Raw genomic sequence first — 115,343 nt, forward strand, 5'->3', positions numbered from 1 at the left:
TCTATATTGCCCTTAAGCGCACCTTTACCCCCACCTAGTACAAACGCGCCGTCTAGGGCAGCGTTCTGGCCATCAAGTACCACTTTTTGATTCCAATCAGCCAATGTCACGGGAGTATCTTGAATATCAATAGCACCATTTGAAATGCTTAATTCACCGTTTAAAGCCGGGTCGTCAACATAACCACTTAATGTTATATCGCCATTGAGCTTTCCTGTCAGGGTTCTAATAGCCGGGGAAAGCGGTTTGAAAGGCGCTACGTTAAGCCCTTCCATCACTAACTTGCCCTCAAGCGGTATGCGCTCATCAAAAGGGCGAGTATTTAAAGAAAGCGTTGCGTCACCAATGTCTTGGCTAGATATGAGTGATGTCGACGTTAACTGCCCCTGCTTTATTTTTCCGTTAGTTTCTATGGAGTTAATAGTAAGTGTCAGCGGTCGAGTTTCTCCTAGCTGCCATGGTGCCGCGCTCATTGAAGCGGTAAATGTTGCATCTATCGGGTCCTTTGGTGAATAACTGCCCTTTGTTTTTACCGTAAGCGTTGCTTGTGAAGGACTTGAAACAACAGTAGGCACTAGCTCATTGGCCCACAACCCAATTGGCAGTGATGAAGCGCTTATATCCCAGCTAGCTTTATCACCCTGATAATTCACGTTTGAAATGCACAACTCGCCTTCCTTTCGAGAGGTCCAGCAGTGCTGACCTATTTTGGCTGTTACCGGTGTGGTGCCAATGTCTACACTAAATGGGCTTGATAGTGTCCATTGCATATTGGCAAGTTTTAATGCGGTATCGCTGATTTCACCAGTCCAGTGGTTATTCGACCACGCGCCTTTAAGTGAAAGCGCGACCTTGTTATTGGGTACTGCCAGATCAAGTTTTGCAGAGTGATTGCGATAGGTTCCATTAATTTCAATCTCGCCATTTAACGGCCCCTGCTGCGCTGCAGAAGCGTTTAAATTAGGGGAAATCGTGATGTCTGTAAGGTCTAAGGTTCCGTTTGCGCTCGGGTTCTGCCATGGGCCGGTAGCATTTATATTACCGCTTATCGCGCCGTTAACTTCTGGGTATAGGCTTGAGATAGCGTTAACATTAATCGCAACATCAGCATTTAAGTGACGTTTATTGAGCACTTGAGCAATGGCGCGGATAGTGTTTCTTTCTTGCGTGATATTGATATTAGTTACAAATAAATCGCTTGGGCCAGCATAAACCGCATTCCCTTTTACTTGCAGCGGTTTGTTTTGAAGCACGCCTGATACCGTCATATCTTTTAGACTTATATGTAAGCCACCGCGTTCAGAATATTGCAAGATACTGTCGATTTCCCCGTTAATTTTCTCAGGGGCATAATTACTAAATTGCTTGCCTGACACGTTCTTGAGCGTTGTTTTACCTTCCCACGCAATACTGTCATTGAGATATAGCGTACCCGTATTGGTTAAACTTCCCTCCAACGCGTTAATGTTTGCTTGATTAACAAAGATGTTGTTCTTTTTCAGCACCACGTCAAGCGACACTGGTACATTGCCAATATCAGGCAAGGTCGCAGCGCCTGACCCTTTAAGTACGTAGTCCCCCATAGTACCGGACAGGGTGACTTGCCCGTCTTTAAGCATGGCATTTTCCATGGTGGGAATGGCCTGTTCCTGCCAGTTTGCGTTGAATGTTATAGGTAGGTCGTTGTTTAAAATATTGGCGATGAGATTCGCATTTGCGGTTATCGCTCCTTTGGCAATCACGCCTAGCGTCAAATCGTTCAACGCACCTGCAGCAGTTACTTTAACTTCTTGTTGAGCATCGCCGAGTTTCGTTCTGGCGGTAATCGCCACATCCAACGGGTAGTTGCCATTAAGGGTGGCGCTTGCTTTACCCTTCACTTCACCTTGTTCATGTACAACGGCCATTTCTTCAACAGCCACATCGCTGTCTTTGAAGTGTGCCCCCAACAACGAAATGAGAGGAATGCGCTGTTCATTGCTGTTTTGGGTTATTTGAAGATCTTCTACCAGCAAAGTGCCAAGAGACAAAGGAATGGGAGTCGTTATCTTAGGTAGTTCAGGTGCGTCGTAGCTAAGTGAGTAGGAGGTAGGCAAAGAATTATCACCCTCTTCCGTATTTGACCCTTCTTTATTCGTAGCCGTGTCGGTGGCAGCAATCTGCTGTGGCTTTCCAGGCGTTGGTTGTGTACCAGTCTTTTGTACTTGCGATGCATTCGAGGCGGAACCTTCACTTAGCAAAGCGATGCGAACTCCTTTTGTCGCTAAGCTTTCAAGTAAAAGGGCACTGTTTCCTTCAAAATTAGTTAACTCTAGTTCGTCAATTTCCACGTTGACGGACAGTAGGGCGAGCTTAATATTTGACAGCGCTAAGTAGCCAACATCAATTGGCAAGGGTAATTGGATCTGCTCGTCTGTGGGGGTGTCATCTGGAGTCTCAGGGAGGCTTGCAATTTGCTTGAGCGTTGCGTTTTCAAGCGTTAGCTCATTTACGCATACTCTGGGCTCAAACAAACAACGCCATGTTACATCAATGTAGGCGTATTGCGCAGATACCTTCCATTGGTCATTTTCCCACTCTACATTGTGCACTTGTAAAGTGTCGGCAAACCCGCCCTCAATGGCATCAATAGAAAGGTTTTCAACAAACGTGTTGGCCAGTAACTTTACGGTGGGGCCACCTAACGGACTGATTAATAATGCGTATATCCCAACCAGTATAAAAACCGGTGAAAGTAAAACAGCCGAGAGCGTACGCTTTCTCATAGCTCGGGCCCCAGCATTATATGAATATCCCAAGTGTTCTCGTCAGGCGAAAAACCTCTCGCGATGTAAAACCTTACCGGTCCAATGGGTGAAAGCCAGTGAACACCCGGACCAACACCGTATGACAATGTTGTGCTGGTGTCGTTTGTGGCTGTCCCCGCGTCAATAAATGCAGCTACTCGCCAGTTATCCGCCACCTGGTAAGCGTATTCCACGCTTGATGTGAACAAATACTTCCCACCTATTGAGTCTGTCTCAAGTTCACCGGTTTCTGGGTCGATAACTTCAGCTTGAGGCGAAATTTCACGGTACTCAAAGCCTCTTATACTTTGATCGCCCCCAGCATAGAAACGCAATGATGTCGGTACGTCATCAAAACTATTTGTTTTAATAGCGCCAACTTCGCCCCTAATGGTAATTCTATGCACGTCGTCAAAGGTGCGGATTAACATAGCTTCAGCAACGGCTTTAGCAAAATTGATATCTGACCCATAGCCCTCTCTACCTACTTGAGTGAGCATTTGTAAGTAAGCACCATTGCTGACATTAAGCTCGCTATCCTTATCACGATAGGTTAAAGAATACCCAGGCAATACCAGTGAGGTGGTATTCGTGCTTATTTCCCCTTGATCATAGGTTTCACGTAAATAGGTAATAGAGCCATCATGCTGCCAGGGCGAATCATCACTCTGCCAATAGCGATGTGCAGAAAGAGACAGCGTTTCACTTTCGAATGACGTGTTGCTGTATTCAATAAACTGGTAACCCGCCTCGATGCTGGCGTAATCGCGAGTGATATTTCTCATGGGAATGCGGTAGTCGGCAGTGACCGACTGCTCTGGCTCAGAAATAAAAATATCAGATGAAATCGAGTGTCCTTTATCGTTTACCCACGGACGCTCCCAGCCTAAGCGAACCCGCGGTCCTGTATCAGTGGCTGCGCCAACTGAGACGTTAAAAGCATCTGTGGGCCGATGAAGTAATGACACTTCGACCGGGACAAGTAAGCCTTCAGCGTCGCTCACCACTGGACGGGCAATAACACGAGTAAAATACCCAGATTGATTTAAGCTGCGGTTGAAATCGCCAAGTATTGCAGACGAATATGCATCACCTGTTTTGAAAGGCTTTAACCGCTCGATAATCTCTCTAGCTTTATCATCCCCTACAAACTTTAACTCGCCAAATTGATATTGCGGCCCGCTTTGCGCAATCAAAAGTACATTCGCTTGCTTTTCGTCGCGAACCAAATCCAAGCGAGTTGCCTGCCAAAAGTAATCAAAATAGCCATTGGATAACGCGTAGTTAAACATGGAGGATTTAAACGATTCGTAAATGGTTTGATTGAGCACATCGCCTTCTTTGAGTTTTAACGAATTAAATCGTTCTCTAAACGCTTTGTCTTCACGTCCTGCCCCAATGATTTCGCGGGTCACCTTATTAATCGTTAACGGCGTATTTAACGCAACCATTACGGCTACCTTATCACCCTCTTGTATGCGTACTGTTGTTTCACTGTTGTAATAGCCATAAGGCTGTACTGCTGTTGCAACCGCTTCTGCAACTTCGTCTTGCCAGTAGGGGTCAGTTAACAGTGCCTTTTCAACATCAAGCCCGTTTAAATGCAGACGAATATTATTACGAAGTTTCGAATCCTCTACGCCCTGAATATCGTAAGTGATTGACTCTTGAGCAAAAGATGCCGTACATATCATGCACAACAGCGTGCAGCATAAACCCCTAGCTAATAAAGAAAAAGCGTGGGGTCTTCTAAGCACAAATTGTCGGAAAAATAGGTCTTGCAAAGTAGCAAGCCTGCTCCAAGTTGAAGGCATGAAAAGGCTAAATCCTTAAGGTAACGCTGGGCTTGGAAGCTTACCGCTTGAGGGTAAAATCCATATTATATCTGTGGTTGATAGTACCACATTTGCATTTTGTATTCGCAAAGTGCGACGAGAGATCAAATTATTGCGCCAATATTATTTATATCAAACTATGTAGGTTTGTTTTTTGTACATTCTTTCACAAATTTGTATACTCGAATTAACATAGCTTTGAGGTTTGCTCATTAGCTAAGTTCCGCCCACAATAAAAAATACAAGGGAATGTTATGTCTTATAAAAAGGCTTTCTCACCTATTACGCTTATTGCCCTAGTACTGCTAGCTATTTCCACCACGTTGAGCGCTGAATCGGCTGGCCCGAAAAATGGCTACGATGCTTTCAGCACGCTGCCAACCTATTGGACACCATCTTTATCACCAGATGGGACGAAAATCGCCTTTGTTCAAAATGTCGAACAAGAAGAGGCGTTTGCCATGCTCGCTACCTTCGACTTGGAAAAGGGCGAAAAGCACTATCTGCTGCGCTCTGACAATGAGCGAGTAAAGATTAACTGGTACCACTGGGTAAACAACGAACGTATTGTGGTAAGTGCACGCTATGAAACTCGCCGTGGTACCACAAAAGTGCATGATACCCGCCTATTAAGTATTAAATTTGATGGTGAGGGCGGTGCGTTTAACATGGTTGAGTGGGAGCGATTAAAGCGTCGTGCTGGTAACCCGAGTCACATTCCACAATTTCAAGATGAGGTTATCGACTGGCTACCCGATGATCCAGATCATGTTCTTATAGCAATAGATGCCGAAGTGTTAGGCTTACCTTCAGTGTATAAAGTCAATGTTAATACAGGCGGTGTAAGTCGCGTTATGCGCGGTAAAAAGCGCATTAGAGACTGGCTTACCGACCAACAGAGTAACATACGTATTGGTATTTCACTCAATTATGACGACGGTGAGCGCGAGGTCTTCCTAAAAGAGGGAGATAGTTGGCGAACCTTGTTTGCCTATAACGCCATGACAGAGAAAGGGGAATACCCAGTAGGGTTTGCGAAAGACCCAAATATTCTCTATTTCAAAGGCTACAAAGGCGATTACCGCGCTCTTTATACTCTAAATCTCAAAACCAATGAGCGAACTGAGGTATATGCCGATGAAGGCTATGACGTTAACGGAAGCCTCATTTACTCGCCGGTTACTCGAGATGCAATAGGTGTACGTCATGACGGTCGTTTCTATTGGGATGAACGCTATGTTGCACTTCAAAATGGTATCGACCAAGGACTCCCTGAGTACAACAATACGTTAATCAGCTTTAGTGACGATGAGCAAACCTATATTGTTTATTCGGAGTCTGATGTACTGCCTGGCGTATACTTATTGGGTAATCGTAAAGAAGGTACGCTGAATGTGCTATTTCAGCAATATAGCCAAATAGACTCGACGCAATTATCCGAACATAAATTGATTGAGTACGAAGCCCGAGATGGTATCAAAATTGAAGCATATCTAACCCTACCAAAAGGTGACGGGCCTTTCCCAACTATTATTCACCCTCACGGCGGCCCAGGTGCCCGGGATTTCAGTGGTTTTGACTACTGGACAGCATACTTCACTTCGAAAGGCTATGCGGTTTTACGCCCTAACTTTAGAGGTTCTAGAGGTTACGGGTATAGCTTTGCTCAAAGCCAAATGAAGGGCTGGGGGTTAGCTATGCAAGACGATATCACTGACGCAGCAGGTTGGATGGTAGAAAAGGGGTACGCAGAGCAAGATAACATGTGCATAGTTGGCGCAAGTTATGGCGGCTATGCAGCATTAATGGCAACAGTTAAAACGCCTGAACTATTTCAATGCGCTGTAAGTTTTGCTGGTGTGAGTTCGCTTAAGCACGTCATCATTCATTCTCGCCGTTTCCTCAATAACGAATTTGTTAAAAATCAAATTGGTGACGACTACGATGATTTAGAAGCGCGCTCGCCTTATTACAACGCGAAAGGAATTAAAACGCCTATTTTACTTGTGCATGGCGAAGAAGATCGTATTGTTCCACCCCTTCATAGTCGCTACATGGCCGATGAATTAGAAGATCTCGACAAAGTCTTTAAGTATGTTGAGTTAGAAAATGGCGACCACCATTTATCAATTCAGCGTAACCGACACCTGTTCTTTAAGGAAATGGATGCGTTTTTAGCTGCGTATTTGAAACCCGCCAAAGGCGGGGAAACGGCGGCGACAGACAGTACAACCGAATAGTTACCGTTAAAGGTGTGAGTATTTACGACAAGTGTGCCGGAATTGACGGCTTTTTGACCACGTTTCAGTTATAATATTTAGGGCGCGATAATATCGCGCCTTTTTATTTCCCCATTCTATTTCAAATTCGAGACTTTATGCCCCAGACATCTAATGGCGTATCTGATGATACTGCAGTTGTGCGAAAACCCGCTCTTGGCCTTGTTGAATTTGTTGCTTTGATGGCAACCATGACATCGCTGGTGGCACTCAGTATAGACGCTATGTTGCCCGCACTTATTCAAATTGGCGAGTCATTGAATGTGGAAGAGGACCATCAAACCCACTTAATTGTGACCGTATTCTTTTTGGGAATGGCATTTGGGCAAATGTTCTTTGGTCCTTTTTCAGATAGTCGGGGCCGCCGTCTTACTATTTTGGTGGGGCTGTGTATTTTTGCCATTGGTACTTTTGTGTGTATGTTGGCGACCAACTTGGAAACTATGCTGGTGGGGCGTGTTATTCAGGCATTTGGCGTATCAGGCCCTCGCATAGCCTCTATGGCCATTATTCGTGACCTATACGTGGGCGATGCAATGGCAAAGGTCATGTCATTTATCATGATGGTGTTTATATTGGTGCCCATGTTGGCCCCCATTATCGGACAAACGGTGATGGAATTGACGTCATGGTTCCATATATTCACGCTATTTCTGCTAGTTGCTACTATGGCGGGGATTTGGTTCTTTTCTCGTCAAGGCGAAACCTTGCCTCGTGCAAAGCGCAGGAAATTCTCGCGGGCACACTTTTTTAAATCATCAAAGTTTATTCTGACCCATCCAGAAGTTATGGGTTATACCTTTGCCATGGGTTGTATCTTCGGGGCGTTTTTGGCGTATTTAAGCGCGTCACAAACCATTTTTACTGTGTTTTACAATGTAGGTGAATGGTTCCCCTATATCTTCGCTACTCTTGCCTTTTCTATCGGTCTTGCCTCTTACTTTAACGGAAAAATGGTTATGCGCTTCGGCATGCGTAAGCTCTGTCGATTTGCGCTTAAAGGAGTAAATTGTTTTGCGGTGGTGTATTTGGCACTGTTATTTGCTTACGATGGTCTGCCGCCGTTAATTCCGACTGTGGCCGTTATGTTTGTTGGCTTTTTCTTTGTGGGCATACTGTTTGGTAACTTAAACGCTATGGCAATGCAGCCTCTTGGCGATATGGCAGGCTTAGGTGCTGCAATTATTGGCTGCTTTTCAAGCTTATTCTCAGTGCCCGTTGCTCTGATCGTTGATAGTTTTTTGAATGGAAACTTGATGCCCATCGGTTGGGGCTTTCTTATCTTTTTTGCATTAGCTTACGCATCAGTTCGCTTCGCTGAGCGTGTTCGGGAAGTTGTTGTTTCTTAACTAGGTAAGCAATTGTCAGTAACCGCTTTGGTTTAGAAGCAGTTCGCTGTAAAGAGAGATGTGACTCACTGAATTACAGGCATAAAAAAGCCCGACCAAAATGGTCGGGCAAGAGGGCTTAGTTAAGCACCTAACGACAGAAACTGTCCTAACCTATAATGGCCTTCATATCAGTCATGTAGCCACGTAAGGTCTTACCTACTGATTCCACACCGTGTGAGCGGATGGCTTCGTTAATTTCAACAAGGCGTTTGTTCTCTACCTGATTAGAAGTAGCGGCTAAACCCTTACCGATAACGCTGGTATCAATGGTAGGCATAAATTTCTCACGCAAAATTGGAATTGCTGCGTTAGCAAACAAATAGTTTCCGTATTCTGCTGTGTCTGAAATAACAACGTTCATTTCATACAAACGCTTACGTGCGATGGTGTTAGAAATAAGCGGTGTTTCATGCAGTGATTCATAGTACGCAGACTCAGGTAGAATACCGGCTTCAACCATTACGTCGAACGCAACTTCAACACCACACTTGATCATGGCAACCAGTAAGATGCCGTGGTCAAAGAATTCTTGTTCACTGATTTCACCTTCATAAGCCGGTGCGTTTTCAAACGCGGTTTCACCGGTTTCTTCACGCCACTTAAGTAGGTTCGCATCACCATTGGCCCAATCTTCCATCATGGTGCGAGAGAACTCACCGCTGATGATGTCGTCTTGGTGCTTTTCAAATAGCGGACGAAGTAAATCAGTTAGCTGCTCAGAAAGCTCAAACGCTTTCACTTTTGCAGGGTTTGATAGACGGTCCATCATGTTAGTTACACCGCCAATCTTAAGTGCTTCAGTAATGGCTTCTAGGCCGTACTGAATAAGCGCACCTGCGTATCCTGGGTCAATACCGTCATCAACCATTTTCTCGAACGCAAGTACTGCTGCAACTTGCTGCATACCACATAAAATGGTTTGCTCACCCATAAGGTCAGATTTAACTTCAGCCACAAATGATGACTCAAGTACACCTGCGCGGTCACCGCCCGTTGCACTAGCAAGTGCTTTGGCCTGATCCCAGCCCTTACCTTCAGGGTCGTTTTCTGGGTGCACGGCAATAAGTGTTGGTACACCAAAACCACGCTTGTACTCTTCACGTACTTCAGAGCCTGGGCTTTTCGGCGCACACATAATGACTGTGATATCACTACGAATCTGCTGGCCTTCTTCAACAATGTTGAAACCGTGAGAGTAACCTAATGTCGCACCTTCTTTCATAAGCGGCATAACAGCTTCTACAACGCTAGCGTGCTGCTTATCAGGTGTTAGGTTGTAAACCACATCAGCTTCTGGAATAAGTTGTTGGTATGTACCAACAGTAAATCCGTTGCTGGTAGCGCGTTTGTAAGAGTCGCGTTGCTCATCAATGGCTGCTTGACGCAGCGCATAAGAAACATCTAACCCTGAGTCACGCATATTCAGGCCTTGGTTAAGGCCCTGCGCGCCGCAGCCTACAATGACAATTTTCTTGCCTTTTAAGAACTGACAACCGTCAGCGAATTCATCGCGTGCCATGAAGCGGCAGCGGCCAAGCTGATCTAACTGCTGGCGAAGTGACAGGGTGTTGAAATAATTAGCCATAAAAATTTCCGAACAACATTCATTTTTGTCAATATCAAACACCGACCTTGGTGTTGACAGACCTCGTCTATGACGACTTGGTAGTGAGACTAAAAGATTTCTTTTGTTTTGGAAAATGATATATTTGCAAGATAATATTGCAAAAAGTGAAATGCATATGGATTTTCGTAGCCTTCAACTCTTCAACCACCTTGCGACCAGCCTACACTTCGGTATAACAGCTGAGGCTATGTACGTATCGCCATCTACGTTAAGCCGCGTGATTCAACGCCTTGAGGACGAATTAGGCTGTACACTGTTTAAACGTGATAATCGCAAAGTGGCGTTAACCCACAGCGGGCACAAGTTGCTGTCGTTTTCTAAGCAAGCGCTGAAAGACTGGCAGCAATTAAAAGTAGATTTAAAAGAAGATAACGACGCATTGCAGGGCGAGCTCAGCGTATTTTGTTCGGTTACCGCCAGTCAAAGTCATTTGCCCGCTATGCTCAGGCAATTCAGGCAGCAGCATCCTGGCGTAGATATACGCCTTATTACCGGCGACCCTGCCCTTGCGATAGAAAAAGTAAAAGGTAAGCAGTGCGACTTATCTATTGCTATCTACACCCCAGATATGCCGACAGATTTGCATTTCACCGCCCTTGATAACGTACCTTTGGTACTTATTGCGCCAAGGGAGTGGCGGCTTACTCAGCTAAGTCAGCTTGATTGGACCAAACACCAGGTGATCATGCCTGAAACTGGCCCAACCCGACGTACTGCCTATCACTGGTTTGCTGAGCATGGCATTCGCCCTAACGTTTATGCCTACGTGGGCGGAAATGAAGCTATTGTAAGCATGGTGGCACTTGAATGTGGCGTGGGTTTTGTGCCAAAAGTGGTACTAGATCACTCTAGTATGGCCAATGCAGTAACCCAAATACCTGTTGAAGATATCGAGCCTTATTCCCTTGGTTTGTGCTGCCTGCAAGACAAACAAAACGAGCCGCTTATTAACGCCTTTATGCAGCTTAATGTACAAGCTCGTGGGTAAATTTAAGGTACAAGCTGTATTTAAGTTGTAATCAGCTGGTGCTCAACTGCTTAATAAGATTATCGAGGGCGCGATAGCCTAACGCTTCTGCAATATGCGCTCTCGACACGGCGTTTTCCTCTTCAAGGTCTGCAATGGTTCGCGCTACTTTTAGCGTGCGATGAAACACCCGCATAGACAAATTAAGCTGTTTCGCAGCGGCTTGTAGAAACTGCAAATCAGCGTCATCAAGTAAGCATATATCGGCAAGCTCGCCCGCATGTAGAGCACCATTTGGTTTGCCTTGCCTAAGCCCTTGTTTGTGGCGTGCCGCAATAACTCTTTCTCGCGTTGCATGTAACGAGTCGTCAGGTTTATTGGCTCGCTCTGGCAGGTCGTAGTCTGGTAGCCGTGGCACTTCGACCTGTATATCTATTCTATCAAGTAGCGGGCCTGACAAGCGGTTTAAGTAGCTAAGCTGTTGCTGGGGTGTCAACCGGTTATCATCAATATCTCCTGTCGGACTTGGGTTCATCGCCGCAACTAACTGAAAGTTAGCGGGGTATGTCGCACTTCCCGAGGCGCGAGACAAATGCACGTCTCCGGTTTCAAGTGGTTCGCGCAATACATCTAGTGCCTTTCGCCCAAATTCAGGCAGTTCGTCTAAAAACAAGATGCCATTGTGGGCCAGCGATATTTCACCTGGCACAGGGTTAGAACCACCGCCAGTAAGCGCGACGGCAGAACTTGTGTGATGGGGTGAGCGCAGGTGGCGGGTTAGAAATCGTTCTGCATGCAGCTTTTCGCCTTTCACCGAATGGATAGCAGCAACTTCCAGCGCTTCTTCCTCGCTCATATCGGGTAATAGCGACAGCATTCGGCTGGCAAGTAAGCTTTTACCCGTGCCTGGAGGCCCTACCATAAGCAAATTATGCGAACCGCTGGCGGCAATAATTAGCGCGCGTTTGGCTTGCTCTTGGCCGATAATATCGTCCCAACCAGTTGAAGAGTTGCGTGATGAATGAGAAGTGAAAGGTTGGCCTTTAGCAAGTTTTTTGTTGCCGGTAAGGTGTTCATAAACAGACAGTAAATCGAAAGCGGGATAGCGCGTTGCATGAGAAACTAGGGCCGCCTCTACGTCATTATCCCCCGGGTATACGAGCGCAATATCTTCGTTTGCAGCTGCCATTACCACAGGAATCAGCCCGTTTACTGGCTTTATTTCGCCGTTTAATGCAAGCTCGCCCACAAAGGCAATATTAAGTAGGCTAATGTCTGATATGTAGCCTGACGCAGCTAAAATGCCCACGGCAATGGGAAGGTCGAACCGCCCGCCAAACTTGGGAATATCTGCCGGCGCTAAGTTAACGGTTATTCGTTTTGCGGGAAACTCAAAACCACTGTTAATGAGGGCGCTGCGTACCCGCTCTCGCGCTTCTTTAACGCTGGTTTCTGCCATGCCGACCAGTTGAAAAGCAGGTAAACCATTAGCTAAGTGAATTTCTACACTTACCTCTGGCGCTGACACGCCCTGCCCTGCAAAGGTTTTAACGACAGCCATTCCCATAATCTAAACAACCCCTCTCCTTTCATACTTATTGTTTGAGCTTTAAAAATGCAAAAGCCTCGGCGTGCCCAATAGAATTAGTTAACGCATTAGGCGTAAACTTTAGATAGAGTAGAGAGAAGATGTAACTGTACTAACGATGGGATTTACCGAGCGTTCTGTCAAAGCCTAGCCAGTGGTGGGCCTTGTCAGCAAATATAGAGTAGCGCTAGTGATGGTCGTTGTAGAAAACGGGTAGCTGCCAATGCCATCGCATGGCGCCGAGTCTAAATAATACGGTTGTGACAAGGGCTGCAATACCGCACCACTGTGTGGCGAGTTCCAATTGCATGCCTATTCCATAAACCAGGCCACCAGCAATACAAGTCATTGCGTAAAGCTCGCCGTTTAGTACCAGAGGTACTTCTCGACAAATAACGTCTCGTAACAAGCCGCCAAACACGCCAGTAATGGTGCCCATAGCAACCGCCACTGCCATGCCAGTGTCGTTGGCTAAGGCTTTCTCTATACCTACTACGTTAAATAGTGCCAGCCCAAAAGCATCGGCGATCAATAAATAGTGAAAAGGAAAGCGAGGACTTATTCTCAGCCAAATGATGGGGATAAAGGCGGCTATCAGTGTGGTGTATAAGTAATCGGTATCGGCAATCCAGAATACAGGAACGTCTAACATGACATCACGTAGCGTACCACCGCCAATAGCGGTAGCACTGGCGAGCACCACTACGCCAAATCCATCCATACGCTTTTGATAGGCCATTAAGGTGCCGGATATTGCACATACCGCAACCCCCGCTAAGTTTAACCAATGAAACCAATCAAACATGTTCTCTTACCCTTTTACTGCTCTATTAAGTCGCCATTTCTGCCGCAAAATACTTGATCAGGCCTTATGTTTCATGCTATTTCTTTGCGCAATATCTACGCGGCAGTTAATTGCACGGTTCTAGATATTAGTTAATGAGGTAAAGCCATAACCTCTAACGAACAACATTTCATTATTACAATACCAATGGACATAGGTATTGTATGTCAAATATATCATATAGAACAAAGCGCTACTGATTTGTTAGTGGTTGGGCTTTGTTGCCCCTTGTTTTGAACTACCTTTGGTGATGTGTTACATCATCACTATGACATGCATTTTTGAGTAAAACAGCGCGTATTGGAAGTTGAGCCAAAGCATTACTGGTTTACCCACTGTTTTTAAGTTTCACACAAGGTCTAGCAATTAAAACTAGCACCTAAAATTAACGGGAAGGATTTATGCCCAAGTTACGTTCTGCAACTACCACGCAAGGTAGAAATATGGCGGGAGCTCGTGCGTTATGGCGTGCGACTGGAATGAAAGACTCTGATTTCGGAAAGCCTATTATTGCTATTGCGAACTCATTTACGCAGTTCGTACCTGGGCACGTTCACCTTAAAGACCTCGGTCAGTTGGTGGCGAGAAGTGTTGAGGAAGCGGGTGGTGTTGCAAAAGAGTTCAACACTATTGCGGTGGATGACGGTATCGCCATGGGACACAGCGGCATGCTGTATAGCCTACCTTCTCGAGAAATCATCGCTGATGCGGTGGAATATATGGTGAACGCACACTGCGCCGATGCCATCGTATGTATCTCTAACTGCGACAAGATCACGCCGGGAATGTTAATGGCGTCTATGCGCTTAAACGTACCGGTTATTTTTGTTTCTGGCGGCCCAATGGAAGCAGGTAAAACCAAGCTTTCAGACCAGCTTATTAAATTAGACTTGGTTGATGCCATGGTAGCGGCAGCAGACGACAAGGTTAGCGATGCTGATACTGACGAAATTGAGCGCTCTGCCTGTCCTACCTGTGGTTCTTGCTCGGGAATGTTCACGGCGAACTCCATGAACTGTTTAACCGAAGCGTTAGGTTTATCCTTGCCGGGTAACGGCTCTATGCTAGCCACGCACGCCGACCGTGAAGGTTTGTTTAAACAAGCGGGTAAACAAATTGTTGAGCTTTGTAAGCGCTACTACGGCGATGATGATGAAAGCGTATTGCCACGTAATATTGCCAATTTTAAGGCTTTCGAAAATGCCATGAGCTTAGATATTGCCATGGGTGGTTCAACCAATACCATTCTGCACTTGCTAGCGGCAGCAATGGAAGGTGAAGTGCCTTTCACTATGGATGATATCGACCGCTTGTCTCGCAAAGTGCCTCACTTATGTAAAGTGGCGCCGTCTACGCCTAAATATCACATGGAAGACGTTCACCGTGCCGGTGGCGTATTGGGTATTTTGAACGAGCTAAATAAAGCAGGTTTACTAAATACCGATGTTAACCACGTTTTAGGTAAACCGCTTACTGACGTTATCAGCGAGTGGGATATCACCAACCCAGAGAATAAAGACGCAATTACTTTCTATCGTGCGGGCCCTGCGGGTATTCGAACTACTAAAGCCTTTAGCCAAGATTGTCGCTGGGATGAAGCCGATGACGACCGCGAAAATGGTTGTATTCGCTCTATCGAGAATGCGTTCAGTCAAGAAGGCGGCCTTGCTGTGCTTTATGGCAACTTGGCAGAAGATGGCTGCATTGTTAAAACCGCTGGTGTGGATGAGTCTATTTTAAAATTCAACGGTACAGCCCGTATTTACGAAAGCCAAGATGATGCGGTAGCAGGTATCCTGGGCGATGAAGTAAAAGCCGGTGATGTAGTCTTTATTCGCTACGAAGGCCCACGTGGCGGCCCTGGTATGCAAGAAATGCTATACCCAACGTCTTACTTGAAATCTAAAGGGTTAGGTAAGCACTGCGCCTTGGTAACAGACGGGCGTTTTAGTGGCGGTACTAGTGGCTTGTCTATTGGACACTGCTCACCAGAAGCTGCTAGTGGCGGTGGCATTGGCCTAGTGGAAGATGGGGATAAAATTGAAATAGATATCCCTAACCGAAGCATCAATATTGCTATTAGCGATGAAGAACTAGCAGAGCGTCGCGCGAAAATGGAAGCTAGTGATAAGCCTTGGAAACCGAAAGATCGCGTACGTGAAGTTTCCACGTCACTTAAAACCTTCGCGGCGTTAGCAACCAGTGCCGACAAAGGCGCAGTACGTGATGTGACTAAGCTGGAAAATTTGTAATGACAGCGGCACACGTAAGCGATCACGAGTACTTAAAGAAGATCTTGCTTGCCCCGGTTTACGATGTTGCGGTGGCGAGTGAGTTGTCTTATATGTCGTTGCTTTCGGCAGAACTTGGCAATGAAATTTTTCTTAAACGCGAAGATCAGCAGCCGGTTAAAAGCTTCAAGCTGCGAGGAGCCTATAATCGCATTAGTTCGTTAAGCGATGAACAGCTGCAAGCCGGTGTAATTGGCGCATCGGCAGGTAACCATGCGCAAGGCTTAGCGTACAGCGCAAAGATGAAGGGCATTCAAGCAACTATTGTCATGCCTGAAACCACACCTGATATCAAGGTAGATGCAGTACGCCGCTTCGGCGGTGATAACGTGAATGTGGTATTGCATGGCACCAGTTTTGACCAAGCCAGTAACCACGCTATAACATTGTGCGAAACCCATGGCTATACCTTTGTTCCGCCTTTTGACGATCCCGATGTCATCGCGGGGCAAGGTACGGTTGCGCGAGAATTACTAGAGCAAAATCCTAATCTTGATATTTTATTTATTGCCGTTGGCGGCGGGGGTTTAGCCGCGGGCATTGCGGTGTATCTAAAGCAGTTGAAGCCAAGCATTAAAATTGTTGCGGTAGAGTCAGAAGAGTCGGCCTGTTTCATTAAAGCTAAAGCGCAGGGCAAGCCTACTGAGCTTGAAAGCGTGGGTATTTTTGCCGACGGCGTTGCCGTTAAAGTGATGGGGCAAGAAACCTTTCGCCTCTGCAATCGTTTGGTAGATGAAACTATTACCGTTACCAATGATGAAATATGCGGAGCAATTAAAGATATCTTTGATGATACACGTGTTATTGCTGAGCCTGCGGGCGCATTGTCGGTGGCGGCAATTCGCAAGTACGCTAAGCAACACGACCTTAAAGGTAAAAAGTTAGGCGGCATTCTGTGTGGCGCAAACATCAACTTTCACACTCTGCGTTATGTATCTGAACGTTGTGAACTAGGCGAACAGAAAGAAGCGGTATTTGCGGTTAAAATTCCTGAAACGAAAGGTGCGTTTAAACAGTTTTGCGAGTGCGTTGGGGCAAAAGCGATCACCGAGTTTAACTATCGCTATGCTAGCGAGAGCGAAGCCCATATTTTCGTGGGCGTGAAACTTAAAGGCGGGCAGCAAGAGTTCGCGGCACTGCAAAGCGACCTTGAAAGCAAAGGGTATGACTGCGTTAACTTAACCGATAACGAGTTAGCGAAGCTTCATGTTCGTCACATGGTTGGTGGCCGTCCGCCAACTATTCTCAACGAGCAAGTTTTCAGCTTTGAGTTTCCTGAGCGCCCGGGTGCGCTACTGAACTTCTTAAATACGTTAGGTGAACAGTGGAATATTACCCTATTTCACTATCGCAACCATGGCGCAGCAGAAGGTTTGGTATTGGCAGGCTTTGATATCGCACCAGAAAGTCGAGACGACTTTAACCAGCATGTCGCCGAGTTAGGCTATAAGGTTGAAGAAGTAACGGATAACCCAGCGTATCGCTTTTTCCTGTCGCAACCAGCGTAGGACGTTATCGTAAGAGCTAAGTAAGCTTTACACGCTAACGCTTGCAGCGGCTCTTTTATTGACCCGTTTTCGCTTTGTATTGCTTCACGTTAAGCGAAGGTTTACCGAGGAGCGATACAAAGCGGCATTATTAGGCCTTTTATGGCAGAGCGTTCATCGAACATTGTTGTAAGTGCAACAAAACAAGCTAAGCGAATAGATTGACGCGCAATAAAAAACCCATGCAAAAGCATGGGATTTTACTAAGAATAATGTAAAGCCACGGTATTAGATAACAATCCTAGCTGGCAGTATTTAGGGCAACATTCTCCAAATGCTGAATCATTTCAGGCCATATCAAGTCCATGACGTCAGCACGCAAGGCTTCGCACTCTTCTGAGTATTTTAAGCTGCCGTCTTTCTCAGAGTCTAACCAGTGATTATCTTTTAGTGCGCCAATAAAGCTAGATAGCACATTCTTATCGTAAAACTCAGGCGAGCTTAAACCGTAAAGGGTTGATAAGCGCTCGGCAACTTGCTTGCTTTCTCGTTCTAGTGCGCTGCGGCTAATCACTTTTTCTTTATCTAAAATGGTTAACACCACGGCATAACGCTGTAACGTTTCCTGCATACAGCGGCTTAACAGCCATGCGGAATGGAACTGTTTACAATGTGCATCTGGTGGTAAAAGCTCACCGTCTTTTTGACGTAATAACCCATTGTCGAGCATCGCAGTAATTAATGCATCAGTATGGGCTAGCGCTTCGTCTTGGGTTAAGTGCAAAAACAGCTCTTTTTGTAGCAAAGGATAAAGTGCTGCAATCAGTTGGAAAATACTGTTTTTAGTTGCGCCTTTTTTAGCGAAGATAGAGGCCATAACAAGGCCGGGTATAGCAAACAAATGCAAGATGTTGTTGCGATAATAGGTTAGGTATACCGCAGACTTTGGCTGAGGACTGATCAAGCGCCCGTAATCATCTTCGTTTATTTCGAAGCGACCTAGTTTCAATGTGTCGCGCAGCAAAGCTTCTGCTGACAAATTAGGAATGGTTGCATCGTCACTAAATGGCACGGCTTTGAATAAATCCATGAAATCGCCCATAGCTTGTTTTAGCTCGGCTTCGCTCATGGTTTGCCTTTTAGAAGACAACAGACATAACGACGCTAACGCCATACCGTTTAGTGCAGCCGCACGGTTAATGCGAGTCATAACGTTGTTAGCCAATTCATTAACCGCAGGCGTTAGCCAAGCTGGCTTTTTCTCAGGCTCGGCATCGCGGCAATCTCGCCAGTTTGGTACATGGCTTTCAAGAAATTGGTTAAGCGCAATGGGCTCACCAAAGTTTACGTAACCGTGTCCGTAATTCTTAAGTTTGCGAATGGCTGAGAATACCTGAAGGTTAGATTCTTTCTTCTTCTTAGAGCCTTTAAGCTCGTTCAAATAGCTCTTCACTTCCATCACATTTTCATAACCAATATAGACAGGCACTATGCTTACAGGGCGGTTAACGCCTTTAAGCATGGCTTGAATAGTCATGGCAAGCATACCGGTTTTAGGCGGTATTAAGCGACCCGTTCGGCTACGACCACCTTCAGGATAGTATTTTACCGAATAGCCTTTGTTAAACAGCAGCTCTAAATACTCTCTAAATACCGCGGTGTAGAGCTTGTTACCCGCAAAACTACGACGTAGGAAGAATGCTCCGCCACGGCGGAATACTTTGCCCACAGGCCAGAAATTTAGATTAATACCTGCTGCAATATGCGGTGTTACCATACCTTCGTGATAAATCACGTAGGTTAATAGCAGGTAGTCCATGTGACTGCGGTGACACGGTACATAAATGATCTCATGACCATTGGCGGCGAGTTCACGAATGCGATCAGCGTGACCGACACTAATCCCGTTATAAATTTTGTTCCAGATTCTAGTTAGCAATCTGTCGCCAAAGCGGATAAGTCCTTCACGATAATCTGCAGCAATCTCGGTAATATAGCTTTGTGCAGTTTCTTTCGCTTTTTCATGAGACACTTTTTTACTACGCGACTCTTCAGCAATGGCACGACGTACTGCATCTGAACCTAACACACTGTTATTCAGTTCCTGGCGCTCTAGCAGCGTAGGGCCAGTCATGCTTTGACGTTTACGCTGAAAGTGAGTACTTGCTACTCGGACAAGTTTGTGGGCAATGCTTTGATCGCTGCCGTGCTGATTAGACATTGCACGCGCTGATACCGCTTTGGAATAATTAATGAAATTATCTCGGCCTAAAAATAGCACGATAAAGAGCTTACGCAACCAGCTTGGCGCGGCTTTATCGGCAATTAAGTCACTTAGCCCCGGGTTCCCCCGTCCTGGCGCACGGCCCCATGTTACGTAAACAGGAACGACTTGTAGATCGAGGTTTTCATGATCTCTATGCAAGTGAAAAAGGTCGGTAAAGACTTCTTCAATTCCGGTGTCTTTGGCTGACGAGCGAAAAATGGGCTGGGTTTTACGTAAAAACAGCGTCGAAGAGTATTCTCGCCCTGCCAATGTCAGCGTATCTGTTGGGCTTGGTAAACCCAGCGCTTTAGTCGACATTCTCAATGCAAGCTGATCTGTGACTGAGTTAGTGGGAAGTAGATAAACAATGGGTTTGCTTTTATCTATTCCTAATTCGGTTTCAACGTTAACTGGAATACTGTGGGCTTTAACCAGTAACTTAACAGGATAATGAAATACCGACAGAAGGGCTTTTCGCATCCACGACATGAATTATGTAATCCTATGAAATAAAAACGGGTGAAGTGTAACACAATCGCATCACAATCTCGCGACAACCCAATATCATCGCTTTTCATGCTGTAATGACTCCTTGCTGGACAGGAAGTTCAACAGCGTCTGGTTTTCTTGGACTTGGCTAGTGTTGTTTAGCTTAGGGCTAGTCAAAGGTATTGGCAATGCAACATTAGCACTATATATACCAGTGCGGATTGGTATTTTATTGCTATAAGCCGAGTCAGTAACTACTTTTATAAAGGTTAATGAATATGAGCAAGTAGTAGTGGATGATCAGAACCGCCTGAAAACAATTGATGATTTTATGCTCAACAATGAGGTGCCCTTAGATCTCGACGATCTTATGGTGGTGTTAGCGGCAGCTTACAAAGTGCCGATTGCGCTAATTGGTATTGTTGGTGAATTTGAAGAAACATTTAAAGCGCGATATGGAACATCGCTATCTAAAGTAAGCAGAGAGCATGCATTCTGCAGCCATGTTGTAGAAGAGCGCAAACAAGTTGTTGTTAACAATGCACATGAAGACCCCAGGTTTAAAGATAATCCACTAGTAACCGGTGAACCACATATCTGCTTTTATGCAGGAACACCCATTGAAATCAATGAGCAGATTATTGGCGCAGTATGTTTAATTGATACTGTTCCTCGAGAAATTGACGCTAAATATTTAGAAGTCCTGGATAGAATTGGCGCGCTCGTTAGTCAGCATATTTCTCTTTCCAAAGAGCATGAAGCCCTTAAGCGTGAGCACGGGTTAATAGAAAAGTCACCCATAGTACTGGCAACGTGGCGAAATACGACATCACTCAAACTGGTTCACATATCAAAAAACAGTGAAAATGTTCTTGGCATATCGGCCCAAGATTTACTCAGCGGTGCTGTGGAACTTCGGGATGTTTTAACGCAGGACGCTGAGAGTGACTTTACATTCGCCATGCAGGCGCACGTGGAGGGAGTGGAAACACATTCCTGTCGTCTCCAAATAGCCACCCCTACGCGAACCATTTGGGTAAGTATGATTTCTACAGCCAGTTTTCGTGAAGACGGTATGCTGTATTCAGTACAAGCATTCCTTTTTGACACCAGCGACCAGAAATATGTGGAGGACAAGCTCAACAAAACAAACCAGCGTATGCGGCTATTATTGGAGGCCTCTGAGTTAGGTACGTGGGATTGGAATTTGGCTGCCGATGTAAACCAAGTCAACAAACGTTGGTGCGATATCGTGGGCCTTGAATATGAGTACTATGACACCAGCTCTCGTTTTTTCAGGCAGCTTATTCATCCTGCGGATTATGTAAAAGTAGAAAAGCAGTTACACGAACATATTGCTGGAAAGAGCAAGGTTTTTAATACCTCGTTTCGCATGAAACATACGAATGGTTCTTGGGTTTGGGTTGAAAGCTACGGAAAAACCGTAGAATCTGATGTTATGGGCAAACCTACCCGTATTGCTGGCATTCATCGCGATATTACGCAGAGAATGGAAAGCGAACTCCATGAGAGAAAGAAAACCCAGCTTTTGCAGTTTATTAATAAGACCCGCGCTTCTTATCTTCAGAACAACGATTTGACTATGGCCTGCCAAACGGTATTGCCTGAGCTCATTGATATTTCGGACAGCCAGTTTGCTTTCGTAGGACAAATGAAAAATGAAGGCGATGCCTCGAGACTGTTTATCCATGCTATTTCCGAAATAGTATGGGATAACAGTAGCTTCTCCCAATATAACGAATACAAGAAGCGAAATTTGTATTTCAGCAGCTTTGATAACCTCTTCGGTACCACAATACTAACCGGTGAAGTTACCATAAGTAATACCTCTGGTAGTCATCCAAATTCAAAAGGTGTACCTCAGGGCCATCCCCGCATAAGTCGCTTTCTAGGATTGCCTATTAAAGTCAAAGAAAGAGTTGTAGGTATGATTGGACTTGCCAATAAGTTCGAGCCATATACAGTAGACGACGCCACTTTTTTGCAGCCCTTATTAGATGCGTTGGCAGGTCTTTTCTACGCGGTAGAATTAGAAGATGCACGTGCCGTTGCAGAAGAAAAGCTACGCAAACTAGCCATGACAGACTCGTTGACCGGCTTATATAACCGAAGAGCTTTTATTAATGAGTGCATCGTGTTTTCAAAGCAGCATCATAGTGCGTGTGTGGCGATTATAGATATCGACTATTTTAAACAGGTAAACGATACGTACGGTCATGATGCAGGTGACCAAGCGCTTATTACTGTGGCTCGAAAAATAGCTAAACAAAACAGCTCACCCAATGTGGTTGCGCGACTTGGTGGTGAAGAGTTTGCTGTTGTGATGCTGGGCAAAAATAAAAAAGAAATCAATACGCAGTTAGAGGCTCTTCGCATTGCCGTTGAGGAGAGTGTTGTTAACTATAAAACCGATAAAATTAATCTGACTATTAGTATAGGGGCAACGTTTGTCGACAGTACTTACGGCGCAGACTTTAGTTCGTTGTTATCAACAGCTGACAAATCCCTATACAAGGCAAAAGAGCAAGGCCGAAATCGAGTGGTTTGGGGAGAGGGGTGAGAGCAACTAGAGGCAAACCAGCATAGTCCTTATAAAAGACGCGGCAAGTGCTTGTTATTTGGTTTTAGGTGTATATACTTACAGGAACTGTATGAACAGACAGGTCTTTTATGCGCCCACTCACAGCTCGACAAACTGAAGTTTTAGAACTTATCAAAACAACCATGCAAGAAACGGGTATGCCGCCTACGCGTGCAGAAATTGCTCGTCAACTTGGTTTTCGCTCCGCCAATGCTGCAGAAGAACATTTGAAAGCATTGGCACGTAAAGGCGTGATTGAAATTTTGCCGGGTACCTCACGGGGTATTAAACTCAATATTCCTCTGGAAAACGATGTACCGGAAGAAGAAGGCTTACCTTTAATCGGGCGTGTGGCGGCTGGTGAGCCAATTCTGGCGCAGGAGCACGTAGAATCACACTATAAAGTTGACCCTGCTCTGTTCCAACCTCAAGCTGACTTCCTGCTGCGTGTTAACGGCATGAGTATGAAAGACATTGGTATTTTAGATGGTGATCTTCTTGCTGTGCATCGGACCACAGATGTGCACAATGGTCAAGTCGTTGTGGCGCGCGTGGACGAAGACGTTACGGTGAAGCGTTTAGAGAAACGCGGTCGCGAAGTATTACTTCATGCCGAAAACGAAGAATTTGCACCTATAAAGGTTGACCTTGCCAACGAGCCTTTTGCTATTGAAGGTATAGCTGTAGGTGTTATAAGAAACGCAGACTGGATGTAAGGTTTTAGCTTCTTCAACGAAAAGCGGCACACTAGCCGCTTTTTTTATGCCTTTTGTTCCTATATTTCTGCCAGTTTTATTAAGTTAGGGTTATTTAGTAAGTTTTCTAACCTTGAAGCACAGAATAAACATCAGGTGATATATCAAGGCTATTCTGCCAGTGAATGAACGACTGTATACGCATTTATTATTTTAAGGTTTGTTTGAAAATAATTATTGTTAGCGTGTTAGTCGTTGATTTTTCATTCAAATGAATGCATGTAATTCCTAGCGTGTTGTTCAAAATGTGCGTTTGATTTTACCTATTCCCAACACGTGTCTCACCCCACCTCCATTCAAAACGTAACGTATGGCTGCCATAGCAAATGATTAAAAATTGAACACTTCGTTAAATTTTTAACAGAAAAGACTAGACGGCACGGCATTATTGCGCAATTCTTATACAGAGATTACAAAATAATAACAATGACTCTAAATTTGTTTTACAAGTTGAAGTGATGGGTCAATCGTTCGCAAACCATTTGGTAGGGCATCGCGCAAACTTATCAGCGTTTTGGCCTAGCCATTACGGAGGTGCTGAGTGAAACAACTAACGACCGTCTTCGCAAAATGGTGTTCAAGTATACCATTTTTGCTAATGTCTCCTTTGCTTTTCGCGCAAGAAGCCAGTGAAGAAGCCTCTTCACTTAATTTAAGACGCGGTGCTACTGACATCAGTGGGCAGGTTTACGATCTTCATATGCTGATGTTCTTTATATGCGTTGGCATAGCCTTTGTAGTATTTGGGGTTATGTTCGCCTCAATGTATTTGCATAGAAAGTCCCGAGGCGCGAAGCCAGCCAATTTTCACGAGAACGTGAAAGTAGAAATTGCTTGGACCGTTATTCCTTTTCTTATCCTTATCTTTATGGCTGTGCCAGCAGCGAACACCCTTATCGCGATGGAAGACACATCTGAGCCTGACATGACAGTGTTAGTCACGGGCTCTCAGTGGAAGTGGCACTATAAGTATATGGATAGCGACGTTGAGTTTTATTCCTTGCTCGCTACTCAGCGCGAACAAATAGAGAACAAGTTTCAGAAAACAGATAACTACCTGTTGGAAGTTGACCGCCCATTAGTTATCCCTACTGGAAAAAAAGTACGTTTCCTTATTACCTCAGACGACGTTATCCATTCATGGTGGGTCCCCGATTTTGCCGTGAAAAAAGACGCGAATCCGGGCTTTATTAACGAGTCTTGGGCCAAGGTAAATGAGCCTGGTATTTATCGCGGACAGTGCGCAGAACTTTGTGGAAAAGACCATGGCTATATGCCAGTTGTGGTAATTGCTAAAGAGCCTGCTGAATTTGATAAATGGATGGGCGAACAAGAAGAGATTGTTCGTAAGGCGAAAGAAGAAGAACAACGTCTGCTTTCTATGAATATGTCTATGGATGAATTGATGAAAGTTGGCGAGCGTGTCTACAACACAACATGCGCTGCCTGCCATATGCCTAATGGTGAAGGTCTACCTGGTGTATTCCCTGCCCTAAAAGGTAGCAAAATGGCACTAGAAGATCAGCAAGGCCACATTGATATTGTCCTTCACGGTAAGTCAGGTACGGCTATGCAGGCATTTAGCAAAATGCTTAGCCTTAAAGAAATTGCAGCGGTTGTCACTTACGAGCGCAATGCCTGGGGTAATAACACGGGCGATATGGTTCAGGCCAAAGACGTCAATGCAGTGGCAAACGGAAACTAGGAGCAGACAATGAGCAAAGCAACTGAAGTTATTTCGCCAGATACCTCTGCGCCTCATGTTGGTCAAGTAAATGGTGGCCACGTACATGGCGATCACCTACATGATGACCATGAACATCACGACCATATTCCTAAAGGAATAACGCGCTGGCTGTTTACCACTAACCATAAAGACATAGGCACACTGTATCTGTGGTTTGCCTTCATAATGTTTTTGGTTGGCGGCGCAATGGCCATGGTTATTCGCGCTGAACTATTCCAACCTGGCCTTCAAATTGTTGAGCCTAACTTTTTTAACCAAATGACCACTGTTCATGGGCTTATCATGGTATTTGGTGCTGTAATGCCAGCCTTTACAGGGCTTGCAAACTGGCTCATTCCCATGATGATCGGCGCCCCTGACATGGCGCTGCCGCGCATGAATAACTGGAGCTTCTGGATTTTACCTGGTGCGTTTTTAATTCTGCTTAGCTCCCTATTTATGGAAGGTGGTGGCCCTGCTTTTGGTTGGACTTTCTACGCACCCCTTTCAACGACTTACAGTGGCGATTCGACAGCATTGTTTGTGTTCTCTGTTCACATCATGGGTATTTCATCCATTATGGGGGCGATTAACGTGATTGTGACTATCTTCAATATGCGTGCGCCAGGTATGACTTGGATGAAAATGCCGCTGTTTGTATGGACGTGGCTTATCACAGCGTTCTTGTTGATTGCGGTAATGCCAGTGCTTGCTGGCGCGGTCACAATGGTGCTAACTGATAAGTTCTTTGGCACCAGCTTTTTTGATGCTGCTGGTGGCGGCGACCCGGTTATGTTCCAGCATATCTTCTGGTTCTTCGGGCACCCTGAAGTGTACATTATGATCTTGCCCGCTTTCGGCATTATTTCGCAAATTGTTCCTACCTTTTCTAGAAAGCAACTGTTTGGTTACGCATCTATGGTGTACGCCACGGCGTCTATCGCCCTGCTCTCTTTTGTCGTGTGGGCCCACCATATGTTTACTACGGGCATGCCGGTGTACATGGAAATGTTTTTCATGTTTGCCACCATGCTTATCTCGGTGCCAACTGGGGTAAAAGTGTTTAACTGGGTGGCGACCATGTGGCGTGGTTCACTAAGCTTTGAAATGCCAATGATGTTCGCCATTGCCTTTATTGTACTGTTTACCATTGGCGGGTTGTCAGGATTAATGCTGGCGATCACCCCTGTAGACTTCCAATATCACGACACGTATTTCGTTGTGGCTCATTTCCACTATGTTCTGGTGACAGGCGCGGTCTTTTCCATCATGGCAGCCGTGTATTACTGGTTGCCTAAATGGACAGGCAAAATGTACGACACGACATTAGCTAAATGGCATTTCTGGTGCTCACTGGTATCGGTCAATGTACTGTTCTTCCCTATGCACTTTGTTGGTTTGGCTGGTATGCCCCGTCGTATTCCTGACTACGCATTACAGTTCGCTGATTTTAACAAATGGATAAGCTTGGGTGGTTTCGCATTTGGCTTATCTCAGCTCATCTTTCTTGCCTTGCTTATTAAGGCGTGCAAAAAGCAAGGTGAGCCGGTATCAGCGCAAGTTTGGGACGGCGCAGAAGGATTGGAATGGGAAATTCCATCACCCGCCCCTTATCACACGTTTGAAACTCCACCTGTCGTTAAGTAACGGTAAGTGGAGTTGTGAATAGGCATTCCTGTCAACTGCCAGAAACCGATGGGAATGACATTCACACGTTGCAGATGATGAGGGAGATAAGCGGCTAAACAAGCGTTTACCAGCCTTTATCTTTGGATTTACCCGGAGGTCGCGTGATGTCACAGCAAAGTGCAAACAACAAGATGGTTATCAAACTTGTTGCTATTGTCATTGGCATGTTTGGCTTCGGCTTTGCTCTTGTTCCCTTGTACGACGTATTTTGCGACGTTACGGGAATTAATGGAAAAACCGAAGGTACGGCAGCGGTCTATCAATCGGTTGAGATTGATGAGTCGCGCGAAGTGACGGTTGAGTTTATTACTCGCACAAATACCGGTATGCCGTGGGAATTTCGGGCTGAAACTAAGCGCGTGAAAGTACACCCAGGCGAACTCAATACGGTCTCTTTTTATGTGCGAAACCCTGCATCAAGCAATATCGTCGCTCAGGCCATTCCCTCTGTATCTCCCGGAACAGCAGCGCTCTATCTGAACAAGACGGAATGCTTCTGTTTCAACCAGCAGCCATTGGAAGCGGGTAGTGAGGCCTATATGCCCATGCAGTTTTACGTAGACCCTCAGCTACCTAAAGAAATAACGTTTTTTACCTTGCAGTACACACTCTATGACGTCACAGCGCGAGCCAGTGACCTGACGACAACACCGAATCCCTTTATGGCTTCAACACCGTCAACTGGCGATTAGGCCGAAGGGGTAAGGAGATGAAAATGCAAACCGAAGTACAGAATCACGAATACCAAAAATACTACGTACCCGCACAAAGTCCATGGCCCATTGTGGGCGCAGTGGCGCTGTTTCTTATTGCCGTTGGCGCAGGAAACTATGTGGTTCAAGCCACCAAAGGCGAAACCGGCTATGGCGGTCATATCCTTTTAGCTGGGATAGCCGTGCTGCTGGTTATGCTTGTGGGCTGGTTCAAAAACCAAATAGACGAGTCTATGGCCGGCCTATACAGCGATCAGCTGGGGCGTTCATATCGACAAGGGATGAGCTGGTTTATCTTCTCTGAAGTGATGTTTTTCGCTGCGTTTTTTGGTGCGCTCTACTACGCCAGATTTATTTCCGTTCCGTGGCTTGGTGGCGCATCGAATAACGCTATGACCAATGAAGTATTGTGGCCTACCTTTGAGGCTATGTGGCCGCTGGTATCTACACCGGGTGGCACTACCACTCAAGAAATGAGTGCTGCGGGGTTGCCTACAATCAACACGGTTATCTTGCTTATTTCGTCAATTACGCTGCATTTCGCCCATGTGGGATTAGAGCAAAACAAGCGCAAGCAATTAACCCTCATGCTGGGTATCACTATTTTGCTCGGGTGTGGGTTTCTCTTTTTACAGGTAGAAGAGTACATACATGCCTATCGCGACCTTGGGCTAACGCTTCAGTCGGGAATTTACGGCAACACTTTCTTTATGCTGACAGGGTTTCACGGCATGCATGTGACCCTTGGAACCATTATCTTAATTGTGCTGTTTTTCAGAGTATTGAAAGGGCATTTCACGCCTGAAAACCACTTCGCGTTTCAGGCGGGCAGCTGGTACTGGCACTTTGTAGATGTGGTGTGGGTCATGCTCTACATCTTTGTTTACGTGCTTTAAGGGTAACCCCAAACTCAATAAGGCCTTGGGTTTGGGGTAATTAAGCCAGTACCAATAGCAATAAGAATAATAACAACAATGACGGCAGAAGTGAGCACACGTCGGCCAATGTATTTACTCATAGGACCCTTAGATGTGTCGTTTTTCATCATTATTCGCATAGCCATAAACAGATTAACAATCATGTACAGCACTAAAACAACAAGGACTATTTTTATCAACATACTCACCTCTGTTTTTATTCTACTTTTGCATGGTGCGGAATAATTATGTTTTCGCGCACTCGCCACGTTATTCCTTGGTTACTCACAGGCTTTAGTGTGGCGATTATGTGCGGTTTAGGGTACTGGCAACTTGATCGCATGGTCCAAAAGCAACAACGCTTAGCTAGCATAGCGCAAAAGCAAAACAATGGAACCTTGAGTTTAGAAGCGGCGCTGGCTCATGATGATCCTCGGGATATTAATGTGTCGTTCAGTGGCTCGTTAGATGCTAATCACGTACTGCTTTTAGATAACCAGATTTACGATCAGCGAGTGGGTTTCGACGTGATTGCGCCTGTATATACGAATGCAGGTTGGCTCTTAGTTAATTTCGGCTGGGTACCGGCGCCAGACTTAACACGCACATTGCCGGATATACGTTTTGTCGGCGAAACGCGCGAGTTTTCTGGTGTGATCAGTGTGCCGGGGCACAACCCCTTGGTCAAAGAGACTAACATGGCGCTGTCGCAAAGCCCCGCGCTTATACAACACATCGAATTCCCTGCGCTCAATAGTGCCCTAGAGCGCAAGTTTCTACCTTTTACTCTTCAACTTACCACGCCAGACCCTGCGTTTATTCGCGAACATCAGGCCGTTGTAATGTCTCCCGAAAAGCACCTTGGTTACGCAGTTCAATGGTTTGGTTTAGCCATTGCTGCCGCGGCCATTGGCGGCTTTGCAATTAGTAAAAAAGGACGTAGTTATGAATAATGCTGCTTCGAAAAAAACATTAATTATTATGGTAGCCGTGTTTGTTTTGCCTGTTGTGTTGGCAAAGCTTGCACTTGATAACAATTGGTTCACCAAAGGAGCGACTAATAAAGGTCAGCTGCTTGCTCCGACCATTGACATGAGTTCGCTTTTAGAAGATGCAGAACCTAAGTGGCGTTTATTGTATGTGATGCCAAGTGAATGTGACGCAGTGTGCGAAAACGCCCTTTTCAGTATCAACCAAGTGTGGCTTGCGCTAGGTAAAGAGTCGGACCGTGCCCAAGCAGTGGTTGTGACTACAGCTTCAAGTGATAAAAATGCGATTGCCGCCCTAGAAGACTACCCTTTTGTCGAAACCTTAACGGTTACCACGCCAACCGCCCTTGCCTCTAGCAGTGTCTATATCGTCGATACGCAAAATAACGCCATGCTCTTTTACGACATTAAAGATGACAGAAAAGATGCCGTGATGGAAAGCCGCAATATGCTGGCGGACATGAGAAAGCTTCTTAAACTATCGCGCATAGGATAACGGCCATGAAAAAATTAACCCTCTTCAGTATTTTTCTTGCGGCGGTCGTTATTATTCTGGGTGCGTATACGCGCTTGACCGACGCGGGGCTAGGCTGCCCGGATTGGCCGGGGTGTTACGGAAACTTAACCGTACCCTTAAGTGAAGAAAAGGTAGCACAGGCTAATGCTGCCTATCCTGAACGTCCGGTAGAAGCATTCAAGGCGTGGAATGAAATGATTCACCGCTATTTTGCTGGGACGCTGGGGCTGTGTGTACTGGCTATTGCCATTATTGCTATTCGGCAGCGCGACAAGGGCGCGCCGGTTAAATTACCTTTGTTCCTGTTGGGGCTCATTATCTTCCAGGCGGCTCTTGGCATGTGGACCGTGACGCTCAATTTACTGCCCGTTGTAGTAATGGGGCATTTGCTTGGAGGCTTCACGGTGATCTCCTGCCTGTTTATTCTGTACCTTCGGTTGCGCAATACTGAAGCTAAAGCAGGGGAAACTAAACAAGCGACCATAGCGTCAGCTATGCATGATCAGGCCATGACAGACTTACCTCAGGCGAAAGCCTTTCAGCGAAACCTGAAACTTTTTGCCTTTATTGGACTTGGTGTGCTTGTTACACAGATTGCACTTGGTGGATGGACTTCTGCCAATTATGCTGCGTTAGCCTGTACCGAAATGCCGGTTTGTGAAAGCGGTTGGCAGGAAAGAATTGATATGGCAGGTGCATTCAGTGTGCCTGACGCAGACAACTATGAATTTGGCGCTCACGATTACGGCGAGCGAGTTACCATGCACATAGTGCATAGGTTCGGCGCGGTCATCACGTTTTTATACTTACTCGCACTAGGTATAAGTGTGTTGATAAGCCGCCACACCACAAGTAAACAAAAATATGTGGGTGGGTTTATGTTGGCAGCATTGTGCACGCAAGTAGCATTAGGGCTTAGCAACATTATCTTTATGCTGCCACTGGCTGTCGCTGTAATGCATAACGCGGTAGCCGCCGTGTTACTGCTTTCCTTACTCAACCTCATTTTTACTGTATTTCTGGCATTAGAAAACGACAACGCTTTTAGTACGGAAAAACGAAATACAGGCTCATTCTCAGGTTCGAAACCACTGCAGGGGGCAGGTGCGTTTAGCATCCACGAAGCGCCTTTGCACGACCCTTTTAACGCGTCAACGTCTTCTCATATTCTCCCTAAAGCTCCAGGAGGTTTCCATGGCTAAATCGGTCTCTTTACATGCGCGTACTTCACGCCAGCACACTGTAGTCACGTGGCGTGATTACTATGAAATGACTAAGCCTAATGTCGTCATGTTGTTGCTGTTAACCGCATTAGTAGGTATGTGTTTAGCTACGCCTACCTGGGTGAACGCAACCATACTTATCTGTGGCTTATTGGGTATTGGGATGCTGTCTGCGTCTGCTGCTGTTATTAATCACGTTGTCGACCATAAGATAGATAGCGTGATGGCGCGCACATTTAACCGACCCGTCGCAAAAGGAAAGGTTAGCGTAAACAACGCGCTGTGGTTTGCCGGCGTTTTAGGTACGGTGGGATTTGTTGTGCTGGCCCTGTTTGTGAATATGCTAACCGCGTGGTTAACCCTAGCAAGTCTGGTAGGCTATGCGTTTATCTACACCATGTATTTAAAGCGAGCGACACCGCAAAATATCGTAATTGGCGGTTTAGCAGGGGCTGCACCTCCCCTTTTAGGATGGACGGCGGTGACCGGTGAAATAAACGCTCATGCCTTGCTGTTAGTGCTGATTATCTTTACGTGGACGCCACCTCATTTCTGGGCGCTCGCTATTCATAGAGAAAAAGATTACGCCAAAGCGAAAGTACCTATGCTGCCAGTAACCCATGGTGTGTCATTTACGAAAACCTCGGTGTTACTGTACACAGTATTGTTGGGGCTTGTATGTTTACTGCCCTACCTTATCGGTATGAGCGACCTCATCTATTTGATTGGCTCTAGCGTACTGAATGTCGGCTTTTTATATTGTGCATTGAAGTTAAAGTTTAATGCAGAGCCACAAACGGCAATGAAAACTTTTAGGTTTTCAATTATTCATCTCATGGTATTGTTTGTAGTCTTACTCTTAGATCACTACATACCATTGAGTTTATGAATCAACGAACTATTGTCGGCCTTGTTGCATTTTTAGCGTTATGTGCGGGCATTGTTGGCGCGCTATATATTGCGCCTCCAAGTGGTGAAAGTCAGCCTGAATACTTTCAAACCTATCCTGAACCACGTGCAATATCACCTTTTACGCTGACGTCACACAAGGGTGAAGTATTCGACAATACATCGCTTAAAGGGCAGTGGAGTTTATTATTCGTGGGCTATACATTCTGCCCAGATATCTGCCCGACGACCATGGCTGAACTGAACGGTATATATCCTGAACTAAAAGCATTAAATAGTGTCGAACCTATTCGAATTGTATTTGTATCTGTTGATCCGAATCGCGATTCAATTGAAAGACTTTCAGAGTATGTGAGCTATTTTAATGAGGAGTTCATTGCCGTTACTGGAGAGCACAAGGCACTTTTCCCGTTCGTACGTAATTTAGGGATGATGTATGCTATTGCTGAAAGTACCGATAACCCCAACTATTTAGTTGATCACAGTGCATCTGTCGTACTTGTCGACCCTGAAGCAAGGGTGATAGGAAGATTCAAACCAAAAAGAGAGCCAGGAAAGCTATCGATAAGTGATTCCCAGCAAATATTGGCAGATATGCCGATCATTATCTCGAAGCAGTAGTATGGAAATAAAAATTAGGCAAGGTGTAGCGTCTGATGCCGCGCAAACTACGCCACTCATATTAAATGCGGCGCAGTCATTATTAACGTCTATTTTCGGACACAATAAAAATAAAACGGCCGATGGCTACCTTTCTCATGCATGGGAATTAGGTGGCGGTCAGTACGGCTTCAACAATCATTGGGTAGCGTGCAGCGGTGATGAAGTGTTAGGTGTGGTAACTGCCTGGCATAGCAAGCTAGGCGCGGCGTTTGATAGAGCAACACTTGATAGCATAACCTCGTATTTTACTCTTGACGAGGCGATGACCGTTCTCATGCGCAACCAGACTGTGGCGATAAATCTTACACCACCTACCAATACTGAACTAATGATTGGACACCTTTCGGTTGAAGAAAGCGCCCGACGAACAGGGGTAGGTTCCATGTTGATGGATGCTATGCAGGCTCGAGCAGAAAAACTCAAGAAACGTAAGCTTGTGCTGGATGTTGAAGTATCGAACGTGTCGGCTATTCGTTTTTATCAACACCATGACTTTGTGGAAGAGTCTATCAATAAAGGCTTTATCCGCTTTGCTCGACCTGTTTAGGTAAACGTTTCCTTATATAAGGGCGGTGCCAACCGATAATCGCGCACGACCCTATGACACCTGCCCGATATTCTCTAATCAGGGTAGTTTCCATTTTCATCGGCCACAAAGAAGGGCGTTGAGTACCAATAATAGCGACCAGTTTGTGTATTCGATGGTGCTGTACAGTTCACCCGTGAACGTCCCACAGGAAGTGTTTCCGAAAGACTGAACCTAAGCACATTACCTTCAACATGGGTCTTTATAGGGTCGCCGGCGAAAAAACAATTTACTTGGGTAAGACGAACATCATCACTGTCTATGGTTAAGCTTATCGGCGATGATAGCTTTCGCGTTGTCATACGAGGGTTTTCATGTGAACTGTACGTTACTGGCATAGCAAGGCTATTTAGCTTGGTTTTCAACGTTACTAAGTTGGCATACGGACCTGCAGCTGGAAACCGTGGAAGGGCTTGCATATCGCTATATGGACCTACAGCTCCAGAGTGCTGTCCAAAGCCAACGTAACCTTCAGTTTTGAGCTTATTAGCAAGCGCGGTACTGTACTCGCCAAACGGGTACGCTAAATATTTAAGGTTAATATCCAGCTTATCCTCAATTTTCTTTTCAGCACTTTCTACGTTTTGCCATACTTTTTCCAGCCAGTCACGCTCGCCCATCACTTGCTCACCGTTTAGCATGTGCAGGTGGTCAAGTGTGTGATTGGCAAAGACCACGCCATCGTTGTGCATGGCAATTACTTGCTCCCATGTCAGCTGCTTGGGGCCTACGCCAATTTCATCGGGGTTGATAAACACTGTGTAAGGAAAACCTAGGTCAGCCAGAATAGGGTGAGCGTTGTCTAGAATGTTTGCGTAGCCATCGTCAAACGTTATTGCAACCGCATTTTCCGGTAAGCTTGTGTTGTGCTGTATTGCTTCAACAACGTCCTGTAGCGACACTACGTTGTGGTGTTTGTCCAAGTATTCCATGTGCGATTTAAAGGCTTCAGGCGAAACACTGGTGCTGGCCGGTGTTGAAGACGACACATGGTGATAAAGTAAAATGGCAGCGTTAGGTGTGGAACTCCCACTAGGATCTGAAGCGAAGCTAGGCGAAGCCAACAACATAGTGAAGATCCCCAACAGCGTTAAAGAAAAGACCTTCAAACGCGAGCGAATCATCATTCTATTTTGAATTACATTGTTGGTTTTCATATCATCATCCATTGAGTGCCTGAACACATTAAATAGCATGGTAAACTTCAAAGTTACGCGACTTGGCCAATCTTAAATTTGATCGTGCAGGTACGCTTTTACTTATGCTGTTGCCTAGGTCGATAGTATATAGCGAAATTAACCCCTAGTGAGATCATTAATGTCCCGTACCCAAGTAACTCAGCGCTCCTTTTTTAACGATCATACTCGTTTGTTGGGTTTAGCGCTTCCCATGATCTTAGCAAATATTACCACACCCCTATTGGGCTTGGTTGATACCGCAGTTTTGGGGCATATGTCTTTACCTGCCATGCTTGCGGGAGCATCGGTAGGCGCGCTAATTCTTACGCAAATATACTGGGTGTGCGGCTTTCTTCGCATGTCTTCAACGGGCTTAAGTGCACAAGCTAAAGGTTCGCCGAACAATACGTTAGAGTCAGCAAAAGTGTTGTGGCAAACGGTGATTGTTGCCTTGGTATTAGGCGCATCGGTACTTGCTCTTCAATCTCCTATCTTGTCTATAGGCTTAGCTTTAACTCAGCCAAATAGTGACGTTGCCCTTCACCTTCAAAACTACTTTTCGACGCGGGTATGGGGGGCACCAGCTGCCATGCTGAACTTGGCATTGGTTGGATGGCTTGTTGGGCAGCAAAAAACGCGCAGCGTCATGGCTATTCAAATTGTGGGAAACTTATTAAATGCGGCACTCGATGTGGCTTTTGTCTTCGGACTTGGCCTGTCTGTGGCTGGTGTGGCGCTGGCCAGTGTTACCGCTGAATACACCATGGCTATAATGGCGCTCGTAGTGGCGGTTAAGCGTGTTGGGGGTGTAGCCGTAAGTACATCGTGGTTCAACCGAGCAGCTCGAAAAGTATTGATGAAGCTCAACGGCGATATGTTGCTACGTAATTTAGCGTTACAGGGCTGTTTAGCGTTTCTTACTATTCAAGGTGCCCGTTATGGCGAAACGTCGGCGGCCGTCAATGCCATACTTATGCAGTTCTTTGTTCTAATTGCTTTAGGGCTAGATGGCATTGCATATGGTGTGGAAGCGCTGGTGGGTGAAGCCAAAGGGGCGTCTGATAGCAGTGAAGTAAAACGACGCACCTATCAAGGGCTAGTCTGGTCGAGTGTTTTTGCCCTTATTTATAGCCTGATATTTTTCGCAGGTGGTGAGGCTATTATTACGTTGCTTACCGAGCATGGAGACATCGTAGACGCTGCGCTACCTTATCTTGGCCTAATGATATTACTTCCTTTATTAGCGCACTGGTGTTTTTTATACGATGGCGTGTTTGTTGGTCTCACTCGAGCCAGCGCAATGAGAAATACCATGATTCTAAGTGCACTAGCTGTGTATTTCCCTGTTTGGTACCTCACGCAAGACCTAGGTAACGTTAGCCTGTGGTACGCCCTACTTGCGTTTTTACTCGCTCGCGGCGTGACATTGGCTTGGAGCTTTCACCAATTAGATAAACGCGGTGAACTAGCCGCATCGCAAAGCTAGTGCTTTTAGAGCGTATCGTTAACCTTATTGAGGGAGGACGTGCTGAGTACGCTGTTTCTCTCAGTACTCCTGATACATTATTCCGCTTTATTTTTGCTCTGTTTTTTTTGCACAATGATAATAGTGTGGAGCTCGGGGTGCTGATCAAATTCAACGTGGCGAATAAATCCGCCAGCTTCCATCAATATTTCCAAATATCGATGTAGCCCCAGCGAGGCGTAGTAGACTTCTGGGCCCATCACTTCGTTTGTATGTTGACCACTTTCATCCGTGCCACCGCAGCTAAAAAGTAACACGCCCTCATCGCTTAAGTGGTTCACTAGCTTCTTGAGCAAAGGCTCTTGCTGCGTTAAAGGGATATGCCAAAAGCTGTCCCAAGCGCTTATAAACGAGTAGTGTTTGGGTATAGTGAATGTACACACGTCGGCGCAATAGAAGGTATGCGCAGGTAACTGGGCTTTCGCAATGGCGAGCATTTCTTTGGATACATCAATACCTTCATAAGTTAACCCAGCGCTTTCGACAATCGGAACAAAACGGTTTGTGCACCCACAACCTATGTCTAGAGCGTAGCCTCGTTTCTTTGGTTCGTCTTCAGGTGCTTCACTCTTACCAAGCGCTTCTCCCTTATTAAGCGCTTCGCTGGGCACTGTATCAGGCTCTTGTGATGTGGTGTCCGCTAAAAATGACAGTGCTTTTTGGTAGGCGGTTAACCCATTTTTCTGATTAAATTCAGGGCGAGTCCAAAGGTGTGTAATGGTGTCGTAGGCTTTGCCAGTATCTTCAGGCGTCATATTCCCTCTGTTAGCTGAGCTTTTACTGGTACAAGGTTAATTCATCTAGCAACAATGTATAGTGCAAAGTGCAAAGTGCAAAGTGCAAAGGCGAGAAAAGGCGAAACCCGTTTAGGATATTGAGCGGCCAGACAGTAACGCCTTTGCGTTTTCGCTTGGTTAGAGCTTATCTGTAGACTTTAATAGGCATTACCCAAAGCGCTATTATTCAAAGGGCTATTATTCAAAGGGCTTTGGGCCAAATAGATAGCTAAAAGCGAATAGCCTGCAAAAAGAGCGTAGTCATTTAAGCAGGCAGAACTTCAGCTATTTTCTTACGATGTGCGTGGCACAGAGTTTGTTACCCGCAGGGTCGCGAAGATAAGCTAGGTAAAGTTGGCGTTCGCTATTACCTCTAATTCCAGGAGGGTCCTCGCATGGTATGCCCCCATTTTCGCTTCCTACCTTATGCCACTCATCTACAATCTCTGGTGTACGTGCTGCAAGGCCAAGTGTAGTGCCATTACCATGTGTGGCTGCCTCGCCATTAATCGGTTTGGTTAGCGCTAAAATGCCTTTAGGTGTGTAGTAAAATACTCGTCCGTACTCATCAAAAACGCCTGGTTCATATCCCAGTACTCCTAAAATAGCATCGTAGAATTTCTTTGATGCTTCAAGATCATTTGCACCTAACATTATGTGGCTAAACATAGTCGTGTCCTCTGAAAATAGTAGGGGAAACCCCCTTAATCAAAATGAGGTTATTCGTGCTTTGTTGATAATACTCGGTCATTACTTCCCTAGTATTGCCTCACCGTTATTTCCTTGAAGGGGGCTCAAAGCAAAATCCACCGCTGCTGAAGCATGGATAGCGGTAGTATCGTATAACCTAATTTTAGTGTGATGTTGCTGAACTAATAACGCAATTTCTGTGCAGCCCAAGATAATGCCTTCTGCACCCTCGGCCGCTAGCGCGTTAATAATCTCAATATACGCGTTACGGGATTCAACACAAATCACGCCCTTGCATAATTGTTCATAAATGATGTTATGGACTATGTCTTGCTGTTGGGTATTAGGGGTAACAACCTCTATTTCGAAACATTCTTCAATACGAGAGGTATAAAAGGTTTGTTCCATGGTGAAGCGGGTACCTAGCAATCCAACTTTTTTTACCTTATTGCGCTGTAGTTCGCGGCCCGTTGCATCGGCAATGTGAATAAGGGGGATACTGATATTCTGTTCTATCTCAGCTGCAACTTTGTGCATGGTATTGGTACAGATTAATATGGCTTTTGCACCCGCACTTTCTAGGTGCTTCGCCTCGCGGATCAGTATGTCGGCGGTCTTATCCCATTCGCCCTTGTGTTGAAGCTGTTCTATGTGGGCAAAATCGACGCTGCTTATTATTAACGGTGCACTGTGAAGACCACCAAGCCGCGCGTTCACGCCCCGATTTATAGCCTGGTAATAACTTACGGTTGATTCCCAGCTCATACCGCCAAGCAGGCCTAGCTTGTTTATAGCATTTTCCACAGTTCACCTTCTTTGAGTGCTTAGTACAACTTTTCAATCTACCGATAAAATGTATTCACGACTAGTAGCAAAGCCAATGAAATGGAAGATAAAAGGTTATACAAGATAACAGTGTTATATGATTGGATATAACTAAAAGGTAGGAGTATTTAATATCCTGAAGGAGCTATTAAACAACTGTTAAAATTAGGGGAAATTGGTTTGCTAAAATCTAGGAGGCGGCTTTTTATTTTTTATAAAAGAGAAACGCTGAACGAAAATACCGAAGTAACCCAACATAGCAATAGCAAAACCGATAAATAGAATGAAAAGGCTTAGATAATGCAGCGAGGCGTGCAATTCGCTTAAGGTAAATAACAGCAAGACGCCGACAACGAAAATAGATAAACCTACTTTGAAGCGTTGCCAGCTTTTGTGAATATCTTGCTTTAGCATGAAATCGGTATCGAGGTATGTACTTTAGAAAGTACAATAGTACTCTTAATAGTAAGAGTGCTCACCTGCTTGGTGTTCTGTTGCATCTCGCACGCCCTTAAGTTCGCCAGCGAACTGCTCCACCATTTGTTTCTCTATGCCTTCTTTAAGCGTTACGTCTACCATTGAGCAGCCATTACAACCACCGCCAAACTGTAATATAGCGTAGCCATCTTCAGTCAATTCGGTAAGTACAACGTTACCACCGTGGCTCGCAAGCTGTGGATTGATTTCAGACTCAATCATATAGTTGATACGTTCAATTAAAGGTGCATCGTCAGACACTTTGCGCGCTTTAGCGTTTGGTGCTTTAAGCGTTAGCTGTGAACCCATTTGATCAGTAACGTAATCAATTTCCGCTTCATCGAGATAAGGTGCGCTTTCTTCGTCTACCACTGCGTCAAAACCGTTAAATGGAAGACGAGTATCTGTCGCTTCAACCGCGTCTGGCGGACAATAGGACACGCCACACTCAGCTGACGAGGTGCCTGGGTTTACGACGAATACACGAATATTCGTGCCAGACTCTTGTTTACTCAACAGTTTTACGAAGTGAGCCTGGGCTTCTTCTGATATAGTTATCATCAGCAGTCCTACATATTTTGAAAATTTGAATTATTGTATCAAATTTACCTGAGTAAAACAGTCAGGTATTAATTAAATAAATTATTCCAGTAAATCGAATTTGTTGAGAAGCGCGTATGTCGCTTTTAATCTCAACGATAACAACAAGACGGGAAGCGCTATGTTAGCGAAATTAAAAAACTCCGCCAGAAAGAACCCTTTATCACTCACATTATTGTTAGCGCTTGGCACTATCACTTTTGGAGTAACTGCCAGTCAACAAGTATTAGCACAGACAGCCTTATCATCAGCCGTTACTATTACACCTGATGTAGGCGGGCAGCCAGTAACTGCATACTTACCTAACACAGTTTCTTACAACTCGGCTATTCCTACGCCTGAGTCAGTGTTTGGTGCCAACATTGGTGAGTGGCACGTACGTCACGATCAAGTCGTCAATTATATGCAGCTCTTAGCCGAAAAGTCTGACCGTATCACCATTGAAGAAACCGGTCGTACGCACGAAAACCGCCCACTTTTATTAATGACTATTACTGCGCCTTCAAACAGAAACAACATTGAAGCGATGCGGCAGCAACATATTGATGCCATGAAAAGCGGTCAGAAACTGGGTCGCGATGCGCCTTTGATTTTTTACATGGGTTACAGTATTCACGGTAACGAGCCTTCCGGTACCAATGCCTCCCTTGCGTTGGCCTACTATTTAGCCGCCGCTGAAGGCGAAGAAATTGATGCCTTGCTGAACAACAATATTGTGCTGTTTGATCCGTCTTTCAACCCCGATGGGCTCTCTCGATTTGCTCAGTGGGCAAATATGCACAAGGGAAAGCAGCTGGTTTCCGACAGTCGCCACCGTGAACATGACGAGGGGTGGCCGTCAGGACGCACAAATCACTACTGGTTCGATTTAAATCGCGATTGGCTTCTGCTGGCACATCCTGAGTCGCAGGCGCGTATAAAACAGTTCCATAAATGGCGTCCTCACATACTGACTGACTTTCATGAAATGGGAACAGACAGCACCTACTTTTTCCAGCCTGGCGTACGTTCGCGTAAAAACCCATTAACACCAGATGAAAATGTAACTCTAACCGAAGCGCTCGCCCAATATCACGCTGCGGCATTTGATGAGCAAGGGGAACTATATTTTACTCAAGAGGCATTTGACGATTTCTATGCAGGAAAAGGGTCAACCTATCCAGATTTACACGGCAGCGTGGGTATTCTATTTGAGCAAGCCAGTTCACGTGGACACCTTCAGAATTCTATTAATGGCAAGCTTGCTTTTAAAGACACCATAGCCAATCAAATTACTACATCTCTCAGTACCTTCAGAGGTGCATTGGCTAATAAGGCTGCTATCCTCGATTATCAATCGGGCTTTGTAAAAAGCACGCAGTCTTTGGTTAAGAATGATGCGCAAGCGGGGTATGTTGTCAGTGCATCGAATGATACCGCTCGTTTCAATGCGTTTGTGGGATTGCTTGAACAACACCATATTCAATACGAGGTGTTGAGCAAAGATTTCGAGGCAAGAAAAGTTCGCTATGGCGCAGGTAAAGCGGTATATATTCCTTTAAATCAACCTCAATATCGCTTAGTAAAGTCAATTTTCTCCACTCAAACGTCGTTTGAAAACAACACGTTTTACGATGTATCAACGTGGAATTTGGCGTTAGCTTTTAACCTAGATTATGCGCCATTAGACAAGGGCGATGCGCGAAGCCTAAAACTGAGTGACAGTACAGCGCTTGTGCAAGCCCCACTTAATGATATTCACTCAGATGCTTATGCCTATGCATTTTCATGGCAGCATTACTATGCACCCGCCATGCTGCAAACCTTGTTAGAAGCGGGTGTAAAAGTACGAAGTAGTGAAGAAGCATTTTCCGCTATTAAATACGATGGCAAAAACGTTGAGCTTCAGCCGGGAAGCATCGTTGTTCCAAAAGGCTTGGGTCAGCCTGAAAACTTGGCAACCATTTTACGCGATGCTCAACAGCAACTTCAGGTGCCTGTATTCAGTTTGCGTAGTGGTTTAACGCCAACGGGGCACGACCTAGGCAGTCGAAGCATGGCACCCGTTACTCTGCCGCAAGTGTTGATAGTGGGAGGCGAAGGTACTAGCGAGTACGAAGTCGGGGAAATGTGGCATTACTTCGATACAAAGGTAGGGTTGCCTGCCAGTATTGTTGAGCAACAACATTTACTCAGGGCGCTTAGTGATCCTAGTATCAACTATACACATGTTTTGTTTCCAAGCGGACGCTATAGTTTTACGGAAAGCGACAGAGCAAAAATTGAAGACTGGGTAAAAGCGGGTGGCGTGATCGTGGGCCAGAAGTCCGCATTGCGTTACTTCGCTCAGCATAAATGGCTGGATGTGGAAATCGTTAGTAGAGAAAGCATTGATAATGCGTTCGATGAAAGCGATCTGAGCTACAAAGACGGCGCATCATTATATGCGCGAAAGCTGGTGGCTGGTGCTGTATTTGAAGCAAATATCGATAATACCCACCCCTTATTCTACGGTTATGATGATGACACGCTGCCTATGTTTAAAACTAACAATATGATAGTGGAAGCAAGTAGCTCGCCTTTTATAACGCCAGCTCGTTACACTGACGAGCCTCTTATGGCAGGGTTTAGCGATAATGCAATGGTTGCGCTAATGGCTGAGTCAACCGCCGTAACGACTCAAAAAACGGGCCGTGGCGTTGTCATTGGCTTTACCGACAACACGCAGTTCAGAGGGTACTGGTACGGTACGAACAAAATGCTGGCCAATGCCATTTACCAGTCGCATTTTATTCGTTAAATCGGTTTGAAAGGTGCGGTGCATACCGCGCCTTAGCTCCTCCTTTCTTTGCATCTTTTCTGCGTTTCACGCCTTTTGGAATAAGCTGCTTTTCGGGGGCGGCGTAAATGCCGCTGCCCACACTTGTATCTGTATTTTTGGGTAGCGCTGCTTAAGCCTTTTACTCAGTGTATTGACGGTCACGCCTGTGGTGAGTACGTCATCGACAATCGCAACGGTGAAATTACTGCCATCTTTATCACATTGCGCTGCCGCTATTTCGTCATCGATACACTGTTTCGATAGACTAAATACACGGCTTGCGTTTTCGGCTCTCGCCACTTTGGTTAAGTGGTGCTGCACACTAAAGCCCCGTCGTCGAGCCCATGACTGGTTGATTGGAATATTTAGCTCACTGCTTAAGCTTTCACACAAAAGCGTAGCCTGATTGTAGTGCCGTGTTGCAAGTCGCCAAGCACTAATTGGAACCGGAAGCATTATGTTGGGCACTGATAAAGTGCACTGTCGCTTGTTATGGACAAACCAGTTACTTAATACTTTTCCTGCAGTAAGGGAATGCGTAAACTTTAACTGGTGAACCAGAGATGACATGGGCCACGTATGAAGTCCCAAAATGCTTAGCGCGTCATAGTGGCTATGCTTGACGTGGCCTGCCACTGGGCCGTATTGAAGTAGATTACTCCCATGCAGTACAGCATCGAAAAAAAACATGTCATCTTCACACCAGTGACATACTGGCGTAGGACTTGCCTGATAACATAGCAAGCATGAAAGGTTCATAGTGTTGATTCCATCAACTTCCTTGAATTGTCGAATGTCGACCTATTTTCATCATTTCGTGTTTCCTTAAAAACACGTTTCTGCCTAAGGAGGTGTAAATGGAAATTTTGCATACAAACGGCGAGCTTGTCACCCGTACTCAGGGTACAGGCGTAGATGTAGTATTTCTTCATGGATGGGGTATGAACAGCGGGGCGTTCACATCCTTTATCCCTTACCTTAGTGATAATTTTCGCGTTACCACCATTGACCTTCCCGGGTTTGGAGAAAACGCGGAAATAGTGCCTTCACCTTACAATGTAGAAACGCTTGCCCAATCAATTGTGGACAAACTACCTGAACAGTGCGTGTTAATTGGATGGTCGTTAGGTGGCTTGGTTGCACAAAAATTAGCGTTACTCGCGCCAGAAAAGCTCAATGGGCTAGTTACTATTGCGTCTACCCCCCGTTTCATTGCAGGGCCTTGCTGGCCGGGTATTGCCGCCGATTTACTGACCATGTTTGAAGCCCAGCTTGAAAAAAATTACCAGAAAACATTAGAGCGCTTTTTGGCAATTCAAGCGATGGGCAGCGATACCGCGAAACAAGACATTAAGGCAATTCGAGAGCAAGTAACGCAATATCCTGAGCCTGCTGAGGAAGCACTGAAGAAAGGCTTACGTATATTGTCTACAGAAGACATGCGACAAGATGTAGGGCGGATAACTACGCCTACGTTACGATTGTATGGCAGATTAGATAGTTTAGTGCCGACCAGTGGAATAGATCGTATATGTGAGTTGCACCCACAAGCAGATACGGTAGTTCTTCCTCATGCCTCTCATGCGCCTTTTATTTCGCACCCTCAGCAAACCGCTGACATTTTGTTTCGCTTTGCCGCTGGTGTCTATCAACAAAAGGCGTCTTAGTTTACATGCTAACACTAAGCTTCAAACTGTGATTAATCAGCGGTTTGAAGCTTTTTTTACCATTACAGCCTAATAAAAATCGCCTGCTTACAATAAGTTAATAGCAGGGTGTGATACATGTCTTTCCATTTGTGTAAAATTGGTCAATAATTGCACATGAGAGGTTAGGGGTAGTGTATGACAAGTATTGATGGTTTAGGAGCAGGCTCTGCATTTGCAGCAGCCCAATATGGTTTACAAAGTGCAAGCGACGGCATTTCGCAGGCAGCATCGAATATCGCTCAGCGAACCGCTGAAGATGCGGTGGCGCCCGCTCAACCTATTGCGACCAATACTGACGCTACAAACACGTCAGCGAATTCAAGCCCTACCTCTACGCGTTTAACAGACGACTTAATAGCGCTTAATGTAAATGAGCGCAATGCTCAAGCTTCCGCCAAAGTGCTAGGTGTTGCCGACGAGATGCTTGGTACCATCATAGACGTATTAGCGTAGGTGGAGCTGTTACGGTGAATATCGTTACCCCAATCCTAAACGCCATCGCTTATCCCACGGCGAACATAAATACGGAATCTGCACGTAGAGATAACGTGCAGCGGGAAACTATTCCCCAAACGTCAGATTCTCAGCAAGGCGCCTCTCAAAAGGGGTTAGGCTCAGAAACAGACAAGGCCAAAAGCCCGGGTCAGCCGCCAGCTCCGGTCACCTATGAACGTCCACAGATACAAACTGAGCTTCAAGCGGCCTTCCAAAACGTGTTTGGGCAAGAGAAAGACAATGCGCAAGACGAGAGTGCAGGCAAACAAGATGCGAAAGACAGGCAGCAAGAGCAACAAGAGAAGCAAGACGCTGCTGAAATAGAGCAGTTAAAAGCTCGCGATCAGGAAGTAAGAGTTCACGAACAAGCCCATGCTTCAACAGGCGGTCAATACGCTGGCGCACCGCAATATGAATACACAACAGGCCCAGACAATAAACGCTATGTGACCGATGGTGAAGTGTCTATTGATGTGTCGGAAGAAAAGACGCCTGAAGAAACGCTGAGAAAAATGGAGCAGGTTCGCGCTGCTGCCCTCGCCCCAGCTGAACCTTCATCACAAGACCTAAAAGTGGCCGCTGAGGCATCTCAAAAAGCCACAGAGGCTCGGAGTGAGATTGCCAAAGCGCAAGCTGATAACCTACCAGCAGCAGATACCTCAGGAGCGCAGACTCCAACCGATGGTATCGATTCATTTTCTGATATTGAAACTATCACTGAGTCAGAAATTAACACAGGCCCAACGACAAGTGTGGCTGCAGATGAGGTATTGGATGCAGCATCAAGCACCGCAGATGCTATATCTTCACAGGGGCTAGAGACAAACGTGCCCGACACTATGCAGACGCGAATAGGCCGAATTCAAAACGCTTATTTGCAAGCTTACACCCCGGCTAGAGAAGGTTTATCTCTGCAAGCATAATAGCGTCAAGTTAGCGCCGACTGCTCTACATTACTCCAACAATTTACCGCGCATAAAAGCTCACGATATAGCCTAAGAAAACTCCGAGCTACATCGCAAGCGAATCACTGGCATTTATCTAAGCGTTGTCTTCAAATCAGTAAGCATTAATAATCCAGTATTGCCTTTGTAAATGGATACTTAGGCGAGCCCCCAGTAATGTCTGAAAGCACCGAGTTCATAGTGTCTACATCGCTATCGAAGCCTCCGTGAGACGTAGCCGCAGTGGCATCACCTTCTTTTCCTTCACTGTATTTAAAGGTCACGTTAGACAGGGGTTGATTAAACACAGCCATACCTAGCAGTGGCATCTCTGGTTTAGGTTCAAATGCGTTTGATACTAAATAGAGCAACGATTTTTGGTAAATGCGCGCCACGTGATCATCTTTTTCCAACGCTTCAGATAAGTTATAAACCGTGGTCGATTCAACATGTTTTTCTTCTATAAGCTCAGATAGGGTTTCGTTGAATAGGGGGTAGCTAATGGCTGGGGCCAATAAGTGTAGACTCTTAACTTTTATGCTTTCATCTACTTTAAACAGTCTAGACAGGCTATGAGCATGGAAGATAGAGCCAACAGAATGCCCTACAACATGCAGCTTAATATCTGAATTGTCTTTCAAATACGCGGCTAATCGCGTTAGAAAATACGTACCATCGGACGTGGTACGGGTGAAAGGTGTACAGGCATCTGATTTCATTTCACGCCACAGTGCGCCACCTACTTTGCGCGTCGCCCATTCCAGAATTCGGTCGGTATAATCAGTGAAGGCCCCTACTTTGTTGCTAATGTCTTTATTCTTAAAGCCCAGAATATCTTTTAACTCTTCGAGCATACCCGTGTCGTACATGAAGTGAATAGGGTAAACATCGTTTTTTAGAAACGTGTCTTTCATGGCGGCAATGCGTTTAGCCGAAGCTTTTATACTATTTAGGCCACCGTGTGCATACAGCATTACATGACGATGGTTACTTTCAGAAAGCTTTTCAATGATGGTATCGACGTGGTTTTTATTGCTCCAATATTTGCTTTTGGTGTCAAAGTGTCCGTCGTCGAAATGAACGAAGTGATCTTGAATGCTTACCCGTGGCGTAGAGCGCGAAAACAACCCCTGCGCAATGGAGCGTGTAGCCTGATGGTAAGTCCCTGTGCCAGAAATAGGAAGCGCAAGCTGAACAACCCATGCATCCATAACGTTTAGCGCCCAGTCGTCGTATCGCCAAAGTGCCAATCCTGACTTTTTCCAATCCGTACCCCAAGAGTTTTGGATCCAAAAACCTTCATCGTTATAGCCAACAATAGCAAACGCGTGGCCGCCCATGGGTTCAGGCCTTAATTTTATTGCATCACCCTCACTATCTTTCCAACCTTCATGGATTCTGGCAGAAACAAAGATGACGCCCACTTCGTTAAGTGCCGCATGAAAATCGCTAATTTCTCGTTCAATACGGTAATACGCACCTAGCCTGTGATTACTTGCGTTGTTAGCAATGGCCAGGGTCATTTCAAACTCGTTGCTATGCTTTATGTCCTTAGTTAGTGAGTAGTTACACACTCCGCTATTATACCAACCTTTAATGGCACCGCGGCAGCTAGAGCCTTCGTACGCTTCGCCTAACCATTCATCGTGACGCTTAGCCATGGCATAAAGCATCCATGGGCTCACCGTATGTTTTCGCCCTTGCTGACGGTAAATGAAATTAATGGTTGCGGCCAATGCAAAGCCCGTACAGGCACCATCTTTACCTTGATCTAAGATAACCAAATTGCCCGGTGGGTCGATAAAAGGCTTAAGGGGCGTGAGATTAGGTTGGTAATAACGATCACGAAGGTCTGGATAATCGGCGCTAACGTTTAGCATATTTTTTGAGACAGGCGAGTTCATAAAATCATCCTTTGATTAGGGCTGGTGAACTTTGCTGTACAAACAGGTAAAACGCTCGTACGTCAAAGGTCGGTAACCCTTTGCTCATTATGGTGGCCCGAAAGTACTGCCTAGAAAAAGGCTGTGGTCAAATGAGCAACATTACCTTCGTTAAACGTTAAGGCACTAAGAAAATGTCAACGGCCTCGCTAAACGCCAACAACATACGAACTTCGGTTTCGGTGTGACCCACACCTTTTCATTGTTTCGGTATTTTATATTTTAGTGCTCTTGGCTAAAGAGTATTTGTGCACATGAATTATTATGCACCCGCTCTAATGTAGCAAAAACCACAGGCTAATGGGAAGCGTGATACATAAAGGGCCTGTCAGTGACAGGCCCTTTATAAGTGACAGTAAGTTATGGTGAATCGCTACCGTTTACTTTTTCGCTTTAGCGAACGCGTCGGCAAAGGCGTTGCCCATAGCGCTATTTTGCGGTTGGCTGTTGCGATTGCCGCCACCCTGATTTGAACGCGGGTTTGCTTTAGGGTTAGCACGGCCTTTGTTTTGTGTTTTTCCTGCTGCCGGTTTGCCGCCAGCATTATTGTTTTGATTCGGTGTATCGTCTAAGCGCATGGTGAAGGAAATCCGCTTGCGCGGTACATCTACTTCAAGCACTTTTACTTTCACGATATCGCCCGCTTTAACCACCTCGCGAGGGTCTGAGATAAACTTGTTAGTCAAGGCTGAAATATGCACCAGACCGTCTTGATGCACGCCAACGTCAACGAATGCGCCAAAATTCGCCACGTTGCTCACCACGCCCTCTAGGATCATACCCGGCTTAAGGTCATTGATGGTTTCAACGCCTTCTTTAAACGCGGCAGTTTTAAACTCTGGACGAGGGTCGCGACCCGGTTTGTCCAGCTCTTTTAGAATGTCTTTAACGGTGGGTAAACCGAATGCATCGCTGGTAAACGTATCTGGCGATAAGCTTTTAAGTAGCTCGGTATTGCCGATAATGTCGTTAACTGCAACCGCAGTCGTATCTACAATTTTATCGACTACCGGGTACGCTTCGGGGTGAACCGCAGAGGCATCAAGTGGGTTGGTGCCGTTTACAATACGCAAGAAACCCGCTGCTTGCTCAAAAGCTTTAGGCCCTAAACGTTCAACTTTTAATAGTGCTTTACGGTCTGGGAACGCACCATTAGTGTCTCTGAAATTAACAATGTTATGCGCAAGGGTTTTGTTTAAGCCCGATACGTAGCTCAAAAGCGCGGGCGATGCGGTGTTTAAGTCGACGCCTACCGCATTTACACAATCTTCGATAACACGGTCTAGCGACTTGCCTAACTGGCTTTGGCTTACGTCATGCTGATATTGGCCTACACCTATGGCTTTAGGTTCAATTTTAACGAGTTCTGCAAGCGGGTCTTGCAAGCGTCGAGCGATAGACACCGCGCCGCGAATTGACACGTCAAGGTCAGGTAATTCTTTTGAAGCGAGCTCAGAAGCTGAATACACCGATGCACCAGCTTCACTGACCATAATTTTTTGTGCAGTAAGTTCGCTATTGTTTTTGAGCATTTCGCCAACAAGTTTGTCTGTTTCGCGCGAACCTGTACCATTGCCAATGCTGATTAAATCTACTTTGTATTGCTTGCACAGCGTGGTGAGCGTACGAATAGATTTGTCCCACTGGTTTTGTGGCGCATGAGGAAATATGGTGTTGGTCGCGACCACTTTACCTGTGCTGTCTACTACTGCTACTTTAACGCCGGTTCTCAAACCAGGGTCCAGGCCCATTGTCGTTTTGGCACCAGCAGGCGCTGCCATCAATAGGTCGTTTAAGTTTTTAGCAAACACTTCAATGGCTTCTTCTTCCGCGCGCTCTCGAAGGGCGCTGAATAGCTCTGTTTCCATGTGTAAACCAATTTTGATTTTCCACGTCCACTGTACAACCTGAGCTAAGAAGTCATCTGCACCACGGCCGCGGTGCATGATGTCATAGTGATTTGCGATAATATGTTCGCAATGCGACGGACCGTTATCTTCTGACTGCGGGTCGGCATCTAGCTGAATGTGTAGCATGCCTTCATTGCGGCCTCTAAACATTGCCAACGCGCGGTGAGATGGTACGTTTTTATACTTCTCACTGTGTTCGAAATAGTCTTTATATTTGGCGGCTTCTTGCTCTTTGCCTGATACAACGGTGCTTTTTACATGGGCATTTTCAGTTAGATACTTACGCACTTTTGCCAAAAGTGAGGCGTCTTCAGCGAAGCGCTCCATCAAGATATAACGGGCACCTTCTAACGCTGCTTTCGTATCAGCAACGCCACTGTCTGCGTTTACGTATTCGCTTGCTGCACTTTCAACGTCGGTATCAGGGTCAGAGAATAAGGTATCAGCTAAAGGCTCAAGGCCGGCTTCAATAGCAATTTGGCCTTTAGTACGCCGGCGAGGCTTATACGGTAAGTACAAATCTTCTAAGGTCGTTTTACTGTCGGCACTGGTAATACTGCTTTTAAGCTCGTCGGTTAGTTTGCCCTGTTCTTCGATAGATTTGAGAATAACATCGCGGCGTTCTTCAAGCTCTCGCAGGTAGGTTAAGCGCTGCTCTAAGGTACGCAGCTGTGTGTCATCAAGGCCTTGTGTCACTTCTTTTCGGTAGCGTGCGATAAAAGGTACGGTTGACCCCTCATCAAGAAGTTTTACAGCGGCAGTTACTTGCGAAGGTTGAACGCTAAGTTCATCTGCAATTTTATTGATAATCATAAGTCGCTCTAAGATACTAAAAATTCTCGTCAGGCAATGGCGAATAAACGGTGTGTGAAAGGCTTAAATACACAGCGTCTGTAGTGAAAATACGAGCGGTGAGTATATCACCGCGGTGTAGGGGAAGTCGTCTGATCATTGTGTTACAAATAGGTGACTAAATGAGGCATACGATTACTTACAATTTGTCCGTAGCATCGTACCAAATACGGTTTATCCACCACTCTTTTGTGCCCGTCTCGGTTTTTACAACAAATTCATCGTCTTCTTCTTTGCCAAGTAGCGCTCGCGCCATGGGTGAGTCGATAGAAATATAGTCCTTGCGGCCAAAAATTTCGTCGTAGCCCACGAGCCTAAGTTCCATGACCTTGCCCGCGTCATTTTCAATTTCAACCCAAGCACCAAAGAAGACCTTTCCCTCTTGCTGTGGATCGTAGTCCACAACCTTCAGGTTTTCCAAGCACTTGCGAAGGTAGCGTACGCGGCGGTCAATTTCCCGTAGCTTCTTCTTGTTGTACTGATAGTCGGCATTCTCGCTTCTGTCACCAAGGCTCGCAGCCCATGTCACTTTGCGAGTAATTTCAGGCCGTTCTTCGCGCCACAAGAAGTCCAATTCTTGCTTCAGCTTCAAATAGCCCTTTCGAGTGATAAGCGGTGTTTTCACAATGTCCTATAAATAATCCAGCTAATTACCCTTACTTTATGTGGGTAGTAAGGCAAAACGCAATCTTTCTCTACGTCAAAAAGTGACAAAAGAGGCAGATCGAATATTTATTGAACATAAACCTTTCATTCGCTGTCGTAGTATAAATAATGTTCAAACCATTAGGGGAATTAAATGCGTAACAGGATACCAATGTTGAACCGTCGAAGGTCGGGGAACGATCCGTTCCAAACCAGCGGTACAATTATAGGTTTTATGCTGTTTTTAAGTGGCGCACTGTTATTGCTGTATGCTTTGCTTGATATCGTTGTCCGCTTAAAGAGTGTGCAAACCGTAATATATCTCATTTTAGGTTGTGCCATGTACAAGGTAGGGCACTCTCTATTAAATCACTTCGCAACGTTCAAAGTTCATACGGAAAGACGTAGAGCGCCACAGCGTTAAAACCTTTAGTTTTAAGCGTCAAATTTTAAGGCGAAATTGTTCCAAAAAAGCTGCAAACCGGCCGTGAAATTTTGTCACTTTAGTCTAAGCTTATAAGTGTAATTCGAGGCACCAAGCATATTGAATAACCCATTTTACTATCTGGGTACGCGCGTGGTGAAAATCCACTAGCTCGTAGGGAAAAGGTAAGCAAGGATCACGCTGACTCACTAAAACAAAAAAGCCGACGCTATGCGTCGGCTTTCTCTTTTTCCTAAAGCGCTGAATTATTCTGCTGGCGCTTCGGCTTCAGGCTTAACTACTTCTAGCAACTCAACGTCAAAGATTAGTGTTGAGTTTGGTGTGATAGCGCCGGTAGAACGCGCACCATAAGCGAGTTCAGATGGGATATGGAAGCGGTATTTCGCGCCTTCCTTCATTAGCTGAACACCTTCCGTCCAACCAGAAATAACGCGGTTAAGCGGGAATTCCGCTGGCTCGCCACGCTTATAAGATGAATCAAACTCAGTGCCATCTAACAAGGTGCCACGGTAGTGAACTTTAACCATGTCTGTCGCTTCTGGGCTTGCGCCTTCGCCTTCTTCAAGTACTTCGTACTGAAGACCAGACTCTGTCGTTACCACGCCTTCTTTCTTACCGTTTTCTTCTAGATAAGCCAGGCCTGCTTCAATATTTTTTTCTGCGGCTTGTTCCGCCATTTCTTGCTGCTTAGCACGAAGTACTTCTTCGCCTTGTTGAGCAATTTGCTGAATCTGCTCTGGCGTAAACTTAAGGGTGTCGTTAAGACCGTCTTTAAAGCCTTGTTGTAGCGCATCTTGGTCTAGTGTTAAACCTAGCTGCTCTTGTTGCTCTGCACGGTTGCTAACAAACAAACCCATGCTTGCGCCCATAGCATAAGCTTGCTTTTGTGTATCTGTCATTTCTTCTGCTGAAACTGCAGTTGTTTTTGCACTATCAGCGCTTGTAGAAGCGGCCTCATCAGATGTATTTGGCTGGCAAGCGAAAAGGCCTAGCGCAGCGATAGTAGATAAGGCAACGAGCGACTTCTGCATAAAAACGTCTCCATTAATTATTATCATCATGCGTCTATGTCTATACTGCTGCATCTAAGGCAGTGTGCACGATAGTTAAAGATGCGTGATCCATGCTATGTTAAACCTAGCGTTTACAAAGCGAAACCTATTTGATTATGTTTAGGCCTCAAATGTTCCACAGAATAGTGTTACTCACCTTACTAATTGGCAATTCCATGGGATGTTCTGTCCCTGATACTACGCCAATACAACAGTGGCGTCATGTAGAAGAAGGTGCATACGCAGCAGATATTTCTACCGACGGTACACTTGCTGTGGTGTCAGGTGTGAATAATGGCGTCAACGTGTGGCGGTTAGGCCAAAGTGAACCGCTTTATCATTGGAGCCACCAAGGAGAAGGGGATAACCTTGTTATGTCAGTGCACATAAGCGCCGACAAACGCTACGTTGTTACCGCTGACCGCGAGGCTTTTGCGCTGTGGAGTTTAGAAACTGGCGAACCAGAAGGGTTTTGGCGCATTGACGAGTCATCAATTAGAGATGTTGTGGTAACCAATAATGGCAACGGCATACTGGTGGCCCGCTCAAATGGCAAAGTTATGTACTTTGAACCGCGCACCTCACGTCGACTGGAGTTTTTAGGGCATCAGGAAAAGGTTAACTCCATTGATATATCACCGAATGGTAAGTTTGCGCTTACTGGCGGTAATGACTATATCGCCTATTTGTGGAGTACAGAGACTGGACAAATAATTCATACCTTCACCCATCCTACGCGAGTAACAAAAGTTGCGCTAGATGATGAAGGTCGCTTTGCTTTTACCGCCGACAGCCAGAGCAAGTCGCAAGTGTGGAATGTACAAACCGGCCAGCCCGTAACGTCGCTTAAGTTTGCGTCGCGACAAAAAATCTTCACAGACGTCGAATTTTCCAAAGACGGTCAGTTTTTACTGACAGGGTCTCCCGCACGAAAGGTCTACCTGTGGGATCTGAAAACAGGCGAGCAAGTGCAGTCCATACAGGTTGCTTCAAGAGAGTCAGTTTCACCACCAACCGCAGTTGTGTATGGCGTCGCCTTCCTTCCAAATGATAATATATTGTCTATAAGCAGTAGTGGCCTTGCCGAAGAATGGCAACGAGAGAGATAGAGAATTTACATGACAGATAAAAGCGCTGAGCAGTTACAACAGCAAATAAATAGCGCCAATAGCTATATTGAAGAGTTACAGATGAAAGTAGCCTTTCAAGAACACACTATCGAGGCACTTAATGAAGCGCTGGCTTCACAACAAAAGCAACTCGATGATTTAGCGTTTAAAGTAAGTCATGTGATAGACCGCGTTAAGTCTATCGAGCCGTCTAATATTGCTAAGCAGTCAGAAGAGACCCCGCCTCCGCATTACTAGAACAATTGAAGCGCTGTAACAATTACAACACGGCATTTATTTGAATTGTGCCCATTTTGGTGACGCTTATTGTGGGGCGTTTATTGTGGAATCAGGCCTGTGATGACATAAAGGGCGTTTCGATGATGTTCAGTTGAAAAATACGTTAAGCTAGTTCATCTTGTTATGAGTTAGGCGAAGTCTTCATTTAGCCTGAATATTCAATTGAATTACACTTGCCTCCCGATACAAAGGCTTCATTAAAGAGAAGCCTTTTTACTATTTAAGAGAGTACGTTATGAGCGATTTTGATATGGATGCGTTTGACAGCATCGATTTTGACTCTGTTGAGCAGTCAGTAGCTGAGAAACAGGCTGAAAAAGACAAGCAAGAGAGTCAAGAGATTGAGGGTATGCGCGATGGCGCCAATGATTGTGGCGATAGCTGCACCATTTAAGGCTGTTAAAGGCTATCAGGGCTCTTGATGAGAGCCCTTAGCGTTGGCAATAAAGCCTTAGCGTTTGAAATAAAGCCTTAGCGTTACAATAAAGCCCTCAGCGTTATTAAAAGAGCTTTCAGCGCGCTTTAATTAGACCCTTCAACGTTTTCCAATCTTTCTAACTCTATACTTTTCTCTACGTCGCCGTTAAAAGCTTTGATAAACGCATTCTTTAAGATAGCGGTAAATGCTTCCCACGTTTGGGTGTCTGGACTTGATAAGTCGCCTTCAATAGGAATACGAGTGGCTATCTGGTCTTCGCTTTGGTTCTCAAACAGTTCAGTAACAAATGCAGAAATAGCCTCAATGCTGCCTTCTATAAACCCATCGCCGTCGCGTTCAATATCCCCCTTCCAGGAAAACACTTCCACATTATGTAGAATGGGTTTGATATAACCTTTCACTTTCCCTTCGTTAGACGCTACTTCAGCGGCGAGCGTGAGGGTCCCCGCTTCTAGATCAAACGGTGCATAGGTATCGAGTAGGTTTTTGAAATTCACCAAGCCAACATTGTCAGCTTGAATGTCTAGATCAAACGTGGGGGCCTTAGTTGCGGGGTTAAGTTTGGCATTCAACGAAATTGTGCCTTGTTCGGCCGTCTGCCCTTGCGCCTTGGCCGTTGCTACACGGGTATCGGATAAATTATCGCTATTCACTAAATTATTAACTTCAAGTTGGATATCGTGAAGCGCAATGTCGATAGCTGGCGAGGTGTCTGGATTGTGAAAGGCTATTTTCCCTTTGTTAATGGTTAGCTTGTCTATACGCAGCGGGAAAAGTTGGTCGGCGATAGATAACCAATTTTCGTTTTTACCTGACTGGCTCTCCTCGTCAGTATTTCCGTCTACAAAATTAATTTCGGGGGAGTTAACGATGACTTTACCTACCGCTGCGCCTTTGAAAAGCTGTGACCATGAAAGCGTAAACTCCACATAGTCTGCTTTGAATAGTGGCCTGTCTATTTGCCCATTCGCCTTATAAAGCAAAACATACTCCAAGCTATAGGCCCCTCGCCACAGCATAAGATCTACATCGCCCACTCGGCCGTTGTACTCTTCTGACTGACTTAGCGTTGTGTTGATATAAGACGCTGCAGCATAAGGCAGGTAAAGCCTTATGGCGATAAGCGTAACCAATAAGCTTATAAGCACATAGCAGATTCGTTTTTTAGCATGTTTCATATTTCACTCCTCTACTAAGCGAATACAAAAATTATGCCTGCGTCACTTTTTTCGCTCTAGAACAGGGAGGCGCTTTGTTGGCGGGGAGTGTGGAGATTATTTCAAAAAGCCTGAGTACGATGATAAGAGGTGTTACACAGGCTTAGCGGTAAGATTTACTGAGACGTGGGTAGGAATGTTAGTGAGGTTTAAAGATACCAATCACATTTTCGTTTTCACGGGTGGCGGCACTGACTTTCTCGTCAGTTTGCGCTTCGTTATAACCACACGCCACGCACTCAAGCTTTTCTACGTTATTTTCAAAATACAACGAAATCGTATCTAGCTCTTGGCATTTCGGGCACGTAGCCCCTGCAACAAAGCGGCGTTTTACACGTTTTGACATACATACACCTTTGGGGAATTTCGCGATTATTATACCTTGAAATGGTAAGTGTTGATCAGCTTTTACCTTAAGTTTTTGATATTATACGCGCCTTAGTTTGTTCCATCACAGGTTACTCATGATAAAGCTTTCAAATGTATCGCTACTTCGCGGCCGCAAAATGCTGCTAGAAGAAGCGTCGGCGCAGGTTTTTCCAGGCCATAAAGTGGCGCTGATTGGCAGTAATGGCTGCGGAAAGTCTACGCTATTTGCGCTACTGCGAAGTGAGTTGAGTGTTGATGCTGGCGACTGCAGCGTACCCAGTGATTGGCGAATTGTGAGCGTGGCACAGGAAACGCCAGCCACTGACCGAAGTGCAATAGACTATGTAGTGGACGGCGACAAACATTTACGTACTCTGCAAGCACAATTAAAAGCCGCTGAAGAAAGTGGAGATGGCGTAAAAATTGGCCAAATACATGGGCAGCTAGAGCAAGCCGGGGCTTACGATGTGGAATCACGCGCAGCGACTATTTTGTCGGGTCTTGGATTTACCAATACGCAGTTAAGCGCGCCAGTTAGCGATTTTTCAGGTGGCTGGCGTATGCGATTAAACCTCGCTCAAGCGCTGCTTTGCCCTTCAGACTTACTGCTGCTTGATGAACCTACTAACCACTTAGATTTAGACGCCGTGATATGGCTAGAAAAATGGCTTCAACGCTATGCGGGTACGCTGCTGCTGATATCTCACGATAAAGCTTTTATCGACAATACGGTTGCGCAAATTATCAGTGTTGAGCAACAAAAGCTTATCACCTACACAGGTAACTACTCGTCATACGAAACTCAGCGTGCTGAACGTATTCGCCTACAAAACATTGAATATGAAAAGCAGCAGCAAAAAGTGGCGCATCTCAATTCGTTTATCACCCGTTTTAAAGCTAAAGCGAGTAAAGCTAAACAAGCGCAAAGCCGTATTAAACAGTTAGAGAAAATGGAAACCTTGTTGCCAGCACATATGGCAAGCCCATTTAGCTTTTCCTTTGCGCCGCCGTCGGCACTGCCAAACCCGCTTGTGCAAATGGAAAAGATACAGCTTGGTTACGATGACCATATTGTGCTGCAACAGGTGAAACTGAATTTAGTGCCTGGCAGTAGAATAGGTCTTTTAGGAAGAAACGGCCAGGGTAAGTCTACGCTAATCAAACTATTGGCGGGCGTGCATGCGCCCAAACAAGGTATCTTTAATACCGCGAAAGGTTTAAAGATTGGCTATTTTGCACAGCACCAGTTAGAGACATTAGATGCTAATGCTACCCCGCTTCTTCACCTGCAACGTATTGATGAAAAAGCGACTGAACAGCAGCTTCGCGACTACCTTGGGGGATTTGGTTTTAACGGTGATGAAGCTTTAGCGCCCGTGGCACCAATGTCGGGTGGTGAAAAGGCCCGCTTAGTATTGGCGTTAATTGTTTATCAAAAACCCAACTTACTGCTACTGGATGAGCCCACCAACCACTTAGATTTAGAAATGCGCCATGCGCTTAATATTGCACTTCAAGGTTTTGAAGGGGCGATGGTACTCGTATCCCACGACCGCTTTTTACTTTCCTCGGTATGTGAAGACTTCTATTTGGTAGACAGCGGCGAAGTTGAGCCATTTAAAGGCGACTTAGATGACTATCGCGACTGGATTTTAAAACAGCAGGCTGCAGAAAAAGCCAAGGCTAACAGCGATGCCAAAAACGACGCGCAGCAAGAGACAGGGGCGCAGAGTAAGCCGGAACGCAAATTAGATCGTAAAGAAGAAAAACGCCGTGAAGCCGAGTTCAGGCAAAGCGTAGCGCCACTTAAAAAAGCTATTGAAAAGCATGAAAAAGCCATGGACAAGTGCAGTACTGCTTTGGCAGAGGTGGAAGCGTCACTTGCAGATACCTCGCTTTATAGCGACGACAAAAAAGCAGAGCTTATGAGCTTGCTCGATAAGCAAACTCACCTAAAACAACAGCTGGAAGAAGAAGAAATGGCATGGCTAGATGCCCAAGAGCAGATTGAGCTAAAACGAGAAGAGTATGACAATGCCAACGCCTAATGTCGAAAACAGCGCGTTTTGGGAATATAGCGTTTCTCGCTATACCAAAGGCGATATGGCCGCCCTTGCACTTCTGCTGCAAGACAATCATGGCGTGAATGTAAACGTTCTCTTGCTGATTTGCTGGTGTTTAGAGAATAATGTCATTATAAATTTGCCTCAGCTTAATACAGTGATTGCGGCATCAAAGACAACCGAAGAAAAGTTAAAGCTTCATCGCGCTAAGAGAAAGGCTGCGAGCCCCGAAAGAGGCGGCGAATCAGCGGCTTATGAGTTACTCAAAGCGCAAGAGTTAGAGCTTGAAAGGCAACAGCAGCACGATATCGTTGCTTCGTTTAATGAGCAGGCAGTTACGCGTCTAGGTCAGATTCAATCTATATCGTCGAATATATTTAACGCCTCTATCGCGGCGTTCATTAATGCATATGAACTGCGCGACAATAATGAGGCGCGCCAGCTAGTGAGTCTAGTGGTTAATCAATTATCGTAAAAACACAATAAGAAAATACAATGAGTAAATCAGCGCTATCGCACGGAAAGATAATAAAAAGTAGCTTTAAGGTGCCGGGATGGGCGAAAAACCGTCATGTGCAAACCATATGGCCGCGTTTTATTCAAAAGCGTTTGCCACTGTCTTACGACATGGAGCGCCTCACGTTACCCGATGACGACTTCGTCGACGTGGCATGGGGGCCAAAACCGCAGGAAACGTCAGGAATCGTAGTGATGTTTCATGGTTTAGAAGGCAGCATTAAGTCGCATTATGCGAATGATATGATGGCGCAACTGTCAGTGAATGGTTGGCAGGTGGTAATGATGCACTATCGCGGCTGTAGCGGTGTACCAAACCTAAAAGCACGGGCTTACCACAGTGGCGAAACGGAAGATCCCAGTTTTTTCTTAGAGTGGCTTCACGATAAATTTCCACGTGTTCCTAAAGTGGCCATTGGTTTTTCTCTTGGCGGCAACATGCTGTTGAAGCTGTTGGGCGAAAACCCTGCGCAAAAGTGGCTTAAGGCTGCGGTTGCTATTTCCTCTCCACTTAAACTTTCTGAGTGCGCTAAGTCAATCAATCAGGGTTTTTCTCGTGTGTATCAAAAGTATTTACTTACGAGCATGAAAGATACATTGCGAAAGAAAATGGAGTACATCGATTATCGCAAGCTTATACAGCTAACAAAAAGTGATGTGGAAGAGATCACCAGCTTTACCCAATTCGACGAGAAGATCACAGCGCCGCTTCACGGCTTTGCAGACGCGCAAGACTACTATGAAAAGTGTAGTGCGTATCACTTTTTAAGCGCGATCCACTGTCCCACGCTCGTACTGCATAGTATCGATGACCCCTTTATGAACCATTTAATTGTGCCCAAAGAAGAAGAGCTTGCGCGCAACGTTACTGTAGAGCTTAGCGAACGAGGTGGCCACGTTGGGTTCATGCAAGGTTCTATCTTAAACCCAAAAGTATGGCTGCACGAACGGGTGAAGCGCTTTGTAAGTGAAGCTTTACCGGTAAATACAACATGTCGTTATGTCAGCCGCTAACGTAGGGCTGGTGTTGGCGTTCAAAAAATTTAACCAAACGCTTTTTAATCAGGAGTGTGAATGATAATCCCTATTGACGCGCTAGAAGCCGATACGCTTTATAGCCTGGCCGAGTCTTTTGTGCTGCGAGAGGGTACGGACTACGGTGCAGAAGAAGTTGCGCTAGATGTGAAAGTTCAGCAAGTGTTAAATAGGCTCAAGTCGGGCGAGGCCGTGCTGGTCTATTCGGAGCTGCATGAAAGTGTAGATATAAAAAGAAAAGAAGATATTGAGCCCAGCGAAGCGACTGAATAAAAGACGAAGCGGCTGAATAATAGGTGAAGCGACTGAATAAAAGGCGAAGCGTCTGAATAGAGAGCGAAGCGACGGAATAAAGGGCAAAGCTGCAGAATTATAGACACAAAAAAGCCGGGTCGAGCAACCCGGCTACCTACCTGAGGAGAGGAAGGCTTAAAACGCGTAACGAGCAGTTACCTGCATAATGTCTAAATCATCAATGACTTTGTAGTTTGCACCAACAGCCCACTGTGGCGTGATGTAGTAGTTAGCACCTACTTTGAATGTCGCTTCGCCGTCGTCTACATCGTAATAGCCTACTTCACCAGCTAGCTCAACCTGCTCTGTAATCATTGAGCGAAGGCCAGCATTAATGCTATAGCCGGTTTCGTCATTTACGTCTCCGTCAATACGCTCTAAGTTGGCACCAAAATACGCGTCTGTCGTAGCGTTTACCGGTAAGCGGTATCCCGCACCCAGTGTGAGCATATCAAAATCGAAGTTACCTTCTTCGAAGAAGCTATACTCGCCGTTTAGATACCAGTTGCTGTTCAATAGATATTTACCGTTAACGGTTAAACCGTCTGGCTCGAAAGACTCGTTGTCGTCAAAGTCCATTTTGGTGTAACCACCTTCTACGTAACGCCAGTCAGGCTTGTCGGCCATTGCTGTAAGAGGAAGTGTTGCCGCTGTTAGTGCTGCTGCAATAAGTGTGATTGATTTACGCATGTGATAACTCCTTAGTATGTTCAGTAACCCACCTTGTTCACCGCAAACGTTTTCGTTGTTTAAACACGTTCTAGGTACTTTATAAAGCTCTAACCTTTTCATAATGGTTCTAGTCTTTACACAATCGCTCTAGACAGTTTGCAAAACGTGTTGCAAGTCAGTGCTTTACGACACACTGCAAAAGGTTACTCAGTTGATGAGCACAAAGCTAAACTCGCCTTTATGTCATCTTTTTTATTTCCGTTAAGAAATAGTGTCCGATAAATTTATCAACATGATGAATAGCAAAGCGTTTGCCAACTTCGTGAAAAGCGATTGAGCATGTGCAGCGCAATTTATCTATCTAACTAATTAATAAAGATAAAATTGTTACAGGAAAAGTAAGCGAGTGATGCCTCACTGAGTAAAATTACTGAATGGTTTTAAAACCCAAGCATATTGGCACCTTCAACTGTCTCTAAAAAACAACAGTTAACCTTTTGTCTAACTCATCGGACAAATTTACAACAAGGTAATCATGACCGACTTCTAACAACATGAAATGTAAATCACTGTAAATAAAAGTAATTATAAAAAATATTGCCGCTTTATTCGTGTTGGAACAGCTTTTGCTCAAGTCATTATGAGTTATCCAACGTTCACTCAAGCCATTAGGCAAGGAATTCGGCTTTCGCGATATCCGCGATGCCAGTGAACAAAGAAAGGAATAGAGCGCCTTTCTCGCATGGTTTCAATCAGCCCCTTTTTTTTAGATTTGCATCTTAAGTAACAGACTCACTGTTAACAGTAATATGTAGCAAGGCAGTAAAAGGGTGTGGTGGCCATCTGGATAACCATTGTTTTCATAAGGAGAGGACAAATGGCTAAGCCAGTTTCAATTTTCGGTAAAGATTTACAAACGAATGTGCGTCAGCGCAATAAGCTGTCACACCTTCTTTTAGCGATGAGCAGCGTCATCGCATTGTTTGCGTTTCAACAAGCCGGTGCAGTTGAGGTTAACAACGATAATCAGCCTCAAAAAGCATCGCCGGTTCTTCAGTCAATTATTGATGCTGCACGTCAGTCAGCGACAGAGAGTTACGAGCAGGACGATCACGGACTAAACAGTAAGCTCAAAGAAATTGATTACACTGCTTATCGTTCAATTCGCTTTAAGCCCGAGCAGAGTCTTTGGCATGGCGAGAATGATTACGAACTACAATTTTTTCATCCGGGTTTTTTATATGAATACCCCGTCACAATTCACACAATTGATGAAAGCAACAAGCCTGAGCGCTTAGCCTTTGACAGTAACATGTTTAACTACGACGGAACCGCGTCGGGATTAGCAGGGTTGACAGACGACAAGTCAGGGTTTGCTGGATTTCGTGTTCACTATCCTATTAAGAACGAAGAGTATAAAGATGAATTTGCCGTATTTTTAGGGGCATCGTACTTCCGTCTTGTAGGTAAAAATCAAGTTTATGGTATCTCGGCACGGGGTCTTGCTATCGATACAGCCTTGGCCAAAGGTGAAGAGTTCCCTCATTTCACTGAATTTTGGATTATTGAACCAAGTGAGGGTCAACCCATCACTATTTATGCGCGCCTTGAGAGCCCTTCTGTAGCTGGCGCATACAAATTTGTTATTCAGCCTGATATCGACACCCGTGTAAAAGTTGAGAGCTGGTTATTTGCCAGAGATGACGTAAACAAGCTAGGTATTGCGCCATTTACCAGTATGTTTTTGTATGGCGAAAACACAGAAAAGCGCCATGACGACTATCGCCCAGAAGTGCACGACAGTGACGGCGTACTTATGGTAACGCACGCTGACGAAGAGATATGGCGACCCATCACTAATCCTGCACGTCTTCAAGTAACGTCACTTAGCGACACTAATCCAAAAGGATTTGGCATGCTTCAGCGCGACGGAGAATGGGGAAATTATCTCGATGCTGAGGCCAACTACCATATACGTCCAGGACTTTGGGTTACCCCAGAAGCTGGTTTTGAGAAAGGCCGATTAGAAGTTGTTGAAATTCCTACTAAGTCTGAGATCCACGACAACATTGTGGCATTTTGGACGCCTGAAAAGCCGTTTAAGTCGGGTGAATCTCTGTATTTTGCTTATGAGCTTAAAACGGTAGAACAGAACCCTTTTGTCAGTGAATTAGCCTCAGTAGTACGTACCCGCCAAGGCAAGGCTGTGTTGCCGGGTGACGAGTTCAAAAACGACAGTTTAAATACGACGCGGCAGTTCAACGTAGATTTTAGCGCGCCTTCTGCCGTTGCTTTTGATAACGAGTCGATGAAGCTGGTGGTACAGGGCACTAACGGCACGATTTCTCAGCAGAGACTTTACCCTGTTGCTGACGGACAAGAATGGCGTGCCACTTTCTTTGTTAAGCCAAAAGAAAAGCAAACGGTAGATATGCGCGCTTACATTGAGAAAGACGGTAAGCGTGTGAGTGAGGTTTGGAATTATGTCTACCAGCCAAAATAATCACACGATTACATCATCATCGGACGAGGCTAAAGCCGTGCCTCAGGTTAAAAGTGATGGCACTGCAAGTGCCTCACACTTCATCTTAAAAGGAGAGCATATGCGTTTGTTTATCATGGCAATGCTAGTTATTCCAAGTACGGCATTGGCCGGTTGGAGTTTATACGAAATCTTTTTACCTAACGGCCTTACTAACTTAGAGATCGCACAGTTGGGGTTGGGGCTTACCCTGTTTGCTTGGCTGTGCATGGCATTTTGGACAGGCATTATTGGTTTCTTTTTGCAGCTTTTTAACATTGACCCGCTAAGCTTGCGCAGAAATCAATCTCAGCCTGATGCTACTGCGCTATTAACGCAAAAGCACGCCGTGGTTATGCCGGTTTATAACGAAGATACCCGCCGGATCATGGTAGGGTTTGAAGCTTGTATTCGCGAGCTGATGGAAAGTGAAAACAGTTCGAAATTCGACTTTTTCATGCTTAGCGACACCCGTGATACGGAAAAAGCGGATGCAGAGCTACGTGCCTTTACCCGTTTGAAAAAGCGTTTAGGTGCCTTCTCTAGCCAAGTGTTTTATCGTCGTCGCGAACAAAACCTACACAGAAAAGTGGGTAACCTCAAAGAGTTTTGCGAACGCTGGGGCGCAAATTACGAGTCAATGATTGTATTAGATGCCGACAGCGTAATGACTGGAGAGCGCATGCAAGACTTGGCGCGTCGTATTGAGCAAAACCCCGATACGGCGCTAGTGCAGACCATTCCAATGCCGGTACGTCAAAACACCTTCTTTGGTCGTTTTGTGCAGTTTGCTGCGCACCTGTATAGCCCAATGTTGGCAACTGGCTTATCGTTTTGGCAAACGGACAGTGCGAACTATTGGGGGCACAATGCTATTATTCGTATTGCACCGTTCATGCAGCATTGCGGGCTACCTACCCTTGAAGGGCGCGCTCCTTTTGGCGGCGAAATATTAAGCCACGACTTTGTTGAGGCTGCGCTTTTGCGCCGTGCTGGCTGGCAGGCCTACTTGCTTACCGACACTACGGGCAGCTATGAAGAAGTGCCAAGTAACATTGTTGACTACGCTATTCGCGATCGTCGTTGGGTGCAGGGCAACATACAGCATTTAGGGCTATTGAACGTAAAAGGTCTTAAAATGGCAAACCGCCTGCACTTTTTATTTGGTGCGTTTGCGTATATTTCTTCACTTATATTATTTTGCATGTTGGCGCTAGGTACGGCAGATGCGTTAATCCGCGCCACGTCAGTGCCTGAGTTCTTTGTGTCTGAATATCAGCTGTTCCCTAGTTGGCAGGTAGCGCGCCAAGACATGATGATGGTAACCATGTGGGGTACGGCGGCCTTACTATTTTTGCCTAAACTGTTAGGTATCACCTTAGCCCTGATTAAACGTCGTAGCGAATTTGGTGGCGCGTGGTCTCTACTTAAAGGGGCAGCAATTGAGTTAACTATGGCTGTGCTTATTGCGCCGTTAATGATGTTCTATCACAGTTATTTTGTGATTAGTGTTTTTGTCGGTCACTCTGTTAAATGGGAAGCGCAAGAACGTGAAGGGCGCAAGGTGCCTTGGAAAGTCGCCATTAAACACACGCAAATTATGAGCTGTTTAGCGGTAGCGTGGGGCGTAACTACTTTCTACTTTACCCCGTCGCTATTTATGTGGTTGTTACCAGTGTTGGTAGGCATGGTGCTAGCGGCGCCGGTTATTCGCTTAACAAGCAGTGACAAACTGGGCATAGCAATGCGTAAATGGGGCGTGTTTGTCATTGACCAGGAAGTGAATGAGTGTAAAGCACTTAAGCGTTTACGTGTTGCAATGGGGTATTTTGCTATCTCACAGCACAAGGCAGAAGTACCTGCGCTTCCTGATAACGTGTGGCAGATCATGCCGGAGCAAGTTCTAAGTCAAAAGCCATTGCCTATGCGACACAGACTTCCAAAAAGTGCGTAATAGGTTAATGGCAGCTCTATAAATAAGAAACCGCACATAAGTGCGGTTTCTTATTGGGTTCATTTACCTGCCGCCTAGCTTTTAAAGATAAACGGCAGCAATAACACTATTTTACTGAGTAAACGTGACGGAAAACGTCACGGGTACTGTTGTGGTTATGCTCTTAAGCCCTGCAATTTTTTGCAGCGCAGCTACGCCTTCAGCAAGGCCGAAAGACTCTGCTTTAATAAGTGTAGGAGCTGTAGTAGATACAGTTAATGTATCGTCGTCTACTTTACTCGCCTTAACAGAAAACGATGTAGGAACGGCTTTTCCGTGCAACATTAAAATACCGTCTACCTTCCCGTTAACAACTTGGCCCGGTTTAAGGTTCGTCATCGACTCAGGTAAGTTGGCTTCAAATGTCGCTTGTGCAAATTTACTCACATTAAACAGCATTTCTTGCATGCGCTTGTTGCGAATATCAATAGCCGTATTTACTGACGATAAGTCTACCGCTACGCTAAGTTTGCCACTGTCAGACAGCGTACCATCAAAGTTATCAAACTTATGTACTTCAGTGACTTGTGCATTCTTAGTTGATAAGAAATGTAATGCACTTGTTTCGCCGTCTATTGACCAATCGGCTGCGGCGGGAAATGCTAGCCCACATGCGAGCAATGCTGCAGACAACGTGCGAATACGTGTAGTCATCATAGGTTACTCCTTTTACTTTTTGGTTCCATCTGGCTTGATTTAACCACTACCAGAGTAATGTGGCCCAGCAACATTACTACGCTATTATACGTAGGTTTATACACTGCGCTAAGTAAATTATTACGCGCTAGTGCTGATGTGGGTTTACGAAGTCATCATACTGGACTACATCTTGCCATGGCACCCTTTGATCGCCCATTACCACAAAATCTGGGTTCTCTAGCGAATGACGTTGATTATAGGTAAGAGGTTCGAAGTTGGCAGCGGCAATACTTCCGCCAGCTTCAGAGACAATACATTGCGATGCGCCAGTGTCCCACTCGCCAGTTATACCAATGCGCATGAATACGTCAGCTTTTCCTTCAGCAATAAAACATGCTTTCAGTGAACAGCTTCCCAGCGGAAGGGTATGGTAAACCCGCTTTGCGCACATTCTGCTGAGCACTTTTTCTCGCGACTGACGGCGGCTTATTGCAATCATCACCACACTATTTTTAGGGTCGTCTAGCTTGCGTACACTTATTGGGTGATCGCCATCAGGTGATGACTTAAACGCACCTTTGCTTTTTTGCGCGTAATATAGTGACTGCCCTGGCGGCCAAAAGATAACGCCTATGGTAGGCTCGTTGTTCTCTATTAGCGCAATGTTTACTGCAAAATCTCCGCTTCTGGCGATGAATTCTTGGGTTCCGTCGATGGGATCGATCAACCAGTATCGAGGCCAATGCTTTCGCTCTTCTAAACTTGCGTGTTTGTTTTCTTCTGAGAGAATTGGGATATCAGGTGTCGCGGCTTGTAAGCGCTTGTTGATAATGTCGTTTGCCAAATAATCAGCGCTGGTAACGGGAGATTCGTCTTCTTTTTGATAAGCGTCAAACTCACCTTTATCGTACACTTCTAATACGGCTTCACCAGCTTCAATGGCAATTTCTTTCGCAAGTTCTAGTAGGTCGGCATGGGCGTCGTCGGGCATTGTTTATTGTTCCTTAAACCACTTTTGAGCTAAAAACAGCGCGGCTATACAGCGTGCTTCTACAAAGTCTTCTCGTGCAAGTAAAGCATCTGCGTTATCTAAAGGCCAGTGAATCACCTCAAGAGGCTCAGGTTCATCGCCTTCAAGCTGTTTTGGATACAAGTCGCGGGCCAATACGATAGTCATATTGGCATTGAAAAAGGTAGGAGCCATGCTCACTTTGTGAAGCTCTACAAGTTCATTAGCTGCGAAGCCAGCTTCTTCCTGCAACTCGCGGTTAGCCGCTTCAATGGCAGTTTCGCCTGGGTCTATTAAGCCTTTTGGGAAGCCTAATTGATACGAGTGTGTGCCGGCTGCATATTCGCGAATTAACACCATGGTGTTTTCATCAAGCATAGGCACTATCATTACTGCGCCTCTATTTCCGCCAGCCATCCGCTCGAATTCACGGGTAGCGCCGTTTGAAAACTCAAGGTCTAAGCGTTCTACCCTAAAGAATTTGCTTTGCGCAACGATTTCACGAGAATGAATGTGTGGTAACGGTTTGTTCGGATCAATTTTTGGCATGTCTCTCGCTACAACTTTGTTATCATACTTGTATACAATTTCTTAGCTTACTTCATTATAAGGAAAATCGCTTGCCCTTTCTGCCCTGGAATGAAATAGAAACTGTACTGCTGGATATGGACGGCACTTTGCTGGACCTTCATTACGACAACCAGTTTTGGCTACATCATTTACCTAAACGGTTAGCACAGATAAGAGGCATTTCAGAGGCGCAGAGTCAGCGTGAAATGACCGCGCGATATGAATCAGTATTTGGGCAAATTCAATGGTATTGCTTAGACTACTGGGCTGAATGCCTTGAAATGGACCTAGAAAATGAGTTTATGCCGCTGAAGCGGGAACTGGCCCATTTACTTGCCCTTCGCGACGATACCATTCCCTTCCTTGATGCCCTTCATGACTCGGGCAGACAGGTTGTATTAGTGACCAATGCGCACCCAAACAGTTTGGCACTAAAGTTAGAGCACACCCAACTCGATGCGCATATCGACAACCTTATCTCGACCCACGAGTTCGGCGTAACCAAAGAGTCTCAGCTGCTATGGGAAAGGTTACAGGCACGGGTCAAGTTCGATGCTCATCGCACCTTATTTGTCGATGACTCACTGCCAATTTTGAATGCGGCAAAGACATACGGTATCAAACATTTGCTTGCTGTCGATAACCCTGATAGCACTTTGCCAAATCGCAATATCAGTGAGTTTCCAGCGGTACGCGACTACCGTTTAATGCTAGATGACATTAAGCAGAACCCTGTTGGTACTGCTCTGAATGGACGTTTTTAAAGGACAATAGCAAATGGTTTCTGACACAATTTTTGTAGGCTCGCTGAATCCGGTAAAAATAAACGCTGCGCTCAATACGCTTTCCGACACACTAGAGCACGATTTTGACGCCCAAGGGATGGCTGTGCCAAGCGGCGTACCTGACCAGCCAATGAATGAAGATGAAACGCGTTTGGGCGCCATCAATCGCGAGAAGGCCATGCTGGCTCATCATCAAGGTGGTCTCACAGATGCGTGGTACGTGGCAATTGAAGGTGGCGTGGATGTATTTGAAGACGGTCCCGCTACCTTTGCCTATGTGGCGATATATCACGAAGGTCACTGGTCGGTAACCCGAAGTGCGAGTTTGCCGTTACCTGTTAGCGTGTATCAAGCGTTGCAACGTGGCGAAGAACTTGGCCCAGTTATGGATAAGCTTTTTGATACGGTGAATATAAAGCAAAAAGGGGGGGCTATTGGTTTGCTTACCCTTAATCATGCTTCGCGACAAAGTGTTTATGAAGTAGCGCTGACTCTCGCCATGGCGAAGTTTCATTTTCCAGACTTATACACTGATTAGATTGAAGCGCACAGCGGTGTGCAACAAACAGACGCTTCACACCGCTTTCAAACGACGTGTTACACGGGTATTCACACTTAAGAAGGCTTATTAGGGCGACCGCAACGGTGCTCTGAAATCTTTACCTCAATAGGTAATCTTTTCTGGGATCTTTCTAATATATCCTACCATGCTTTCTTTAAGATATCTGTATCTTATTGAAAATCATGCTAAAAATCTTTTCTGCTACCTTGGCTTTGTAGTTGCACTTCTTTTAGACCAAACGGAATAAGGAGAGTGACAATGAGTGAGACAATCAATACCTACAACCCTGCTACAGGTGAAAAGATCGATCATTATCATTTGATGTCAGTAGAGGACGCCGAACAAGCGGTTACCCGTTCACAAGAAGCTTATTTGAACTGGCGTCGTACGTCATTTGAAACCCGCGCAGATTTATTTAATAACCTTGCTAATTTGATGGAAGAGCGAATTGACGACCTCGCTAGCCTGATGACTCGGGAGATGGGTAAAGTTACCGCGCAAGGAAAGCAAGAAGTGCAGTTATGCGCTGAAATATGCCGCTATACGGCCGAGCACGGGGCTTCAATATTAGAAGACGAACATCGCATTTTTGAGGGCGGCCGTGCAATCATTACGTATCAACCTATTGGCGTTATCCTTGGGATCCAACCATGGAACTTTCCGCTGTACCAAGTTATTCGCTATAGCGTGTCGAACATCATGGCGGGTAACACGACAGTACTGAAGCACGCCAAAAACGTGTTTGGTATGGCGCAAGCTATTCAGCAAATGTATGAAGATGCTGGTTTTCCAAAAAATGTATATCAGTCGCTGCTTATCGATGGCAGTACGGCAAGTGAGTTAATTAAGCACAAATACGTGCGCGGTGTTACCTTCACCGGTAGTGATGAAGTAGGTAAGCAAGTAGCAAAAGAAGCAGCGAGTTTATCGAAGAAAACTGTAATGGAACTCGGCAGTAATGATGCTTTCCTTGTGTTAGAAGACGCAGACATCGACCATGCGGTGGAAATGTGCATACAGGGTCGCGTTATTAATAACGGTGAAACCTGCGTAGCCGCTAAACGCTTTGTTATTGTGGACAGTGTCTATGACGAATTCCGTGACAAGTTCGTAGCACAGTGTAAGAAGCTTAAAGTTGGTGATCCTACCGATGAGAACACCGACTTAGGCCCAATGGCGAGAGAAGACTTGCGCGATGAACTTCATGATCAAGTGAAAAAGTCGATTGAAAACGGCGCTACGCTAACTCTTGGTGGGGAAATTCCAGATTCTGATGGTTACTTTTATCCGGTGACCGTACTTGAAAACGTGTCGTCAGGTATGCCTGCCTACGACGATGAGTTGTTCGGCCCTGTTGCATCGTTGATCCGTGCCCGAGACGATAAGCAGGCAATGGAAGTCGCCAACGATTCACGCTATGGCTTAGGCGGTGGTATTTTCAGTACAGATACTGATAAAGCCATTGCGTTGGCGAAAGATGAATTTGATACAGGAATGGTAAATATTAATGGCTATTCACTCGCTCAGCCAAATCTGCCTTTCGGTGGTGTTAAGGACAGCGGCTATGGTCGTGAACACGGTGGTTATGGTATGCGCGAGTTCGTTAATATCAAAACTATCATGGTTGCTGAAAAATCGGCCGAGTAGTGCACTTCGGTAAGAAGCAACGAAAAGAAAGGCGAGCTTAGGTTCGCCTTTCTTTGTTTTACCGTATTCCTAGTTCATTAAGATAGTCGTACAGCAAAGTCTATGTGATTAGAAGCCTATTTGATTAAAAACAGTCAGGCTAAAAAACAGTGCGCAGTCGATTACGCTGAATGGTTTTGTCCTGGCAAACGGTCTTTTAATCAAATATCTATGTATTAATCACTAGGGAATAACATAAGGCGATGGTTATGACGGTAATAAATGAACGGTTAAGCAATGCAAGATCAGGCATTGTGTTTACAAGGCAGGACAAACCGCGCGGTAGCATACAAACTGCGTTTTTTTGCGCTTTAACAACCTCTGCTATTCTATCGTTCTCGGCTTTAGCGCAGCCGTTGTCTGAACCCGCACCTACATCAGACAATGCCAACCTAAGCACCGGTTCTATGGGGTGTCATGACGTTTCAGTGCAAATATTAGGTTCAGGCGGCCCTGAATTAGATGACGGCAGAACATCTAGTGCCTATGTGGTTTGGATAGATGGTAAAGCCCGCGTATTGGTAGATGCTGGCAGTGGAAGCAGTGTTCAGTTTGGTGCGTCCGGAGCGTCGTTTGAATCGTTAGATGTTATCTTGCTTTCCCACTTACACACCGATCACAGTGCCGATTTGCCAAACTTTGTGAAAGGTGGCTATTTCACTGATCGCGAGAAGAATCTTAAAATAATGGGGCCTGATGGTAACGACACTATGCCATCTACCCGTACTTATGTGTCGTCGTTAATTGGCGAAGAAGGCGCGTTTAAATATTTATCTTCTTACACTGTAGAAGGTCAGGATGACTATACGATATCCACGGAAAACATCGGGACTACAACCTTCGAGCAGCCGTTTAAACGTGATGTAAACGATAGCGTCAGTGTTGAGGCAATGACAGTGAATCACGGGCCTATCCCGGCATTGGCGTGGAAGGTCAGGGCCAATGGCTGCGAGGCGGTATTTTCAGGTGATACCAATGATAAACAAGGAAACCTTGCACGCTTTTCTAAAAACGCAGACCTTTTAGTGTTGCACAATGCTATAGGTGATAACGCGGGTCAAATTGCTAAAAACCTTCATATGACGCCGACTCAAATTATCGATATTGCCGCGCAGTCAAACGCTAAGCAAATAGTGTTGTCTCATATAATGAAGCGCAGTGAACCTGGTCTTAATGCGCTTACTGAAGCGATCGCTGTTGTGGCTGAAGGTAGGGTATATGCCGCTGAAGACTTAATGAACATCACCTTGACTGAGCAAGAATAAGGGGAGGTGATGTATTTAGAGTGATGGTTTTCGTTACTCACTAAGAAATGGAAAGTAAGATGCACTTTCACACCTTACTTTAAAAAAAGTGCAGAGCATCATGCCCTGCATTTTTTATCTCTGCCTTTTTAGTATGGCCCTGATTATTACTGAGGGGCAAACGGCAATGGAATAGGTGTACCGTTTACGCTGGCTTTGCCATCTTTAAGCTCCAGCTTTGTCTCATAACCTTGCTCTGTCTCTTTTATCAAGCCTTGCTGAGCAAAGGTACTTAGCATCATTGGCGTTTGCTGCTCTACTGCTGCTTCAAGTTCTTCTGCTGTCATGTTTTGTGCTTGTGGCGTCGCCATTAATTGGCCCATCATGTATCCAGACGCTACGCTTTGCGCGAAAGCCTTGTCTGCCGTTATTTGGGCATCAGCTAGTAAATGCGTTACCCAATAAGCTACATCTTCCATTGTGCCAGGCAAGGCATCAATGCCAACAAGCTTAGTATTTGCGTGGGCATTGAATGAGCCCTCAGGTAAGGTCGCTTTTAGCGTGGTAATGTTAAACTCAGGCTCCGCTTTTAGTTGAGTAAGCAGGTTAGCCTCAATAAATTCCATCATTTTTGCTGGAACCTCTTCAGAGGGTACCATCAGTGAAGTGTTGCTAAAATCCTGATAAGCCTTAATGAAGTCGATATCTAAGTTATTAATGGCAAGGCCTAACACCATGTCTGTAGCATCAAACTCAGGGCCCACGGCTTGGTCGACAGCGTATTCTACGTAGACATTGGCAGTGTTATTGTCTTCGTCAATCTTGACGTCGGTAGCAAAAGCTAGGTTCTCAACCTTAACTGTCGCACCTGGCTCAATGCTAGAAATTTCTATACTTTCAATAAGAGCCTTACCAGTAGATTCAAATAAGTCACCCTTGAACGCTGCCACCATATCGCCGTCATAGTTCATATCCATAGACAGATTTTTCATCTCTACGGAAAATTCATCTGCACTTATGCTTAGCGATTCACCCGACGACGTATACAAAGTTTTGTCACCATTAGGCTCAGCTTCACCCGCATAACCAGAGAAAAGCAGTGTAAACCCCTCTTCCTCGGCGGTCGCGCTAAGCGCTGGAATAACATCTGCGTAGCTTAGTCCACCAAATAAACCAACTACGCCTTCGTTGCGATAGATTGGCTGTTGTCCATCCCACTGAATGTATTCTCTTAACTCATCTCCATCAATAGACACCGTATAGTGAACGCGGCCTAACCCTAAGCCATCGCCAAAGTATACCGGTCCGTGATGAGCAACCAGCTTAGCAGTTATGCTAGGGTTCTCTTCCATTGGCATTTCTGACTGATCGACATTTTGCGCATTAAAAAGAGCTTTAAAATCAAAAGCGAGTTTGACTTCTGCATGTGTCGAAAACCAGCCTTTGTCGTACGAAAGTACCTCTGCAGAATAAACGGCTTGTTGGTTAATTTCGTTTACGGCGGCGTTAACATTTTCGTGAACGTTTGTACCAATAAAATAGGGGGCGACGCCAAGTGCAACCAAAGTTACGCCCGCGCCAGCTAGAAGAGGTTTGTTCATTATTACAATCCTTTGTTAAAAAGTGTTCCCAGTTCCTTTGGTCACAAACGTTGAGTACGTTGGTGACCTAAAAATTCTATATATAGTTTATGCTATGCATCACAGCTTAATCGCAATGTAGCCGCTACTATCTGGCGCACCAAACAATCGTGCAGCCTGATGGACTTCTTGCGGTAAGCTGTCGTCCGGCTTAAATTTACCACTCACACGAATATTTTTCATCGTAGTTGGGATAACCGCGTCCATCGACAAGCTTAGTAAGTTTGGCTCGCTTACTAGTATTCCAATGTCATCGCCTTCACAACGCAGCTTTGCAGAATAAGTGCCAAAATCAATGGGGCCCTGTGTACCTGCAACCGTCGCGTTTAGCCAATCTCCGGTGCCGTTTAACGATTGGCAAGCTGGGCCAAAGGTTAAATTATTAAGCTTAACTTTAAAACGCCCGCCCGCATTAACTGGCAGCGGAAGGCGAACTTGTGCAAGCACTCGGTCTACCGGCAAATACAGCGTGAAGTTTTCGGTATTTACCGTCTTTTGACTGAAAAGCCCTGTGGTAATTGGTCCTTCAAAAGCAATATCGTTTTTATCGCGTATATTACCTGCTTTAAGGTTTAATTTAATTTTACCTATTAACATGTGTAAGGGGCTTAGATCCCACTTGACGTTGTTAATAGGCAGGCCATTAACCACTACAGTTTGCGCCTTGCCTGAAAACAAGGTGCCGCTAACATCACTAACAGCTACATTGCTAGGTAATGCAATGCGACCAATAACGTGAACAGCGGGCATGTAGGCAATGGCAAACAACAAGAAAGCAATAACGCCCCCTATAATCCAAATAACTTTTGACTTCATGCTTTACCTAATTGTAATCGGCGAATTTTGATATAGCCCGGCGCATCGGCCTCGGCAATATCGGCTTGAAGAATAATCACGCCCATATTTTCCATAGCTTTAAGCCATTCTAAAACACTGTTAAACGGCGCTTGATCAACCCACACTTGAAGCTCGTCGCCCTGTGGCTGCATACGAGAAATAGCAATGTCGTGTTGAGCAGTAGTGCGGTTTACCGCTTGTGGTAACGAACCAGAAAAAGTACGCTTTCCACCGCTACTGAGGCGTAGTTGCTGCGCTCTTGCAGCACTGTCTTTTACCCAAACCAGCAGTGATTGCTGGTTGTCGAGAAGCTGTTTCTGTTTATCTAAAGCAGCATTAAGCGGCGACCAAACGGCGAAATAAAATAGCGCAATTACCATTAGTACCGCTGAAATAAGAACTAGCTTTTGCTCGCGTTCAGTAAGCGCTTTGTACTTTTCTAATAGTGCGTTCATAGGGTACTCCTTACAGACACTGTCCCCACTACACCATTGTCTCTGTTATTAATGGCGCCCTGCTCTACAGCGAAACCTGCGCCTTCTGCTGTGCGTTTAAATTGCTCTAACGCTTCGAAGTTTTTACCCTGCGCTTGAATGCGAATTTCAGTGCGGGTGGCGTCAAAGCGCAATGTTTGAGGTTTCACTTCGGTGGCCGCAAAAGCCGGTGCGAGTTGGTCAAGCATAATAAGCATAGAGGCACTGCCTCCACCTTGTTCTAATTTGGCAAGCTCACTTTGTAGCTTTAATCGCACGTTGCGATAGGTGCCAATATTAGGAAAGCCAGCTTTCACTGCGGTATTGATCTCATTGCTTAACGCCTGATTTTGCGCTTTAAGCTGGTAAAGAGAAACCCCTTTATCGATAAGGCTGGTACATAATGCAAGCACCGCCAACACCGCCGCAACTCGCCACTGACTAAGCACGCCGCTGCGCTTGCGTTTAATCTTGTATTCGTTTTGACACAAGTTAAAGCTGCTTTGCATCGCCTCTTTTGCCAGTACCTGCATAGGTAGCTCTAAAGGTGCCTGTGCTTCTTCAATATTTGGTAAACTGCTTAAATCGATACCCGCATAATTAGTAATAGTTATGGGGTCTTCTTGTTGTGCAGTAAAATGGACAAGAGTTGGCAGTAACCAGGTTGCTTCACCCTGCACGCCTTTAAATGTGTCTTGTCGAACGAGAAGCTGCTCACCTAATGTGAGTACTGACCAACCGTTTTCGGTGACAGGCACTGCGAGTACATCAGGAATAATGGTGTCGCAGAATAACCCTGCTTCGCTTAACCAAGATTGCCACAGTTCCATTTTTTCATGGCTAACTACTGCAACGGCCTGCTCATCACCTCGCTTAGGGCCAAAGGCAAAAAACTGCTGGCTAATGTCGGTAGCAAGCTCGTCTTCTAGCATAAACGGGATAGCTGAAATAATCTTGCGGCCAGCTTTAGGCGGCAGCTCAACCCATTTGAGTAAAATTTCGCTGCTAGGTGCTAGTGCAATAACACTGCGTTGGCCCGCACGTTCGGTCAGCGAAGATAAGGCTTCTGCATTAGGTAGCTCGCCCGATGCAATTATTTCATCTTCGGTACGCGAATAAACGAGCCAGCTAATTGGGTCTGTATGGTTGGCGCCTAAACGCACCAAGAGTTGTTCCATCAATAGGTTCCCCCAAACTCGCGATTCACAATGCTAACGCCAGTATCGGCATTAACGTGAAACACGGTGGAAAGCTTAAAGGTTGCTTTGTTGTACTGTGTTTTTGTATGCAACATAAAATATTCAGTTTTAACCGAAAACCAATCTTGTCGAGAGCTTGTTAAGTTAAGCGCTTGAATAGAGGGCTCGCTTAAAAATGCATTGGTATCGTCCCAGCCGTTTTGCGGGCGACTGCTAATCAAACTTGCGGCCTGCTGAATATCTAACCCTGTTAGGCCTGCAAGTAATGGTGCATCTTCTTCTTCTAATGTGTTGACGTTAATTTTCAACTCATTGTAATCCGGGATCACACAAACTAATGGCAGCAAGGCGTCTAGCCACTGTGGTGATACACCGTTAATAATACGCAATTCACTTTTTGATGCCAGTGGTCCATTAGCCGCAAGGTAAGGAAACTCTCTGGACTCGTATTCGCTGTCTTCCGCACCGTAAGGACGCATTCTGTCATCTTCGTCGACCCAGTCGGCTAAACTGTCCCGTAAGGTGTCTGCGGTATAGTTGTCTAACCCATCAACGCTAAGTGATAGCAACATGGCGTGAAAAGCGTCCATGGCTTCTGTGGTGTTACTCGCCCCACTGCTGCTGGTACCGCTGTTATTGCCAGTGCCTCCTGCACTGCCCGACGTAATCGCGTTTAAATTAAAACAGGCTTGCAAATCGTCTAAGTTAGCGGTTAGGCCACCATTTTCTAAAGGATAACTGAATTCTTGTGCCCAAGGCTGATCTATAGAAATCACCTCCGGGCTTTCTTCTATTAAAGACTGAATAGACTTGCGTGCAAAGGCCTCGGCTCCCATGGCGTACCAGTAGGCTTGGTTGTTGTCTTTTAAGTTCATTGTACGCTGCACCTGAAGCTGCAAGCGTGTACCCATTTCTGTGGCTAATACCGCCACCAAGGCTACTATCATGAGCACAATCATTAATGCCACGCCTTGCTGCTTAGCGGGTGGTGTTATCGTCTTGCGCTGAGTATTTTGAACTGTCATGAAGATTCACCCGTGGTTAAGGTAAATTCTCTGCGTATTTTTCCGAAGTCTTTACTGACAAACTCAATGGCCACCGCACGCGGTAGTGCAGCCCCTTTATAACTTTCGTTCCACGACAAGTCTTCGTCTTCATCTAACGAACTACTGTTAGCGGTGGCGAGAAATTCAATTTTTAAACTTTCTACATCCTCTAGCAATACACGGACTTTGGGCTCGTAGCCTATGACATTATCCACATAGTTGCTGTAAAGGCGTTCCAGTTTATTTTCTTTTAGTCTATAGGCCACAAATTGTAGGGTGCTTCGTGGCAACATTAACTGAGGGTTGTGCCACCCTCCGCGCACAAAGCCAATGCCGTCATCGTCACTGTCGTCGGTTTCACCACCTGACATAACTACGTCTTGCTTTTCTCCGTTCACCCTTGCTGCGCGAGGCACTGCTTGTTGTAGGTCTCGCTCAATCGTGATCATGGCACGCTGCAATAATTGAAGTTTTGCAAAACGCTCTTCTGAAATGTCATTGCTGTCGATAACTGTGGTGAGTAGACCTGTTGATGCAAGCCCAATTAGGGTGAATATGGCCATAGCAATCAGTATTTCGATAAGCGTAAATCCGCGCTGCATACTAATTTTCCGCCGTCGGTTTAGCCACAAAAGTGGTTACTGATGTTACTGAGCTGCCGTAGCTCTCGTCTTCACCCACCGAAATGGTTACTGAACGCAAGTCGTTGTCGTTAGTTTTTGTTACTGTTTGCTGCCAGTACCATGTGCGATCGGCCATCTCCATCGTGCCCTTCAAATTGTTTTTGGGCGGCCACGTGGTATCTAATTGAAGCTGGTTTAAGCGATTGCTTGCCACCCAGTTGGCAAAGGTGACAGATTCTATTTGCCCAACGCTTGATAAATGCTCGCCTGCAGCTTTAAGTACTGCTGTGCCGGTGAGTGCGAAAATAAGCAGGGCTACCATGACCTCTAGTAGCGTCAAACCACTTTGCTGGCGCGGTGTGGCAGGTGCAACGTTTTTTGTCGATGCATCAACATTAAACGCACTCATAGTGGTCTCTCCAGAGGCCCTTCAAGCACTAAAGGCGGAAGGTCTTGGTTTTGCAAGCTGTAATACACGGGTTCGTCGCCGTCTTCACCTTCGTAATTAAACGACAAGGTAAAAGGCGTAATTTCGCCACTCGACATTATAAGCACTTGAGGCGGAGGCAGCTTTTTCTCTTCTTCGTTACCTATTTCAACCCCTTCATCAGAAACACTTAAATTCTCGTCGAACAGCTCCCTGTCAAAGAGCCTGTCTTCGACGTCCCATGGTAAGTCGTCTAAATTTAAAGTGAAGGTAAAAGGCTCAGGTAGCGTGTAAGGTTCGTAGGTCTTTTCGTCCTCGATACGCTGCCATTCATCATCGTCGTCTAGGTAAACGAAGTAGTATTCGTTTTTTTCGGCTTCAAAGCGTACGCCAAGCTGCTGTTGATTTAACACCGCAAAATCGCTGGCCATATCAACAATAACCTGTAGGCGTTGGGCTTGGGTTTTCAGCAGGTCTGATTTACTCGCGCCAAAGGCGTTAAACATAACGTAACCCGCCGCCAAACCCATAAGCAGCAGTACTAGCATGACTTCTAAAAGGGTGAAGCCCGCATTTTTTAACGATGTACTGCCGCTGTAGCGCATAAAAGTTAGTTCAGGTATTCGTTAATGTTCCAGTTACCAATGTCATCATCAGTACCCGGTTCACCGTCTGGACCATTAGAGAAAATATCTACTACGCCTAATTCTCCTGGGCTAATTAGCGCATACGGGTTGCCCCACGGATCTTCAGGTAGGCGCTTAATGAAGCCACCTTCAGGGTAGTTACGAGGAATCGGGTCGATAGTCGGCGCGGTAACTAGCGCATCAAGACCTTGCTCAGTGGTTGGGAAACGGTTGTTGCGCAGCTTGTACATCTCAAGCGCACTTTCCATTTGTTGGATATCTACCGCTGCCTTTTTAAGCTGCGCTTCTTCTTGGTTACCCAAGATTTGCGGGGCCACCATAGACGCCATAATACCGATGATTAGAAGTACGACCATGACTTCAATCAAACTGAAACCAGAACTGCGATTAAGTGTTTTCATTAAATATTCACCATGTTGTTCAATGCTAAAATTGGTTGCAATATTGCCATAACGATAAACAGAACAATGCCTGCCATCGATACAATAAGTAAGGGTTCAAATACCTTAAGTGAGACACCAATAAGCGCTTCAAATTCCCTATCTTGATTATCTGCCGCGCGAGCTAGCATTTGCTGTAGCTCTCCCGACTTTTCACCTGACGCAATCATATGCATCATCATTGGTGGAAACATTTTTGTGTTATCCAGCGCAGCCCGAAGGCTGCTGCCTTCTTTAACATTAATGGCTGCATCCGCCACTTGGTTTTTAATATGCTGATTTTCTAGCACATCACCTGAAATGCGCATAGCCTCTAGTAGTGGAACCGCGCTGGCACTCAAAATACTTAAGGTTCGCGCAAAACGAGCGGTATTAAGCCCACGAGACACCCGGCCAATGAGTGGCAGGGTTAAAAGCGCTCTATGATAGCGTAGCTTCATATGCTTTTGCTGCAGCACGTGCTGAATAATAACCATAAGTACGCCAATGCCTATCAGCATAAACAAGCCATAATTTTGCAGCCAGGTACTTATAGAAATAAGAAACTGTGTTATTCCCGGCAGGTCTTGACCCATATGGTCGAACTGCCCCACAATTTTAGGTACAACCACTGTTAACAATAGCAGCACGATACCCATTGCAAAGAACAGCATTAACGATGGGTAAATCATCGCTTGTGTGATTTGGCTGCGGGTTTGTTGTCTGCGCTCTGTGTAGTCGGCTAGGCGGTTCAGTACGGTATCAAGGTGACCGGATTTTTCACCAGCTGCAACCATCGCGCGGTATAGCTCGTCAAACACACTAGGAAATTGGCCCAAAGCATCAGCAAGTCCGTGACCTTCTACCACTTTACTGCGTACTGCCATCATCATGTTTTTCTGACGGGGTTTTTCGCACTGTTCGGCAACGGCAAGCAGTGCTTCTTCAACAGGAAGGGCCGATTCCACAAGGGTAGCAAGCTGGCGTGTAAGCAGGGCTAAATCTGACGCTGAAATACGGGGTTTAAATAAAGAAAACGAAAAGCCTTTACCTTCGTTTTGCGAGCGCTCAGCGACTTGTTCTACCTCTAAAGGAATTAAGCCTTTTTCGCGCAGCTGTTGACGAACCTGACGGGCATTATCACCTTCAAGCACACCATTTGTATTCTTACCGCGGGCATTAACCGCTTTATAAGCGAATGCCGCCATTTAGTCTTCCCTCGTTACTCGAAGCACTTCTTCAAGAGAGGTTTCACCCGCTAGCACCTTGCCGCAGCCGTCTTCACGGATGCTTGGAGTAGATGTTCTGATATAACGCTCAATGGCCTGTTCGCCCACGCCTTCGTGCATCATTTCACGCACTTTTTCATCTACCAATAATAGCTCGTGAATACCTGTACGACCGCGATATCCGGTTTGATTACATGCGGCGCAGCCGTGAGGTTTGTAGATAGTGGTCTCGCTTGTGGCGCCCCGCCCCAATATTTCAAGCTCAGAGGCATCAGGCGTATGAGGCTTTTTGCAATCTGAGCACAGGGTACGTACAAGTCGCTGTGACAATACCGCCAATAAGCTCGATGACAGCAAGAAAGGCTCAATGCCCATATCTTCTAAACGAGTAATCGCGCCCGCAGCCGTGTTGGTATGCAGAGTGGAAAGCACCAAGTGACCGGTTAAACTGGCCTGAACTGCAATTTGAGCGGTTTCGATATCGCGGATCTCACCCACCATGACTACGTCGGGGTCTTGACGCAAAATAGCGCGAAGCCCGCGGGCAAATGTCATATCTACACGGGGGTTAACTTGCGTTTGACCGATACCTGGAAGATCAAATTCGATAGGATCTTCAACGGTTAAAATATTTCTGTCTCGCGAGTTTATTTCAGTTAGCCCTGCATACAGAGTGGTACTTTTACCCGAGCCTGTCGGGCCGGTAACCAGAATAATGCCGTGAGGCTTTCTGATAAGAGAAGAAAAATGGTTTCGGTTTTGAAGCGTCATGCCCAAATCTTCTAGATTTAAGCGTGCATTGTTTTTATCTAAAAGACGCAGCACTACGCGCTCGCCGTGACTTGAAGGCATAGTCGAAACACGCACATCCACCGCTCGCCCGGCAATACGCAAAGTAATACGACCATCCTGAGGCACACGTTTTTCGGCGATGTCTAACTTCGCCATAACTTTAATACGCGATACCAACATAGATGAAAGCTTGCGATTAGGACGCAAAATTTCGCGCAATACGCCATCTACGCGAAAACGAACGACAAGCTGGTTTTCAAAAGTTTCTATGTGAATATCCGACGCGCCTTCCTTAATCGCTTCGCCCAACATAGCGTTGATAAGCTTGATGATAGGCGCATCATCTTCACTGTCTAATAAGTCTTCAGTGTCAGGCAAGTCTTCGGCAAGGGCGAATAAATCACTTTCATTGCCGAGGTCTTCCATTAGCTGTTTAGCAGCTGAGCTATCTCGCTGGAATGCGCTGGTAAGCAGGCTTTCAAATTCGTTTGCTGGAATCGTTTTCGGTACAAACGGTTCACCATAGAAGCGACGCACTTCGGCAAATACATCAAACGGCGTATTCTCTGTGAAATACAAAACCGCAGGGGTTTCATTAGTTTCTAGCAACACCTGATTGCGCTTTGCAAAGCTAAAAGAAAGCTGCTTTGGGCCGGCCTCCTCTTCAGGTAAACCGCCGTCTTCACCCATGGCTTCTAGGGCTTCTTCTTGCGCCTCTAGTGCTTGGGTAATTTGTTCGTCCTGCCCCGCCATGTTAGTCGTTACCTTCTTCTTGTTTCTGCTTCTCTTTCTCTGAAAGGTACTCTTCAAATGAAGGTGGTAGGGCTAGTGCATCGTTCCATTCAGGCATGCTTGGCGTTTCAGCTGATGGCATGAGAGACACACCTTCTTGCTGACGTTTTAGCTGTAGCGCTCGAATATAGTTGTATTTGCGATGACTGATTGAATTCATGGTTGCGCCGTCACGAACAATTGTCGGCTTCAAAAATACCATCAAGTTACGTTTGCGTTTACTGGTGGACGTAGATTTAAACAGGTGACCAAGAATAGGGATATCGCCTAACAAGGGTACTTTAGACACACTTTCTTGAACGTCTTCGTCAATCAACCCACCTAGTACGATAGTACCGCCATCATCAACGATTACTGTGGTTTTAATTTCACGTTTGTTGATTGAAATATCTACCGAGGTTGCACCGCTTACGCTCGACACTTCTTGTTCAATAAGTAATTGAACTGCATCGCCTTCGTTAATTTGCGGCGTTACTTTAAGTTTGATACCCACTTCCTGGCGGTCTACGGTTTGGAATGGGTTAGAGTTGTTCGCACCAGTTGTAGTCCCTGTAATAATAGGCACTTCCTGACCTACAATGAAAAACGCTTCTTCGTTGTCCATGGTAGTAAGGTGAGGAGTGGCAAGAATATTAGAGTTGGTATCGGTACTTACTGCTTGCACCACCGCGCCCCAACCGTCTTCGATAATACCTGCAATTAGGCCGTTAGCGCTGCCTAAAAGGCTTGCCAAGGCGGTGTAATCACCCTCATCAGTGGTCGTTACAGTAACCACTTCGCCATCATCGGTTACATAAGCTTCAGTATCAGTATCATCTTCTGCTTGCTTAAGGGCTACCGCTAGTGATCCAACAGGTACGACACCGTTGCTAAACTGCGTACCGCCACCTGCTTCAGAGGCCCACTGAACACCCAATGTAGTGCCGTCGCCTTCAAAGACTTCAACGATAATGGCTTCAACTTGAACTTGTGCACGGCGAATATCAAGCTGACGTACTACCTCTTCTAACGAGCGCATCATGTCGGGTTCTGCGGTAATAACGATAGCATTGGAATCTTCATGTGCGTCAATGCTGATTTCACGGTTTGAGCTTGTTCTGCGCGAAGTAGTGCCACCGCCTTGTTCTTCTGCTTGAATGCTGGCTGATACGCCTTGAAGCACTTTAACTAAGTCTTCTGCTTTTGCGTAATTAAGAAACAGTACGCGAGTGTTGCCATTAGACTCAAGTTCTTGGTCCATGCGCTGAATAAGATTGATAAGACGCTGACGAGCCTTAATATCGCCGCTTACGATGACAGAGTTCGTTCTATCGTCTGCCACTACGCGTGGTTCAGATTTAGTACCTGTGTTCGCTTTGCCTTGTGACTTATTGATGCTTTCAATAATACGCACCATCTCAGAGGCTGATGCATAGCGAAGCTTAACAATTTCAACTTCCTCATCACCAGCGCGGTCAACGCGCTCAATAATTTCAACTAGTCGGTTCACTACCGCAGCACGGCCGGTCAGCATCATAACATTTGATGGGTCGTGGCTAACTACATTACCGCCGCCCGCTTGGTCATTTAGCTGACGTAAGATAGGTGCCAGCTCACGTACCGGTACGTTATAAACAGGTACAACGCGGGTGATCATTTCATCGCCGTCGCGATTAGCGCCTTCAACAACCGGAATGTTAGATGTCTTCGCGTCTTTCGAGCGAACAACTTTTAAAATACCGCTTGGCATTTCTACAACGGCAAAGTCGTACACTTGTAGTACGTTAAGGAAAAACTGGTAATACTGATCTTCGTTGAGCATGTCATAACTGCGTACGCTTATTTTCCCACGTACGTTAGGATCGACAATAATGGTGCGCTCAAGGTTCTTACCAACAATATTAATGAATTCGTTAATGTCGGTATCTTTAAAATTAGGCATGTATTCAGCGGCCGTAACCGAGAAACACAGAAGCGCTGTACACATGGCTGTGCTCAAGCGAGATAATAATTTTTGGCTAGTGCGCCTTTTCATTCTAACTTCCTTCATTTCCTAACTTATCGATGACCGAATTGCTTTATTTATTATGCTGCTAACCTAGCGACAATATCGCGCTGCTACCGTTATTGGTATTAAGACTCAGGTAAATCTAGGTATAGCGTAGTTAAACTGCCATCTCGAATAATCGTTAATTCTATCGTTTGTGCGTTGCGAAGCTCAGACAATGCCTCTTGCGATTGCTGCAAGTCGGTAAGGTCTAGCCCGTTAATTTGTGTAATCACGTCGCCAGCCTGAAGTCCAGCCGATTTAAATAGTTCAGGCTCTTTGCCAGGACTCACCTGATAACCGATAAGCTGGCCTTCTTCGGTTTTCGGCGATATTGAAATAAAGTCTGTGAAGTTAGCTGGACGCTCTCGCAGAGCTGCGGTTGCTTCTAGCGCTTCTTCGCTAAGCTCTACTACATCTTCTTCCTCTTCCTCTGGCTCAGGTCGGTTCCTTGCTTGCATTTCACGGCGGCGATTAGCTTCATCGTAATCAATACCGTCAAGCATCAGAGTTTCGTTTCTTACCCCGTTCTTAATGATAACGCGGTCGTTATACACTTTTTGCAACGTGGCATTAGTGCCTTCAATTTTTTCGCCCAAACCATACACCGCTTGGCTACCGCGGTTTTCGATAATAGCGGTGCCAGCGTCTTGTTCTGAACTGGCTACAACGCCCGTTAACGTTAAGTTTAAGCGCGTTTCTGGCGCGTCAGTCACCTCGGCGACCGGTTCAGCAGGCTTGGCTGCTGCATTACCAAATAAATTCAGCTGTTGTATTTTGGCAATGTTGACCCCATTTTGGCCTGACGACGAAGAAATAACCGGAGCACGGCTTACTGTGGGTGTCGCAGATAGTTGAGGTTCGGGTATAATTCGCCACACGAGTTTGGCAGCAAATGCAATTAAATACAGGCTGAGCAGAACCACTACGATGGTATGTAGCTGTTTTTGATGCTGGTTCAGATAAACAACCAGAGATTGTGGGTTGGGTTTATTGAATGTCATGCTGCCACTGATGGTACTGCTTTATTATAATATAGTGAATTTTTGGTTAACCGCGCTTTAGCAAACCCATAATAGCCTAGTAAAGGTGAGGGTCACAACACTAAAGCCACACCATTACGAAATTATTACATGAGCCAATCGGAAACTAACAATACACCACAAAACGTCAGGCTGGACAAGTGGCTATGGGCTGCAAGGTTCTTCAAAACCCGTGCAATTGCAAGAGACATGGTGCAGTCGGGAAAAGTCCAGTACAACGGGCAACGAGCCAAACCTGGTAAACATGTAGAGCTTGGCGCCATGATTAAAGTTCCCTCCGGATGGGATAATCGTGAAATTAAAGTGCTAGGCTTAAGCGACAAGCGTTTGAGCGCCCCTTTGGCGCAGGCTCTTTTTGAAGAGACGATGGAAAGTGTAACAAAACGTGAAGAAAACCAAACGGCGCGGAAAATGAACGCCTTTCACAGCCCTAAACCAGATCATAGACCTGATAAAAAGCAGCGACGACAGATTATTAAATTTAAGCAGCAATAATGAGCTGCTCAACAGGATTAGTTATGAGCGATTTCGATAAATTACACCGCTTCTTATTTACCCAAGCTAACGTTCGTGGCGAATTGGTTCGTCTTGATGAGAGCTTAAAGCAAATTGTGCACAGCTATGAATACCCTGTGCAAATTCAAACATTGCTAAGTGAAATGGCGGCAGCAACATCACTACTGACGGCAACCCTTAAGTTTAAAGGTGAAATTTCACTTCAAATTCAAAGCAAAGGGCCGGTAAGCTACGCGGTATTAAACGCCACTCACGAACAAACGCTGCGCGGTGTGGCGCGCTGGGACGAGACATTAGAAACATTGCCAGAAACGTTTTCTGAGCTGTTGTCTCAGGCGGTACTGGTTATTACTATCACTCCAGATGAAGGCGAGCGTTATCAGGGCGTTGTCGCATTAGATAAACCTTCACTAGCTGACTGTATTGAAGGTTACTTTGCTCAGTCTGAACAGCTAGCGACGAGCGTGCACCTAATGACTGACATGAGCGACCCTAAAAACGCGAAAGCGTCGGGTGTGTTGCTGCAAGTATTGCCCACCGATGCCAGCGCTACGGATGTGTCGCAAGCCAATGAGTTTGCTCATATCTCTAAACTTACTCAAACATTGACCAAAGAAGAGATGTTTTCTTTGTCGGTTGAAGATATTTTATATCGCCTTTACCACCAAGAAGATGTGGAAGTGTACCCTGCTAAGGGCGTAACCTTTGCTTGTTCATGCTCGAGGGAGCGAAGCGCAGAAGCACTTCGTCACGTGGAGAAGTCTGAACTTCACGCGATTATTGCTGAAGAAGGTGCAATCAAAATGAACTGCCAGTACTGTCATGCTGAATACCGCTTCGATAGTATCGACGTAGAAGCCATTCACAGCGGCAACTTCGACGCTCCGTCTTCTAATCAGTAACTACTGGTCTACTGCTATGTTAAAGCACCTTCTATTGAAGGTGCTTTTTCGTTTCAGAACGCCTCGCAGTATATATCAATTGATTCGCGCAACACTTCACTTGTGGTCAAGAAGTGACCAGTAGTAAGTGTTTAACTTTTCTCCACAGTCCCACTTTCCTTTTATTTCTGTTTCAGTGAAAGTTTTCACTCGCTTTTTCAAAAAAAATTTCATCATTTTATTTTGAAATTCATCGATCAATATAGGTTTTCTAATCCCTATTTTTGCATTTATATCCAAGGTAAAGGCTTTCCTTGTAATTAATTTACAATATTTATGAAATTTGCATGTGCTAAATAGTGAGTATGTGTTTTATAAATGCTCGCAAGGCCTTGTTTACATTACACTCAAAGAGGTGATACTTTTTTGAAAGTGCTTTTGAAAAATTACATATAAGGTAACAGCCATGACCGCAGCAGCCTCTATTCAAACGGAACTGAAAATAACGCCACTCACCGACCTGCCTAATGCAGAACTTATCGAACGCGCCGTATTGCGCGGCGAAGGTGTGCTAGATAAAAACGGTGCGCTTGTCGTTGAAACCGGCAAACGTACGGGCCGCTCTCCAAACGATAGATTTATTGTTAAAGAGCCAACAACAGAAAATGATATCGATTGGGGCAAGGTGAACAAACCTTTTGATTCCGACAAATTCGATGCACTGTGGGACCGCGTTGAAGCTTACCTGTCTACCCAAGAACACTTTCTTTCACACCTTCAAGTGGGCTCTGACCCCGAGCATGCTTTATCGCTTGAAGTAAGAACCCAAACCGCATGGCAGCATGTTTTTGCCCGTAACCTGTTTATTATTCCAGAGCAGTGGAATGTTAAAGGCGAACAGCCTTGGCAAATCTTAAACGTACCTGGTTTCACTTGTGAGCCAGAGCGTGACGGCACAAACAGTGATGGCACAGTTATCATCAACTTCGCGAAAAAGCGCGTACTGCTTGCGGGCATGCGTTACGCGGGTGAAATGAAAAAAGCCATGTTCTCAGTGCAAAACTTCCTGCTTCCAGCGAAAGACGTACTACCTATGCACTGTTCAGCCAACGTGGGTGAAGAAGGCGATGTGACCTTGTTCTTTGGCCTTTCAGGTACTGGCAAAACCACGCTCTCAGCCGATCCTAAGCGTTTCTTGATTGGAGACGACGAGCACGGCTGGGCACCAGGTAGCGTATTTAATATCGAAGGTGGTTGCTACGCTAAATGTATCGACCTATCTCAAAAGAACGAGCCAGTAATTTGGAATGCCATCAAGTTTGGTACCATTCTAGAAAACGTAGTGCTTGATGAAACGCGCACGCCAGATTATACCGACACATCGTTAACCCAAAACTCACGTGCGGCCTACCCGCTTTCGCACATTGAAAAGCGCGTTGCTGAAAACCGAGGCGGCGAACCTCGCTCAGTCGTATTTTTGACCTGTGACGTAAGTGGCGTATTGCCTCCTGTTTCAGTGCTAAGTGAAGAAGCTGCGGCGTATCACTTCCTAAGCGGTTATACAGCGAAAGTCGGCTCTACTGAAATTGGCTCTACTAGCGATATTGAGTCAACCTTCTCAACCTGTTTTGGTGCGCCTTTCTTCCCACGTCCAGCAGGCGTGTATGCAGAGCTTCTGATTAAGCGTGTTAAAGCGTTCGGCGCTAAGGTTTACTTGGTTAATACGGGTTGGACAGGCGGCCCTTACGGCACAGGTAGCCGTTTTGATATCCCTACTACACGCGCCATCATCGACGCAATTGTATCGGGCAATTTGGCTGATGTTGAAACCCAACACATTGACGCGTTAAACCTAGATGTGCCTGTGGCAGTAGACGGTGTAGACAGCAATTTGCTTGTGCCTCAGAACACATGGGCTGACAAAGAGAAGTACAACGAATACGCCGCTAACTTAGTTAGTGACTTTAAACAGAACTTTGAAAAATACGACGTTAGCGACGCTATCGTTAAAGCCGGGCCGGGTAACTAACACTCGGTTCGCCCCTTCCCAACGTTCATCACACTCAACGTGATTGATGTTTTGCCCGCACCGTGTTGCGGGCTTTTTTTGTATTATTGTTAACAAATTTAACATTATGAATACGTATGTTTATTTAAGTTGAGCAATGCACTGGCTATCATTCACCGTACACAAGTAGGCTTTAATTAAGCGCGCTCGTTAATTAAGTGCGGTTCGCTAAGAAGCATAAAAAAGGTTTTGAGCATGATAGACAGGAAACAGCGTATAGCACTTGCATGTGCTGGTTTGGCATTTTTCTCGGTATATTCGGTAGCCGAAGTTCAAACAGCAACACTGGAAAAAGCAACGCTAAATATTGATACGGATACCAATGACTTCACGATAAGCGTGTTGCACGATAGAGGCTTTCAAGTAACGTATCTTACTGATGATAATGGTACGCCTTACGTAAATCTTCCGTCTATGGCGCTTCCCGAGCCCGCGTTGACTGATGTTACAAACAAAACAGCTAACGATGTAGAGCTAGTTGAAACCGCGACAACCCTAACCTTAAAGCTCAACAATATTGCAGCGCATGTTGATAAGGCGACACACGCTATCAGCTATTCTGTTGACGGCAAAATCGTCGCGAAAGAACAAGGCGGACTAAGTATTTCCAGTAAAGAAGTCAGCCTGTCGTTTGCGCTAGGTGAAAACGAGAAACTTTATGGTGGCGGCCAGCGGGTTTTAGGTATGGATCGTCGTGGTCATAGCATGCCGCTATATAACAAAGCACACTATGGTTACACCACGTCTTCACACCAAATGTACTTTGGCTTGTCGGCCGTGATGTCATCAAAAAATTATAGTGTATTGTTCGATAACACCGCTTCTGGCGAGATAGATATTGGCAAAACGAACAGCGACGAGTTGCTATTTAAGGCACAAGGCGGCCGTGCTAGCTACATCATGGTGTTGGGTGAAAATTTAGAAGACACGGTTACGAATACGGTAGCAGTAACGGGAAAACAGCCGCTTCCACCGCGTTGGCTGTTAGGTAACTTTGCGTCTCGCTTTGGTTATAAGTCTCAGCAGCAGGTCATGGATGTTGTCGATCAGTTCAATCAGCAAGATATTCCTGTAGACGCCGTCGTACTTGACCTTTATTGGTTTGGTAAGGATGTAAAAGGGCATATGGGCAATTTAAGCTGGGACACTGAGGCGTTTCCGGCACCTGAAACCATGATAGCGAGTCTTCGTGAGCAAGACGTTAAAACAGTGCTGATTACTGAGCCGTTTATACTCACTACCTCTAAACAATGGGAAAGTGCTGTTGCTGCCGATGCACTTGCTGCGAAAGAAGATGGCTCGCCTTACACGTTCGATTTTTACTTCGGCAATACAGGGTTGGTTGACGTTTTCAGCGAAAAGGGACAAGACTGGTTTTGGTCGTTCTATGAAAAGCTAGCTGCACAGGGCGTTGCAGGCTGGTGGGGCGATCTTGGCGAGCCAGAAGTTCACCCTGACGATATTCAGCATATGTGGCAATCCACAAAAGTCAGCGGCGCAGAAGTGCACAATGCCTATGGCCACCAGTGGGCAAAAACCGTATACAACAACCTAACGGTGTTGCAACCCAATACACGTCCTTTTGTACTCATGCGTTCAGGGTTTCTAGGTAGTCAACGCTTTGGTATGGTGCCGTGGACAGGGGACGTAAGCCGCAGTTGGGGCGGGCTTAAGCCACAGGTAGAATTAGCACTTCAAATGAGTGTCTTTGGTATGGCGTATACCCATTCCGACTTAGGTGGGTTTGCAGGAGGCGAAACCTTTGATGCCGAGCTTTATACAAGATGGCTTCAATTTGGTACCTTTTCACCGGTATTTAGGCCTCATGCTCAAGATAATATTGCGCCAGAGCCAGTTTTCCACGCCGACCCCGTAAAGTCGATTGCGCGCAAGTTTATTCAACTTCGCTACGACATGCTGCCTTATAACTATTCACTGGCCTTTGAAAATGCGCTTTACGGCACGCCATTAATGCGACCGTTAGCTATGGCCTACGGTGATAGCGATTGGTTTGAAAATGCAGACAGTTATTTGTGGGGCAATGGGTTATTAGTTTCGCCTGTAACTCGCGCAAATCAAACGGTTTGGCCGACCAAGCTGCCTGAAGGTGTATGGTTTGATTTTTTCTCTGATACGAAATACGAAGGTGGTCAAACCGTTAACTACCCACTAAGCCAAAATAATTTCCCTGTGTGGGTAAGAGCAGGAAGCTTTATGCCAATGGCTAAAGGGCTTAGCCGTACAGAGCAGTTTGATGCACGTAAAATAGAAATGCATTACTGGCACGACAATTCAGTAAATTCATCTTCATATACTTATTATGAAGATGACGGCAAAAATCCAGCGTCTGTCGAAAAGGGGTTGTACACTAGGTTACTGCTAAGTGCCTCATTTGAAGATGATAACGCACTTACTCTTACTCTTGAGAGCGATGGCAGCTATGTAGGTATGCCAAAGCAGCGCAATATCACTTATGTAGTACATGGTTTCAGCGAAAAGCCACAAAGTGTTTCCATTGACGGCAATAGCATACCAGTAACATGGGACGACAAAGGGAAAACGCTTTCACTTGCATTTTCCTGCGACTATCAGCAGTCGGTTGAGATAGTGATCATGTGATAATAATCGGCCGCTGACTTACATTAAAAGTCAGCTTCCCCAGAGGGTTCACTTCGTGGTTAGCGGTACATCTCTACGTTGTGCCCTCACACCCGTATCCGATGTCTTAAACTGATGTCAACCATGGAGCCTAAATGAGCAGACTTCCCGCTACCATTGTTATATTTGCTGGTTTTTTCTTAATTGGTAAATTGTTTTTACTGTGGGGAATACTTCTTCCAGATATTGCTGCAGATCTGCAAATGTCAGAATTAGTCAGTGGCGCACTGTTTTCGCTCTTTTCGGTAGGCATGATGTTAGGTGCGGTGATTGGTGGCAAGTACGCCAGCCGCTTTGAGTACATGCCGCTGCTAGCCACGTTGTTTAGTATTAATACTGGGCTGCTGCTCTTAGTCTCTGTACTGTCTTCCTGGCAGTGGTTTTTAGTGTTAGCGGTGTTAATTGGGGTAGTAAGCTCGACAATTTTTACCATCGGACACACCCTAATAGCGCGGATGTATGCAGAAAAGCGCTTTACCATGATGGGCTTAATGGACTTTATGTTCAGTTTAGGTACGTTTGCAGCGTCTTTCTTTGTAACACTGTTATATCTTGTTGAGCACAACTGGCGGTTGCCCATACAAGTAGTTGCAGGGGTTATGATTATTCTGTCTTGTTATACCTTTATTGCGGCACGCTCGCAGGCAAAAGTCTTGAGGGGGCAACCTAAAGCACCGAAAAAAACCTTGGCATTTGGCGTTATCATAAAGCAGCCTGTTTTTATATTTCTAACGCTGCTCACCTTTGGCTATGGTGCGGTAGAGTTTGGTAACGCGAACTGGTTTGTGAGCTATGCGCAAAACGGTTTGGGCTTTACTGGCGAACAGTCAAGAAACCTACTGGCATGCTTTACCGCTGGTATGGTAATCAGTCGCTTGACCTTCCCATTTTTACTGCGATTTGTATCGGTGCATCGCATGATTGTCATCATGTCCACCGCTTCACTAGCGGGTGTATTCGCACTGAAATTAATGCCTTCATTTTATGGCATTGGTGCGGGTAATTTACTGTTGGGTTTAGGTTTAGGTGGGCTCTTCCCACTTGCTTTGTCAGCAGCAATGAACATTGATAGCGACAACGGCCCTGTGCTTTCTGGCATTTCTATTATCGGTAACTCTACTGGCGTACAAGTGGCTTCTTTTTCGACTGGGCTGTGGGCTAATTTTGTGCCCCTTACCACTGCATTTTGGGTGATCCCACTGGGTGGATGTGTACTTTGGCTTGCTTCTTATGGTTACAGCAGAAAAATTAAGTACCACAGAAGCTAATAGTCTTTAGATGGGCTGCTCAGCATAGCCTAAATACAGCATAAACATGGCGCTGCGGATAATTTGAAAGCTGTAGCGCTAGCTCTTTTTGGGTAACTCGGAAAGGTATGGTAAGTAAAACTCGGCCACAAGTCCTTGTTGTGGATGGTTTCTTAGTGTCACCTCTCCATCATGGGCCTCTACAATTCTTCGAATAATGGCAAGCCCCAGGCCAGAGCCAGACGAATTACGTGCTTTATCACCTTGTGCAAACGGCATGAAAACACTGTTGAGTTCATCTTCAGGTATGCCGGGGCCAAAATCACGCACTTTGCAGTACACGCGCTTTTCATGGCGATTGTAAAAGCTGCTAATCGCGATTTCTTCAGAACCATATTTAAAGGCGTTTTCAATAAGGTTGTCGATGACGCGCTTCATCGCAATGCGTCTTAATGACAGAGGAGGAATAGCGTTGAGTTTGAGCTCGATGTGGTGTTTATCGTCAAGGTGTCGTGCTTGTACAAGCTCTGCGATAATTGCGTTTAAATCGGTTTCTTGGGTGACTTCTTCGGTATCGTAGCGGGCATAGTCAATGAACTGATCGATAATAGCGTTCATATCTTCTATGTCGTTTACAATGCCGTCTTTTATCCAATCTTGATCTTCTGGCAGCATTTCCGAGGCAAGACGAATGCGAGTAAGCGGCGTACGCAAGTCGTGGGAAATACCTGCTGTCATGATATTTCTGTCGTTTTCAAGCTGCTTAATGCCTTGATTCATGCGGTTAAATGCGCGAGTAACCTGAATCATTTCGGTGCTACCTTGCTCACGAAGTGGCGTCGGGTGTTCACCTTTACCAACGGCTATTGCCGCCTTTTGTAAGGCTGACAACGGTCGGGTCATACGCCTTACAAACAGCCAGCCACCGGCTACGCTCAATATCCCAATTACCATTAAATACATAGTAAGGGGCGAGATATTCGCTTCGTTTAAGCCCGAAATGGGAATAGAAATCCAGGTGTCTGGGTAGCGATTAAGAGATATCCACACAATGTAAGGCGCGTTCTCGTCACTGGCCTGTGTGGTGGTGCTAATGCGTACGTCCGCAAGCTGCCTGAGTTGTTCGCTAACCTGAGAAGAAATATAGCTATAGTATACGGCGCTCTCTAATCCATTTTGTTTGGCTACGCTTTCGTCAAAGACCTGTACCTGGGTTTTTTGAAAGTAGCGGTCGCGGGTTTCTTGGTTAGTTACCAGCAAATCGTTAGCCAGTACAGACTTTACTTGGGTGGCCAAAAGGCTGTTAATTTGTTGATAGCTGGGCTGAATAAAGTAGTAGGTAACCGATATGTACGACACAATTTGGTTGATAAGCAGCAGCACGCCAATGAGCATGACGGTTTGGCCAAACGCACTTTTGGGAATTAAACGCATAATTTGCCACCGCTGTGAATCGTGGGCCAGCATCTGAAGTGGCTATAGGTCAACCCATAGTTAGGTGTCATGGATATACATACTTTATTAGCAAACTGGGCCAGGCGGTAGCACCCGCGTATGGGACATGGGTGCTAAACTTGTTCGCCATCTGGTACGAATACGTAGCCCAATCCCCACACAGTTTGAATATAGCGAGGGTTGGCAGGGTCTTCTTCCAGCATTCTTCGTAAGCGCGAAACCTGAACGTCGATACTGCGCTCTAATGCGCTGTAGTCGCGACCACGCGCTAAGTTCATCAATTTATCACGCGACAAAGGCTCACGTGGGTGGGTAACCAGAGATTTTAATACCGCAAATTCGCCGCTAGTCAGGGTTAGGGGCGTATCACCCGCTGTCATTTCACGGGTAGCAAGGTTCAGTTTGTAACTACCAAATTCTACAATCTGTACATCTTTAGACGGGGCACCCGGCGCTTCGCTGCTGCGTCTGCGCAATACGGCTTTAGCCCGAGCAAGAAGCTCGCGCGGGTTAAATGGCTTAGGCAAATAATCGTCTGCGCCCATTTCAAGGCCAATAATGCGGTCAACTTCATCGCCCTTTGCAGTAAGCATAATAATGGGCATGTCGTTCTCTTGCTGGCGCAATCGGCGGCAAATAGACAAGCCGTCTTCGCCCGGTAGCATAAGGTCCAAAACCATAAGGTGAAAATTCTCGCGCTCAAGCAGTCTGTCCATTTGTTCTGCGTTGGCCGCACTGCGGACTTGATAGCCTTGTTCTAGCAAATAGCGCTCTAACAGGCTGCGCAGACGCATGTCATCATCAACAACGAGAATTTTAGAGGTTTCCTGACCCATACTCATACCTTTCGTTTTACTTTTGTTTCACTATAACCACAAGATGTGAAATACAAAAGCGACAAAAGCGTAAAAGATAGAGCATGTTTGTTACAAATAGTGTCTAAAGCGGGCAAGAACCCATGTTGCTATGTAACGCTAATCAAAGGTGGCGACATTAAGGGCTTTGGTATTTGCCGAGCCGTTAAGTGTCTCCAGATATAACTGTGTTATAGCATTAGTGCCCTGGTGCGACTGTTCAAAGAAATGACCGCTGACTTTTGAGGCGAAGCGCAGCCATGCACCCGCGTATTTCGCCAAAAAGGCTTCATGCCCCCATTCACCTTGGCGCAGTTTTACGCGTGCTGGTGCGAAGAAAATTTCTGCATTAAGCAGTTTGGGGTTTGGCTTTTCTTCGGCTTTCCAATCGGTTGCACCAATTAACGTTACCTCGCTTAAGTTATCGCCAAGCAGCTCGCTAAGGTTATTGATTAGCGTGCCGTTAGCTGCGAAATCAAGAAGCCAGTAGCGCGAATTGCGGCAGTCACTCGTAAGAGCAGATAGGTCATCATAGCTATATACTGCATCGTAGCAGTCAGATGCTTTGACCATATCCATATTAGACTGAGAGGTTAACCCAACCACTTGATAGCTGGCGTTTCGCGCCGATTTTTGATCTTTTAGTAGTTGCGCTGTACCTAGCGCGGTTTTACTTGAAGCGCTAGATAACAGTAAAACTTCACCCTTTGCTTTCTCAGCAACATAGTCATCAAGCACAAACGACGTCATATATAAGGGTCTGAAATTTAGCTGCCATGCTTCACGGGCTTTGTCGTAGCCAGGGTCCGCCGCACAGCGTAGGTATTGGTCGTAAACCGGGCTGATACTTTTGCGCATTTCATGTACGTCTGAAAATCCGTGTGTGGCGACTTTTCCAGCCTTTATTACCCAATGGCTCGCCATGGGTAGGTAACCAAATACCTTCTCGCCTTCTTTGATATCAGGATGACAAGACGCTTTGACTGTGGCAAACCCCCAAACCGGTACTATGCCAAAGCCGTTTGGGTTAACACCATCGTTATTACTTTGTGGTGGAAAAAAGCCCCAGTAGCCCATTTTAAAACCCAATGCCGCGTAGGTGATGTTATTGGCAGAAAACCCGAAACTATCGGTCTTAAGCAATACTTCGTCTTCCCTCAAGATGTTTGTAGACAGCACATATTCGACCACTTTAGTTTGATTTAAGTCGTCTTGTTTCACCCATATTTGCGTACTTGTTACCGTTGGCATCGCATCACCTAAAATTTTAGCTAAGGGAACTTAACATTACGTAATTTTTAAATAATTTCGACTTTAGGTTGTAAATAGATTGTTATATCGCTGGCGAATGTATTATTTAGTCGGCTGGTTGTCTTCATACAATTGAGGTAAAAAGTCTGCTAGATTTCCCATTTCTTCAATTGCATGCGTCATCAAGTCGCTTGCCAGAGAGGTGTTAAGCAAGAAGTATCTTGCTAAAGCTGTATTGCCGATCAGCCCTTCAATTGAGCGGACCTGTTCATTTCCCTCGCGCTTAGCAACATGCCCCAACCAAAAAATGGAACGCATTTCTGCACCAAATTCAGTATCGCGAATGTAATGGCACATGGTCGTGAGATTTAAGTCGCGTTCTAATTCACCCGCCCGAGCACATAACAAAGTTTCATTTTTCGATGGTGTGTAATCAGGAAAAAATTCAACAGGGTCGACAAACTGGATACGAAGCTTTTGAAGTTCGTTGCCAATGTATTCGTGCACAAGATGACTGGCTCCAATAATTTCCCCCTCTCGTTTGTTTTCCCAACTCATCCAAACATGCGCGGTGGGGTGCCACTTTTGATAATCGGCGGTAGTTTGCATGTAATCAGCAAACCACCATCGCACCATATTCGCTTTCACTTTTGGCATGCGGGTAAGCGCTTTTACTACAATAACGCCATTGGATTGGGTAAAAATACCGGTTTCGAGATCGTTGTACTCTGGGTTAAAGAGTCCTGAAGTTTCTCGATAGTGAGAAAATGGATTAACACCCCAAATAGCGATGATAAAGACAATACTTGATAGGAAGATAACGACTATTTTTTTCATATCTTATAGCTCTTGAAAAATGTTGAGTGCATCAATTTCATGATGAGAAAGACCGAGCATGGTCAGAACAAAACGTGCCCATTCCATTCCGTCTGGCACTTGGCTTTGGCGGTGAATAGAGGCGATGACTAATCCGATAAAGCCCCAACTTGTAATGGGTTCTGCTATTTCTGGTGACGCGACCGGTTGAAAGCGACCGCGAATAACGCCACTGGCAATATTCGCCGTTAGAAAGTCGCGCTGACTTTCGGTGATCGCATTGTTGAGGATATGGGGGTATGCAGTAAGCTTTTCGGTAATTGGATCAGTAGCAATGCTATTAAACATTGCATTTGCCATCCTCGCGACAACGTCGGCACTGTCGACATCTGAACCTATCAAAACTTGCGATAGTTGTTCTGTATGCGCCCGGGCATATGCTTCGTAGCGCACTCTTACCGCCTCTATGATGCAATCGACCTTCCCTTCAAAATAGTTATAAAAGGTTCTTCTGCCGACATCCGCTCCATCTGCAATGTCATCTGCAGTTAATGTTTCAAACCCTTTTCTCGCGATAAGTTCAGTCGCCACAGTCAGCAATTTTATTCGCGTCTTATGCTTTTTTCGGGTGATCCTGTTTTCACCAGAGACATTTGTCGAGTTCATTTCATTAGCCCTGTATTCGCAGTTGATAACTGAATGTAGTAACAATAATAACTAAATTATACAGAAGTGCAATATTGCACTAGTGTGCAATTGTGGTTAGAGTGATGTTTAATATGTGTAAAAATTGTGTGAATTAATGGTGTTTGCAAGGGGGTTACATGAAAGTTGCGAAGATGATACAAGTTGTTGGCGTATGTGTGGCGATGATGGGAGTGGGGGTAAAAGCAGATGAACCACAGTTGGTGGATGAGAAAAGTAAGACTATAGATGATCCTGTTTTAGAAGTAATTGAAGTGACGGCACAGAAGCGCACTCAATCAATACAAGAGGTGCCGATATCTGTTCAAGCATTGACGGGGGATGTCATTGAACGCAGTGGGGTGAGTGATTTCGAGGATATTGTGCATATTTCGCCGTCTATTTCACTGCAAGATAATTTGTCACCGTTCCAGAAAAGCATTTACATAAGAGGAACCGGGACCACCATTAATTCAGCTACGGTGGAGTCGAGTGTTTCAACAGTAGTCGACGGTGTAGTACTTGCTCGACAGGGCCAATTTTTTGGAAGCTTAGCAGATACAGAAAGAGTAGAAGTATTAAGGGGACCGCAAAGCACATTGTTTGGCAAAAATGCATCTGCTGGGGTGCTTAATATTGTGACTGAAAAGCCCAGTTTCGAAGAGCAAGCAATGCGTGCGTCGGTCTCTTATGATGAATACGGAGAATGGAATGCGAAAGGCACGGTGACGGGGCCAATTTCGGATGAAGTCGCATTCCGATTGTCGGGGAACTATAAATATGTGGCAACGAGTCATATTGAGAACGTCAACAATGACGGTCCTTCCCTTGATAAAGAGCGAGCCAAAGGCGCGAGAGGTAAGCTGCAATGGGATATAAATGATAATATTGAGTTGATGCTCATTGCTGACTATTCGGACACAAGTGCCCCCTCTGGCGTGCGAGTATTTCGGTCGGTGAGCGAGGCCTCACTTGAAGCGAGTAATATTGACGCGAGAACACCAGTTATACCTGGAGAAAGTAATCGACAAGTGAATATCAACGATCCTCATCATTACGACATGAAAGATTGGGGGGGCAGTGCAGAATTAAATTGGTGGTTAGACGAGCATCAAATCACCTCAATTACCGCATACAGAAACTGGCAAATGGATGATGCACTAGATATAGATTCAACTGGTGTAGATATTCCCGTCAGTGCCTATATTGGCTATGGTACGCCTTCTTTTCGAGGCGTAGTAAACAGCACGAAAGACACGGAGCAAATGTCACAAGAAGTTAGGCTCCAATCAACTCACGAAGGGGCCTTTCAATACACTATAGGTGCGTATTTGTGGGGTACGAATTACATAGGTATTAATCAAGAAAGGCGAACCGTATGCTACGACTTAGTTGCGGCAAGGCCTGTTTACAGTAACTGTGAAGGGGTTCCACCACCAGCTGCCTATGTGGCGAGTCAGTCCTACGATCAACTTACGGATGTATCAACGCAATATTACGCGTTATTTGGTCAATTTGATTATGAATTGAGTCAGAAGTTTTCAGTCTCTTTGGGGTTGAGGTCTCAACGTGATGTATTTGAATGGGACGTTCAACAGCGCGGGATTGTTGAGGAAGGCGATTTACCTGAACCTCGTTATGAGGGGGCAGGCAAGCAGCATTATACTGAAACAACGGGAAAGCTTTCTTTTCAGTTTGCTTTAGAATCAGGTGCTAATGCATATGCTACCTACTCCAAAGGGTACAAGGGTCCTGGCGCAGACTTTGCTTTGCCTGATAGTGCGCCTCTAGAGCCTGAATATGTCGATGCCTACGAAATCGGTTATAAAACGCAATGGTTTAATCGAAGACTGAATCTTACAAGCGCACTTTTCTGGCAAGATTTTGAGAATACGCAGGTCTCCTATTTTGATGAGACAGATGTGATTTTCAGGCCCACTAATGCTGGTAAAACAAGGCAGAGAGGTCTTGAAATAGACGGAATGTTCGCCGCCACCAATAATCTCACTTTAACGTTAGCCACAACGTGGTTAGATGCAGAGTTTCAATCGTATTCGGTGGCCTGCTATGTAAACGACCCTAGCCCATCGTGCTCTGAGTCAGGTACAAAGGATGTATCTGGTGAAACCACGACGTTTTCTCCTGAATTTAAAATTGTTTCTGGGCTGCACTATGAGAGTGATGCCTTGAGCAACGGTGCAACATGGTTTTTGCAAGCGAATCATCGTTGGCAATCAGAAGTGCAATATGATGCGAGCCAAAACCCTGCAACCATACAGGGGGCGTATGGCATCGCGGAAGTATTCATCGGATATACTGCAGCGTCACAGAGATATTCCGTGTCTTTGTTCGTTAAGAATATATTTGATACACAATATGTTAATAACTTAGCTGCTTTTGTAGACTCCACAGGGCAAGGAGAATCTGTTATCCAATTTGTTCCCAAAACGGCGGATAGGCTAATTGGTGTTTCCGTTAATTTTCAATATTAATCTGTCTCTAAAAAAAGGTTTCTAGGTTAAATGTAATACTGATTCGACGTATTTTAATTATGGGGCCCGATAGTTGGAGAAAACGGTCTGAGGGCTGTTTAGATAGAGCTGCCACGTTTAACCGTGGCAGGTATTGAACGGCTACTCGCCGGTACTAAGCCAATCCATTTGATGACCGGCTCTTCGTTTTTTATTTAAAATATCTTCAAGAAGCGGCGTAAGAATAAGCTCCATAGCCAGTGCTATTTTGCCCCCTGGCACCACCAAGGTATTGATACGAGACATAAACGAACCATCAATCATCTGAAGCAAATAAGGATAATCGACACTCTTCATTTCACGTCTGAATCGAACCACAACAAAGCTCTCATCCTGGGTTGGAATTTCACGAGCGCTGAACGGGTTAGAGGTATCCACAGTCGGTACGCGCTGGAAGTTAACGTGGGTGCGTGAAAACTGCGGCGTAATATAGTGGAAGTAGTCGTCTAGCCCACGCACTATGCTGCTCATCACCGCTTCACGGGAGTGACCGCGATCAGTGGTGTCGCGCACAATTTTTTGGATCCACTCTAAGTTTACGATGGGTACCATGCCGACCAGTAAATCTACATGCTTTGCTACGTCATTCTCTTCAGTCTTAACACCCCCGTGTAATCCTTCATAGAACAACAAATCAGTGTTTTTGGGCAAATCTTGCCAAGGTGTAAAGGTTCCAGGCATCTGGTTAAAAGGGACTGCCTCATCAAAAGTATGAAGGTATTGTCTAAATTGACCTGTACCCGAGCTGCCGTATTCCCTAAACAGAGATTCTAAGAGTTCGAAATCGTTGGCTTTAGGGCCAAAGTAGCTAATATGCCTGCCTTGCTCTTGTGCTTTTCGAATTTCTACTTCCATTTCTGGGCGAGTAAAACGATGGAAGCTATCACCGCCAACTACTGCAGCATTAACATTTAAGTTCCTGAAAATATGGCGAATAGCATTGGTCGTGGTAGTAGTACCCGCACCAGAAGAACCTGTTATAGCAATAATAGGGTGTTTGACAGACATAGGAATTCTTTTTGGAAATGACGGGTACTAGTTATAAGCTGATGTGAGCTAAGAATCAAGGGCAGGTATAAGCGCTTACTACTCGAACCCTGGGGGTTGCTTTCGCTCCAGCCTGCGTATAATCAATCATCTAGCCGTTTGTGATGGTGCTGCAGTAGGCGCACAATTAGCTTTGCCTCTTCTTCATCTAAATCAAGAAGTGCGCGAACATGTTCTAGGTGATGCAGATCGTGCTCACTCAACTTTCCGTCGTCCAAAACGCTTCTTACTGTGTCTTTAAACCTATCGCGTTTTAGCTGCATCTGTGACGTGTAGCTAGAAGACAAAATACCCGCTGGTAAGGCGTAAAAACAGATACCCATAATAGTTATGAGGCCGCCAAATATTTTACCCAATGCAGTTATAGGAACGGCGTCACCATAGCCCACTGTGGTCAGCGTGACGAGCGCCCACCACAATGAAGCGGGAATACTGCTAAAAACATCGGGCTGAGCAGCGTGTTCAATGTAGTAAATACAGGTGGCGGCGATAATCGTGAACAACAAAAGTACGCTTAACGCCGCAATAAGGCTGTGAGACTCGTTGCGCAATACGGTTACGAGAGTTTGCATAGAGCGCGAATAGCGCCCGATTTTTAGAATTCGCATTACCCGAAATATTCGCAAAATACGTAAATCGAACGCCACGAAAACGCTTAAGTAAAAAGGCAGAATTGCCATTAGGTCGACCAGCGCCATGGGACTTTTCAAATAGCTCCAGCGCTTTTGCCACGTCGTTGTATGTTCGTGATTAAGGCGGTTTGGGGCCGATGCGCTGCCGTATAAACGAAGAAAGTACTCGACGGTAAATATCAGTACTGAAACCACTTCGATTATGTGAAGTTCGTACTGCCAAATGGCAGGGATACCCGGCACTGTTTCCAGCATCATAGCGACAACATTTACGATAATTAACGCGATAAGAAATACATCAAATATTTTGCTGAGCTTTTTGTACTCGTGAGCCTCGCTAGCAGGCGCAAGGATGTGATAGCACGCGTTTTGAAATGACATAACCATGGTGGTGAGGGAACGAATGTCTTTTTATACCAATTACCGTTGCAAATTGGTAATGCTTCTAAAAAAGGAGGGAGTGTTTGGCACTTTTTTCAAGCGCGAATGGGGTCAAAACATGGTAGTTTAAAATACCAATAAGCAAACAAAGAGCGTATCCAATTGAAAAGTACAAAACATTTAGGGGCAGCACTAACCTCGGCACTGCTTGTGGCTATGTCTGTGCCCACAGCACAAGCTAAGTCTGACAGCGTACTTTTTTCATCAATGCCACCTGTTATAGATGGTGTGGCCAACGACGCTGCATGGAAAGGGGGCGATTGGCATGACATGACGTCGCTTATGTGGGGTACGGCACCTGAGCCCAGCGACTTTTCAGGTCGATATAAACTCCGATGGAACGAGGATGCGCTGTATCTGTTGGCTGAAATACAAGACGATCACCTTTCAGATACTTACGCTAACCCGCTGGAGCGTTATTGGGATGATGACTGTTTAGAAATTTTCATTGATGCGGATGCCTCTGGTGGCGATCACCTGAATAACTACAACGCGTTTGCTTATCACTTGGCTCTAGATAATCAGGTTGTTGATATAGGCCCAAATGGGGCTGGAGAGGCGGTACCGCAACTCTACAATGATCATGTAGAGAACAAATGGCAGCGTGATACAGAAGCGCCTTATAAAGTCTATTGGGAAGCTAGAGTGCGTGTGTTTGAAGACACCTATAGGCACGGAGCAGATAATTCGCCAGTTACCTTAAAAGAAGGTATGACGCTGGGTTTTATGCTTGCTTACTGCGATGCAGATGGCGGTGATAGAGAACACTTTATGGGCTCTCATAAGATAACCCCAGTAAACGGTGATAAAAATTTAGGGTACAAAGACGCATCGGTATTCGGAAAAGTGCTTTTAACTAAGTAATGTTGGCCGAGTACGGCATAAAAAAACGCGGCATTAAGCCGCGTTTCTAATGTTTTGTATTTCTTTTATTTTGCTTCAGCTTCACGGGCAATAGCGCGGTGTGCAATATCAGTGCGGTAGTACACATCTTTAAACTGAATAGTCTTCAGTAGCTCATACGCTTTTTGCTGTGCTTCGGTAACGTTGTTACCCAAAGCAGTAGCGCAAAGCACGCGGCCACCTGCGGTAACAACGTCACCGTCTTGAAGAGCAGTACCAGCGTGGAAAACTTTTCCTTCTAGTTTAGCGGCTTCTTCGAAACCAGTAATCACGTCGCCCTTGTCGTAGCTGCCTGGGTAGCCGCCAGCGGCAAGCACAACACCTACTGCAGCGCGCTCGTCAAACTCAATGGTTTTGCCTGCAAGTTCGCCTTTGCATGCTGCTTGGCAAAGTGGAACGATATCCGATTTTAAGCGCAGCATAATTGGCTGGGTTTCTGGGTCACCAAAGCGGCAGTTGTACTCAATCACCTTAGGTGTGCCGTCTGCCATGATCATAAGGCCTGCATACAAAAAGCCAACGTAGTCGTTGCCTTCAGCGGCCATGCCATCAACCGTTGGCATAATCACTTCCTGCATAATACGGTTGTGAATGTCTTGTGTTACTACCGGAGCAGGAGAGTACGCACCCATACCACCTGTGTTTGGCCCTTTATCACCGTCAGCAGCACGCTTGTGATCTTGGCTGGTGGCAAAAGGCAGTACGTTCTTACCGTCTACCATGACAATGAACGACGCTTCTTCACCGTCTAAGAACTCTTCAATAACTACGCGGCTGCCCGCTTCGCCAAAGGCATTGCCCGCTAGCATGTCGCGAATAGCCTCTTCAGCTTCTTCAAGGGTCATCGCAACAATAACACCTTTACCGGCAGCAAGGCCGTCTGCCTTTACTACAATCGGCGCACCTTTCTCGCGAACATAGGCAATGGCAGGGTCAATTTCTGTGAAGTTTTGATACTCAGCCGTTGGAATGTTGTGGCGAGCCAAAAAGTCTTTGGTAAAAGCTTTTGAGCCTTCAAGCTGCGCCGCAGCTTGAGTGGGCCCAAAAATCATTAAACCCGCGTTAGTGAACGCATCTACAACACCTGCAACCAGCGGCGCTTCTGGGCCTACAATAGTAAGCTCAACATCGTTACCTTGAGCAAAAGAAACCAAGCCAGCAATGTCGTTAACATCAATAGCTACGTTCTCAAGCTTAGGCTCTGTAGCGGTACCCGCATTACCAGGTGCTACAAATACTGTTGAAACATCAGAAGACTGCGCTGCTTTAAACGCTAGCGCGTGTTCGCGGCCACCGCCGCCAATTACAAGTACGTTCATTAACTGTTCCGTTTTGAGTGTTTAATATTATGATTTTGGTTTGGTGAATTTTAGTGTCATGCGATTGCTCTCGCCAATCGCCATGTACTTTTCACGATCTTGGTCGTCTAGCGCTAAACGAGGAGGTAGCGTCCACACACCTTTCGGGTGATCTGCGGTATCCATTGGGTTTGCGTTTACATCGCTACTTGCTTCAAGCACAAAACCTGCTTTTTCAGCGGCAGATACAACGTAAGAGCGCTTCATATAGCCACTTTTCTTCATTGCTTCATCATCTGCGCTTTCAGGAAGCTCATGTTCTACTACGCCCAGTACGCCACCGGGTTTAAGCGCTTTGAAAAATGCGCCAAATGCATTGTCGATACCCTCGTCACCGTGACGCATATACCAGTTGTGTACGTTGCGAAAGGTTAGCACCATATCGGCGCTGCCCGCTTCGCTAATATCCAGCGCTTTCATAGGGTCGAATGCAGTAAGTTCAGCACCTTCATACTTCATGCCCGGCTTCATTTTTTCTTTAAAGCCTTCCACCGACTTTTTGTAGTAGCCGCTGGTTTCATCATCAACGTAAAAGTGAGCAGCTACATACTTACCGTTATCTTTTACAACAGAATAAAGAATGTCGGCATACCAGCCGCCACCTGGAGAGATTTCTACCACAGTCATGTCTGGGGTAAGGCCAAAAAAGCGCAGTGTTTGCTGAGGATTACGGTACTCATCACGTACTTTGGCACTAGCAGAGCGGATATCGCTCATTGCAGCATCAGAAATTGCATCTGCGCTTGCATAGGTAGCACTTACACCGAGGGTTGCGGCTAACACATATTGGGCTAACTTTTTCATTCTTATTTCCTTTTTCTGTCGAGGGTAGGCAAATAACATAACATTTATTAGTAACACTATTACTACAAATTACCACGGGTCAGATCAAGCCTATCAGCTAACCCCTATTTGCACTTACGCCTTAGCAGAATAATTCGCAACTCTGTCGCTTCGATGAGATTTCACTACAATCAAGCAAATGACCTTGAGTCTGCGTATTTAAAAGGGTTAAGGAAAAATAACAAACACACAGTAAAACAACTAAACGCCGCTTTACCGTGTGTTTAACTTAGGTGTTGGATTCCCTCACTAAGCCTGCACTATAAGTTATTATTTAAATACTTATTAGTGACGGAAGTGACGCATGCCTGTGAACACCATAGCAATGCCGTGTTCATCTGCGGCATCAATCACTTCTTGGTCGCGCATAGAGCCACCAGGCTGAATTACCGCCTTAATACCGGCTTCAGCAGCAGCGTCGATGCCGTCGCGGAATGGGAAGAATGCGTCAGATGCCATTACAGAGCCTGCTACTTCAAGGTTTTCATCAGCTGCTTTAATACCCGCAATTTTTGCAGAATAAACGCGGCTCATTTGACCTGCGCCCACGCCTACCGTCATACCGTCTTTGCAGTAAACAATCGCGTTAGACTTCACGTATTTTGCTACCTTCCAGCAGAACATAAGGTCGCGAAGTTCTTCTTCGCTTGGCTTGCGTTTGGTCACCACTTCTAGGTCTTCCATTTCAACCATGCCGAAGTCACGCTCTTGTACCAATAAACCGCCGTTCACGCGTTTAAAGTCGTAACCTTCAGTTAGCTGACCAGCCCAGTCACCACACGCTAGAAGACGTACGTTTTTCTTTGCACTAACTACTTCTTTTGCTTCATCGCTTACGGTTGGTGCAATAATGACTTCTACGAATTGACGGTCAACAATCGCTTGTGCCGTTTTCGCATCAAGCTCGCGGTTAAACGCAATAATGCCGCCAAATGCTGACGTTGGGTCAGTTTTAAACGCGCGGTCATAGGCACTTAAAATATCGTCGCCAATAGCAACACCACATGGGTTAGCGTGCTTAACGATTACACATGCTGGCTCTTCGAATTCCTTCACGCACTCTAGCGCCGCATCGGTATCAGCAATGTTGTTAAACGAAAGCTCTTTACCCTGAAGCTGAGTAGCAGTGGCAACAGAAGCTTCTTGAATGTTGTTTTCAACATAGAAGGCCGCTTCTTGGTGGCTATTTTCGCCATAGCGAAGATCTTGCTTCTTAGTAAGCTGCATGTTGTAGGTGCGTGGGAATTCGCTGTGCTGGTGGTCACAGTCTGCTTCACAGCCAGTGCTGTCTAAACGGGCACCAAAGTAGTTTGCAATCATGCCGTCGTATTCAGCAGTGTGCTCAAATGCTTTAATGGCAAGGTCGAAACGGGTGTTGTAGGTTAACGAGCCGTTGTTATCGTTCATCTCTGCAAGTACGCGAGAGTAGTCAGACGCATTAACCACAATAGTCACATCTTTATGGTTTTTTGCGGCAGCGCGTACCATCGTTGGGCCACCGATATCAATATTTTCAATTGCATCTTCTAGCGTGCAATCTTCGTTTGCCACTGTTGCAGCAAACGGGTAAAGGTTAACTACCACAAGATCGATAGGTGCAATGTTGTGTTCTTCCATCACCGCTTCATCAGTACCGCGACGACCAAGGATACCGCCATGAATTTTCGGGTGAAGAGTTTTAACTCGGCCCGCCATAATTTCTGGGTGACCTGTGTGATCAGAGACTTCTTTCACAGGTAAGCCAGCATCAGCGAGTAGTTTCGCGGTACCGCCCGTCGACAGAAGTTCTACGCCAGCGTTATGCAGCGCTGTCGCGAAATCGAGGATACCGGTTTTATCAGAGACACTAAGGAGAGCACGTTTAATAGGTTTTGGTGTTTGCATAAATTTTAAGTTTCTAATGTTGTAGTGTTGAAACAAAAAGAGCACCGTTTGGTGCTCTTTGGTGGGCAAAGCCCTTGGAATCTTAGTTCATGCCGTATTGCTTAAGCTTCTTGCGAAGTGTGCCACGGTTGATGCCCATCATGATGGCAGCGCGGGTTTGATTGCCGCGTGTGTAAGTCATGACTTCTTCTAGCAGCGGCGCTTCAACTTCAGCCAGTACCATTTCGTACAGGTTATCGATGTTTGCGTTATCCAATTGCTTAAGGTACTTGTTAACCGCTTGCTTTACAGAGTCACGCAGTGGCTTTTGAGCTTGCGTTTGTGAAGGCGTAGTTACTGTAGTAGTAAAAGGTGAAGTCACGTTTTGATCGAACATAATACTGTGTTGCTCTTAAGTTAGTCATCACTATGCTGCGGGAGAAATCTGTCGGGTCTCTCGGGTCTGCAGCGCTTGAAAATATGCATTTAGTGCATCGAGTTGCTCATTCGCATCATCGATAGCGTTAAACGTTTTACGAAACTGACGATCCGTATCGTGCTCCGCGAGATACCAGCCCACGTGCTTACGGGCAATTCTCACACCGGCTATGTCGCCATAAAAGTTCTGCACATTAGCTACATGCTCGTGCAAAAGTTCATATAACTCTGACAGTGGCGGTGCTGGTAGGTTCTCGCCCGTTTCAAGATAATGTTGGATCTGTTTAAATATCCAAGGCTTACCTTGCGCGCCGCGACCTATCATTACGCCATCTGCACCGGTGTAATTCAGCACCTCTTGTGCTTTCTCTGGAGAAGTAATGTCACCATTTGCAATAACAGGAATTGATATTGCCGCCTTTATTTGACGTATGGTGTCGTATTCAGCTTCTCCTTTATACATACAAGCTCGTGTTCTGCCGTGAACAGCAAGCGACTGTATGCCGTTTTGCTCTGCAATGCGGGCAATTTCAACCCCATTGCGATTTTCTGGGTTCCAGCCAGTGCGAATTTTCAGTGTTACGGGTACGTCAACAGCATTAACTACTGCTTTAATAATCGCTTCCACTGTATCTGGGTATTGAAGCAAGGCAGAACCGGCTAGCTTCTTATTGACCTTCTTAGCAGGACAACCCATGTTGATGTCGATGATTTGCGCACCATTTTCAACATTAAATTGTGCTGCCTGAGCCATAAGCTCAGGGTCGGCCCCAGCTATCTGTACAGAGCGAATGCCTTCTTCACCCTCATGATTCATACGCGCTTGCGATTTGGCTGTGTTCCAAACCTTCGGATTACTCGAAAGCATTTCTGAAACAACAAGCCCTGCACCTAAGCGCTTACAAAGTTGGCGAAACGGTCTATCTGTTACGCCAGCCATGGGGGCCAACATCAAATTGTTTTCTAACTCGTAAGGTCCAATTCGCATTGTAAAATGTATAGCTCGCCATCTAAAACTGCACAGAAAATATACACCCGGCTAAAACGGGGCGCTAAGTGTACGTGTTTTCGCAAGGCTTGAAAAGGCTAAAAATCACACAAAATTTCACTTAGTGGTCTTGACAGTGAAAAAAATCTGTCACATTAGTAAGCTAACGTTGATTTTCAGTCTAAATATTGTACGAAAGTCTTACAGCCCCCGATTTGAAAGGGCTGTAATGTGAAAAAAATTAACAAATTATTAGGTTATTGTGACCGTGTTTGTTTAATTTTGCAGCGAGTTGTGAGCAGAAAATATCATTTCTACTTAATAAGCATTCAAGATCTCAGTCTATTTAACACTCAATACTAACGCTTTTGGCCAGAAACTCGTGCCCATTCACCGTCAATAGCACTGGGCTCTAGTGTGATATCGCTTGAATAGGCGTCTTCAATTCGCGAAACCTGTTCAGCCAATATGCCGGAAAGTACTAACAAACCGCCCGATTTGCAGTAGTTGGTAATAACACTTTGAAGTTCTAGTAATGGACCAGACAAGATGTTCGCCATGACCACGTCGGCTTCTAGTTCAGGCTGGTCTTCAGGAAGATACACATCCAAACGATCTTCAACGCCATTGCGGCGCGCATTTTCTTTTGTCGCTTGAAGAGCTTGCGGGTCAATATCAATACCAATAACGCGCTTAGCGCCTAGCTTCAATGCGGCAAGGGCTAAGATGCCTGACCCACAGCCAAAATCGACGACCGTTTTATCTGTCATATCGATACCGTCTAGCCAGCGTAAACAAAGCGCCGTGGTAGGGTGTGTACCAGTACCAAAGGCAAGCCCTGGGTCGAGCATCACGTTAACAGCGTTTGGATCTGGAACATCTCGCCAGCTTGGGCAAATCCACAAGCGCTCACCAAACTGCATAGGATGGAAGTTATCCATCCACTCTCGTTCCCAGTCTTTGTCTTCAAGTGGTTCTAGCTTGTATTTAAAGTCTGGACCAAGCACCTTCGCCTTACCTAGGCGTTGCAGAATACCTTTCATATCGGCATCAGCTTCAAATAGCCCTACCACTTGTGTATCTGGCCACAGTAATACCTCACCTGGTTTAGGCTCGTACATGGGCGTATCTTTCGCGTCAACATAGGTAACGGCTTGCGAGCCATTCGCTGTTAGCATATCGCCTATTGATTCAGCGTGTTCAGAGGAGGTGTTAATTCGAAGTTGTAGCCAAGCCATAGTTATCGTTCGTTGGGACCTTTGTTGGTTATTGTACCTTCGGTTGGCGGTAAACAAAACGAAAGCAAACGAAAAGCAGGGACAATATGTCTTATTTGCTGTGTTTGGGAGGGAAATTCACTGCTTAGCCTTTAGTCCAGTGGCTTGAATTGCAAATGCGCCTATAGTTAATAAAACGGTTCGATTGGAAAGTTAACCGGAGTTTTATGCGTTTTCTTATTCTATTTTTGTGCGTCTTTGCCACTGCATCTTCTGTCGCCGCCCGAGAACTAAATGTGGTGGTTGGGTGGAACAAGCCACCATATGTCATATCGCAAGAGCACAGTGGGTTTGAAGTTGACCTTGTCAGAGCCATTGTATCGGAAATGGGTCATACACTTTCGCCTATCTATGTTCCCTTTGGTCGCACGGCACATTTACTAAAGAACAGTGCTGTCGATATTGGGCTTACACAAAATGCGGCACACAACGTTAACGTTTCTATCCTTTCTGACCCATACATTATTTATCAAAACGTGGCCGTGTCACAGGCAGCTAGAAACTTTGTTATTGATGATATAAGCGATTTAAAAGGAAAGAGCGTTATTGCATTTCAAACAGCGCAATCGGTATTAGGCGAGCAGTTTAAGGAAGCCTTGGCGCTCGAGCCAGCTTATATAGAAATGGCTAGGCAGGACCGTCAGGTTGACATGCTTATGCGTGATCATGTCGACGTTATTGTTTTAGACCGAAACATATTTAACCACTTCAAACTTGAAAACGAGGTTTATGCTGAGAAAGAAACGGTGTTTCATGAATTATTTCCTGTCTCTGTATATTGCGCAGCGATCCCCGACCCTGAGCTGAGAGCAAAGTTTAATACTGTGCTGAATCGTCTCATTGAAGATGGCCGCTATCAATTGCTGCTCAACGAATATCAGCTAGATAATCTTCTTCATAAGCTACCCCAAGAATCTTCGTTTATGTGATCACAAGATTTATGGTGTAGACAATGAACTATTTCTGATTCAACGTATATCAAGTTAACAATATGATAAAGCCTGTTGCTTTTTGCTTGTTTAGTTAAACGCAATAACAGGCACTAGGACTCTGCATTAAGGAAAGATCTATGTTGAAAGAGTGGTATTTGCTGATAGCTGTTTTGCTATGCACCGCCTGCGCGTCGCAATCGAACCCTAATCCTACCCCTTCAAAGTGGTTAGATGAACCTGCGTTTGTTCAAGCGCAAGCTATTATCGATGGCAAGGTTACATCGTCAGCGTTAGTCAGTGGTTTTCTGGCGAGAATTGAGCAGCTTGATAAAAAGACAAACAGCATTTTAGCGCTAAATCCAAATGCACTAGCTGAAGCGAAAGCCATTGATAAAAAAGTGGCTAATGGTGAGGCATTAGGACCTTTAGCTGGCATCCCCGTGCTATTGAAAGACAATATAGAGAGTACAGAGATGCCAACGACGGCAGGCTCTATGGCGCTAATTAATAACAATACTGGTCGAGACGCTCCGATAGTGGCGAAGCTTAAAGCCGCTGGGGCGATCATTCTTGGCAAGACTAACTTATCTGAATGGGCAAATTTTCGTTCAGAATCATCAATAAGCGGCTGGAGTGCAGTAGGTGGCTTAACCCGTAACCCGCATATTTTATCAAGAAGTGCATGTGGCTCGTCTTCTGGCTCGGGCGCAGCAATGTCACTCAGATTAGCATCACTCGCCGTAGGCACTGAAACCAATGGCTCTATAATATGCCCTGCATCTATTAATGGTGTAGTGGGCTTTAAGCCAACGGTCGGTTTACTTTCTAGAACGCATATAGTGCCTATTTCCTTCAGCCAAGATACCGCAGGACCTATGACCTCCAATGTTCAAGATGCCTGGCTGATGACAGCAGTAATGGCGGGCGAAGATGCAAGCGATAGCGCCACTAAAAATGCAGGGACTCATCGTCCGGCCATGCCTTTATCTGAGATGCTTCCAACAGACTTGAAGGGTAAGCGCATTGGTGTGGTCAGGTATCGCCAGGGCGATAACCCTCATGTATTAGCGGTTTATGAAAGCGCATTAAGTCAGTTAAAAGCATCGGGCGCGACCTTGGTGGATATCAGTGACTTTTCCCAGCCAGATTCATTTTGGCCCGACTCGTACAATGTGTTGCTAAGCGAGTTTCATCACAGCATCAACGAATATTTGTCGGGGTCGCCGGCAGAGATCCCTGCTAGAAACTTATCTGAGCTTATCGCTTTTAATAACAAAACCGAACGAGAGTTGGTGCTGTTTAATCAAGATATTTTCGAAAAGTCGCTAGCGTCAGCACCTATAGGTAGCGAACAGTATCAAAGCGCACTTCGCCTTATTCAGGATACCGCGGGCAAAAATGGTATTGACGCATTGCTAGCAAAGCACAATGTCGATGTATTAGTAGCGCCTTCAAATAGCCCTTCATTTTTAATCGATGGAGTGTATGGAGATCATTCGCCAGCCGGTTTTATTGGTATTGGTTATTTGGCCGCTGTTGCAGGGTATCCGCACCTTACAGTACCTGCGGGCCAAGTAAAGAATCTCCCGGTAGGAATTAGCTTTATCGGCGGCAAGTGGCAAGATGAAAATGTACTGAAAATAGGTAAAGTGTTTGAAGCAAAACATGGTTTTTTCATTAAGCCTGGCCTTTTACCAACCCGTTTTGACACCCCAAGCTTAAAAGGTATTGATACTGGCCTTAATAACGACGGTTAACAAGTGGCTCGTTGCTAAGTTAAAGCATCTCGAAGCGTTTCCAAACAAAAAAGCCCTCGAGTCATCGAGGGCTTTTACAATTCAAGTTACTAACTTTAAGCTATTGTGACCAGCCGCTGTTTGTAGCTTTATGCAGCGTTTGGTTTCAACATAAAAGCTGCTATGCCGCTTTAAATGCTTAACCTGGCTTTTTAACCCACGCGCTACACCAGCCATCAGCGTTAACCAGCTTGTTAGGGAAAATGTTACAAGGGCGATATTGTTCGCCATCGGCACCCTGCACGTACATGCAGTTAGCACATTTTGCACCTTCAACGGTTGACGATGGTGTGTAGTTCAATGCTTTAGCAGTTGGGTCATCAGCGCTCAATTGTTCTTGAGCTTGTGCACGTAACGCTACACCACCTAATGTAAGACCGATAACTGTAGAGCCCGACAGTTTTAAAAAGTCACGGCGATTTACAGATTTCATAACATTCTCCTTAAGAGATAGAAACGATAATGATTCTTTTTTATTCAGTGCCTTAAACGCAAAAACCTGCCCAAAGAGGCAGGTTTTGTGTAATGTTTAAATACTATCTCTTTTTGAAAAAAGATCGAATGAAATGTCTTATTTTCACTTGATCTAGATTAAATAAAATTCAGAGTAATAACACCCGATTGTAAATTTTAGACTGTTCTATCTGCTACAAGTTCATTTTTTAGCTAGGGATACACCGGGTTTGGCGTAAGCAAATTGTGCAATACGCGTAGTATTATGATAGCTATCTAAACCAGAAATACAGGCAGTGTTGGCTTTTTCTAAATCGGCGTATCCGTCTTCATCAATAATACTCTCTGGCATATGCAGCTCTTGAATTTCTCCAATAACCATTTCGGTTTCGTTAAGCAGTTTTAAATGTTGCGCCACCTTTAAGCCCATCTTGATTTGGCTTTCTTTAACAAACGGCGCACTAAATGACTCGCTAAACTGTGGTGTTAAGCCCACTGCTTCAAATTCACTTTCATCAGGAGCATAGCGGGCAGACGTTTGATGTGCTTTATCGACCCAATCGGCTGAAACGTTATTTAGCGTATAAAAGCCCTGTTGTTTTATATTGCTAAGGGTGTCTCGTACGACCGTGTGAGGACGCATGATCATCCCGATTAGCGGCGGGTTAGCGCCCACATGAACAACTGAACTTACAATGGCTAAATTGTTGGTGTTGCCGTTTGTAGTACCCACCAATGTCGCCGATTTGAATCCAGACAAACTGTTAATTAGGTTGGCACGGTATCGCTGAGTAAGTTCATCAATATCGCTGCGAGTAAATTGCTTAGTCATTCTCTCGTTCAGCCTCTATTTGAATGTCTTCACCGTGCTGGTAAGCAGTAAGCTCTATAGGCTGGCAACACACTTGGCAGTCGAGTACCTGCACTTGGCCAACATCGTTAATTTCATCTATTTCTACATCGTTGGGGGCCATACAGTAAGGACATGAAAAGTCCATGGAACGGGTTAAGCTCATATTTAATCGCCTTATTAATCAGTAAACAGGTTTATTACGTAATGCTTAGACGAGTGGATTTTCTTTATAAAGTGCATAGTGTGTTGCGTGAAAGTAGCGCGCGCTGGTAGTAGCGGTGTCGTTCAGTCACCGTTGAATATAAGATACAAACCGTCGGCTTCAATAGCGGCCGGCTAGGCAAACAAATAAAGGTGACGATGTGGCAAATAAAGTAGGAAAATGCCCGTGTTGTAACAGAGAGACGCGCCTTACTTATCACCACCTTATTCCCAAAAAAATGCATCGGCGCACCTATTTCAAAAAGCACTTCAGCAAAGCCGAACTGCAGGACGGTATTTATATTTGTAGGCAATGTCATAGCGGCATACATCGCTTTTATGATGAGATGACATTAGCCAAGCACTACTTCAATTTACAACGTTTACTAGATGACGAGCAGCTTTCAACGTTCTTTCAGTGGGTGTCTAAACAGCGAATACGTGTTTAAAAAGTCACATTGTGTATTTTTAGCAGCGGATGTGTAACGCAATCGTGATGGATTTAATTTGATTAGCATGGCTGTATAAATATACACTGTTGATGTTTTCATAGTCAAAGATACCTCATGCGAAAAGATTTACCGCCACGTTATTACCTTTCACACTTTCACGAGTTCCTTGCTTTCTTCGAAGGCGCTAACAGTGCGCTTTTAAGCGATGGTGCAACGGACTTTGTTAAGCGCTTTAAAGCATTAGATGATGACAAGCAGTGCATTGTTGTTAGGGCTGCCAATCGCAAGTATGCGGTGATTGACAGAACGCAGTTTAATTATGGCGAAATCACTGAACCACAAGCACAAATAGATTGGCTTATAGAAAACGGTTGGTTTGGCGATATTACTCACGCTACGCTTAACGATATTGCAGGGGTATTGACCAAAGACGCGTTGTTGGCGCTTCTTGCTGAATACGGCAGTACGCAGGGATTAGCATCGCTCACTAAGCCCAAACTCGTGACGTTACTTAATGAACATATAAGTGCTAGAGGTTGGCCAGAGCGCTTCTCGCTTAATAACTACTTGGTGTGCCTATTCGACGATGCGCTTCGCTATTTACTGTTTCTCTATTTTGGTAATACCAAAAGTCGTTTAAACCAGTTTTCTATGCGTGATTTAGGCGTAATGAGAACCCGCTCTGACTCGGTAACCGATACAGCGCGTTTTGATAATAAAAGCGACGCCGTAGCTTCTTGGTTTTACGCCAATCACTTCAGTCAGTTGGCCTTTTATAACAATGATATATTGCTTGCCATTGCAGAGGGTGAATTACCTGTTACAGAGGGTGTATCTGCCAGTTTTTATCGCGACCAATTACTTTATGCACTAGGGCTTAAAGTGCTAGCCTTCGATAGGCCCAAAGGGCTAGCAATATTGAAACAGGCGCAAAGCGACAAAGCAAAAGAAAAATGGCTAAGGGAAAGCTACAAAGACGGAAATGAAGATGGTGTGAAAGAGGGGCTTGAAGAGATTATCGATAATCCTCCATCGGATACACTGCTTGCGTTTGCAGAAGACTTTTACGCCCGTAAATATCATAAGAAGCGCACTAGCACGGTTACCGATATGCTTCGCAATGCTAGCCGTACGCTGGATATTGACGTAAGCCAAAATCAGCAAGTAGAGCGTGGCGTGTTGGCGCATTATGCACGGCACGGCATTGAAGGCTGGCGCACGGAAAACCGGTTATGGCGCAGTTTGTTCGGCCTTACTTTTTGGAAGCAACTATACGAAGAGGATACGCTAGTTACAGAGTTTGATCGCAGGCCATTATCGCTTAAGCAAAATAACTTCTACGCTAAGTTTGAGCACAGTATTGAGGCATTATTAGAGAAGCTCGATAGCAAAGATAAGCTGCGTTTTCACCTCCACAAGATGGCTACAATGCACTACGGTAAAGTGAACAGCCTGTTTATGTGGTCTAGCCATTTGCTTACGCCTATAGAAGCGCTAATTGAGCATGGTTCACTAGATTCTATTTATGCTTTACTTCGCATGATGTGTAGAGATTTTGAAAGCCTTCGCGATGGCTTCCCCGATATTATGGTGTTTGATGGCGCGCTTCGCTTTGAAGAAATTAAAGCGCCTGGCGATCAGCTTCGCCGTAACCAATTGGTTTCTATTCAGCGTTTGCAGCAAG

The 115,343-nt window shown here is 45.5% G+C and carries 99 protein-coding genes (2 of these 99 cut by a window edge); 47 read left to right on the forward strand and 52 right to left on the reverse strand.

The window, feature by feature from the left end:
* Window positions 1–2,765, reverse strand: partial view of a translocation/assembly module TamB domain-containing protein gene (locus E5672_RS12215; RefSeq protein ID WP_136782444.1) — the 5' portion only. 1,126 nt of this gene lie to the left of the window's left edge; only the first 2,765 of its 3,891 coding nucleotides appear in the window; its start codon is at window positions 2,763–2,765; the stop codon falls past the left edge of the window.
* Window positions 2,762–4,600, reverse strand: a complete 1,839-nt coding sequence (locus tag E5672_RS12220) for an autotransporter assembly complex protein TamA (protein WP_136782445.1) — start codon at window positions 4,598–4,600, stop codon at window positions 2,762–2,764. The genes E5672_RS12215 and E5672_RS12220 overlap by 4 nt, the downstream gene beginning before the upstream one ends.
* Before the next feature lie 275 nt (window positions 4,601–4,875).
* On the opposite strand from E5672_RS12220, the gene E5672_RS12225 reads away from it, so the two are divergent.
* Window positions 4,876–6,861, forward strand: coding sequence for an alpha/beta hydrolase family protein (locus E5672_RS12225; protein ID WP_136782446.1), 1,986 nt, complete (start codon window positions 4,876–4,878; stop codon window positions 6,859–6,861).
* A 137-nt stretch (window positions 6,862–6,998) separates the two neighbouring features.
* Window positions 6,999–8,249 carry a multidrug effflux MFS transporter gene (locus E5672_RS12230; protein ID WP_205676494.1) on the forward strand — a complete coding sequence of 417 codons (1,251 nt, stop codon included), beginning with the start codon at window positions 6,999–7,001 and terminating at the stop codon, window positions 8,247–8,249.
* A 148-nt stretch (window positions 8,250–8,397) separates the two neighbouring features.
* On the opposite strand, the gene ilvC is transcribed toward E5672_RS12230, so the two are convergent.
* Window positions 8,398–9,876: a ketol-acid reductoisomerase gene (gene ilvC, locus E5672_RS12235; protein ID WP_071817687.1), complete on the reverse strand. Its 1,479-nt coding sequence runs from the start codon at window positions 9,874–9,876 to the stop codon at window positions 8,398–8,400.
* A gap of 157 nt (window positions 9,877–10,033) precedes the next feature.
* Here ilvC and ilvY point away from each other — a divergent pair, with 157 nt between their 5' ends.
* Complete coding sequence (gene ilvY, locus E5672_RS12240) at window positions 10,034–10,906, forward strand: HTH-type transcriptional activator IlvY (RefSeq protein WP_136782447.1); 873 nt, start codon at window positions 10,034–10,036, stop codon at window positions 10,904–10,906.
* 31 nt (window positions 10,907–10,937) lie between these two features.
* Here ilvY and E5672_RS12245 read toward each other — a convergent pair whose 3' ends face one another.
* Both E5672_RS12245 and E5672_RS12250 read right to left on the reverse strand, forming a co-directional pair.
* Window positions 10,938–12,452: a YifB family Mg chelatase-like AAA ATPase gene (locus E5672_RS12245; RefSeq protein WP_136782448.1), complete on the reverse strand. Its 1,515-nt coding sequence runs from the start codon at window positions 12,450–12,452 to the stop codon at window positions 10,938–10,940.
* 208 nt (window positions 12,453–12,660) lie between these two features.
* Window positions 12,661–13,278 (reverse strand): trimeric intracellular cation channel family protein, encoded by a 618-nt coding sequence (locus E5672_RS12250; RefSeq protein ID WP_136782449.1) that lies wholly within the window; start codon window positions 13,276–13,278, stop codon window positions 12,661–12,663.
* Window positions 13,279–13,718: 440 nt separating this feature from the next.
* On the opposite strand from E5672_RS12250, the gene ilvD reads away from it, so the two are divergent.
* Both ilvD and ilvA read left to right on the forward strand, forming a co-directional pair.
* On the forward strand, window positions 13,719–15,569 hold the full coding sequence (gene ilvD / locus E5672_RS12255) for a dihydroxy-acid dehydratase (RefSeq protein ID WP_136782450.1): 1,851 nt from the start codon (window positions 13,719–13,721) through the stop codon (window positions 15,567–15,569).
* Complete coding sequence (gene ilvA, locus E5672_RS12260) at window positions 15,569–17,116, forward strand: threonine ammonia-lyase, biosynthetic (protein WP_136782451.1); 1,548 nt, start codon at window positions 15,569–15,571, stop codon at window positions 17,114–17,116. Before ilvD ends, ilvA begins: the two co-directional genes overlap by 1 nt.
* A 280-nt stretch (window positions 17,117–17,396) precedes the next feature.
* On the opposite strand, the gene plsB is transcribed toward ilvA, so the two are convergent.
* Complete coding sequence (plsB, locus tag E5672_RS12265; RefSeq protein ID WP_136782452.1) at window positions 17,397–19,850, reverse strand: glycerol-3-phosphate 1-O-acyltransferase PlsB; 2,454 nt, start codon at window positions 19,848–19,850, stop codon at window positions 17,397–17,399.
* A 292-nt stretch (window positions 19,851–20,142) separates the two neighbouring features.
* On the opposite strand from plsB, the gene E5672_RS12270 reads away from it, so the two are divergent.
* The 6 genes from E5672_RS12270 (at window position 20,143) to E5672_RS12295 (ending at window position 28,231) form a co-directional block, all read left to right on the forward strand.
* On the forward strand, window positions 20,143–22,431 hold the full coding sequence (locus E5672_RS12270; RefSeq protein ID WP_136782453.1) for a sensor domain-containing diguanylate cyclase: 2,289 nt from the start codon (window positions 20,143–20,145) through the stop codon (window positions 22,429–22,431).
* A gap of 110 nt (window positions 22,432–22,541) precedes the next feature.
* Window positions 22,542–23,168: a transcriptional repressor LexA gene (lexA, locus tag E5672_RS12275; protein WP_136782454.1), complete on the forward strand. Its 627-nt coding sequence runs from the start codon at window positions 22,542–22,544 to the stop codon at window positions 23,166–23,168.
* Window positions 23,169–23,748: 580 nt separating this feature from the next.
* Window positions 23,749–24,912 carry a cytochrome c oxidase subunit II gene (coxB, locus tag E5672_RS12280; RefSeq protein ID WP_136782455.1) on the forward strand — a complete coding sequence of 388 codons (1,164 nt, stop codon included), beginning with the start codon at window positions 23,749–23,751 and terminating at the stop codon, window positions 24,910–24,912.
* A gap of 9 nt (window positions 24,913–24,921) precedes the next feature.
* A complete protein-coding gene (ctaD, locus tag E5672_RS12285) occupies window positions 24,922–26,580 on the forward strand; it encodes a cytochrome c oxidase subunit I (protein ID WP_136782456.1) in 1,659 nt (552 codons plus the stop codon).
* Window positions 26,581–26,726: 146 nt separating this feature from the next.
* Window positions 26,727–27,314, forward strand: a complete 588-nt coding sequence (locus E5672_RS12290) for a cytochrome c oxidase assembly protein (protein WP_136782457.1) — start codon at window positions 26,727–26,729, stop codon at window positions 27,312–27,314.
* A gap of 23 nt (window positions 27,315–27,337) precedes the next feature.
* Complete coding sequence (locus E5672_RS12295; protein WP_136782458.1) at window positions 27,338–28,231, forward strand: cytochrome c oxidase subunit 3; 894 nt, start codon at window positions 27,338–27,340, stop codon at window positions 28,229–28,231.
* A gap of 14 nt (window positions 28,232–28,245) precedes the next feature.
* On the opposite strand, the gene E5672_RS12300 is transcribed toward E5672_RS12295, so the two are convergent.
* Complete coding sequence (locus E5672_RS12300; RefSeq protein ID WP_136782459.1) at window positions 28,246–28,455, reverse strand: DUF2909 domain-containing protein; 210 nt, start codon at window positions 28,453–28,455, stop codon at window positions 28,246–28,248.
* A gap of 45 nt (window positions 28,456–28,500) precedes the next feature.
* On the opposite strand from E5672_RS12300, the gene E5672_RS12305 reads away from it, so the two are divergent.
* Genes E5672_RS12305 through E5672_RS12330 form a run of 6 tightly spaced genes read left to right on the forward strand, consistent with a single transcriptional unit; the run spans window position 28,501 to window position 33,100 of the window.
* Window positions 28,501–29,205: an SURF1 family protein gene (locus E5672_RS12305; RefSeq protein ID WP_136782460.1), complete on the forward strand. Its 705-nt coding sequence runs from the start codon at window positions 28,501–28,503 to the stop codon at window positions 29,203–29,205.
* On the forward strand, window positions 29,198–29,737 hold the full coding sequence (locus E5672_RS12310; RefSeq protein ID WP_136782461.1) for a hypothetical protein: 540 nt from the start codon (window positions 29,198–29,200) through the stop codon (window positions 29,735–29,737). Before E5672_RS12305 ends, E5672_RS12310 begins: the two co-directional genes overlap by 8 nt.
* A 5-nt stretch (window positions 29,738–29,742) precedes the next feature.
* A complete protein-coding gene (locus tag E5672_RS12315) occupies window positions 29,743–30,960 on the forward strand; it encodes a COX15/CtaA family protein (RefSeq protein WP_136782462.1) in 1,218 nt (405 codons plus the stop codon).
* Entirely contained in the window at window positions 30,953–31,870 is a 918-nt protein-coding gene (cyoE, locus tag E5672_RS12320; RefSeq protein ID WP_136782463.1) for a heme o synthase, read from the forward strand. The genes E5672_RS12315 and cyoE overlap by 8 nt, the downstream gene beginning before the upstream one ends.
* Window positions 31,867–32,511: an SCO family protein gene (locus tag E5672_RS12325; RefSeq protein WP_136782464.1), complete on the forward strand. Its 645-nt coding sequence runs from the start codon at window positions 31,867–31,869 to the stop codon at window positions 32,509–32,511. Before cyoE ends, E5672_RS12325 begins: the two co-directional genes overlap by 4 nt.
* A 1-nt stretch (window position 32,512) precedes the next feature.
* On the forward strand, window positions 32,513–33,100 hold the full coding sequence (locus E5672_RS12330; RefSeq protein WP_136782465.1) for a GNAT family N-acetyltransferase: 588 nt from the start codon (window positions 32,513–32,515) through the stop codon (window positions 33,098–33,100).
* Between the two features lie 74 nt (window positions 33,101–33,174).
* On the opposite strand, the gene E5672_RS12335 is transcribed toward E5672_RS12330, so the two are convergent.
* The gene (locus E5672_RS12335; protein WP_136782466.1) at window positions 33,175–34,335 is read right to left on the reverse strand and encodes a polysaccharide deacetylase family protein; all 1,161 of its coding nucleotides are present in this window, start codon (window positions 34,333–34,335) and stop codon (window positions 33,175–33,177) included.
* A 121-nt stretch (window positions 34,336–34,456) separates the two neighbouring features.
* On the opposite strand from E5672_RS12335, the gene E5672_RS12340 reads away from it, so the two are divergent.
* On the forward strand, window positions 34,457–35,803 hold the full coding sequence (locus tag E5672_RS12340; RefSeq protein WP_136782467.1) for an MATE family efflux transporter: 1,347 nt from the start codon (window positions 34,457–34,459) through the stop codon (window positions 35,801–35,803).
* Window positions 35,804–35,880: 77 nt separating this feature from the next.
* Here the strand turns inward: E5672_RS12340 and E5672_RS12345 are convergent, their stop codons facing one another.
* From E5672_RS12345 to nfuA, 4 genes are all read right to left on the reverse strand, one after another.
* On the reverse strand, window positions 35,881–36,597 hold the full coding sequence (locus E5672_RS12345) for a class I SAM-dependent DNA methyltransferase (RefSeq protein WP_136782468.1): 717 nt from the start codon (window positions 36,595–36,597) through the stop codon (window positions 35,881–35,883).
* A gap of 306 nt (window positions 36,598–36,903) precedes the next feature.
* Window positions 36,904–37,287 carry a VOC family protein gene (locus tag E5672_RS12350; protein WP_136782469.1) on the reverse strand — a complete coding sequence of 128 codons (384 nt, stop codon included), beginning with the start codon at window positions 37,285–37,287 and terminating at the stop codon, window positions 36,904–36,906.
* An 81-nt stretch (window positions 37,288–37,368) separates the two neighbouring features.
* Window positions 37,369–38,100 carry an aspartate/glutamate racemase family protein gene (locus E5672_RS12355; RefSeq protein WP_136782685.1) on the reverse strand — a complete coding sequence of 244 codons (732 nt, stop codon included), beginning with the start codon at window positions 38,098–38,100 and terminating at the stop codon, window positions 37,369–37,371.
* A 492-nt stretch (window positions 38,101–38,592) separates the two neighbouring features.
* The gene (gene nfuA, locus E5672_RS12365) at window positions 38,593–39,171 is read right to left on the reverse strand and encodes a Fe-S biogenesis protein NfuA (protein ID WP_136782471.1); all 579 of its coding nucleotides are present in this window, start codon (window positions 39,169–39,171) and stop codon (window positions 38,593–38,595) included.
* 160 nt (window positions 39,172–39,331) lie between these two features.
* Between nfuA and E5672_RS12370 the strand changes: the two genes are divergently transcribed.
* Window positions 39,332–41,989, forward strand: coding sequence for a M14 family zinc carboxypeptidase (locus E5672_RS12370; RefSeq protein ID WP_136782472.1), 2,658 nt, complete (start codon window positions 39,332–39,334; stop codon window positions 41,987–41,989).
* 66 nt (window positions 41,990–42,055) lie between these two features.
* On the opposite strand, the gene E5672_RS12375 is transcribed toward E5672_RS12370, so the two are convergent.
* Window positions 42,056–42,769, reverse strand: coding sequence for a ComF family protein (locus E5672_RS12375; protein WP_136782473.1), 714 nt, complete (start codon window positions 42,767–42,769; stop codon window positions 42,056–42,058).
* Between the two features lie 98 nt (window positions 42,770–42,867).
* Here E5672_RS12375 and bioH point away from each other — a divergent pair, with 98 nt between their 5' ends.
* From bioH to E5672_RS12390, 3 genes are all read left to right on the forward strand, one after another.
* The gene (gene bioH, locus E5672_RS12380) at window positions 42,868–43,677 is read left to right on the forward strand and encodes a pimeloyl-ACP methyl ester esterase BioH (RefSeq protein ID WP_136782474.1); all 810 of its coding nucleotides are present in this window, start codon (window positions 42,868–42,870) and stop codon (window positions 43,675–43,677) included.
* A 177-nt stretch (window positions 43,678–43,854) separates the two neighbouring features.
* The gene (locus tag E5672_RS12385; protein ID WP_136782475.1) at window positions 43,855–44,172 is read left to right on the forward strand and encodes a hypothetical protein; all 318 of its coding nucleotides are present in this window, start codon (window positions 43,855–43,857) and stop codon (window positions 44,170–44,172) included.
* A gap of 14 nt (window positions 44,173–44,186) precedes the next feature.
* Complete coding sequence (locus E5672_RS12390; RefSeq protein ID WP_136782476.1) at window positions 44,187–45,137, forward strand: putative metalloprotease CJM1_0395 family protein; 951 nt, start codon at window positions 44,187–44,189, stop codon at window positions 45,135–45,137.
* Window positions 45,138–45,283: 146 nt separating this feature from the next.
* On the opposite strand, the gene E5672_RS12395 is transcribed toward E5672_RS12390, so the two are convergent.
* The 3 genes from E5672_RS12395 to greB form a co-directional block, all read right to left on the reverse strand.
* Complete coding sequence (locus tag E5672_RS12395) at window positions 45,284–47,062, reverse strand: C1 family peptidase (protein ID WP_136782477.1); 1,779 nt, start codon at window positions 47,060–47,062, stop codon at window positions 45,284–45,286.
* A 419-nt stretch (window positions 47,063–47,481) separates the two neighbouring features.
* A complete protein-coding gene (locus E5672_RS12400) occupies window positions 47,482–49,824 on the reverse strand; it encodes a Tex family protein (RefSeq protein ID WP_136782478.1) in 2,343 nt (780 codons plus the stop codon).
* Window positions 49,825–50,002: 178 nt separating this feature from the next.
* The gene (greB, locus tag E5672_RS12405; RefSeq protein ID WP_136782479.1) at window positions 50,003–50,488 is read right to left on the reverse strand and encodes a transcription elongation factor GreB; all 486 of its coding nucleotides are present in this window, start codon (window positions 50,486–50,488) and stop codon (window positions 50,003–50,005) included.
* A gap of 174 nt (window positions 50,489–50,662) precedes the next feature.
* On the opposite strand from greB, the gene E5672_RS12410 reads away from it, so the two are divergent.
* The gene (locus tag E5672_RS12410; protein ID WP_205676495.1) at window positions 50,663–50,932 is read left to right on the forward strand and encodes a hypothetical protein; all 270 of its coding nucleotides are present in this window, start codon (window positions 50,663–50,665) and stop codon (window positions 50,930–50,932) included.
* A 266-nt stretch (window positions 50,933–51,198) separates the two neighbouring features.
* Here E5672_RS12410 and fkpA read toward each other — a convergent pair whose 3' ends face one another.
* On the reverse strand, window positions 51,199–51,984 hold the full coding sequence (gene fkpA / locus E5672_RS12415; protein ID WP_131137171.1) for an FKBP-type peptidyl-prolyl cis-trans isomerase: 786 nt from the start codon (window positions 51,982–51,984) through the stop codon (window positions 51,199–51,201).
* A gap of 197 nt (window positions 51,985–52,181) precedes the next feature.
* On the opposite strand from fkpA, the gene E5672_RS12420 reads away from it, so the two are divergent.
* The 3 genes from E5672_RS12420 to E5672_RS19875 all read left to right on the forward strand — a co-directional run bounded on the left by E5672_RS12420 (window position 52,182) and on the right by E5672_RS19875 (window position 53,808).
* A complete protein-coding gene (locus tag E5672_RS12420; RefSeq protein WP_136782686.1) occupies window positions 52,182–53,114 on the forward strand; it encodes a WD40 repeat domain-containing protein in 933 nt (310 codons plus the stop codon).
* Between the two features lie 9 nt (window positions 53,115–53,123).
* On the forward strand, window positions 53,124–53,372 hold the full coding sequence (locus E5672_RS12425; protein WP_136782481.1) for a SlyX family protein: 249 nt from the start codon (window positions 53,124–53,126) through the stop codon (window positions 53,370–53,372).
* Between the two features lie 277 nt (window positions 53,373–53,649).
* Entirely contained in the window at window positions 53,650–53,808 is a 159-nt protein-coding gene (locus E5672_RS19875; RefSeq protein ID WP_012520154.1) for a hypothetical protein, read from the forward strand.
* Window positions 53,809–53,936: 128 nt separating this feature from the next.
* Here E5672_RS19875 and E5672_RS12430 read toward each other — a convergent pair whose 3' ends face one another.
* A complete protein-coding gene (locus E5672_RS12430) occupies window positions 53,937–55,031 on the reverse strand; it encodes a DUF748 domain-containing protein (RefSeq protein ID WP_136782482.1) in 1,095 nt (364 codons plus the stop codon).
* A 178-nt stretch (window positions 55,032–55,209) separates the two neighbouring features.
* On the reverse strand, window positions 55,210–55,416 hold the full coding sequence (locus tag E5672_RS12435; RefSeq protein ID WP_131137169.1) for a YheV family putative zinc ribbon protein: 207 nt from the start codon (window positions 55,414–55,416) through the stop codon (window positions 55,210–55,212).
* A gap of 118 nt (window positions 55,417–55,534) precedes the next feature.
* Here E5672_RS12435 and E5672_RS12440 point away from each other — a divergent pair, with 118 nt between their 5' ends.
* The 4 genes from E5672_RS12440 to E5672_RS12455 are packed head-to-tail and all read left to right on the forward strand — an operon-like array spanning window position 55,535 to window position 59,326.
* Entirely contained in the window at window positions 55,535–57,487 is a 1,953-nt protein-coding gene (locus E5672_RS12440) for an ATP-binding cassette domain-containing protein (RefSeq protein ID WP_136782483.1), read from the forward strand.
* On the forward strand, window positions 57,468–57,977 hold the full coding sequence (locus E5672_RS12445) for a TIGR02444 family protein (RefSeq protein ID WP_240692229.1): 510 nt from the start codon (window positions 57,468–57,470) through the stop codon (window positions 57,975–57,977). The genes E5672_RS12440 and E5672_RS12445 overlap by 20 nt, the downstream gene beginning before the upstream one ends.
* Before the next feature lie 20 nt (window positions 57,978–57,997).
* Window positions 57,998–59,032 carry a hydrolase gene (locus E5672_RS12450; RefSeq protein ID WP_136782484.1) on the forward strand — a complete coding sequence of 345 codons (1,035 nt, stop codon included), beginning with the start codon at window positions 57,998–58,000 and terminating at the stop codon, window positions 59,030–59,032.
* A 60-nt stretch (window positions 59,033–59,092) separates the two neighbouring features.
* Window positions 59,093–59,326 carry a YheU family protein gene (locus tag E5672_RS12455; RefSeq protein ID WP_136782485.1) on the forward strand — a complete coding sequence of 78 codons (234 nt, stop codon included), beginning with the start codon at window positions 59,093–59,095 and terminating at the stop codon, window positions 59,324–59,326.
* Window positions 59,327–59,482: 156 nt separating this feature from the next.
* Here E5672_RS12455 and E5672_RS12460 read toward each other — a convergent pair whose 3' ends face one another.
* Window positions 59,483–60,037 carry an outer membrane beta-barrel protein gene (locus E5672_RS12460; RefSeq protein WP_136782486.1) on the reverse strand — a complete coding sequence of 185 codons (555 nt, stop codon included), beginning with the start codon at window positions 60,035–60,037 and terminating at the stop codon, window positions 59,483–59,485.
* A gap of 859 nt (window positions 60,038–60,896) precedes the next feature.
* Between E5672_RS12460 and E5672_RS12465 the strand changes: the two genes are divergently transcribed.
* On the forward strand, window positions 60,897–62,522 hold the full coding sequence (locus E5672_RS12465) for an OpgD/OpgG family glucan biosynthesis protein (protein ID WP_136782487.1): 1,626 nt from the start codon (window positions 60,897–60,899) through the stop codon (window positions 62,520–62,522).
* Entirely contained in the window at window positions 62,503–64,494 is a 1,992-nt protein-coding gene (gene mdoH, locus E5672_RS12470; protein ID WP_136782488.1) for a glucans biosynthesis glucosyltransferase MdoH, read from the forward strand. Before E5672_RS12465 ends, mdoH begins: the two co-directional genes overlap by 20 nt.
* A 111-nt stretch (window positions 64,495–64,605) precedes the next feature.
* Here mdoH and E5672_RS12475 read toward each other — a convergent pair whose 3' ends face one another.
* The 3 genes from E5672_RS12475 to nudE all read right to left on the reverse strand — a co-directional run bounded on the left by E5672_RS12475 (window position 64,606) and on the right by nudE (window position 66,730).
* Window positions 64,606–65,190, reverse strand: a complete 585-nt coding sequence (locus E5672_RS12475; RefSeq protein WP_136782489.1) for a YceI family protein — start codon at window positions 65,188–65,190, stop codon at window positions 64,606–64,608.
* A 127-nt stretch (window positions 65,191–65,317) separates the two neighbouring features.
* The gene (gene cysQ, locus E5672_RS12480) at window positions 65,318–66,163 is read right to left on the reverse strand and encodes a 3'(2'),5'-bisphosphate nucleotidase CysQ (protein ID WP_136782490.1); all 846 of its coding nucleotides are present in this window, start codon (window positions 66,161–66,163) and stop codon (window positions 65,318–65,320) included.
* Window positions 66,164–66,166: 3 nt separating this feature from the next.
* Entirely contained in the window at window positions 66,167–66,730 is a 564-nt protein-coding gene (nudE, locus tag E5672_RS12485; protein ID WP_136782491.1) for an ADP compounds hydrolase NudE, read from the reverse strand.
* A gap of 71 nt (window positions 66,731–66,801) precedes the next feature.
* On the opposite strand from nudE, the gene yrfG reads away from it, so the two are divergent.
* The 4 genes from yrfG (at window position 66,802) to E5672_RS12505 (ending at window position 71,049) form a co-directional block, all read left to right on the forward strand.
* On the forward strand, window positions 66,802–67,515 hold the full coding sequence (gene yrfG / locus E5672_RS12490; protein WP_136782492.1) for a GMP/IMP nucleotidase: 714 nt from the start codon (window positions 66,802–66,804) through the stop codon (window positions 67,513–67,515).
* Between the two features lie 13 nt (window positions 67,516–67,528).
* A complete protein-coding gene (yjjX, locus tag E5672_RS12495) occupies window positions 67,529–68,074 on the forward strand; it encodes an inosine/xanthosine triphosphatase (RefSeq protein ID WP_136782493.1) in 546 nt (181 codons plus the stop codon).
* A gap of 282 nt (window positions 68,075–68,356) precedes the next feature.
* Entirely contained in the window at window positions 68,357–69,745 is a 1,389-nt protein-coding gene (locus tag E5672_RS12500; protein ID WP_136782494.1) for an NAD-dependent succinate-semialdehyde dehydrogenase, read from the forward strand.
* 248 nt (window positions 69,746–69,993) lie between these two features.
* On the forward strand, window positions 69,994–71,049 hold the full coding sequence (locus E5672_RS12505; RefSeq protein WP_136782495.1) for an MBL fold metallo-hydrolase: 1,056 nt from the start codon (window positions 69,994–69,996) through the stop codon (window positions 71,047–71,049).
* Between the two features lie 146 nt (window positions 71,050–71,195).
* Here E5672_RS12505 and E5672_RS12510 read toward each other — a convergent pair whose 3' ends face one another.
* The 13 genes from E5672_RS12510 to gspC form a co-directional block, all read right to left on the reverse strand.
* Complete coding sequence (locus tag E5672_RS12510; protein ID WP_136782496.1) at window positions 71,196–72,629, reverse strand: YdgA family protein; 1,434 nt, start codon at window positions 72,627–72,629, stop codon at window positions 71,196–71,198.
* A 99-nt stretch (window positions 72,630–72,728) separates the two neighbouring features.
* Window positions 72,729–73,484 (reverse strand): type II secretion system protein N, encoded by a 756-nt coding sequence (locus E5672_RS12515; protein WP_136782497.1) that lies wholly within the window; start codon window positions 73,482–73,484, stop codon window positions 72,729–72,731.
* Window positions 73,481–73,960, reverse strand: a complete 480-nt coding sequence (gene gspM, locus E5672_RS12520) for a type II secretion system protein GspM (protein ID WP_131138122.1) — start codon at window positions 73,958–73,960, stop codon at window positions 73,481–73,483. The genes E5672_RS12515 and gspM overlap by 4 nt, the downstream gene beginning before the upstream one ends.
* Window positions 73,957–75,156: a type II secretion system protein GspL gene (gspL, locus tag E5672_RS12525; RefSeq protein ID WP_136782498.1), complete on the reverse strand. Its 1,200-nt coding sequence runs from the start codon at window positions 75,154–75,156 to the stop codon at window positions 73,957–73,959. Before gspL ends, gspM begins: the two co-directional genes overlap by 4 nt.
* Window positions 75,156–76,202 carry a type II secretion system minor pseudopilin GspK gene (gene gspK / locus E5672_RS12530; RefSeq protein WP_136782499.1) on the reverse strand — a complete coding sequence of 349 codons (1,047 nt, stop codon included), beginning with the start codon at window positions 76,200–76,202 and terminating at the stop codon, window positions 75,156–75,158. Before gspK ends, gspL begins: the two co-directional genes overlap by 1 nt.
* On the reverse strand, window positions 76,199–76,825 hold the full coding sequence (gene gspJ / locus E5672_RS12535) for a type II secretion system minor pseudopilin GspJ (RefSeq protein WP_136782500.1): 627 nt from the start codon (window positions 76,823–76,825) through the stop codon (window positions 76,199–76,201). Before gspJ ends, gspK begins: the two co-directional genes overlap by 4 nt.
* Window position 76,826: 1 nt before the next feature.
* Entirely contained in the window at window positions 76,827–77,255 is a 429-nt protein-coding gene (gene gspI, locus E5672_RS12540) for a type II secretion system minor pseudopilin GspI (protein WP_136782501.1), read from the reverse strand.
* A complete protein-coding gene (gene gspH, locus E5672_RS12545; RefSeq protein WP_136782502.1) occupies window positions 77,252–77,878 on the reverse strand; it encodes a type II secretion system minor pseudopilin GspH in 627 nt (208 codons plus the stop codon). The genes gspI and gspH overlap by 4 nt, the downstream gene beginning before the upstream one ends.
* Window positions 77,879–77,883: 5 nt before the next feature.
* Entirely contained in the window at window positions 77,884–78,321 is a 438-nt protein-coding gene (gene gspG, locus E5672_RS12550) for a type II secretion system major pseudopilin GspG (RefSeq protein WP_012520130.1), read from the reverse strand.
* Window positions 78,321–79,547 (reverse strand): type II secretion system inner membrane protein GspF, encoded by a 1,227-nt coding sequence (gene gspF, locus E5672_RS12555; protein ID WP_136782503.1) that lies wholly within the window; start codon window positions 79,545–79,547, stop codon window positions 78,321–78,323. Before gspF ends, gspG begins: the two co-directional genes overlap by 1 nt.
* Window positions 79,548–81,113 (reverse strand): type II secretion system ATPase GspE, encoded by a 1,566-nt coding sequence (gene gspE, locus E5672_RS12560; RefSeq protein WP_136782504.1) that lies wholly within the window; start codon window positions 81,111–81,113, stop codon window positions 79,548–79,550. It lies immediately after the preceding gene.
* A gap of 1 nt (window position 81,114) precedes the next feature.
* The gene (gene gspD, locus E5672_RS12565; RefSeq protein ID WP_136782505.1) at window positions 81,115–83,166 is read right to left on the reverse strand and encodes a type II secretion system secretin GspD; all 2,052 of its coding nucleotides are present in this window, start codon (window positions 83,164–83,166) and stop codon (window positions 81,115–81,117) included.
* 98 nt (window positions 83,167–83,264) lie between these two features.
* Window positions 83,265–84,182, reverse strand: coding sequence for a type II secretion system protein GspC (gene gspC / locus E5672_RS12570; protein ID WP_136782506.1), 918 nt, complete (start codon window positions 84,180–84,182; stop codon window positions 83,265–83,267).
* 129 nt (window positions 84,183–84,311) lie between these two features.
* Between gspC and hslR the strand changes: the two genes are divergently transcribed.
* From hslR to E5672_RS12595, 5 genes are all read left to right on the forward strand, one after another.
* On the forward strand, window positions 84,312–84,716 hold the full coding sequence (gene hslR, locus E5672_RS12575) for a ribosome-associated heat shock protein Hsp15 (RefSeq protein WP_136782507.1): 405 nt from the start codon (window positions 84,312–84,314) through the stop codon (window positions 84,714–84,716).
* A gap of 23 nt (window positions 84,717–84,739) precedes the next feature.
* Window positions 84,740–85,639: an Hsp33 family molecular chaperone HslO gene (gene hslO, locus E5672_RS12580; RefSeq protein ID WP_136782508.1), complete on the forward strand. Its 900-nt coding sequence runs from the start codon at window positions 84,740–84,742 to the stop codon at window positions 85,637–85,639.
* Window positions 85,640–86,084: 445 nt separating this feature from the next.
* Complete coding sequence (locus E5672_RS12585) at window positions 86,085–87,647, forward strand: phosphoenolpyruvate carboxykinase (protein WP_136782509.1); 1,563 nt, start codon at window positions 86,085–86,087, stop codon at window positions 87,645–87,647.
* A 234-nt stretch (window positions 87,648–87,881) separates the two neighbouring features.
* Window positions 87,882–90,305 carry a TIM-barrel domain-containing protein gene (locus tag E5672_RS12590; protein ID WP_136782510.1) on the forward strand — a complete coding sequence of 808 codons (2,424 nt, stop codon included), beginning with the start codon at window positions 87,882–87,884 and terminating at the stop codon, window positions 90,303–90,305.
* A gap of 134 nt (window positions 90,306–90,439) precedes the next feature.
* Window positions 90,440–91,612, forward strand: coding sequence for an MFS transporter (locus E5672_RS12595; protein ID WP_136782511.1), 1,173 nt, complete (start codon window positions 90,440–90,442; stop codon window positions 91,610–91,612).
* Between the two features lie 78 nt (window positions 91,613–91,690).
* Here E5672_RS12595 and envZ read toward each other — a convergent pair whose 3' ends face one another.
* The 5 genes from envZ to E5672_RS12620 all read right to left on the reverse strand — a co-directional run bounded on the left by envZ (window position 91,691) and on the right by E5672_RS12620 (window position 96,633).
* Entirely contained in the window at window positions 91,691–93,025 is a 1,335-nt protein-coding gene (envZ, locus tag E5672_RS12600) for a two-component system sensor histidine kinase EnvZ (RefSeq protein WP_136782512.1), read from the reverse strand.
* Between the two features lie 134 nt (window positions 93,026–93,159).
* Entirely contained in the window at window positions 93,160–93,882 is a 723-nt protein-coding gene (gene ompR, locus E5672_RS12605; RefSeq protein WP_276606290.1) for an osmolarity response regulator transcription factor OmpR, read from the reverse strand.
* Between the two features lie 138 nt (window positions 93,883–94,020).
* Entirely contained in the window at window positions 94,021–95,151 is a 1,131-nt protein-coding gene (locus tag E5672_RS12610; RefSeq protein WP_136782514.1) for a DUF2855 family protein, read from the reverse strand.
* A gap of 102 nt (window positions 95,152–95,253) precedes the next feature.
* Complete coding sequence (locus tag E5672_RS12615) at window positions 95,254–95,988, reverse strand: DAPG hydrolase family protein (protein ID WP_136782515.1); 735 nt, start codon at window positions 95,986–95,988, stop codon at window positions 95,254–95,256.
* 3 nt (window positions 95,989–95,991) lie between these two features.
* A complete protein-coding gene (locus tag E5672_RS12620; protein ID WP_136782516.1) occupies window positions 95,992–96,633 on the reverse strand; it encodes a TetR/AcrR family transcriptional regulator in 642 nt (213 codons plus the stop codon).
* Between the two features lie 158 nt (window positions 96,634–96,791).
* Here E5672_RS12620 and E5672_RS12625 point away from each other — a divergent pair, with 158 nt between their 5' ends.
* A complete protein-coding gene (locus E5672_RS12625) occupies window positions 96,792–99,143 on the forward strand; it encodes a TonB-dependent receptor (protein ID WP_136782517.1) in 2,352 nt (783 codons plus the stop codon).
* Between the two features lie 141 nt (window positions 99,144–99,284).
* Here E5672_RS12625 and E5672_RS12630 read toward each other — a convergent pair whose 3' ends face one another.
* Window positions 99,285–100,190, reverse strand: coding sequence for a phosphoribulokinase (locus tag E5672_RS12630; RefSeq protein ID WP_136782518.1), 906 nt, complete (start codon window positions 100,188–100,190; stop codon window positions 99,285–99,287).
* 122 nt (window positions 100,191–100,312) lie between these two features.
* Entirely contained in the window at window positions 100,313–101,248 is a 936-nt protein-coding gene (locus E5672_RS12635) for an ion transporter (protein WP_136782519.1), read from the reverse strand.
* 156 nt (window positions 101,249–101,404) lie between these two features.
* Here E5672_RS12635 and E5672_RS12640 point away from each other — a divergent pair, with 156 nt between their 5' ends.
* Window positions 101,405–102,166 carry a sugar-binding protein gene (locus E5672_RS12640; protein WP_136782520.1) on the forward strand — a complete coding sequence of 254 codons (762 nt, stop codon included), beginning with the start codon at window positions 101,405–101,407 and terminating at the stop codon, window positions 102,164–102,166.
* Between the two features lie 65 nt (window positions 102,167–102,231).
* On the opposite strand, the gene purD is transcribed toward E5672_RS12640, so the two are convergent.
* From purD to prmA, 6 genes are all read right to left on the reverse strand, one after another.
* Complete coding sequence (gene purD / locus E5672_RS12645) at window positions 102,232–103,524, reverse strand: phosphoribosylamine--glycine ligase (protein ID WP_136782521.1); 1,293 nt, start codon at window positions 103,522–103,524, stop codon at window positions 102,232–102,234.
* A 27-nt stretch (window positions 103,525–103,551) separates the two neighbouring features.
* A complete protein-coding gene (locus E5672_RS12650; protein WP_136782522.1) occupies window positions 103,552–104,367 on the reverse strand; it encodes a class I SAM-dependent methyltransferase in 816 nt (271 codons plus the stop codon).
* Between the two features lie 324 nt (window positions 104,368–104,691).
* Window positions 104,692–106,290: a bifunctional phosphoribosylaminoimidazolecarboxamide formyltransferase/IMP cyclohydrolase gene (purH, locus tag E5672_RS12655; protein WP_136782523.1), complete on the reverse strand. Its 1,599-nt coding sequence runs from the start codon at window positions 106,288–106,290 to the stop codon at window positions 104,692–104,694.
* Window positions 106,291–106,372: 82 nt separating this feature from the next.
* Complete coding sequence (gene fis / locus E5672_RS12660) at window positions 106,373–106,666, reverse strand: DNA-binding transcriptional regulator Fis (RefSeq protein ID WP_012520109.1); 294 nt, start codon at window positions 106,664–106,666, stop codon at window positions 106,373–106,375.
* A 30-nt stretch (window positions 106,667–106,696) separates the two neighbouring features.
* Entirely contained in the window at window positions 106,697–107,695 is a 999-nt protein-coding gene (gene dusB, locus E5672_RS12665) for a tRNA dihydrouridine synthase DusB (RefSeq protein WP_131137878.1), read from the reverse strand.
* Between the two features lie 359 nt (window positions 107,696–108,054).
* Window positions 108,055–108,933 (reverse strand): 50S ribosomal protein L11 methyltransferase, encoded by an 879-nt coding sequence (gene prmA, locus E5672_RS12670; protein ID WP_131137879.1) that lies wholly within the window; start codon window positions 108,931–108,933, stop codon window positions 108,055–108,057.
* A 206-nt stretch (window positions 108,934–109,139) separates the two neighbouring features.
* On the opposite strand from prmA, the gene E5672_RS12675 reads away from it, so the two are divergent.
* Complete coding sequence (locus tag E5672_RS12675) at window positions 109,140–109,901, forward strand: substrate-binding periplasmic protein (RefSeq protein WP_136782524.1); 762 nt, start codon at window positions 109,140–109,142, stop codon at window positions 109,899–109,901.
* A 140-nt stretch (window positions 109,902–110,041) separates the two neighbouring features.
* Entirely contained in the window at window positions 110,042–111,661 is a 1,620-nt protein-coding gene (locus E5672_RS12680) for an amidase (RefSeq protein WP_136782525.1), read from the forward strand.
* A gap of 178 nt (window positions 111,662–111,839) precedes the next feature.
* Here E5672_RS12680 and E5672_RS12685 read toward each other — a convergent pair whose 3' ends face one another.
* The 3 genes from E5672_RS12685 to E5672_RS12695 form a co-directional block, all read right to left on the reverse strand.
* A complete protein-coding gene (locus E5672_RS12685) occupies window positions 111,840–112,133 on the reverse strand; it encodes a high-potential iron-sulfur protein (protein ID WP_118491294.1) in 294 nt (97 codons plus the stop codon).
* Window positions 112,134–112,355: 222 nt separating this feature from the next.
* Window positions 112,356–112,985 (reverse strand): flavin reductase family protein, encoded by a 630-nt coding sequence (locus tag E5672_RS12690; RefSeq protein ID WP_136782526.1) that lies wholly within the window; start codon window positions 112,983–112,985, stop codon window positions 112,356–112,358.
* Window positions 112,978–113,169 (reverse strand): zinc ribbon domain-containing protein, encoded by a 192-nt coding sequence (locus tag E5672_RS12695; protein WP_039221527.1) that lies wholly within the window; start codon window positions 113,167–113,169, stop codon window positions 112,978–112,980. The genes E5672_RS12690 and E5672_RS12695 overlap by 8 nt, the downstream gene beginning before the upstream one ends.
* Before the next feature lie 199 nt (window positions 113,170–113,368).
* On the opposite strand from E5672_RS12695, the gene E5672_RS12700 reads away from it, so the two are divergent.
* On the forward strand, window positions 113,369–113,656 hold the full coding sequence (locus E5672_RS12700) for a hypothetical protein (RefSeq protein WP_136782527.1): 288 nt from the start codon (window positions 113,369–113,371) through the stop codon (window positions 113,654–113,656).
* A gap of 117 nt (window positions 113,657–113,773) precedes the next feature.
* A protein-coding gene (locus E5672_RS20160; protein WP_136782528.1) for an exonuclease domain-containing protein crosses the window boundary here: on the forward strand, window positions 113,774–115,343 show its 5' portion. It continues 575 nt past the right edge of the window; the window shows 1,570 of its 2,145 coding nt (coding positions 1–1,570); the start codon lies at window positions 113,774–113,776; the stop codon falls past the right edge of the window.

Origin of the sequence: Alteromonas portus (assembly GCF_005117025.1) — a bacterium.
GTDB classification, from domain to species: Bacteria; Pseudomonadota; Gammaproteobacteria; order Enterobacterales; family Alteromonadaceae; genus Alteromonas; species Alteromonas portus.

What these genes read in the sequence shown, in the direction of transcription:
- E5672_RS12220 (WP_136782445.1), bottom strand. Translation starts at nt 4,600, where the DNA reads ATGCCTTCAACTTGGAGCAGGCTTGCTACTTTGCAAGACCTATTTTTC.
- E5672_RS12225 (WP_136782446.1), top strand. Translation starts at nt 4,876, where the DNA reads ATGTCTTATAAAAAGGCTTTCTCACCTATTACGCTTATTGCCCTAGTA.
- E5672_RS12230 (WP_205676494.1), top strand. Translation starts at nt 6,999, where the DNA reads ATGCCCCAGACATCTAATGGCGTATCTGATGATACTGCAGTTGTGCGA.
- ilvC (WP_071817687.1), bottom strand. Translation starts at nt 9,876, where the DNA reads ATGGCTAATTATTTCAACACCCTGTCACTTCGCCAGCAGTTAGATCAG.
- ilvY (WP_136782447.1), top strand. Translation starts at nt 10,034, where the DNA reads ATGGATTTTCGTAGCCTTCAACTCTTCAACCACCTTGCGACCAGCCTA.
- E5672_RS12245 (WP_136782448.1), bottom strand. Translation starts at nt 12,452, where the DNA reads ATGGGAATGGCTGTCGTTAAAACCTTTGCAGGGCAGGGCGTGTCAGCG.
- E5672_RS12250 (WP_136782449.1), bottom strand. Translation starts at nt 13,278, where the DNA reads ATGTTTGATTGGTTTCATTGGTTAAACTTAGCGGGGGTTGCGGTATGT.
- ilvD (WP_136782450.1), top strand. Translation starts at nt 13,719, where the DNA reads ATGCCCAAGTTACGTTCTGCAACTACCACGCAAGGTAGAAATATGGCG.
- ilvA (WP_136782451.1), top strand. Translation starts at nt 15,569, where the DNA reads ATGACAGCGGCACACGTAAGCGATCACGAGTACTTAAAGAAGATCTTG.
- plsB (WP_136782452.1), bottom strand. Translation starts at nt 19,850, where the DNA reads ATGTCGTGGATGCGAAAAGCCCTTCTGTCGGTATTTCATTATCCTGTT.
- lexA (WP_136782454.1), top strand. Translation starts at nt 22,542, where the DNA reads ATGCGCCCACTCACAGCTCGACAAACTGAAGTTTTAGAACTTATCAAA.
- ctaD (WP_136782456.1), top strand. Translation starts at nt 24,922, where the DNA reads ATGAGCAAAGCAACTGAAGTTATTTCGCCAGATACCTCTGCGCCTCAT.
- E5672_RS12290 (WP_136782457.1), top strand. Translation starts at nt 26,727, where the DNA reads ATGTCACAGCAAAGTGCAAACAACAAGATGGTTATCAAACTTGTTGCT.
- E5672_RS12295 (WP_136782458.1), top strand. Translation starts at nt 27,338, where the DNA reads ATGCAAACCGAAGTACAGAATCACGAATACCAAAAATACTACGTACCC.
- E5672_RS12300 (WP_136782459.1), bottom strand. Translation starts at nt 28,455, where the DNA reads ATGTTGATAAAAATAGTCCTTGTTGTTTTAGTGCTGTACATGATTGTT.
- E5672_RS12305 (WP_136782460.1), top strand. Translation starts at nt 28,501, where the DNA reads ATGTTTTCGCGCACTCGCCACGTTATTCCTTGGTTACTCACAGGCTTT.
- E5672_RS12310 (WP_136782461.1), top strand. Translation starts at nt 29,198, where the DNA reads ATGAATAATGCTGCTTCGAAAAAAACATTAATTATTATGGTAGCCGTG.
- E5672_RS12315 (WP_136782462.1), top strand. Translation starts at nt 29,743, where the DNA reads ATGAAAAAATTAACCCTCTTCAGTATTTTTCTTGCGGCGGTCGTTATT.
- cyoE (WP_136782463.1), top strand. Translation starts at nt 30,953, where the DNA reads ATGGCTAAATCGGTCTCTTTACATGCGCGTACTTCACGCCAGCACACT.
- E5672_RS12325 (WP_136782464.1), top strand. Translation starts at nt 31,867, where the DNA reads ATGAATCAACGAACTATTGTCGGCCTTGTTGCATTTTTAGCGTTATGT.
- E5672_RS12330 (WP_136782465.1), top strand. Translation starts at nt 32,513, where the DNA reads ATGGAAATAAAAATTAGGCAAGGTGTAGCGTCTGATGCCGCGCAAACT.
- E5672_RS12335 (WP_136782466.1), bottom strand. Translation starts at nt 34,335, where the DNA reads ATGCTATTTAATGTGTTCAGGCACTCAATGGATGATGATATGAAAACC.
- E5672_RS12340 (WP_136782467.1), top strand. Translation starts at nt 34,457, where the DNA reads ATGTCCCGTACCCAAGTAACTCAGCGCTCCTTTTTTAACGATCATACT.
- E5672_RS12345 (WP_136782468.1), bottom strand. Translation starts at nt 36,597, where the DNA reads ATGACGCCTGAAGATACTGGCAAAGCCTACGACACCATTACACACCTT.
- E5672_RS12350 (WP_136782469.1), bottom strand. Translation starts at nt 37,287, where the DNA reads ATGTTTAGCCACATAATGTTAGGTGCAAATGATCTTGAAGCATCAAAG.
- nfuA (WP_136782471.1), bottom strand. Translation starts at nt 39,171, where the DNA reads ATGATAACTATATCAGAAGAAGCCCAGGCTCACTTCGTAAAACTGTTG.
- E5672_RS12370 (WP_136782472.1), top strand. Translation starts at nt 39,332, where the DNA reads ATGTTAGCGAAATTAAAAAACTCCGCCAGAAAGAACCCTTTATCACTC.
- E5672_RS12375 (WP_136782473.1), bottom strand. Translation starts at nt 42,769, where the DNA reads ATGAACCTTTCATGCTTGCTATGTTATCAGGCAAGTCCTACGCCAGTA.
- bioH (WP_136782474.1), top strand. Translation starts at nt 42,868, where the DNA reads ATGGAAATTTTGCATACAAACGGCGAGCTTGTCACCCGTACTCAGGGT.
- E5672_RS12385 (WP_136782475.1), top strand. Translation starts at nt 43,855, where the DNA reads ATGACAAGTATTGATGGTTTAGGAGCAGGCTCTGCATTTGCAGCAGCC.
- E5672_RS12395 (WP_136782477.1), bottom strand. Translation starts at nt 47,062, where the DNA reads ATGAACTCGCCTGTCTCAAAAAATATGCTAAACGTTAGCGCCGATTAT.
- E5672_RS12400 (WP_136782478.1), bottom strand. Translation starts at nt 49,824, where the DNA reads ATGATTATCAATAAAATTGCAGATGAACTTAGCGTTCAACCTTCGCAA.
- E5672_RS12410 (WP_205676495.1), top strand. Translation starts at nt 50,663, where the DNA reads ATGCGTAACAGGATACCAATGTTGAACCGTCGAAGGTCGGGGAACGAT.
- fkpA (WP_131137171.1), bottom strand. Translation starts at nt 51,984, where the DNA reads ATGCAGAAGTCGCTCGTTGCCTTATCTACTATCGCTGCGCTAGGCCTT.
- E5672_RS12420 (WP_136782686.1), top strand. Translation starts at nt 52,182, where the DNA reads ATGGGATGTTCTGTCCCTGATACTACGCCAATACAACAGTGGCGTCAT.
- E5672_RS12425 (WP_136782481.1), top strand. Translation starts at nt 53,124, where the DNA reads ATGACAGATAAAAGCGCTGAGCAGTTACAACAGCAAATAAATAGCGCC.
- E5672_RS19875 (WP_012520154.1), top strand. Translation starts at nt 53,650, where the DNA reads ATGAGCGATTTTGATATGGATGCGTTTGACAGCATCGATTTTGACTCT.
- E5672_RS12430 (WP_136782482.1), bottom strand. Translation starts at nt 55,031, where the DNA reads ATGAAACATGCTAAAAAACGAATCTGCTATGTGCTTATAAGCTTATTG.
- E5672_RS12435 (WP_131137169.1), bottom strand. Translation starts at nt 55,416, where the DNA reads ATGTCAAAACGTGTAAAACGCCGCTTTGTTGCAGGGGCTACGTGCCCG.
- E5672_RS12440 (WP_136782483.1), top strand. Translation starts at nt 55,535, where the DNA reads ATGATAAAGCTTTCAAATGTATCGCTACTTCGCGGCCGCAAAATGCTG.
- E5672_RS12445 (WP_240692229.1), top strand. Translation starts at nt 57,468, where the DNA reads ATGACAATGCCAACGCCTAATGTCGAAAACAGCGCGTTTTGGGAATAT.
- E5672_RS12450 (WP_136782484.1), top strand. Translation starts at nt 57,998, where the DNA reads ATGAGTAAATCAGCGCTATCGCACGGAAAGATAATAAAAAGTAGCTTT.
- E5672_RS12455 (WP_136782485.1), top strand. Translation starts at nt 59,093, where the DNA reads ATGATAATCCCTATTGACGCGCTAGAAGCCGATACGCTTTATAGCCTG.
- E5672_RS12460 (WP_136782486.1), bottom strand. Translation starts at nt 60,037, where the DNA reads ATGCGTAAATCAATCACACTTATTGCAGCAGCACTAACAGCGGCAACA.
- E5672_RS12465 (WP_136782487.1), top strand. Translation starts at nt 60,897, where the DNA reads ATGGCTAAGCCAGTTTCAATTTTCGGTAAAGATTTACAAACGAATGTG.
- mdoH (WP_136782488.1), top strand. Translation starts at nt 62,503, where the DNA reads ATGTCTACCAGCCAAAATAATCACACGATTACATCATCATCGGACGAG.
- E5672_RS12475 (WP_136782489.1), bottom strand. Translation starts at nt 65,190, where the DNA reads ATGATGACTACACGTATTCGCACGTTGTCTGCAGCATTGCTCGCATGT.
- cysQ (WP_136782490.1), bottom strand. Translation starts at nt 66,163, where the DNA reads ATGCCCGACGACGCCCATGCCGACCTACTAGAACTTGCGAAAGAAATT.
- nudE (WP_136782491.1), bottom strand. Translation starts at nt 66,730, where the DNA reads ATGCCAAAAATTGATCCGAACAAACCGTTACCACACATTCATTCTCGT.
- yjjX (WP_136782493.1), top strand. Translation starts at nt 67,529, where the DNA reads ATGGTTTCTGACACAATTTTTGTAGGCTCGCTGAATCCGGTAAAAATA.
- E5672_RS12500 (WP_136782494.1), top strand. Translation starts at nt 68,357, where the DNA reads ATGAGTGAGACAATCAATACCTACAACCCTGCTACAGGTGAAAAGATC.
- E5672_RS12505 (WP_136782495.1), top strand. Translation starts at nt 69,994, where the DNA reads ATGACGGTAATAAATGAACGGTTAAGCAATGCAAGATCAGGCATTGTG.
- E5672_RS12510 (WP_136782496.1), bottom strand. Translation starts at nt 72,629, where the DNA reads ATGAACAAACCTCTTCTAGCTGGCGCGGGCGTAACTTTGGTTGCACTT.
- E5672_RS12515 (WP_136782497.1), bottom strand. Translation starts at nt 73,484, where the DNA reads ATGAAGTCAAAAGTTATTTGGATTATAGGGGGCGTTATTGCTTTCTTG.
- gspM (WP_131138122.1), bottom strand. Translation starts at nt 73,960, where the DNA reads ATGAACGCACTATTAGAAAAGTACAAAGCGCTTACTGAACGCGAGCAA.
- gspL (WP_136782498.1), bottom strand. Translation starts at nt 75,156, where the DNA reads ATGGAACAACTCTTGGTGCGTTTAGGCGCCAACCATACAGACCCAATT.
- gspK (WP_136782499.1), bottom strand. Translation starts at nt 76,202, where the DNA reads ATGACAGTTCAAAATACTCAGCGCAAGACGATAACACCACCCGCTAAG.
- gspJ (WP_136782500.1), bottom strand. Translation starts at nt 76,825, where the DNA reads ATGCAGCGCGGATTTACGCTTATCGAAATACTGATTGCTATGGCCATA.
- gspI (WP_136782501.1), bottom strand. Translation starts at nt 77,255, where the DNA reads ATGAGTGCGTTTAATGTTGATGCATCGACAAAAAACGTTGCACCTGCC.
- gspH (WP_136782502.1), bottom strand. Translation starts at nt 77,878, where the DNA reads ATGCGCTACAGCGGCAGTACATCGTTAAAAAATGCGGGCTTCACCCTT.
- gspG (WP_012520130.1), bottom strand. Translation starts at nt 78,321, where the DNA reads ATGAAAACACTTAATCGCAGTTCTGGTTTCAGTTTGATTGAAGTCATG.
- gspF (WP_136782503.1), bottom strand. Translation starts at nt 79,547, where the DNA reads ATGGCGGCATTCGCTTATAAAGCGGTTAATGCCCGCGGTAAGAATACA.
- gspE (WP_136782504.1), bottom strand. Translation starts at nt 81,113, where the DNA reads ATGGCGGGGCAGGACGAACAAATTACCCAAGCACTAGAGGCGCAAGAA.
- gspD (WP_136782505.1), bottom strand. Translation starts at nt 83,166, where the DNA reads ATGAAAAGGCGCACTAGCCAAAAATTATTATCTCGCTTGAGCACAGCC.
- gspC (WP_136782506.1), bottom strand. Translation starts at nt 84,182, where the DNA reads ATGACATTCAATAAACCCAACCCACAATCTCTGGTTGTTTATCTGAAC.
- hslR (WP_136782507.1), top strand. Translation starts at nt 84,312, where the DNA reads ATGAGCCAATCGGAAACTAACAATACACCACAAAACGTCAGGCTGGAC.
- hslO (WP_136782508.1), top strand. Translation starts at nt 84,740, where the DNA reads ATGAGCGATTTCGATAAATTACACCGCTTCTTATTTACCCAAGCTAAC.
- E5672_RS12585 (WP_136782509.1), top strand. Translation starts at nt 86,085, where the DNA reads ATGACCGCAGCAGCCTCTATTCAAACGGAACTGAAAATAACGCCACTC.
- E5672_RS12590 (WP_136782510.1), top strand. Translation starts at nt 87,882, where the DNA reads ATGATAGACAGGAAACAGCGTATAGCACTTGCATGTGCTGGTTTGGCA.
- E5672_RS12595 (WP_136782511.1), top strand. Translation starts at nt 90,440, where the DNA reads ATGAGCAGACTTCCCGCTACCATTGTTATATTTGCTGGTTTTTTCTTA.
- envZ (WP_136782512.1), bottom strand. Translation starts at nt 93,025, where the DNA reads ATGCGTTTAATTCCCAAAAGTGCGTTTGGCCAAACCGTCATGCTCATT.
- ompR (WP_276606290.1), bottom strand. Translation starts at nt 93,882, where the DNA reads ATGGGTCAGGAAACCTCTAAAATTCTCGTTGTTGATGATGACATGCGT.
- E5672_RS12610 (WP_136782514.1), bottom strand. Translation starts at nt 95,151, where the DNA reads ATGCCAACGGTAACAAGTACGCAAATATGGGTGAAACAAGACGACTTA.
- E5672_RS12615 (WP_136782515.1), bottom strand. Translation starts at nt 95,988, where the DNA reads ATGAAAAAAATAGTCGTTATCTTCCTATCAAGTATTGTCTTTATCATC.
- E5672_RS12620 (WP_136782516.1), bottom strand. Translation starts at nt 96,633, where the DNA reads ATGAACTCGACAAATGTCTCTGGTGAAAACAGGATCACCCGAAAAAAG.
- E5672_RS12625 (WP_136782517.1), top strand. Translation starts at nt 96,792, where the DNA reads ATGAAAGTTGCGAAGATGATACAAGTTGTTGGCGTATGTGTGGCGATG.
- E5672_RS12630 (WP_136782518.1), bottom strand. Translation starts at nt 100,190, where the DNA reads ATGTCTGTCAAACACCCTATTATTGCTATAACAGGTTCTTCTGGTGCG.
- E5672_RS12635 (WP_136782519.1), bottom strand. Translation starts at nt 101,248, where the DNA reads ATGGTTATGTCATTTCAAAACGCGTGCTATCACATCCTTGCGCCTGCT.
- purD (WP_136782521.1), bottom strand. Translation starts at nt 103,524, where the DNA reads ATGAACGTACTTGTAATTGGCGGCGGTGGCCGCGAACACGCGCTAGCG.
- E5672_RS12650 (WP_136782522.1), bottom strand. Translation starts at nt 104,367, where the DNA reads ATGAAAAAGTTAGCCCAATATGTGTTAGCCGCAACCCTCGGTGTAAGT.
- purH (WP_136782523.1), bottom strand. Translation starts at nt 106,290, where the DNA reads ATGCAAACACCAAAACCTATTAAACGTGCTCTCCTTAGTGTCTCTGAT.
- fis (WP_012520109.1), bottom strand. Translation starts at nt 106,666, where the DNA reads ATGTTCGATCAAAACGTGACTTCACCTTTTACTACTACAGTAACTACG.
- dusB (WP_131137878.1), bottom strand. Translation starts at nt 107,695, where the DNA reads ATGCGAATTGGACCTTACGAGTTAGAAAACAATTTGATGTTGGCCCCC.
- prmA (WP_131137879.1), bottom strand. Translation starts at nt 108,933, where the DNA reads ATGGCTTGGCTACAACTTCGAATTAACACCTCCTCTGAACACGCTGAA.
- E5672_RS12675 (WP_136782524.1), top strand. Translation starts at nt 109,140, where the DNA reads ATGCGTTTTCTTATTCTATTTTTGTGCGTCTTTGCCACTGCATCTTCT.
- E5672_RS12680 (WP_136782525.1), top strand. Translation starts at nt 110,042, where the DNA reads ATGTTGAAAGAGTGGTATTTGCTGATAGCTGTTTTGCTATGCACCGCC.
- E5672_RS12685 (WP_118491294.1), bottom strand. Translation starts at nt 112,133, where the DNA reads ATGAAATCTGTAAATCGCCGTGACTTTTTAAAACTGTCGGGCTCTACA.
- E5672_RS12690 (WP_136782526.1), bottom strand. Translation starts at nt 112,985, where the DNA reads ATGACTAAGCAATTTACTCGCAGCGATATTGATGAACTTACTCAGCGA.
- E5672_RS12695 (WP_039221527.1), bottom strand. Translation starts at nt 113,169, where the DNA reads ATGAGCTTAACCCGTTCCATGGACTTTTCATGTCCTTACTGTATGGCC.